This is a genomic window from Collinsella aerofaciens (assembly GCF_028209625.1).
Lineage (GTDB): Bacteria > Actinomycetota > Coriobacteriia > Coriobacteriales > Coriobacteriaceae > Collinsella > Collinsella aerofaciens_AM.
The window spans coordinates 1-92,275 of the sequence record NZ_JAQLDU010000013.1; the positions used below are offsets into that span (position 1 = coordinate 1).

89 protein-coding genes and 5 tRNA genes are annotated in these 92,275 nt (G+C 60.3%); 55 read left to right on the forward strand and 39 right to left on the reverse strand.

The genetic code is table 11. The annotated features are described in order from the left end of the window. The first annotated feature begins 162 nt into the window (after positions 1–162). On the forward strand, positions 163–2,796 hold the full coding sequence (locus PMW70_RS07140) for an InlB B-repeat-containing protein (protein WP_271744367.1): 2,634 nt from the start codon (positions 163–165) through the stop codon (positions 2,794–2,796). A gap of 291 nt (positions 2,797–3,087) precedes the next feature. Then, the gene (locus PMW70_RS07145; protein ID WP_271744369.1) at positions 3,088–3,813 is read left to right on the forward strand and encodes an IS3 family transposase; all 726 of its coding nucleotides are present in this window, start codon (positions 3,088–3,090) and stop codon (positions 3,811–3,813) included. A gap of 174 nt (positions 3,814–3,987) precedes the next feature. On the opposite strand, the gene rpmB is transcribed toward PMW70_RS07145, so the two are convergent. Next, a complete protein-coding gene (gene rpmB / locus PMW70_RS07150; RefSeq protein WP_022094725.1) occupies positions 3,988–4,176 on the reverse strand; it encodes a 50S ribosomal protein L28 in 189 nt (62 codons plus the stop codon). Positions 4,177–4,627: 451 nt separating this feature from the next. Here rpmB and pyrR point away from each other — a divergent pair, with 451 nt between their 5' ends. The 42 genes from pyrR (at position 4,628) to hflX (ending at position 50,394) form a co-directional block, all read left to right on the forward strand. Beyond that, entirely contained in the window at positions 4,628–5,212 is a 585-nt protein-coding gene (gene pyrR, locus PMW70_RS07155; protein ID WP_006236123.1) for a bifunctional pyr operon transcriptional regulator/uracil phosphoribosyltransferase PyrR, read from the forward strand. 4 nt (positions 5,213–5,216) lie between these two features. Then, on the forward strand, positions 5,217–6,161 hold the full coding sequence (locus PMW70_RS07160; RefSeq protein ID WP_035138537.1) for an aspartate carbamoyltransferase catalytic subunit: 945 nt from the start codon (positions 5,217–5,219) through the stop codon (positions 6,159–6,161). After that, the gene (locus PMW70_RS07165; protein WP_271744370.1) at positions 6,145–7,434 is read left to right on the forward strand and encodes a dihydroorotase; all 1,290 of its coding nucleotides are present in this window, start codon (positions 6,145–6,147) and stop codon (positions 7,432–7,434) included. Before PMW70_RS07160 ends, PMW70_RS07165 begins: the two co-directional genes overlap by 17 nt. A 116-nt stretch (positions 7,435–7,550) precedes the next feature. After that, entirely contained in the window at positions 7,551–8,318 is a 768-nt protein-coding gene (locus PMW70_RS07170) for a dihydroorotate dehydrogenase electron transfer subunit (RefSeq protein ID WP_271744437.1), read from the forward strand. A gap of 14 nt (positions 8,319–8,332) precedes the next feature. Next, entirely contained in the window at positions 8,333–9,241 is a 909-nt protein-coding gene (locus tag PMW70_RS07175) for a dihydroorotate dehydrogenase (protein ID WP_271744438.1), read from the forward strand. Then, positions 9,235–9,951 (forward strand): orotidine-5'-phosphate decarboxylase, encoded by a 717-nt coding sequence (pyrF, locus tag PMW70_RS07180; RefSeq protein ID WP_271744372.1) that lies wholly within the window; start codon positions 9,235–9,237, stop codon positions 9,949–9,951. The genes PMW70_RS07175 and pyrF overlap by 7 nt, the downstream gene beginning before the upstream one ends. Positions 9,952–10,190: 239 nt before the next feature. Next, positions 10,191–10,499 (forward strand): integration host factor, actinobacterial type, encoded by a 309-nt coding sequence (mihF, locus tag PMW70_RS07185; RefSeq protein WP_006236130.1) that lies wholly within the window; start codon positions 10,191–10,193, stop codon positions 10,497–10,499. Continuing rightward, complete coding sequence (gene gmk / locus PMW70_RS07190) at positions 10,500–11,069, forward strand: guanylate kinase (protein WP_099431806.1); 570 nt, start codon at positions 10,500–10,502, stop codon at positions 11,067–11,069. It abuts the gene before it with no gap. A 5-nt stretch (positions 11,070–11,074) separates the two neighbouring features. Beyond that, the gene (locus PMW70_RS07195) at positions 11,075–11,356 is read left to right on the forward strand and encodes a DNA-directed RNA polymerase subunit omega (RefSeq protein ID WP_035138532.1); all 282 of its coding nucleotides are present in this window, start codon (positions 11,075–11,077) and stop codon (positions 11,354–11,356) included. Beyond that, positions 11,357–12,601, forward strand: coding sequence for a tRNA uracil 4-sulfurtransferase ThiI (thiI, locus tag PMW70_RS07200; RefSeq protein WP_271744373.1), 1,245 nt, complete (start codon positions 11,357–11,359; stop codon positions 12,599–12,601). A gap of 213 nt (positions 12,602–12,814) precedes the next feature. Beyond that, the gene (locus tag PMW70_RS07205; protein ID WP_117564273.1) at positions 12,815–13,528 is read left to right on the forward strand and encodes a ComEA family DNA-binding protein; all 714 of its coding nucleotides are present in this window, start codon (positions 12,815–12,817) and stop codon (positions 13,526–13,528) included. Beyond that, a complete protein-coding gene (locus tag PMW70_RS07210) occupies positions 13,525–15,828 on the forward strand; it encodes a DNA internalization-related competence protein ComEC/Rec2 (protein ID WP_271744374.1) in 2,304 nt (767 codons plus the stop codon). The genes PMW70_RS07205 and PMW70_RS07210 overlap by 4 nt, the downstream gene beginning before the upstream one ends. Positions 15,829–15,906: 78 nt before the next feature. Continuing rightward, the gene (gene holA / locus PMW70_RS07215) at positions 15,907–16,869 is read left to right on the forward strand and encodes a DNA polymerase III subunit delta (RefSeq protein ID WP_118094255.1); all 963 of its coding nucleotides are present in this window, start codon (positions 15,907–15,909) and stop codon (positions 16,867–16,869) included. Between the two features lie 133 nt (positions 16,870–17,002). Next, entirely contained in the window at positions 17,003–17,269 is a 267-nt protein-coding gene (gene rpsT, locus PMW70_RS07220; protein WP_022094714.1) for a 30S ribosomal protein S20, read from the forward strand. Between the two features lie 96 nt (positions 17,270–17,365). Continuing rightward, positions 17,366–19,177: a translation elongation factor 4 gene (gene lepA, locus PMW70_RS07225; RefSeq protein WP_118094254.1), complete on the forward strand. Its 1,812-nt coding sequence runs from the start codon at positions 17,366–17,368 to the stop codon at positions 19,175–19,177. Between the two features lie 4 nt (positions 19,178–19,181). Then, positions 19,182–20,225, forward strand: coding sequence for a tRNA dihydrouridine synthase DusB (gene dusB, locus PMW70_RS07230; protein ID WP_118094253.1), 1,044 nt, complete (start codon positions 19,182–19,184; stop codon positions 20,223–20,225). A gap of 2 nt (positions 20,226–20,227) precedes the next feature. Then, complete coding sequence (gene hemW / locus PMW70_RS07235; protein ID WP_117776230.1) at positions 20,228–21,460, forward strand: radical SAM family heme chaperone HemW; 1,233 nt, start codon at positions 20,228–20,230, stop codon at positions 21,458–21,460. A 58-nt stretch (positions 21,461–21,518) separates the two neighbouring features. After that, the gene (locus tag PMW70_RS07240; RefSeq protein WP_271744379.1) at positions 21,519–22,622 is read left to right on the forward strand and encodes a DnaJ domain-containing protein; all 1,104 of its coding nucleotides are present in this window, start codon (positions 21,519–21,521) and stop codon (positions 22,620–22,622) included. An 81-nt stretch (positions 22,623–22,703) separates the two neighbouring features. Next, complete coding sequence (dnaJ, locus tag PMW70_RS07245) at positions 22,704–23,852, forward strand: molecular chaperone DnaJ (protein WP_271744381.1); 1,149 nt, start codon at positions 22,704–22,706, stop codon at positions 23,850–23,852. A gap of 9 nt (positions 23,853–23,861) precedes the next feature. Further along, positions 23,862–25,154 carry a MiaB/RimO family radical SAM methylthiotransferase gene (locus PMW70_RS07250; protein WP_271744382.1) on the forward strand — a complete coding sequence of 431 codons (1,293 nt, stop codon included), beginning with the start codon at positions 23,862–23,864 and terminating at the stop codon, positions 25,152–25,154. After that, complete coding sequence (locus PMW70_RS07255; protein ID WP_271744383.1) at positions 25,135–26,121, forward strand: PhoH family protein; 987 nt, start codon at positions 25,135–25,137, stop codon at positions 26,119–26,121. The genes PMW70_RS07250 and PMW70_RS07255 overlap by 20 nt, the downstream gene beginning before the upstream one ends. Next, entirely contained in the window at positions 26,118–26,627 is a 510-nt protein-coding gene (ybeY, locus tag PMW70_RS07260) for an rRNA maturation RNase YbeY (protein WP_271744384.1), read from the forward strand. The genes PMW70_RS07255 and ybeY overlap by 4 nt, the downstream gene beginning before the upstream one ends. A 9-nt stretch (positions 26,628–26,636) precedes the next feature. Beyond that, positions 26,637–27,014 (forward strand): diacylglycerol kinase family protein, encoded by a 378-nt coding sequence (locus tag PMW70_RS07265; RefSeq protein WP_099431794.1) that lies wholly within the window; start codon positions 26,637–26,639, stop codon positions 27,012–27,014. Positions 27,015–27,026: 12 nt separating this feature from the next. Further along, positions 27,027–28,094 carry a GTPase Era gene (era, locus tag PMW70_RS07270; protein WP_271744385.1) on the forward strand — a complete coding sequence of 356 codons (1,068 nt, stop codon included), beginning with the start codon at positions 27,027–27,029 and terminating at the stop codon, positions 28,092–28,094. A gap of 15 nt (positions 28,095–28,109) precedes the next feature. After that, positions 28,110–28,859 carry a DNA repair protein RecO gene (recO, locus tag PMW70_RS07275; protein WP_271744387.1) on the forward strand — a complete coding sequence of 250 codons (750 nt, stop codon included), beginning with the start codon at positions 28,110–28,112 and terminating at the stop codon, positions 28,857–28,859. A 138-nt stretch (positions 28,860–28,997) separates the two neighbouring features. Further along, entirely contained in the window at positions 28,998–29,276 is a 279-nt protein-coding gene (gene rpsO / locus PMW70_RS07280) for a 30S ribosomal protein S15 (protein WP_035138510.1), read from the forward strand. 150 nt (positions 29,277–29,426) lie between these two features. Next, the gene (locus PMW70_RS07285) at positions 29,427–31,673 is read left to right on the forward strand and encodes a polyribonucleotide nucleotidyltransferase (RefSeq protein WP_271744388.1); all 2,247 of its coding nucleotides are present in this window, start codon (positions 29,427–29,429) and stop codon (positions 31,671–31,673) included. A gap of 640 nt (positions 31,674–32,313) precedes the next feature. Continuing rightward, complete coding sequence (locus tag PMW70_RS07290) at positions 32,314–33,984, forward strand: ribonuclease J (RefSeq protein WP_117654800.1); 1,671 nt, start codon at positions 32,314–32,316, stop codon at positions 33,982–33,984. 1 nt (position 33,985) lies between these two features. Continuing rightward, positions 33,986–36,763 carry an FtsK/SpoIIIE family DNA translocase gene (locus PMW70_RS07295; RefSeq protein WP_271744389.1) on the forward strand — a complete coding sequence of 926 codons (2,778 nt, stop codon included), beginning with the start codon at positions 33,986–33,988 and terminating at the stop codon, positions 36,761–36,763. Further along, positions 36,763–38,256: a helix-turn-helix domain-containing protein gene (locus PMW70_RS07300; RefSeq protein ID WP_271744392.1), complete on the forward strand. Its 1,494-nt coding sequence runs from the start codon at positions 36,763–36,765 to the stop codon at positions 38,254–38,256. The genes PMW70_RS07295 and PMW70_RS07300 overlap by 1 nt, the downstream gene beginning before the upstream one ends. A gap of 26 nt (positions 38,257–38,282) precedes the next feature. Beyond that, positions 38,283–38,780: a YajQ family cyclic di-GMP-binding protein gene (locus PMW70_RS07305; RefSeq protein WP_271744393.1), complete on the forward strand. Its 498-nt coding sequence runs from the start codon at positions 38,283–38,285 to the stop codon at positions 38,778–38,780. Positions 38,781–38,807: 27 nt separating this feature from the next. Then, positions 38,808–40,157 (forward strand): 30S ribosomal protein S12 methylthiotransferase RimO, encoded by a 1,350-nt coding sequence (gene rimO, locus PMW70_RS07310; RefSeq protein ID WP_271744395.1) that lies wholly within the window; start codon positions 38,808–38,810, stop codon positions 40,155–40,157. A gap of 99 nt (positions 40,158–40,256) precedes the next feature. Continuing rightward, positions 40,257–40,805: a CDP-diacylglycerol--glycerol-3-phosphate 3-phosphatidyltransferase gene (pgsA, locus tag PMW70_RS07315; protein ID WP_416378078.1), complete on the forward strand. Its 549-nt coding sequence runs from the start codon at positions 40,257–40,259 to the stop codon at positions 40,803–40,805. 12 nt (positions 40,806–40,817) lie between these two features. Next, positions 40,818–41,348, forward strand: a complete 531-nt coding sequence (locus PMW70_RS07320) for a CinA family protein (protein ID WP_117654796.1) — start codon at positions 40,818–40,820, stop codon at positions 41,346–41,348. 257 nt (positions 41,349–41,605) lie between these two features. Beyond that, entirely contained in the window at positions 41,606–42,754 is a 1,149-nt protein-coding gene (gene recA / locus PMW70_RS07325; protein WP_022094695.1) for a recombinase RecA, read from the forward strand. Between the two features lie 11 nt (positions 42,755–42,765). Next, entirely contained in the window at positions 42,766–43,458 is a 693-nt protein-coding gene (locus tag PMW70_RS07330; RefSeq protein WP_271744400.1) for a regulatory protein RecX, read from the forward strand. 257 nt (positions 43,459–43,715) lie between these two features. Further along, the gene (rny, locus tag PMW70_RS07335) at positions 43,716–45,266 is read left to right on the forward strand and encodes a ribonuclease Y (RefSeq protein ID WP_089573375.1); all 1,551 of its coding nucleotides are present in this window, start codon (positions 43,716–43,718) and stop codon (positions 45,264–45,266) included. Between the two features lies 1 nt (position 45,267). After that, positions 45,268–46,353: an ATP-binding protein gene (locus PMW70_RS07340; protein ID WP_271744402.1), complete on the forward strand. Its 1,086-nt coding sequence runs from the start codon at positions 45,268–45,270 to the stop codon at positions 46,351–46,353. Between the two features lie 74 nt (positions 46,354–46,427). Further along, a complete protein-coding gene (locus PMW70_RS07345; RefSeq protein ID WP_006235982.1) occupies positions 46,428–46,745 on the forward strand; it encodes a stage V sporulation protein S in 318 nt (105 codons plus the stop codon). A gap of 51 nt (positions 46,746–46,796) precedes the next feature. Next, a complete protein-coding gene (gene miaB, locus PMW70_RS07350) occupies positions 46,797–48,167 on the forward strand; it encodes a tRNA (N6-isopentenyl adenosine(37)-C2)-methylthiotransferase MiaB (RefSeq protein ID WP_271744403.1) in 1,371 nt (456 codons plus the stop codon). Continuing rightward, a complete protein-coding gene (gene miaA / locus PMW70_RS07355) occupies positions 48,167–49,105 on the forward strand; it encodes a tRNA (adenosine(37)-N6)-dimethylallyltransferase MiaA (protein WP_271744405.1) in 939 nt (312 codons plus the stop codon). The genes miaB and miaA overlap by 1 nt, the downstream gene beginning before the upstream one ends. Continuing rightward, positions 49,105–50,394, forward strand: coding sequence for a GTPase HflX (gene hflX, locus PMW70_RS07360; protein WP_271744406.1), 1,290 nt, complete (start codon positions 49,105–49,107; stop codon positions 50,392–50,394). The genes miaA and hflX overlap by 1 nt, the downstream gene beginning before the upstream one ends. On the opposite strand, the gene PMW70_RS07365 is transcribed toward hflX, so the two are convergent. Beyond that, positions 50,379–51,083 carry a heparan-alpha-glucosaminide N-acetyltransferase gene (locus PMW70_RS07365; RefSeq protein ID WP_271744407.1) on the reverse strand — a complete coding sequence of 235 codons (705 nt, stop codon included), beginning with the start codon at positions 51,081–51,083 and terminating at the stop codon, positions 50,379–50,381. The genes hflX and PMW70_RS07365 overlap by 16 nt on opposite strands. Further along, positions 51,083–51,727, reverse strand: coding sequence for a transcriptional repressor LexA (gene lexA, locus PMW70_RS07370; protein ID WP_040359862.1), 645 nt, complete (start codon positions 51,725–51,727; stop codon positions 51,083–51,085). The genes PMW70_RS07365 and lexA overlap by 1 nt, the downstream gene beginning before the upstream one ends. A gap of 160 nt (positions 51,728–51,887) precedes the next feature. On the opposite strand from lexA, the gene PMW70_RS07375 reads away from it, so the two are divergent. Genes PMW70_RS07375 through dut form a run of 3 tightly spaced genes read left to right on the forward strand, consistent with a single transcriptional unit; the run spans position 51,888 to position 53,283 of the window. Further along, on the forward strand, positions 51,888–52,340 hold the full coding sequence (locus tag PMW70_RS07375; RefSeq protein WP_117800111.1) for a LysM peptidoglycan-binding domain-containing protein: 453 nt from the start codon (positions 51,888–51,890) through the stop codon (positions 52,338–52,340). A 51-nt stretch (positions 52,341–52,391) separates the two neighbouring features. Continuing rightward, complete coding sequence (gene nrdR / locus PMW70_RS07380; protein ID WP_022093781.1) at positions 52,392–52,835, forward strand: transcriptional regulator NrdR; 444 nt, start codon at positions 52,392–52,394, stop codon at positions 52,833–52,835. Between the two features lie 4 nt (positions 52,836–52,839). After that, on the forward strand, positions 52,840–53,283 hold the full coding sequence (gene dut / locus PMW70_RS07385) for a dUTP diphosphatase (RefSeq protein ID WP_271744408.1): 444 nt from the start codon (positions 52,840–52,842) through the stop codon (positions 53,281–53,283). Positions 53,284–53,752: 469 nt separating this feature from the next. Here dut and PMW70_RS07390 read toward each other — a convergent pair whose 3' ends face one another. Beyond that, entirely contained in the window at positions 53,753–55,054 is a 1,302-nt protein-coding gene (locus tag PMW70_RS07390) for an MGDG synthase family glycosyltransferase (RefSeq protein WP_271744409.1), read from the reverse strand. A gap of 118 nt (positions 55,055–55,172) precedes the next feature. On the opposite strand from PMW70_RS07390, the gene PMW70_RS07395 reads away from it, so the two are divergent. Next, the gene (locus PMW70_RS07395) at positions 55,173–56,111 is read left to right on the forward strand and encodes an NAD(P)/FAD-dependent oxidoreductase (RefSeq protein WP_117773502.1); all 939 of its coding nucleotides are present in this window, start codon (positions 55,173–55,175) and stop codon (positions 56,109–56,111) included. Between the two features lie 154 nt (positions 56,112–56,265). Continuing rightward, entirely contained in the window at positions 56,266–56,877 is a 612-nt protein-coding gene (locus PMW70_RS07400) for a DUF1836 domain-containing protein (protein WP_195404079.1), read from the forward strand. A gap of 73 nt (positions 56,878–56,950) precedes the next feature. Here PMW70_RS07400 and PMW70_RS07405 read toward each other — a convergent pair whose 3' ends face one another. From PMW70_RS07405 to PMW70_RS07430, 6 genes are all read right to left on the reverse strand, one after another. Next, positions 56,951–57,817 carry a DegV family protein gene (locus tag PMW70_RS07405; protein WP_117861918.1) on the reverse strand — a complete coding sequence of 289 codons (867 nt, stop codon included), beginning with the start codon at positions 57,815–57,817 and terminating at the stop codon, positions 56,951–56,953. A gap of 177 nt (positions 57,818–57,994) precedes the next feature. Next, the gene (locus tag PMW70_RS07410) at positions 57,995–59,107 is read right to left on the reverse strand and encodes a C40 family peptidase (protein WP_197032151.1); all 1,113 of its coding nucleotides are present in this window, start codon (positions 59,105–59,107) and stop codon (positions 57,995–57,997) included. 32 nt (positions 59,108–59,139) lie between these two features. Continuing rightward, positions 59,140–59,670 (reverse strand): adenine phosphoribosyltransferase, encoded by a 531-nt coding sequence (locus tag PMW70_RS07415; protein WP_117773500.1) that lies wholly within the window; start codon positions 59,668–59,670, stop codon positions 59,140–59,142. 40 nt (positions 59,671–59,710) lie between these two features. After that, entirely contained in the window at positions 59,711–60,589 is an 879-nt protein-coding gene (ftsR, locus tag PMW70_RS07420; protein WP_117773499.1) for a transcriptional regulator FtsR, read from the reverse strand. 3 nt (positions 60,590–60,592) lie between these two features. Further along, positions 60,593–61,027 (reverse strand): FHA domain-containing protein, encoded by a 435-nt coding sequence (locus PMW70_RS07425; protein WP_192934514.1) that lies wholly within the window; start codon positions 61,025–61,027, stop codon positions 60,593–60,595. A 66-nt stretch (positions 61,028–61,093) separates the two neighbouring features. Next, entirely contained in the window at positions 61,094–61,798 is a 705-nt protein-coding gene (locus tag PMW70_RS07430) for a CDP-alcohol phosphatidyltransferase family protein (protein WP_089573364.1), read from the reverse strand. 396 nt (positions 61,799–62,194) lie between these two features. Between PMW70_RS07430 and PMW70_RS07435 the strand changes: the two genes are divergently transcribed. The 6 genes from PMW70_RS07435 to PMW70_RS07460 all read left to right on the forward strand — a co-directional run bounded on the left by PMW70_RS07435 (position 62,195) and on the right by PMW70_RS07460 (position 67,032). Beyond that, on the forward strand, positions 62,195–62,923 hold the full coding sequence (locus PMW70_RS07435) for a lantibiotic protection ABC transporter ATP-binding protein (RefSeq protein ID WP_118387912.1): 729 nt from the start codon (positions 62,195–62,197) through the stop codon (positions 62,921–62,923). A 130-nt stretch (positions 62,924–63,053) separates the two neighbouring features. Next, positions 63,054–63,689 (forward strand): ABC-2 family transporter permease, encoded by a 636-nt coding sequence (locus tag PMW70_RS07440; RefSeq protein ID WP_271744416.1) that lies wholly within the window; start codon positions 63,054–63,056, stop codon positions 63,687–63,689. 5 nt (positions 63,690–63,694) lie between these two features. Further along, complete coding sequence (locus PMW70_RS07445) at positions 63,695–64,504, forward strand: ABC-2 family transporter permease (RefSeq protein WP_271744417.1); 810 nt, start codon at positions 63,695–63,697, stop codon at positions 64,502–64,504. 111 nt (positions 64,505–64,615) lie between these two features. Further along, positions 64,616–64,900 carry a hypothetical protein gene (locus tag PMW70_RS07450; protein ID WP_271744418.1) on the forward strand — a complete coding sequence of 95 codons (285 nt, stop codon included), beginning with the start codon at positions 64,616–64,618 and terminating at the stop codon, positions 64,898–64,900. 45 nt (positions 64,901–64,945) lie between these two features. Beyond that, positions 64,946–65,608, forward strand: a complete 663-nt coding sequence (locus PMW70_RS07455; protein WP_161154696.1) for a response regulator transcription factor — start codon at positions 64,946–64,948, stop codon at positions 65,606–65,608. A gap of 26 nt (positions 65,609–65,634) precedes the next feature. Then, on the forward strand, positions 65,635–67,032 hold the full coding sequence (locus PMW70_RS07460; RefSeq protein WP_271744420.1) for a sensor histidine kinase: 1,398 nt from the start codon (positions 65,635–65,637) through the stop codon (positions 67,030–67,032). 606 nt (positions 67,033–67,638) lie between these two features. Here the strand turns inward: PMW70_RS07460 and PMW70_RS07465 are convergent. The 29 genes from PMW70_RS07465 to PMW70_RS07605 form a co-directional block, all read right to left on the reverse strand. Further along, positions 67,639–67,715 (reverse strand) — tRNA-Pro (locus PMW70_RS07465). An 80-nt stretch (positions 67,716–67,795) separates the two neighbouring features. Then, positions 67,796–69,010 (reverse strand): bifunctional phosphopantothenoylcysteine decarboxylase/phosphopantothenate--cysteine ligase CoaBC, encoded by a 1,215-nt coding sequence (gene coaBC / locus PMW70_RS07470; RefSeq protein ID WP_233539134.1) that lies wholly within the window; start codon positions 69,008–69,010, stop codon positions 67,796–67,798. A gap of 2 nt (positions 69,011–69,012) precedes the next feature. After that, positions 69,013–69,732 (reverse strand): zinc ribbon domain-containing protein, encoded by a 720-nt coding sequence (locus PMW70_RS07475; protein ID WP_118270856.1) that lies wholly within the window; start codon positions 69,730–69,732, stop codon positions 69,013–69,015. Further along, positions 69,729–70,538, reverse strand: coding sequence for a Nif3-like dinuclear metal center hexameric protein (locus PMW70_RS07480; protein WP_118270855.1), 810 nt, complete (start codon positions 70,536–70,538; stop codon positions 69,729–69,731). Before PMW70_RS07480 ends, PMW70_RS07475 begins: the two co-directional genes overlap by 4 nt. Further along, a complete protein-coding gene (locus PMW70_RS07485; RefSeq protein WP_118270854.1) occupies positions 70,535–71,713 on the reverse strand; it encodes a cysteine desulfurase family protein in 1,179 nt (392 codons plus the stop codon). Before PMW70_RS07485 ends, PMW70_RS07480 begins: the two co-directional genes overlap by 4 nt. A 6-nt stretch (positions 71,714–71,719) precedes the next feature. Beyond that, positions 71,720–72,391 carry a ribulose-phosphate 3-epimerase gene (gene rpe, locus PMW70_RS07490; RefSeq protein WP_271744423.1) on the reverse strand — a complete coding sequence of 224 codons (672 nt, stop codon included), beginning with the start codon at positions 72,389–72,391 and terminating at the stop codon, positions 71,720–71,722. An 18-nt stretch (positions 72,392–72,409) separates the two neighbouring features. Next, on the reverse strand, positions 72,410–73,417 hold the full coding sequence (locus PMW70_RS07495; RefSeq protein WP_271744424.1) for an NAD(P)H-dependent glycerol-3-phosphate dehydrogenase: 1,008 nt from the start codon (positions 73,415–73,417) through the stop codon (positions 72,410–72,412). Positions 73,418–73,426: 9 nt separating this feature from the next. Beyond that, positions 73,427–74,110, reverse strand: coding sequence for a glycerol-3-phosphate 1-O-acyltransferase PlsY (plsY, locus tag PMW70_RS07500; protein ID WP_117654760.1), 684 nt, complete (start codon positions 74,108–74,110; stop codon positions 73,427–73,429). Then, positions 74,103–75,437: a ribosome biogenesis GTPase Der gene (gene der / locus PMW70_RS07505; protein ID WP_271744426.1), complete on the reverse strand. Its 1,335-nt coding sequence runs from the start codon at positions 75,435–75,437 to the stop codon at positions 74,103–74,105. The genes plsY and der overlap by 8 nt, the downstream gene beginning before the upstream one ends. A 10-nt stretch (positions 75,438–75,447) precedes the next feature. After that, positions 75,448–76,890 carry a DUF512 domain-containing protein gene (locus tag PMW70_RS07510; RefSeq protein WP_117797956.1) on the reverse strand — a complete coding sequence of 481 codons (1,443 nt, stop codon included), beginning with the start codon at positions 76,888–76,890 and terminating at the stop codon, positions 75,448–75,450. 2 nt (positions 76,891–76,892) lie between these two features. Next, positions 76,893–77,792: a 4-hydroxy-3-methylbut-2-enyl diphosphate reductase gene (locus PMW70_RS07515; protein ID WP_117797955.1), complete on the reverse strand. Its 900-nt coding sequence runs from the start codon at positions 77,790–77,792 to the stop codon at positions 76,893–76,895. Positions 77,793–77,794: 2 nt separating this feature from the next. Beyond that, the gene (locus PMW70_RS07520) at positions 77,795–78,523 is read right to left on the reverse strand and encodes a lysophospholipid acyltransferase family protein (protein ID WP_117797954.1); all 729 of its coding nucleotides are present in this window, start codon (positions 78,521–78,523) and stop codon (positions 77,795–77,797) included. 3 nt (positions 78,524–78,526) lie between these two features. After that, positions 78,527–79,213: a (d)CMP kinase gene (gene cmk / locus PMW70_RS07525; RefSeq protein WP_271744427.1), complete on the reverse strand. Its 687-nt coding sequence runs from the start codon at positions 79,211–79,213 to the stop codon at positions 78,527–78,529. A gap of 65 nt (positions 79,214–79,278) precedes the next feature. Further along, positions 79,279–80,244 (reverse strand): pseudouridine synthase, encoded by a 966-nt coding sequence (locus PMW70_RS07530; protein WP_416378077.1) that lies wholly within the window; start codon positions 80,242–80,244, stop codon positions 79,279–79,281. Continuing rightward, positions 80,231–80,959, reverse strand: coding sequence for an SMC-Scp complex subunit ScpB (scpB, locus tag PMW70_RS07535; protein WP_271744428.1), 729 nt, complete (start codon positions 80,957–80,959; stop codon positions 80,231–80,233). Before scpB ends, PMW70_RS07530 begins: the two co-directional genes overlap by 14 nt. 11 nt (positions 80,960–80,970) lie before the next feature. Next, entirely contained in the window at positions 80,971–81,783 is an 813-nt protein-coding gene (locus PMW70_RS07540) for a segregation and condensation protein A (RefSeq protein WP_117861900.1), read from the reverse strand. An 84-nt stretch (positions 81,784–81,867) separates the two neighbouring features. Next, a complete protein-coding gene (locus PMW70_RS07545; RefSeq protein ID WP_271744430.1) occupies positions 81,868–82,551 on the reverse strand; it encodes a site-2 protease family protein in 684 nt (227 codons plus the stop codon). A 9-nt stretch (positions 82,552–82,560) separates the two neighbouring features. Next, a complete protein-coding gene (locus PMW70_RS07550; protein WP_164473297.1) occupies positions 82,561–82,857 on the reverse strand; it encodes a hypothetical protein in 297 nt (98 codons plus the stop codon). After that, complete coding sequence (locus tag PMW70_RS07555; protein ID WP_271744432.1) at positions 82,844–84,877, reverse strand: ABC-F family ATP-binding cassette domain-containing protein; 2,034 nt, start codon at positions 84,875–84,877, stop codon at positions 82,844–82,846. Before PMW70_RS07555 ends, PMW70_RS07550 begins: the two co-directional genes overlap by 14 nt. 75 nt (positions 84,878–84,952) lie before the next feature. Next, positions 84,953–85,025, reverse strand: a tRNA-Ala gene (locus PMW70_RS07560). 623 nt (positions 85,026–85,648) lie between these two features. Next, positions 85,649–85,724, reverse strand: a tRNA-Ile gene (locus PMW70_RS07565). A 177-nt stretch (positions 85,725–85,901) separates the two neighbouring features. Continuing rightward, positions 85,902–87,020: an IS1249 family transposase gene (locus PMW70_RS07570; protein WP_271744434.1), complete on the reverse strand. Its 1,119-nt coding sequence runs from the start codon at positions 87,018–87,020 to the stop codon at positions 85,902–85,904. Positions 87,021–87,284: 264 nt separating this feature from the next. Beyond that, a tRNA-Ala gene (locus PMW70_RS07575) sits at positions 87,285–87,357 on the reverse strand. Positions 87,358–87,900: 543 nt separating this feature from the next. Continuing rightward, positions 87,901–89,058, reverse strand: a complete 1,158-nt coding sequence (locus tag PMW70_RS07580) for a hypothetical protein (RefSeq protein WP_117767068.1) — start codon at positions 89,056–89,058, stop codon at positions 87,901–87,903. A 394-nt stretch (positions 89,059–89,452) separates the two neighbouring features. Then, positions 89,453–89,527: transfer RNA gene (locus PMW70_RS07585), tRNA-Val, on the reverse strand. Positions 89,528–89,767: 240 nt separating this feature from the next. After that, positions 89,768–90,271, reverse strand: coding sequence for a Fic family protein (locus PMW70_RS07590; RefSeq protein ID WP_271744435.1), 504 nt, complete (start codon positions 90,269–90,271; stop codon positions 89,768–89,770). Between the two features lie 8 nt (positions 90,272–90,279). After that, the gene (locus PMW70_RS07595) at positions 90,280–90,465 is read right to left on the reverse strand and encodes a hypothetical protein (RefSeq protein ID WP_117767072.1); all 186 of its coding nucleotides are present in this window, start codon (positions 90,463–90,465) and stop codon (positions 90,280–90,282) included. An 11-nt stretch (positions 90,466–90,476) separates the two neighbouring features. Next, positions 90,477–91,166 carry a helix-turn-helix domain-containing protein gene (locus tag PMW70_RS07600; protein ID WP_271744436.1) on the reverse strand — a complete coding sequence of 230 codons (690 nt, stop codon included), beginning with the start codon at positions 91,164–91,166 and terminating at the stop codon, positions 90,477–90,479. Further along, on the reverse strand, positions 91,147–91,815 hold the full coding sequence (locus PMW70_RS07605; RefSeq protein WP_117767075.1) for a DUF3990 domain-containing protein: 669 nt from the start codon (positions 91,813–91,815) through the stop codon (positions 91,147–91,149). Before PMW70_RS07605 ends, PMW70_RS07600 begins: the two co-directional genes overlap by 20 nt. Positions 91,816–92,275: the final 460 nt, after the last annotated feature.

Here is a 92,275-nt window from a genome sequence, read left to right on the forward strand (position 1 = left end):
CTTGCCCGTATCGTAGGCAATGCGCCGAATGCTCGCCATCGAAATTTATCGGTGGCCCACTTCAGACTGTAATGGGCGGTCGAGGCTTCGTCTAACGACAATACGGTTTCAAGTGATGATCAAAAACCTGAATCTGATGTCTCGGATAAGCAGTCAAACGATGTGAATGTGAATGAAACATCTGATGAATCGAATTCTGATGCAGCAGAATCTGGTGTTTATCAAGTTAATGATCAATTAACATTTGAGGATGCGCTGAATAAAATCGCCTCCGATAATTTATCGGAGATCAGACTTGTCCTAAAAGGCGGCTCGTCTTTTGTGGTACCGACCCAAGATTACGTTTCGACTTTCGGCGTTGCTAACAAGAAGATTACCGTGACGAGTGACGGTGATAATCGCGCAACCTTGCACTTCTCCAACCGTGCCATGCTTTCCGGATCTTGTACTTTTGACAACGTCGAAGTGGTTGGTTCAGGAAAATTCTATTGCAATGGTTTCGATACCGTTTTCACTCGTAACTGCGAGCTCAACCTCTCTGAAACACTTTATGGCGGTGGCTATAGGTCGACTGTCGATCACACACATGTGGTGATAGCCGCGTCTGGATATATCAATCCTGGTAGTGGCGCTGGCCTTCATGACGTCATCGGTGGTTCATATCAAGGGTCCGTCGAGCATGACACCTATCTTGAGATCAGCGGTAACCTTCGCATGGCTAGCGGTAATCACGTTAATCCCGGTTGCATGCGCGGCGATGGGTCGAGCGGCGATGGAAACGGCTTTCCTGCTGTTTATGTAGGTGGTAACGCCACGCTTGTTTACGACAATGCCAACTCCGAAGTTTCTCCTGCTATCGAAGGCACTTACGGTTGCGAGATGCGCGGCAACGTGACGCTTGATGTTCGCTCGGGTCGGGTAAATGAAATTTGCGGTCATTTTGGTGACCCTGCGCCTATTAAAGGCAACATTCATATTATTGCGGGCAGCAGTACTTATGAAAACACCGACAAAACGCTTCGTCTTAATAGCAATTGGCCAATAATTGGCGCAGGACAAATGATCCCAGATGGAGTTTATGAGGTCGATGGCGATGTCGTTATCGATGCTTACGAGAATGTTTGGGGCTGGGATAAAGGTGGATCGATACCCAATGATGTCCCTTTTATTGAAGGTTCGAAGAAAGCGAACGTTGGCGGATCTATTACCGTTAATGTCCACGGCTCCCATGTTGGCTCTATTTATGGAGCAGAGTGGAGTGCTGTAAACGGTGATATCGCCGTGAACGCTTCTGGTGTTGAGCTGAGGGATGAAGCGGGCGATTCTCATGGGTATGTTTTCTGCGAGAACGACCTGACCAATTCGTCGGATGAGGGATCGAGCGTAAAGGCTAGAGGAAAGCTATCTATCAGTCTGAATAGCGGCAGTGTTGGCTACGTTTCGTTGACTTCGAACAAGAATGTATCGATTTCTGACGGTTCCTTCATTAATATTGCTGGACGACCGGAAATAGCTACGGGCGTTACGGGTGTGTACTATGGGCTTCCCAAGGGGTCTTCTTCTCCCACAATCAATATTGCAGGGACTGTGGCTGAGATTCCTTATATTAAGTACGCATCTGCATTGAATGTTACTGATAACTCCGAAATTACGGCCGGTACGATTTCTTCTGTAAATAAGATCGCTATTACTGGTCAATCGAATACAAATGTAACGACCAAATTTGGTTGCAACAATGCTTCTAGCAATGAATTAATTGAAGACAATGGCCTTCGGGTAGATGAGGGCAGCGTTTTGACGACAGCTGGCTCTCAAGCCTACGTATATGGTTATGTCGATATCAATGGTACTTGGGAGCAACAATACAATACTGCGAAAAACTATAACGATATTTTCGTTAAGGGAACCACCTCTATTGGCAGTAAGGGCATTCTCATCGATCACGGTTCAAGTAATTTGAAAGGTGCCGTTATTAATAAGGGCACACTTGCCTTAATGGCACCCGCATTATTCCAAGGATATTACCGTGGCGATGACGCTGAAATTAGACTGCCAGCTGTCACTAATAACTATGATGGCACGGATGATGGCGGCGACATACCCCTTATTGTAAAAGGGGAATCGTCAGGGAAGACTACTGTTAATACGGTGGATCCGAACAATTGGCAGAATTTGAAACTGCCGTCACTCGGAGATAACTACGTACTCTCCAAAGCTAGTGGTGATGCACCTAAGCAAAGCACTTTTATTCTTGGCAACGAGGATGCGGTTGGTGAGGGCTATTACCTTAAGCGCGTCAGGGATGCCGACAGTACTGATGATTTTCACATGTGGCAGGTCGCAGCAAAGTTATCGCTGACTTTTGATGATAATGGCGCATACGATCCTGCTTATCCTCAAAAGTTTTTGCAAGATAAGACTGCAGATAAGGACAGTTACACCTTCGCGCTGCCCAAGACCGCCCCGACCCGCAAGGGCTGGGCGTTCGACGGCTGGAACACCGAGAGGGACGGGTCGGGCGATCAGTTCACCGACAAGACCGAGGTCTCCAAGTCCACGACCGTCTACGCCCAGTGGAAGTGGGTGCCCCGCGACGTCACCGTGACCTTCGACGAGAACGGCGGCGAGACCAAGGCCGACCCCGCCTCCCAGACCAAGACCACCGAGCCGGGTGCTCTGGCTTCGACAGGGGAGAGACTGCTGCCGGTTCTTCCGCTGGCAGTTGTCGGATCTGCTTTGACTTCTTTGGGCTTGCTGCTCGAATACAACCGCAAGAAGAGGCGGAACGATAAATAAATAATGGCCAGCCATGGCTTTAAATGAACTGCCTCCCATTTCTTGGACATGAGAAATGGGAGGCTTTCTTTATGCGCGTTGATTTGAGAGTGAAGTATGATGTCGAGGCCAGGAAGGCGGCCATAGGGCTCTTCGAGCTCGGGCACGGGTATAAATCTGCCGCGATTGCCCTTTCGCTTCCCGTGGAAGCCGTGAGAAGTTGGCAGGAGATATACCGCGCGTTCGGGAGCGAGGTGCTGCTGCGCATGGACGGAAAGCGGGGCAGGTACACATACGAGCAGAAGGCCGCCGGTGGCCGCCGAGATCTTCTCGCGCACCGCCAACGGCTGCGGGCACCGGCAGATAGCGATGTGCCTCAGGGCGGAAGAGGGTGCCGTGATAGCCGACAAGACCGTGCTCAAGATGATGCGCGAGATGGGGATCCGCTGCGGCATCAGACGCGAGACGGCCTACCACGGGTACAACTCGTACAGGGGCGTCGTCGGCAGGACGTTCGAGAACGTGATCGCGAGGGATTTCGACGCCGGGGCCCCGTGGCGGAAGCTGGGAACGGACGTCACCGAGTTCAAGGTGGCGGGCGGCAAGGCCTACTGGGCCCCGACGCTGGACTTCTGCACCAAGGAGATCGTGGCGAGCGACATATCGACCACGCCCGACATGGCCCAGCAGGTCAGGATGCTCGACGAGCCGCTGCCCAAGATCCCCGAGGGCGCCGCCCCGACCATGCACTCGGACCGGGGCTGGCAGTACCAGCACGCCTCGTACACATCCAGGCTCGAGGCCGCCGGCATCGTCCAGAGCATGTCCAGGAAGGCGAACTGCATCGACAACGCCGCCACCGAGCAGCTCTTCGGCCACGTCAAGGACGAGTTCTACCGGGGCCGCGAGTGGGAGACGTTCGAGGATTTCAAACGCGACCCGGAGGAATACATAGTCCACTGGAACACGAGCCGGAGGCAGGTAAGATTGAAGGGCCTGACCCCGGAGGAGTTCCGGAATCAGGCCCTCGCGGCCTAGTCGCTATTTAGGGCGTCCAAGATTTGGGACGCAGTTCATTTTCACTCTGGTTTTGCATTCCTGGATAGATAGAAAAGAAACCGCCTTCTCAAAAGAAAGCGGTTTCTTATAGTTCTATATGAACGCGAGGTCTTTGACCCGGAGAGTCCGAGGTACTTGTTGGTAAGACCTTATTTAGGAGCGCGCAACCTTGCCAGACTTGAGGCAGGTGGAGCAAACGTTCATCTTGCGACGGTGACCATCGACGACGACGTAGACGCGCTGGATGTTGGGGCGGAACTTACGGTTGGTGACGCGGTGAGAGTGGCTGATGGAGCGACCGGCAACGGGGTGCTTACCGCAAACTTCGCAAACTTTGGACATAACTGACCCTCCTTGGGCGACAAACGAACATGTCGCGTTAACAAACAAGCCTGAACTATAGCACAGAAGTCGCTCCCTGTGCGCAATCTACACAGAGATATTCCTCTTTTGGCGATAGTGCCCACGCTACGGCCCTGGACGTAGATCCGATTTGCGTGCAGCAGAGGGGATTATGCCAGCTCGTGCGTGTGTTTTCAAGCTCGTCCCACAAATATATATAGGTTTATGGAGCATTGGGCTCCGTTTACGGATTGTTCTGTATTTATGCTCGCAATTAAGCTCGAGGTTGGCTACACTATCCCTTGACCATTAAAGGGGTACGAGATACCCACATGGAATTACATAGCTGCCAAAGAGCAGCCCTTCCTGTGGGTGTCTGGTCCGCTTTAAGCGGTCGGGCATCTATTTTTTTGACTGTGTCAGCAGTCAAGACATGTGAGGAAGGAGATCGATGGGCACGACTTCCCCCAAGGCGGTCATCATGGACGAGACCGCCGTCAATCGAGCGATGACCCGCATCGCGCACGAGATTCTCGAGCGCAACGAGGGCTGTGAAGACCTCGCTCTGGTCGGCATCGTCACGCGCGGCGACCTTCTGGCAAAGAAGCTCGCCGAGGAGATCAAGGAGATCGAGGGCGTCGACGTTCCGCTCGGCAGCCTGGACATCAGCTTCTACCGCGATGACTATGCGACCAATTTCGCTCCCGCGATCCACGCTACCAACATTCCCTTCAGCGTCGACGGCAAGCGCGTCGTGCTGGTGGACGACATCCTGTATACGGGCCGTACTATCCGCGCCGCTCTGGATGCCGTCATGGACCTGGGCCGTCCGAGCCGCATCGAGCTGGCAGTTCTCGTTGACCGCGGTCACCGTGAGCTCCCCATCTCGCCGGACTTTGTCGGCAAGAACGTTCCCTCGTCGCATGAGGAGAACGTGCACCTATATATGAAGGAAGTCGACGGCCACACCGCCGTCGAGATTAACGACGTCGCGCCGGGTTCCCACGTGGGCTCCGCGCCGCTGGGAGGTGAGTAGTACCGTGGCGTTCAACCATAAGCACCTGATCGACATTACCGAGTACTCCGAAGAGGACATCAAGCTCATCCTCGAGACCGCCAAGGCGTTCTCTGAGGTCAACGAGCGTGCGATCAAGAAGGTCCCCACGCTCAAGGGCAAGACCATCGTCAACATGTTCAACGAGCCCTCGACGCGCACCCGCAGCTCCTTCGAGCTCGCCGAGAAGCGCCTTTCGGCCGACAGCCTCAACTTTGGCGGCTCCTCGACCTCCACGGTCAAGGGCGAGAGCCTCGTCGACACCGTCGAGACCCTCAACGCCTACAAGATTGATTGCATCGTCGTTCGCGATAAGCACGCCGGTGCTCCCTACATCGTCACGCAGAACTCGCCCGCGAGCGTCATCTGCGCCGGCGACGGCAAGCACAACCACCCCACGCAGGCCCTGCTCGACCTGTACACCATCTGGGAGCACAAGGGTGACTTCCACGGTCTGAAGGTCGCCGTCGTCGGCGATATCGCGCACTCCCGCGTGTGCGGCTCGCTGATCCCCGCACTTAAGATCATGGGCTGCGAGACCTACGCCGTCGCCCCCGGCACGCTGCTGCCGCCGGCGCCCGAGGTCCTGGGCTGCGACCACGTGACGAGCGACCTCGATTCCGTCCTGCCCGAGCTGGACGTCGTCTACATGTTGCGCGTGCAGCAGGAGCGCCTCGAGGGCGCACCGTTCCCCACGATTCGTGAGTACCACAAGCTCTTCGGTCTGACCAAGGACCGCGAGAAGCTCATGAAGCCCGATGCGATTATCTGCCACCCGGGCCCCATCAACCGCGGCGTTGAGTTCGACTCCTATATGGCCGACCACCCGCAACGCTCCGTCATCCTGGAGCAGGTCTACGCCGGTATCTGCGTGCGTATGGCTATCCTGTATCTGCTGCTTGGAGGTGCCGATAATGGCCTTGCTTCTTAAGAATGCCCACGTCGTCGATCCGTCCGTCGAGCTTGACGGTGTCGTCGACGTCCTGATCGACGGTGACAAGATCGCCGAGGTCGGCGAGAACCTCGCCGCCGAGGGAGCCGAGGTCCGCGACCTTTCCGGCAAGTATCTCGTCCCCGGCCTGGTGGATATGCACGTGCATCTGCGCGAGCCTGGCTACGAGGTCAAAGAGGACATCGAGAGCGGCACCCGTGCAGCTGCCAAGGGCGGCTTTACCGGCGTGTGCGCCATGCCTAACACCGATCCCGTCACCGATAACGGCACCGTCGTGGAGTTCGTCAAGTCCCGCGCTGCCGAGGTCGGCCACTGCCGCGTCTATCCGTCGGGAGCCATGACCCGCGGTCTTAAGGGCGAGGCCATGTCCGAGATGGGCGATATGGTCGCCCACGGCGCCGTCGCCTTCACTGACGACGGTCGTGGCGTGCAGGGCGCGGGCATGCTCCGTCGCTGCATGGACTACGGCAAGATGTTCGGCAAGGTCTTTATGAGCCACTGCCAGGACGAGGACCTGGTCGGCCACGGCCAGATCAACGAGGGCAAGGTCTCGACCCGTCTGGCTCTCGAGGGCTGGCCGGCTGCCGGCGAGGAGCTCCAGATCGCCCGCGACATCGAGATCGCCAAGCTGACCGGTGCCAAGCTGCACATCCAGCACATCTCCACCGCCCATGGCCTGGAGCTCGTGCGTGCCGGTAAGGCAGCTGGCGTGCAGGTCACCTGCGAGGCCACGCCGCACCACATGTTCCTGACCGAGAACGACCTGGACGAGACCTACAACACCTCGCTCAAGGTCAACCCGCCGCTGCGTACCGACGAGGACGCCGAGGCTATCCGTCAGGGCGTCATCGACGGTACCGTCGACGCTATCGTCACCGATCACGCTCCCCATACTCCGTGGGAGAAGGCCCGCGAGTTCGAGCTGGCGCCCTTCGGCATGATCGGCCTCGAGACCTCGCTGTCGCTTGTGCTCACCGAGCTGGTCAACACGGGCAAGATGAGCATGGGTCGTATGGTCGAGCTCATGGCCATCAAGCCGCGTGAGATCCTGGGCCTCGACCAGGTTCAGGTCAAGGCGGGCTCCGTTGCCGACCTGACCGTGTTCGATCCCGCTGCTACCTGGACGGTCGGCGAGGACGGTTACGAGTCGCGTGCCGAGAACTCCGGTTTTGCCGGCCGCACGCTCACCGGTCGTGCCACCGATGTGTTTGTCGGCGGCAAGCAGACGCTCGCCGACGGCTGCATCTGCTAGCATAGCCTTATCGCTTTTGTGCGCGGTGCCCTTGCGGTGCCGCGCTTTCTGTTCGCCTGAACCATGCAACCGCATGGGGGATTGGAGCGTCTATGCCCACACCTTCCACTGCACGCATGCACGACTTCGAGGTCGTCTCGAACCAGGAGATCGCCGACGGCATCTTCTCGCTCGTTATCTCGGCCCCCAAGCTTGCAAGTGCGCTCAAGCCCGGCCAGTTTGTGAACATTGCCGTGCCCGGCGATGCGTCCTCGCTGCTTCGCGTGCCCCTGAGCTTCTATCGCGCCGACGCCCAGACCGGCACCGTCGAGCTGTGGTACGCCGTCGTGGGCGACGACACCCGTCGTCTGTCGCAGATGGCCCCCGGTTCCACCTCTAATCTGCTGGGCCCTGGCGGCCGCGGCTGGCTTGTGCCCGAGGGCACCAGGAAGGCGCTGCTCGTTGCGGGCGGCATCGGTGTTCCGCCCGTGCTGTGCCTTGCCGGCATGCTCGTCGAGCAGGGTGTGGCCGTCGACGTGTGCCTGGGCTTTGGCACCGCGTCCAAGGCCGTGGGAGTCGATGAGTTCCGCGCGCTGTGCGATACGGTCAACGTGTGCACCGACGACGGCTCGCTCGGCACGCACGGTTTTTGCACCGATCCTGTCGCCGAGCTGCTTGGCGAGGGCGGCTACGACTACGTCGCCAGCTGCGGCCCCGCTGTCATGATGAAGAAAGTCGCCGCCGCTGCCGCCGAGGCCGGTGCGTACTGCGAGGTGTCCCTCGAGCGCATGATGAGCTGCGGCTTTGGCGCCTGCAACACCTGCAATGTCGAGACGGTCGACGGTATGAAGGGCGCCTGCATGTGCGGCCCCGTGTTCGATGCTTCCAAGGTGGTGGTCTTCTAGTGGGTACCGTGAACATGGCCGTCGATTTCGGCGGCGTCAAGATGCAGAACCCCATCAACACCGCAGCCGGTACCTTTGGCTACGGTTGGCAGTTCCAGAACTTCTTTGATGTCTCCCAGCTGGGTGCCATCACCACCAAGGGCTGCGCTGCCGAGCCCTGGCCCGGCAACCCCGCGCCCCGCATGGCCGAGATCCCGGGCGGCATGATCAACTCCGTGGGCCTTCAGAACCCTGGCGTGGCTGCCTTTGCCCGTGAGTCCGGCCCGTGGCTCGAACAGCTGTCCAAGGACGGCTGCCAGGTCATCTGTCAGGTTGCCGGCCACTCCGTTGACGAGTTTGTCCGCGCGCTCGAGATGTATGTCGAGCTGTGCCCCTGGGCTGCCGGCTACGAGATCAACGTGAGCTGCCCTAATATCGCCGCCGGCGGTGCCGCCATGGGCTCCACGCCCGAGGGCGCCTCTTCCGTTATGGCTGCCTGCCGCAAGGTGACCGATAAGCCGCTGTTCGTAAAGATGGCTCCGGTTAATGTCGCCGAGATTGCCAAGGCTCTCGAGGCCGCCGGCGCCGACGGCCTTTCGCTCATCAATTCCATCCAGGGCATGGCCATTGACGTGCACACCCGCAAGTCCCGTGTTGCCAAGCCCAAGGGCGGCCTTTCGGGCCCGCTGTGCCACCACATCGCCGTTCGCATGGTCTGGGAGGTCGCTCAGGTCGTCGATATCCCCATCAACGGCGTCGGCGGTGTCATGACCGGCGAGGATGCTGCCGAGTTTATCCTGGCCGGCGCCACCTGCGTGTCGGTCGGTATGGCCAACTTTGTCGATCCGTGCGCTTCGATTAAGATCGCGCGCGAGCTCGAGGCTTGGGCAGAGTCCCAGGGCGTGAAGGATATCAACGAGCTGGTAGGTGCTTTCGAATGCTAGAGAATGATGCCCGCGACCGTGTTATCGTCGCCCTCGACTGCGATCGTGAGCGTGCGCTCGAGCTCGCCCATGAGCTTTCGGGCCACGCCGCCTGGCTCAAGGTGGGCATGACGCTCTATTACGCCGAGGGTCCCGAGATCGTCAAGACGTTCAAGGACCTGGGCTTCAAGGTCTTCCTCGACCTTAAGTTCCATGACATTCCGCATCAGGTGCGCGGTGCCGCCCGTTCGGCCTCGCTTGCCGGTGCCGACCTGCTCTCGGTCCACGGCTTGGGTTCGGGCGCTATGCTCGCCGCGTGCCGTGAGGGTGCCGAGGAGGCGCGCGAGGACCGCGCCAAGCTCGTCGCCATTACCGTGCTCACGAGTATGAATCAGGATGCCTTGAGCGAGATCGGCGTCGAGTCTCCCGTGGCCGAGGAAGCCGCCCGTCTGGCAAAGCTTGCCCAGACCAACGGCATCGACGGCATCGTGTGCTCGCCGATGGAGGCTCACGACATGCGTGAGCTGCTGGGTCCTGATGCCCTGATCGTGACTCCGGGTGTGCGTCCGGTGGGCGCCGCCCTTGGTGACCAGTCCCGCGTGGCGACGCCTTCCCAGGCTATCGAGCGTGGCGCAAGCCACATTGTGGTGGGCCGTCCCATCACCGGTGCCGACGATCCGGTTGCCGCCTTTGACGCCATCGTCGCCGAGCTGGTCGAAAACGTCGCGTAAAAGATTCCCCTAAGTCACCACTTTTGGGTCTCATTAGCACAAAATAGCCCCTGTGCCTGCGTAAACTTTCCCATCCTTTGTGTGGAATCGCAGGTCAGGGGCTTAACTTTGGGCGCAGTATATTGCACTTTTTGCGGGTATCGTCTAACCTATGGAGCCGCGATTAGGCATTTTGTACGTTCTACGTGCTAAAATGCCAATTATTGAATCAGATATAACCCAACTATTTGGAGGTACGAATGGCACTCCCTCAGCTTACCGACGAACAGCGCAAGCAGGCTCTTGAGAAGGCTGCCGCCGCACGTCACGCCCGCGCTGAGCTTCGCGAGCAGATCAAGAAGGGCGAGAAGTCCCTCGAGTCCGTGCTCAACTCCGATGACCCCATCGCTTCCCGCATGAAGGTTTCCACCCTCATCGAGTCTCTCCCCGGTTATGGCAAGGCCAAGGCCGCCAAGATCATGGAGGAGCTCGGTATCTCCGCTACTCGTCGCGTCCAGGGCCTCGGCGTCCGTCAGCGCGAGCAGCTCCTCGAGCAGCTGACCAAATAAGTGAGCGCTCAGGATTCCAAGCTCTTTGTGATTTCTGGACCGTCAGGCGCAGGCAAGGGTACGCTCGTCACTCGTGTGCGCGAGCGCCGCTCGAACCTGGGTCTGACGGTTTCGGCTACCACGCGAGCACCACGCAAAGGTGAGGTCGACGGCGTCAACTACTTTTTTCTGACGCGCGAGGAGTTCGACCGCCGCGTGGCAAACGGTGAGTTTGTTGAGTGGGCCGAGGTCCACGGTAACTGCTACGGCACGTTGGTGAGCGAGGTCACATCCAAGCTCGCCTCGGGCTCGTCTCTGATTTTGGAGATCGATGTCCAGGGCGCCCTGCAGGTGAAGGAGCGTTTCCCCGAGGCCGTGCTGATCTTTATCAAGCCGCCTTCGCTTGAGGTGCTCCGCGAGCGTCTAGTCGGTCGCGGTACCGAGACGCCCGAGACGATTGAGCTGCGTATGGCAAACGCCGCCGATGAGCTTGCCCTTGCCGACCGCTACGACGACGTCGTGGTGAATGACGATCTCGACCGCGCGACCGATGAGCTCGTTCGCGTTCTCGATATGCATGAAAGGATCTGAGGTCCGTGTCCGTTGTAAAGCCTTGCATTGACGATCTTCTGGAGAAGACCGATCACAACCGCTTCCTGCTCGCTTCGCTTGCCTCCAAGCGCGCCTGCGACATCAATAGCATGCTGCGTGGCCAGCACAACCGCGTGCTTGCCGTCCAGGATGTCGATGACATCACCATCGGGCTTTCCGGTGCCGATACCATCTCGATGGCTATGGACGAGATTGTCGACGGCGACATCTCTTACGACGAGGCCCGTTACGAGAAGGCGCTCGGCCACAAGGTTGCTGAAGCCTAAATGGCGGCTCGCGTCTGCCTAGTCCACTATCACGAGGTTGGGCTGAAGGGCAAGAACCGCGCACATTTTGAGCATATCCTCATGGATAACATCAAGGCGGCCTTGGCCGCCTTTTCCGTGAATGCCGTGTCTCGAATTTCCGGTTATATCCTCGTGACCTTTAACGAACATCAGGCCGACGAGGCGGCGCGTGTCATTCGCACCGTTCCCGGCGTTGCCCGTGTGTCTTTGGCGTATCACACCAACCGCGACCCGCAGGAGTACTGCGCCGCCGCCGTGAAGGCGCTGCGCGAGTTTGGTTCCTTCGATTCGTTTAAGGTGCACGCCAAGCGCTCCAATACTGACTATGAGCTCACCTCGATCGATATCAATCGTCAGGTGGGCGAGGTACTGTGTGAGGTCTTCCCCGATAAAAAGGTTCAAATGCACGACCCCGATGCAATGGTGCACGTACTGGTGGTCCAGGGTAGCGTTTACGTGTACGCACGCTCCGAGCGCGGCGTGGGCGGTCTGCCGGTGGGTTCTGCCGGCAAGGTCGTGACGCTGCTGTCCTCGGGTATCGATTCTCCGGTGGCGACCTGGATGCTCGCGCGCCGCGGCGCGGTTTGCGTGCCGGTACATTTCTCCGGTCGTCCGCAGACGCCCGATACGAGCGAGTATTTGGTGCAGGACATCATCCGTGCGCTTGAGCCGGGTGTCCAGATCGGCCGCCTGTACGTGGTGCCGTTTGGCGACTGCCAGCGTGAGATTTCGGTCACCTGCCCCAGCAACCTGCGTGTGATCATGTATCGTCGCATTATGTATTCGGTTGCCGAGCGCATTGCGCACATCGAGGGCGCCAAGGCCATCGTTACGGGCGAATCGCTTGGGCAGGTTGCCTCCCAAACGCTTGAGAACATCATGGCCGTCAACGAGGCCGTGAAGATTCCCGTGTTCCGTCCTCTCATCGGTTCGGACAAGCAGGAGATCATCGCGCGTGCCGAGGAGATCGGTACGTTCGATATCTCGACTGAGGCCGCTCCCGACTGCTGCACGCTGTTTATGCCGCGCCGTCCCGAGACGCACGCTAAACTCGATGCCGTGCATGAGGCCTGGGAGTTGTTCGATCATGAGGAGATGATCGAGCGCCTGCTCAAGCAGACCGAGTACATCGACTTCGAGAGCAACACGTATAAGGCCCCTAAGACCTTAAAACGCAAACATTCGGAGCTTGCTCCGCGTGAGATTTACCAAGATCACGAGTAAATTTGTGTATAGACCGACGATGCGCCTGTATCGTCGGTCTTTTGGTATCTGGGTATTTTGCGGCTAAGTGTTCATTTGCTGACGTATGTCTGAATAAATGGACATTATTTCGCAAGGTTTTGGTCAGCTTTTGGTTTGACCTCGAAAACCGGTTTTGGGGCGTGGCTGTTGCGGAGCTCCTTTCCTGACACGATGGTGTTGGGAGGTTTTGCTATGGCGCAGCGCGAACAACACGAACGAGTCAAAAAGATGGACCGCTGGGCGGGCAAACTGCTCGGTCATAAGGCAGTGGTGATGGCGATACTGGTCGTCATTGCGATGGCGAGTGGGCTGGCGATGGCGAACCTTGGCGGCGGTGCCGGCGGTGTGTCGTTTGAGCGCACTGATGGTTCGGGCACGTTAGTGGAGCCGGGATCCGGCGATGCTTCGAGCGGAAAGACATCCGAAGGCTCTTCGCCTAAGGCGTCTGCCGCGGCAGAGGTCTATGTCGATGTTGATGGCGCCGTGGTGTCACCCGGTGTATATCGCCTCAAAGACGGGGCGCGGGTGGCTCAGGCGATTGATGCCGCCGGCGGACTGGCGCCCGAAGCAGACGTTACGGGGCTTAATCGTGCATCCAAGGTCACTGATGGACAAAAAATTCACGTTCCAACGGTAGGGGAGCAGCAGGCGTCCATTGCGGAAGCCGGTGTTGATGGTGGGACTTCCGCATCGTCGGGCGTTAGTGGCGCAACAGGCCTAGTAAACATCAATACGGCAAGCGCAGAAGAGCTGCAGACGCTTTCGGGCATCGGCCCCTCCATGGCCCAGTCGATTATCGATGAGCGGACAAAGAACGGTGCTTTCGCCTCGGTTGACGATCTGATGCGTGTGTCGGGAATCGGCGAGAAGAAGCTTGCCAAAATCAAAGATTGCATCTGCGTATGAGCGCGACCGAGCGCGAGCACGTGATGCCTCCGCGACCCCTGATTCCGTGGACGATGGCCCTGTGTGCCGGCATGTGCGTGAGCTGCGCCTTGGCGCTCAGCATAGCCGCTGATGCGCTGCTGAGGGAGCGGGCGACGGCGGTCGGGCCGCTATGGTCCATTCCCGTTGCGGCAGCGGTTTTCGTTGTGCTGGCTCACTCTTGTGCGCGGCTTGCCCCTTTGAAGCGGTGGCTGTATGCCGTGTCCGCCGGTCTCGTGGCGGGAGCGGTCGTCTCGGCGTGGTGGGCTGTGGGTGTGCTCAGCGCCTCGAAGGCGCTCGACGGTCGAGCGGCAAGCGGCCTCGAGTTTTTCGTGCAGGGTGATCCATCCATAAACGACGACGTGTATTCCTATACCTGCGAGGCACGCGCGGACGGTAAGAACTTGGCAACGGTTCGCCTATCGTGTGATCGTGAGCTCAAGGTCGGGGCGCACGTGCGTGTTATCGGTCGCGTTTCGCGTTTTGAGAACGAGGCATATGGACGATCGCGCGTGCTCCGAGGCGAGGTGCGTAAGGTTAAAGCCGTTCGGATTGTGTCGGTCGATGAGGGTTCTCCGGGGCCGCTGCTTCGGCTGCGAAATGGGCTGCTTGCGTCCATCGCGCCTGCGACCGACCCGGCGCGTGCGCTCATAGCCGGTGTCGTCTGCGGTCGTTCGGCCGAGCTGCGCGCCCAGCCGGCGGGCGACTGGTTTTCTGTGACGGGAACGGCACATCTTATCGCCGTCTCGGGCAGCCATTTGGCTATCGTGGGGTTTGTAATCGAGGGCGTATTGCAAAAGACTCGGTGCTCACGTGGTCTTCAGCGGGCGATATTGGCGATAACGCTTGTGGGCTACGCTGCATTTACGGGCGCGTCTCCCTCGGCCGCGCGCGCGTGCTGCATGGTGTTCGTGACGCTTGTCGTAAACGACGCGGGGCGTCGTCGGCACGGCCTTTCGGCACTCTTCGTAACCATGTCCATCTTTGTGCTACTGCGGCCGACGGTGCTGTTCGAGATGGGCTTTCAGCTATCATGTGCCAGCGTCTTAGCCATTCTGTGCTTTTGCCCCTATGCGACCTATGCTTTGGGTGAGCTGGGTGTGCCATCGGGCGTTACCAGCGTGTTTTCCGTCACGCTGTGCTCGCAACTGGCGACACTTCCCATTACCATTCCTGCCTTCGGTACATTCTCGCTCATTGCTCCGTTGTCAAATGCGGTCATCGGTCCGGTGGTGAGCGTTCTGCTCGCTGTGTCGATCGTGCTGGTTCCCTTTTCGCTCGTGGGACCGTTGCGGACTTGGGCGCTCGTTGTGCCCATGATTGCCGCCCGTTGCGCGCTGTTCTTCGAGCAGCTGTTTGCCGCCGTGCCGGGTGCATACGTGAGCGTGCCGCCCGATAGCATGTGGATTTACCTATTGCCGTGTTTTCTGGCGGTTCTGCTGGTCTGGTGGCCGCGTCCCCGTGCACGTCCTATGGCGGCGGGGCTTGCATGCCTGATGCTCTTGGCTGCGATTCCGTACGTCTATTGGGATCGATTCGCTCCGCCTTCGGTGACGGTGCTCGATGTGGGCCAGGCCGATGCGATTCTTATCCGCCAAGGCGGCGCAGTAGCTCTCGTCGACTGCGGGCTCGACGAGCGCGTGGTGGCGGCGTTGGTTCGCAATAACGTGCACCATATCGATGCCGTCTTTGTGACGCATTGGGATGAGGACCACTGGGGTGGTTTGCCTGCCGTGCTCGAACAGTTTTCGGTCGGAACGATTGCCGTGGCGGCGGATGCGCTGGAGGATGCTCCTGCCGAGGTATTGAACCGACCTGGCGTGGAGTATCGGCAGGTGCGCCGTGGGGATACGGTCGACATCGGCTCATTTTGCGCCCGCGTGATGTGGCCATTCGAGTCCGTGGATGGCGAGGGAAATGAGGACTCGCTTGTCCTGCTGCTCTCTTATGTTCAGGAAGGTAAGGGCCTGCGAATACTTCTCACCGGTGATGCCGAGCTCGACCAAGAACGGGAATTCGTGCAGGAGGTGGGGGATATCGATGTACTTAAACTTGGGCATCACGGCTCCAAGGTTTCAGTCGATGGTGAGTTGCTGGACGTCCTGAAGCCCGAGCTTTCCCTCGCAAGCGCCGGTGAGGGGAATCGATACGGCCATCCGTCCGATGCCTGCATCGATGCCGTTAAGGAAGCGGGTGGTGTGTTCGCGTGTACCATCGAACACGGCGACATTACCGTCGCACCGACTGCGAATGGCTTTGTGATGCGATGCCAGCGACCGTGACGACGTCGTTGGCGTGTGGTGGGCCCCTGGGCTAGAATGGCACGGAACAAATGCGAAGGCCTGCGGGAGGGGAGCGCAATGTCCGAAACCGGTTTGCTGCCGGCATATCTGATCGTCGGTACCGACGGAGTTAAGCGCGATCACGCCGTCTCGCGTATGAAAGCGCGTCTGGAAAAGTCGGGTATGGTCGAGTTCAACCTCGACGAGCGAGACATGACCAAGGACCCCGATATCGAGTCCATTATCGGATCGCTTAACACCTTTCCGATGGGCAGCGAGTTTCGTCTGGTAATCCTCGATGGCTGCTCAAAGCTCGCCAAGGCGGTCTCGGAGCCGCTCGTTGGGTATCTGGCGAGTCCCAGCCCCACTACGGTCTGCCTCATCATCGCCGACTCACTTGCCAAGAATACGCGCCTGTATAAGGCAATCGCCAAGATCGACAAGAAGGCTATCGTCGATTGCTCGGGTACCAAGCGCTGGGAACTGCCGCGCCGTGTTCAGCAGATGGCGACGCAGCGCGGTAAGTCGATTTCGACGGCGGCCGCCGAGGAGCTCGTCTCGCGTTCGGGCGAAAACACGCGCATGCTCGATAACGACTTGGCTAAGCTTGCCCAGATGGTCGAGTCGCCTCAGATTGAACTTGCCGATGTTGAGCGCTGGATTGTCCGTACGGCCGAGGTTCAACCCTGGGACTTCCTCAACGCCATCTCGGCTCGCGATATGCGGCGATCGCTCGAGCTCTTCAATCTACTGCCCGCCAAGAGCTACGTGTGGACTTACACATTGCTGTGCGGCCGCATCCGCGAGCTTATCGTTGCCAAGGCGCTCGATGCGCGCGGACAGGGTCGTGAGCTGGCCGCAACACTTAAGCTCCAGTCCTGGCAGGTCAAGAATCACCTGACCTGGGCACGTCGCTTTTCGATGGCAGAGCTCGTTGCCGCGCTCGAGGGCGCGGTCGATGTGGAGCTCGCGCTGAAGGGTTCGGCCGATTCTCAGACCGCGCTTTTGCTCTGGATTACGAACATCTTGAGAAAATCGTGATGATACCTGCCTATTTGGCAAATTCGTTCTATCCCTTTGAGGGGGAGCGTGCTATAGTAGACGCTTGCATGACCTCACCGTGTCTCAGAGGTGTCATACATTTTTTGCAAGGAACTCGAAAGGAACTCCAGAAGTGGCAAACATCAAGTCTCAGAAGAAGCGTATCCGCACCAATGAGGCAGCTCGCATGCGTAACAAGGCTGTCAAGTCCGAGCTCAAGACGCTGACCAAGCACGTCCAGTCCGCCGTCGCCGAGGGCGACGCCGAGAAGGCCCAGGCTGCCCTCAAGACCGTCACCAAGCGTCTCGACATGGCTGCCGCCAAGCATGTTATCCACAAGAACCAGGCTTCCAACCGCAAGTCCGGTCTTGCTAAGCTCGTGAACAGCATCAACGCCTAAGTTGTAAATTTCACACCACACAGATTACGCGCATAAATGGAGCCTGTTTTATGGAGCAGGCTCCATTTTTTGTATCGCTCGGGTAAGATAGTCCGCATGAATACTTCAATTGACATTTCCCACATCCGCAACTTCTCAATTGTTGCGCACATCGACCATGGCAAGTCCACGATCAGTGACCGCATCCTCGAGCTCACCCATACCGTTGACGAGCGCGACATGGAGTCGCAGCTGCTCGACACTATGGATATCGAGCGCGAGCGCGGCATCACGATCAAGTCCAATGCCGTTCGCGTGTCCTATGACGCCGATGATGGCGAGACGTATCAGTTCAACCTGATCGATACGCCGGGCCACGTTGACTTTACCTACGAGGTCTCGCGTTCGCTGGCCGCCTGCGAGGGCGCGGTGCTCGTCGTCGATGCCACCCAGGGTGTCGAGGCCCAGACCGTCTCCAATGCGACGCTCGCCATGAACGCCAATTTGGACATTGTGCCGGCCATCAACAAGATCGACCTGCCCTCGGCCCATCCCGATGAGGTCAAGATCGAGATCGAGGATGACTTGGCGATCCCTGCCGATGATGCCGTGTGTGTCTCGGGCAAGACCGGCGAGGGCATCCACGATCTGCTGGAGTCCATTGTCTTTTTGATCTCTCCGCCCAAGGGCGATGCGAACGCGCCGCTCAAGGCACTCATCCTGGATTCGTATTTCGACGAGTATCGCGGCGTCGTCGCCACGGTGCGCATCTTTGACGGTTCCATCAAAAAGGGCGATACCCTGCGCATGATGCAGGCAAAGGGCGACTTTTTGGTCGATGGCGTGGGCGTCAAGCGTCCCGCCGAGACTCCGGTCGATGCGCTGACGGTCGGCGAGGTGGGCTACGTGGTCACGGGCCTGAAGGACCCCGAGGCCGTGCGCGTGGGCGATACCCTCACGTGGGCGTCGAATCCCTGCCCCGAGCCGCTTCCCGGCTACCGCGAGGCTAAGCCCATGGTCTATACGGGCCTGTTCCCGATCGATAACAAGGACTATGAGAACCTGCGTGACGCGCTCGATAAGCTGCACGTCAACGACCCGTCGTTGGTGTGGGAGCCCGAGACCTCGGTGGCGCTCGGCTTTGGCTTCCGTGTGGGCTTCCTGGGCCTGCTGCACATGGAAGTCGTCAAGGAACGCCTGGAGCGCGAGTTCAATCTGGACCTCATTGCCACGAGCCCCTCGGTTGACTATCACGTCTACAAGACTGACGGAGAGATGATTGATGTCCGTAGCCCGCAGGATCTTCCCGAGGCCACGCGCATCGAGCGTATCGAGGAACCCTACCTCAAGGCTAAGATCATCTGCCCGCCCGAGTATACGGGTGCCGTCATGCAGCTCGCTATCGAGCACCGTGGCATTACAACCGACATGATCCATCTCACGAGCAAATCGGTCGAGATGCGCTTTGACATGCCGCTCGCCGAGCTCATCCTGGACTTCTTTGACCAGCTCAAGAGTCGTACCAAGGGCTATGCCTCGCTCGACTACGAGTTCAACGAGTACCGTCCCTCCGAGCTCGTTAAGCTCGATATCTTGCTTTCGGGCGATGAGGTGGACGCGCTGTCGTTTATCGTCCACAAGGACAAGGCCTATGGCCTGGCCCGTGGCCTGTGCGACAAGCTTAAGGAGATCATCCCGCGTCAGCTGTTCGAGGTGCCCATCCAGGGTGCTATCGGCAATAAGATCATTGCCCGCTCCACCGTCAAGGCGCGTCGCAAGGACGTGCTTGCTAAGTGCTACGGCGGCGATATCTCGCGTAAGCGCAAGCTGCTCGAGAAGCAGAAAGAGGGCAAGAAGCGCATGAAGGCCATCGGATCGGTCGAGGTCCCGCAGGAGGCCTTTATGGCGATCCTCAAGGTGGACGAGTAGGTCTATGGCGCTTTCTGAATACAGCAAGCGGCTGCTGGGCGCCTATGCCGAGCAGCCGTTCCTTATGGCTCCCATGGCGGGCGTGACCGACCCTGCCTACCGCATCATGTGCCGCCGTCGCGGTGCCAACCTTGCCTACAGCGAGATGGTGAGCGTGGCGGGCCTTGCCTATGCCAGCAACAAGACCTGGCGCCTGGTGCTACCGGCCGACGAGGAGCAGCAGATTTGCGTGCAACTCTTCGGCTCCAAGCCCGATCAGTTTGCGAGCGCCGTCGCTGCCGTCGAGGAGCGCGTTGGCGATCGCCTGTCGCTCATCGATATCAATATGGCATGCCCCGCCCGCAAGGTTGTTACCAAGGGCGAGGGCTCGGCGCTCATGCGCACGCCCGACCTGGCGGAGAAGATCGTCGAGGCCACGGTGGGCGCGGCGCACGTGCCCGTGACCGTCAAGATTCGCAAAGGCTTTTATGCCGAGGACCGCAATGCCGCGACATTTGCCCAGATGCTTGAGGGCGCAGGGGCTGCCGCAGTCGCCGTGCATGGTCGTTGCGCCACGCAGCTCTACACCGGCCAGGCCGATTGGTCGGTCGTCGATGAGGTCGCAGATGCCGTTGAGATTCCCGTGATCGGTTCGGGTGATGTGTTCACCGCCGAGGATGCCGCGGTGCATCTGCGAAACTCGGGTGCCAGCGCGGTGTTTATCGCGCGCGGCATCTACGGGAACCCGTGGGTGTTTGGCGATGCTCGCGCTCTTGCGCTCGATGGCACACCGGTGCCGGCGCGCAGCTCTGTCGAGCGCCTGGACGCCCTGCGTGAGCACCTAACGCTGACGCATGAGCTCCTGCCGCTCATGTCGCGTGCCCGTACGTACGCAAGCTGGTACTTAAAAGGCATGCCCCATGCCGCCGCTTGGCGTGCCCATGTGGTGCGCTGCTCCACGTATGAGGAGTTTATGGCGCTGGTCGATGAGATCGAGCATGATGTGGTGGCCTGCGAGGCTGCCCTTGCCGCCGGCGAATCGGTGCCCCCTCATCCGCTGGAGGCTTAAGGGTGGCCGTTACCGCGCTGTACGTGCACGTGCCGTTCTGTGCCCAAAAGTGCCGCTACTGCGACTTCGACTCGCGCAGCTTTGCTTCGTGTGATTTGGATGCCGCGCTCGATTCCTATTTTGAGCAGTTGTTCGCGCGTCTCGATGCTTTTGGCAAGGCTGGGGCCCTCGACCAGATCCGCACCGTCTATGTTGGCGGCGGCACGCCGTCGCTGGCGGGGGAGCGCCTGGTGGAGCTGGCGCGGCGTATTCGTGCGTGGTGCGCCCCCGTTGAGTTTACCTGCGAGGCCAATCCCGAGTCGCTGACCGCCGAGCTTGCTACTGCGCTTGCCAAGGTTGGTGTCACACGCGTTTCTCTGGGCGTGCAAACGCTCGATAACACCGAACTTACCGCCATCGGCCGCATTCACGATGCCGATCGGGCGCTCGCCGCCATCGCGACGGTCAAGGACGCTGGGCTTGACGTGTCGTGCGACCTTATGTGCGGACTTCCCGGGCAGACCGCAGCGAGTTGGAAGCGTACGCTCGAGGGCGTGCTGGCGGCGGTTCCGCATCATGTGTCGGTTTACCCGCTCACGCTCGAGGTGGGGACGCCCCTCTATCGCATGGCGTGCCGTGACGAGTCGCTCGAGCCCGACGAGGATTTTCAGGCCGCCTGCATGGACGTGGCGCGCGAGCTCCTGGGTGCCGCCGGCTATCACCCGTATGAGGTGGCGAGCTACGCGCTCGACGGCCATGAATGCGCCCATAACATTGCCTACTGGACCGGACGGGGCTACCTGGGCCTGGGCCGTTCTGCCGCCGGTATGCTTGATACTGGGGATTTCGACCGTCTTGCAGGTTTGTTCCCCGGCGTGTCTGCTCGAGGCGACGCGTACCGTGTGCGTTTGGTTCAGCGCGACGATGACGCGACGTCGTTTGAGGCCGAATACCTGTCGCAGCGAGAGGCTGCGGCCGAAGACCTGATGCTCGCTTGTCGCATGACGCGCGGTATTGCGTCCGACCTGTTGGTTCGCGCGGCTCGTGTCATCCCGGCCGATGAGCTGACAGCCGCTTGTGATCGCGCGCTCGAATTGGGTCTTGCCACTTGGGTGCCCGAGACGCTCGGGGTCCATGAGGGACCCTTTACTTCGGCAGATGTCGTCGCGGGCCATGTTCGAGCTCGTTTAGCACCGACACACCTGGGCTGGCTCGATGGAAATGTTCTGTTCGAGCTGTTTTGGGATCTAGCTTAGGCCGCTCGGGTAGAATTACCGGAATATATACGCTGCTGTGAGCAGGAGGTTGCCGCGCATGGCGACGATGAACGAAAAAGATTACTACGAGATTCTAGGTGTCTCCAAGGACGCCACCTCGCGTGATATTCAAAAGGCCTTCCAGCAAAAGGCCCGTAAGCTCCATCCGGACGTCAACAAAGAGCCGGATGCCGAGGAAAAGTTTAAAGAGGTTTCCGAGGCCTACGCCGTGCTTTCGGATGAGCAAAAACGTGCGCGCTACGATGCCATGCGTTCTGGCAATCCCTTTGCCGGTGCCCCTACGGCTTCGCCCTATGGTGGCGGCTATGCCGGCAACACGGGCTATGGCAATCCCTTTGAGGGCGGCTTTCCTTTTGGCGGTGCCTGGGGCCAGCAGCGTCGCGGCCAGGCTGCCTACAATCCCGAGAACGGCGCCAACGTGGTCGTCGATATCAAACTGGACGCCAAGGAGGCCAAGGACGGTGCCCGCAAGACCGTCCGCTATACGCGCTTCGATACCTGTGGTCACTGCGGCGGCTCGGGTTCTGTCTCCTCCGAGCATGCCCATATCTGCCCGAGCTGCGGTGGCCGCGGGCACATCGACGTCGACTTGTCCTTCCTGTTTGGTGCGGGCACGTTCCAGTCGGTCTGCCCCGAGTGCGGCGGTTCCGGTAAGGTCGTGGCCGACCCCTGCCCCGATTGCGGTGGCAGCGGTCGTACTCGCGTAACCTCCGAGCAGACGATTGAGTTTCCTGCCGGCACGCACGATGGCGACGAGGTCCGCATTAGCGGCATGGGTCACGCCGGCACTAACGGTGCCGCTGGCGGTGATCTAGTCGGCCGTGCCCATGTCGAGTCCGAGCGCTTGGAAGGCAAAGCTCGTACCGGTTTTTACCTGATGGGCATCGTGGCGCCGTTTTTGGTACTCTCGGCCATCTCGGGCGTGTTCTCGGCCTTTGCCGTGATGTGCTTTATTCCGTTTACCATGGGCCTGTTCATGGTGCTTTCGGACGGCGTGCTTCATCGCAGCCTGCTGTGGTGGAAGCGCGGTGCGATGCAGTTTGCCAACGGTTTTGCCAATGGCTTCATGTTCGCGCTCGTGTCGGTTTGGTTCGCGAGCTGCTCGCAACGGGCCATGCTTTCGCCTTACGGAATGCAATAACATCAAACCCTCTGTTTGCGGTTGGCCCAGCTTGGGTATAGGACGCACTGTGACAATAATGAAAGTCGGAAGGATTCGGTCGTGTCGGAAAATAGGGATTACTACGAGGTACTTGGCGTCGACAAGGATGCCGACGCGCGGACGATTAAGCGCGCGTTTCTAAAGAAGGCCCGTACCGTACACCCGGACGTTTCGGACGACCCCGAGGCCGAGGCCAAGTTCAAGGAGCTCAACGAGGCCTATTCCGTTCTTTCCGATGAGCAGAAGCGTGCTAACTACGACCGTTACGGCACTGCCGACGGCCCTGGTGGTTCGGGCTACGTCGATATCAACGATATCTTTGGTGGTATGGGCATGGACGACTTGTTCTCGTCGTTTTTTGGCGGCGGTGCCGGCGGTGGCGCCCGCAGCCGTCGCGAGCGTCGTCGCGGTCGTGACATGGCCATCTCGCTTTCGGTGACGCTCGAGGAGGCGGCGCTCGGCTGCAAAAAGACAATCAGCTATGACCGCTTTGCTTCTTGCGAGGACTGCAATGGCACCGGTAGGGCAGAGGGCGCACAGGAAAAGCAGTGCGGCCGCTGCCACGGCACGGGCTATGTCACGACGGTTCAGCGATCGTTTTTGGGCCAGGTTCAGTCTTCCTCGCCTTGCCCCGACTGCCATGGCGAGGGCACGGTTATCGACCATCCCTGCGAGACCTGCGATGGTCAGGGCCGCACGCCTTCGCATGAAAAGATTGACATCGATATTCCCGCCGGCGTTTCGACCGGTCGACAGCTGCGTGTGAGCGGCTTTGGCGAGGCCGGTCTTCGCGGCGAGCCTTCGGGCGACTTGATTGTCAACGTGCGCGTTGCCGACCATGAGCGCTTTAAGCGCAACGGTGACGACCTGTACCTGGTGAGCGATATCTCGATTGCGCAGGCTGCGCTCGGCTGCGAGATCGAGGTCGAGGGCATTATGCCCGACGAGGTCGTTAAGGTGTGCGTCCCCGCCGGCGCCCAGTACGGCGACACCGTGAGCGTCAATAATTACGGCATGCCGCGCATTGGCGGTGGCGGTTCGCGTGGCCGCTTGATCGTGCAACTGCGCGTGGTCGTTCCCACCAATCTTTCCAATAAGCAGCGCGAGCTGCTCCGTGCTTTTGCCGATGAGATGGGCGATGACGTCGCTTCCGGTAAGAAGTCGGTGACCGACCGTATCAAGAGTGCCCTCGACGATATCCTCGATTAAGGAGCCCGCGTGCTCGCACCCCATATTTCCGCCGTCAACCTCGGCTGCCGTGTCAACCGGGTTGAGTCTGACCGTATCACTGCCGATCTTATGCGCCTGGGTTTTGCTATGGTGGAGCCCCAGGATGCCGACCTGATCGTCATTAACACCTGTGCCGTTACGGGCGAGGCCGAGGCCAAGACCCGTAAGGCCGTTCGTCATGCGCTGGCCTATCCGGGCGAGCCTTACGTGGTCGTAACCGGCTGCGTCGTCAACCTGCATCCCGAGGAGCTGCTGGAGCTCTCCGATCGCGTGATCGCCGAGCCGTCCAAGATTGACGTCGCCGAGCGCGTCTGCGAGGTGCTGGGTGTTGAATCCGATAGCGTGCCCGCCTGTAGCGATGGCGACGTGGTCGATGCGCTCGGTCGCTCTCGCCTGGGCGTGAAGATTCAGGACGGCTGCAACCATCGCTGCACCTATTGCATTGTGTGGAAGGCACGCGGCCCCGAGCGCTCCGTGCCCGTCGAGTCCGTGCTCGAGCAAGTTCGCGAGGCCCAGGAGGCCGGCGTGCCCGAGGTGGTGCTGACCGGTGTGAACCTGGGTGCCTACGATGGCAAGAGCGCGACCGACGAGCATGTCGAAATCGATGAGCTGCTCGAGGCCATCATGGAGCGCACGTCTATTCCGCATGTGCGCATTTCCTCGGTCGAGCCCATGGATATCTCTGAGCGCCTGCTTAAGGTTATGGCGCGCTATCCGCAGCGTATTGCCCCGTTTTTGCACCTGCCCGTGCAGTCCGGCTGTACGGCAACCTTGCATCGCATGGGTCGTCCCTATAGTGCGGAGTCCTTTGAGGACACGGTGCGTATGATTCGCGCCAACTTGCCCCAGGCGTCTCTTTCGTGCGACGTCATCGTCGGTTTTCCTGGTGAGACGGACGAGGAGTTCGAGGAGTCGCTGGCGCTGTGCCGCCGTGTGGGTTTCTCGCGTATGCACGTGTTCCGCTATAGCAAGCGTCCCGGTACCCTTGCTGCCGACATGCCCGACCAGGTGCCGCCCGAGGTTATGGCCGAGCGCAGCCGTCGTATGCGAGACACGGCGCAGGAGCTCGCTATTGCCGATGCTCGTCGTCGCGTGGGCACTGTCGAGCGTGCCGTGCTCGAGTATGGTGACAGCCTGACGCTCGGTTCGTTCCATCATGCCCGTCTTGACGATACCTGTGGACTTACAGCCCCGTGCCTGCTCGATGTTGCTATCATCGGAGTCGATGATTCCGGCTTGGTCCATGCGCGCAGGGAGGTCCATGGAAGCCTCGAAGATTAGACTTACCGTTCCCGAGGGAATTGATCCCTCGTGCGTTTTGGGCGCCGGCGACGGCGTCCTTCGTGCACTCGAGAGCTTGGTTCGCGCCCATGTGGTCGCCCGTGGCGATAGCATCGCCGTGAGCGGTGACCCGGACGAGGTCGAACTCGTGGCTCGCTTTTTCGAACATGCTTTTCGCGAGGCGACGGCCGGGCGCACGCTGTCTGCTGACGATGTCTCTCGCTGCCTGGCCGTCTTGCGCGACGGTGAGCACGAGGCTACGTCGCTTCGCGATGACGTGCTGCTTTCGTATCGCGGCCGCGTCATTCGCCCCAAGACGCTTGGGCAAAAGCGCTATGTGGATGCCATTCGCTCGCATACCATCACCTTTGGCTTGGGTCCTGCCGGTACCGGTAAGACCTATCTGGCCATGGCGCTCGCCGTTGCCGCGCTCAAGCGCCATGAGGTGGGCCGTTTGATCTTGACGCGTCCTGTTGTCGAGGCGGGGGAGAACCTGGGCTTTTTGCCTGGCACCCTCGAGGAAAAGATCGATCCGTACATGCGTCCGCTCTACGACGCCCTTTTTGACATGATGGATCGCGAGCGCACCGATGAGCTTATGGAGCGCGGCGTGATCGAGATCGCCCCGCTTGCCTATATGCGCGGTCGTACGCTGAGCGATGCTTTCGTGGTGCTCGACGAGGCGCAAAATACTACGCCCGAGCAGATGAAGATGTTCCTGACACGCCTTGGATTCAACTCCAAGTTCGTGATTACCGGCGACCTCAGCCAGCGCGACCTGGTGGGTCGTCGTGGTGGCTTGGCGGATGTTGAGAAGATTTTGGGCCGTGTCGACGATGTGGCGTTTGCACACCTGGAGCGCGCCGACGTGGTGCGCCATGCCCTAGTGGGTCGTATCGTTGAGGCATATGATGCTTATGATGACGTGCGCGAGCAGCGCTCGCGCGACCGAAAGGAGTCCCGTTGAGTGTATTGATCAGCAACGATGCCGAGCTCGATACGCTGCTCGACGCGCAGGAGGTGGAGCACATCTGCGAGGTTGTGCTTGCCGCCGAGGGCGTTGAACGTGAAGTCGAGATTTCCCTTTCGTATGTCGACGAGGACGAGATGCACGAGCTCAACCACGAGTGGCGTGGCATCGACCGCACCACCGATGTGCTCTCGTTTGAATGCGACTCGGCCTTTGACGAGGATATTCCCGCCGACGAGACGCTCGAGCTCGGCGATATCATCTTGGCCCCGCAGGTCATTGCCCGTCAGGCCCCCGGCTTTGGCAATAGCCCTGTCGACGAGTGCCGCCTGATGCTCGTACACGGCATGCTGCACCTGCTGGGGTATGACCATATCGAGGACGACGAGGCCGAGGTCATGGAGGCCCGCGAGGACGCTATCCTGCGCGATCTGGCGCTCGAGCGCGGCGAGGACCCCAAACTCGTTCACGTCGGCCCCATCACCAATCATGGCCACGACTAGGAGCCGCTTATGATTCCCGGATCGAACAAGGATCATCCGTCCTTTTTAAAGTCGTTCTCCTACGCCATGGAGGGCTTCGTCACCGCCGTCAAGACCGAGCGCAACATTAAGGTTATGCTCGTAGCGGGCGTGTGCACCGTCATTGCCGGCTGCATCGTGGGGCTCGACATTGCCGAGTGGGCCACGATTATCATCTGCTGCGGCCTGGTGATTCACGGCGAGCTGTGCAATACCGCCATGGAGGCCATTGTCGATCTGGCGACCCAGGAGCTCCATCCGCTGGCAAAACGCGCCAAGGACATCGCCGCCGCCTCGGTATACGTACTTTCAATCACCGCCGCGATTGTGGGCTTGCTGGTATTTGCCCACGCGCTCGGCTTTATTTAGAAAGGGATTCCCATGTCCGACAATATGCAGCCTATCGATGAATTTTTGGACGACGAGTCCCCGGATGCTAAGGCGACCGAGGCCTATGAGGAAGTCGAGGAGTTCGACCCGTTTGAGGGCATGAGCGACGAGGAGCTCGACGCCCTGTGCGATGAGGACGACAGCCTCGCGGGCTTTGGCGACGTTGAGCCCGGTTTCCGCAGTGGCTTCGTGGCCTTGGTCGGCCGCCCCAACGCCGGTAAGTCAACGCTGCTCAACGCCTGCTATGGCAAAAAGGTCGCCATCACCTCGCCGGTGGCCCAGACGACCCGCCGCCGCATGCGCGCCGTCGTCAACCGCCCCGGCTACCAGCTGGTCTTTGTCGATACCCCGGGTATCCACAAGCCCAAGGACGGTCTAGGGTCCGAGCTGAACAAGAGCGCGCTGTTCGAGCTGAACGATGTCGATGTTGTCGCGTTTTTGATTGATGCCACCAAACCGATCGGCAGGGGAGACGCCTGGGTTGCCGAGCGTGTCAAGAATGCCCGTTCCAAGAAGGTCCTGGTGCTCACCAAGGCCGATGAAGCCGACCCCGCACAGGTCATGGAGCAGCTTAAGGCCGCCCACGAGCTTATGGAATATGACGACGAGATCGTGACGTCGTCGGTCAAGAACTTTAACGTCGATGCCTTCATCGAGACCGTTGCGCACTTTTTGCCCGAGGGTCCGCGTTGGTTCCCCGAGGACATGGGTACCGACGCTTCCGACGAGACGCTCGTTGCCGAGTTTGTGCGCGAAAAGGTCTTGCGCCGCACCCGTGATGAGATTCCGCACTCCGTTGGCGTTATTTGCGATGCGCTCGAGCAGACCAAGAAGGTGCTGCGTGTGCACGCCACCATTTATGTCGAGCGTGAGGGCCAAAAGGGCATCATCATCGGCAAGGGCGGCGAGATGATCAAGCATATCGGCATCGACGCCCGTCGCGATCTTGAGCGCATCTTTGGCACGCAGGTCTTTTTGGAGTTGGACGTGAAGGTCAAGGCCGGTTGGCGCGACGACGAGGCTCAGATTCGCCGTTTTGGCTACAACGCCGAGGACTAAGGACGCGCAGCGCGCATGGCAGGCTCCCGGACATATCGCACGAAGGTGATCGTGCTCGACAAGACCAAGCTCAAAGAGACCGATCTGATTCTGACGATGCTTGACGAGCGGGGTCGTCAGGTTCGTGCCGTGGCAAAGGGGGCCCGCAAACCCGGTGGGCGCTTGGCGGCGCGCTGCGAATTATTCTGTACCGTCGATATGCTGCTCGCACATGGACGCTCGCTCGACGTTGTTTCTCAGGCCGAGCTTTTGGAAGCGCCGGTTGGCGCCGCGCCCGATTACGAGACGACCTGCGCCGCAAGCGCGATTGCCGAGGTCGCGCGCGTGTGCTCATTCGAGGACGCCGAGGACCCGTTTACCTTTGCCATCACGCAGCGGGCGCTCACGCTTGTCGGCTGTGGGCTCGACTCGGCACATATGGACCTGCTCGTGGCGGCCTTTGTCTTTAAACTTCTGTCGCACGTGGGCTATCGACCCGATTTTTCGGCCTGCGTGCTGTGCGGAGACCCCATGCTGTCGTACTTTTCGCCCCAGGCGGGCGGGCTCATGTGCGGTTCGTGCGCGTCGAGCGTTCCGGGTGCTGAGCTGGTTTCGACCGGTGAGGTCGAGTGGCTGCGCGCCCTCATGTCCATGACCTTCGATGCACTCATGGTCGAGCGAATCGACCCGCATACGGCGGCGTTCTTGCTCGGGCTTTCGCATGTGTGGGCTGCGACGCACACCGACCAGCGCCTCCGTGCGATGGAATTCATGTTGGGTCGGTGATGATGCGCATGGGCGGTCTGCTTGTGGTAACATACCGACCTGTTGGTACCTCGACCTTGGATGCTCGCTCCACCGACGGCTTCCCAGTCCGAGGCGAATAGTGTCGCCCGCGGGCGACAAGAAACGAAAGGTGAAACAATGACTGTTTCCAAAGAGCGCAAGGCTGAGCTGACTGCCCAGTTCGGTAACACCCCGGTCGACACCGGCAACCCCAAGGTTCAGGTCGCCATCCTGTCCGAGCGCATCAAGGAGCTGACCGAGCACATGAAGTCCCACCAGAAGGACTTCCACACCCGTCGTGGCCTGCTCATGCTCGTCGGCCGTCGTCGTCGTCTTCTCTCCTACATCAAGAAGAACGACATCGTCGAGTACCGTGAGCTCATCAAGGCTCTGGGCATCCGCGACAACATCCAGTAAGGATTTGTACATGCTAAGAGCGTCCTGCGCAGCGGGGCGCTCTTTTTGTGTAAGGGCGCGAACAATCACGCTCTGAAGCGTGGCGGGGGCAGGGGGCCCGCGTCACATGAGAAGCCCACAGGCAAGGGGCCTGTGGGGTAAAGGAGAACAATGACACTCGTATCCAAGACCTTTGAGCTGTACGGCAAGACCTACACCTTTGAGTCCGGCGAGCTTGCCAAGCAGGCCACCGGCGCCTGCCTGGTCAAGCAGGGCGACACCACGATGCTCGACACCGTGGTTGTCTCCAAGGAGCGCAAGAACTACGACTTCTTCCCGCTGACCGTCGACTTCAACGAGAAGATGTACGCAGCCGGCCGCATCCCGGGTGGTTACCTCAAGCGTGAGGGCCGTCCCAGCGAGAAGGCCACGCTCACCGCGCGCATGATTGACCGTCCGATTCGCCCGAGCTTCCCGGACGGCTTCCGCAACGAGGTGCACATTGTCGCCACCTCGCTCGTCGCCGACCAGGTCAACCCCTTCGACGTCATCAACGTCATGGGTGCCTCCCTGGCCATGACGCTCGGCGGTGTGCCCTTCGAGGGCCCGCTTGCCTGCGTGCGCATCGGCCGCAACGTGGAGACCGGCGAGTTTATCGTCAACCCCACCTATGAGGAGCGCGAGAACTCCGATCTGGACCTGGAGCTGGGTGGCTCCGCCGACTTCATCTCGATGGTCGAGGCCGGCGCCGAGGAGATCTCCGAGGACGACATGCTCGCCGCCATGAAGTTTGGCCAGGAGGCCCTTGCTGCCTTCTGCCAGGCTCAGGACGAGTTTGTCGCCGAGTGGGAGCAGATCAACGGCGCCATCGTCAAGAAGGAGTACCCGCTCGACCAGCCCGTCGAGGAGGTCCAGGAGCGCATCTTCGCCCACTACGACGAGATGGCAGCCGCCCTTCGCGACGCCGACAAGCTCTCCCGTATCGGTAAGGTCGAGGCTCTGAAGGAGTCCGTCCGTGCCGAGTTCACCGAGGAGGAGCAGTCCGCTTGGGAGCGCGAGATTCCCGTGGCGCTCAAGAAGCTCGAGAAGAAGGCTATGCGTACCATGGTCGTCGAGACCGGCGAGCGCGTCGACGGCCGTGCCGCCGATGAGATTCGCCCCATCATGGTGAAGGATAACTACCTGCCGCTCGTTCACGGCTCCGGTCTGTTCCAGCGTGGCCAGACCCAGGTGCTTTCCGTCCTGTCGCTCGGTATGCTCAACGAGGGCCAGCGTCTGGATACCATCGAGCCCACCGAGGGCAAGCGCTACATGCACCACTACAACTTCCCGCCGTTCTGCACCGGCGAGACCGGCCGCATGGGCAGCCCCAAGCGCCGTGAGATCGGTCACGGCAACCTGGCCGAGCGCGCCCTGCTTCCGGTGCTCCCCGACGAGAACGAGTTCCCCTACGCCATCCGCGTGGTCTCCGAGGTCATGGAGTCCAACGGCTCCTCTTCGATGGCTTCGACCTGCGGCTCCACGCTCGCCCTTATGGACGGCGGCGTGCCCATTAAGCGCCCGGTCTCCGGTATCGCCATGGGCCTGATCCAGGAGGAGGGCAAGACCGTGGTCCTGTCCGACATCCAGGGTCTCGAGGACTTCCTGGGCGACATGGACTTTAAGGTCACCGGCACCACCGAGGGCATCACCGCCCTGCAGATGGACAACAAGGCCACCGGCCTTACCTTCGACATCCTGGCGCGCGCCCTGCAGCAGGCCAAGGAGGGTCGCGCCTTCATCCTGCAGAAGATGCTCGATGTGATCCCCGAGCCGCGTCATACCACGCGCAGCACCGCCCCGCGCATCGTCTCCATCCAGGTTCCGACCGATAAGATCCGTGACGTCATCGGTTCCGGCGGTAAGGTCATCCGCGGCATCCAGGACGAGACCGGCGCTTCGGTCGACATCCAGGAGGACGGCACCGTCTTTGTCGGCGGCACCGGCGAGTCCGTCGATCAGGCTGTCGAGCGTATCAAGCTCATCATCAAGGTTCCCGAGCCGGGCGAGGAGTACACCGGTCGTGTGGTCTCCATCCAGCCCTTCGGCGCCTTCGTGAACCTGTTGCCCGGTAAGGACGGCCTGCTGCACATCTCCCGCGTCGCCAAGGGTCGTGTGGAGAAGGTCGAGGACGTCCTCAACGTGGGCGACGAGGTCAAGGTCGTCGTCATCGAGGTCGACGATCGCGGCAAGATCTCGCTCGATCGTCTGGACAAGCCCGAGGCCCCGGCTCGTGCCGAGGGTGCCTCCGAGGGCGACGGCGAGCACTTCCAGCGCCGTGAGCGTCCGCGTCGCGAGCGCTCCGAGCGCAGCGACCGTCCGCGCCGTCCCGGCGACAACGGAGGCCGCAAGCCCCGCCGTCACCACGACGCCGAGTAACAGCCGTACATAACCAGCACCGCAAGGGCGACTCCGGACGGGGGCCGCCCTTTTGCTGTTCCCGGCGGGGGCCGCGGGTAAAGTTTCCTGCTCTACAGTCCTGCGCAAGACGGAAAGCACATTAAGTGCTTTCCTTTGCGTGCGGAACTCGCGATAAACTTCATATGCGGCCCTCCCGGGCGCAAGCAAAAGGACTGGTTAGTGCCGCTCGCTATTTAGTTAGACAGTCTATTCAGTAGTCAGATTTCAGATCTGTAGATAGCCGCAGCAGCATCTTCCCAGATAAAACCGACCAAAATAAACCTGTCCCTTTTTGGCAGGTTTCCCGTGGGGCGGGCACTGATGAAGTTTATCGCGAGTTCCGCACGAACAGGAGGCCACTTAATGTGGCCTCCGTCGTGAGCAGGACTGTAGAGCAGGAAACTTCATCAGTGCCCGCCCCACGGGAAACCGGCGGGATAGACCGGTTTGGATGGGGCTTTGATGCATGGGTGGTCTGTTGGTGGGCAAATGGGTATCATACTGTGGTTATTGCATCGACTCTGCGATGCATATTTGTACGTTCCCGGCGGTCGGTTTGCCAGAAGCGCCCCGTCGGTTGTTCCAGACACGTTTCGAAGAAAGGAAACAACACTCACCTATGGCAGCTAAAAAATCATCTCCCTTGAAGATCATTCCGCTTGGCGGCCTTGACGGCATCGGCAAGAACATGACGGTCTTCGAGTGCGGCGACGACATGGTGCTCGTCGACGCCGGCCTTATGTTCCCGGATGACTCCCAGCCCGGTATCGACCTGGTGCTTCCCGACTACACCTATGTTCTTGAGAACGAGGAGAAGCTCCGCGGCATCATCGTCACCCACGGCCACGAGGACCACACCGGTTCGCTTCCGTATCTGCTGCAGGACCTCAACAATAAGGTGCCCATCTTCTCGAGCAAGCTGACGCTCGGCTTTATCGAGGGCAAGCTCTCCGAGTTCCGCATCCGCGCACCCAAGTTCCGTGAGGTCAAGGGCGGCAGCCATGTCAACCTCGGCGGCATCTCGCTCGACTTCTTCTCGATGACGCACTCCATCCCCGGCGCTCTGGGCGTGTTCATTCGCACCAACCAGGGCACCGTTATGCACACCGGCGACTTTAAGCTCGACCAGACGCCCATCGACGGCGTCACGCCCGACTATGCCGCTATCAGCCGTTTTGCCAAGCAGGGCATCGACCTGCTGCTTTCCGACTCCACCAATGCCACGGTTCCCGGCTTTACCAAGTCCGAGGCCGAGGTTGGTCCCAACCTGTTGCACGCCATCAAGAACGCCCCGGGTCGTGTGTTCGTCGCGTCGTTCTCGAGCCACATCCATCGTCTGCAGCAGATCTGCGATGCCGCCCGCAAGTGCGGCCGTAAGGTCGTTGTGACCGGTCGCTCCATGCTCACGAACACCCGCGTGGCGCGTGAGCTGGGCTACCTCAACATCGATGACGCCGATATCATCGATGCCTTCGATATCGATAACCTGCCCGACGATAAGATTGTCGTCATGTGCACTGGTTCGCAGGGCGAGCCGCTGTCGGCCCTGTCCCGCATGGCCAATGGCGAGCACAAGACGCTCTCCATCCACGAGGGCGATACCGTTATCCTTTCGGCAACTCCCGTTCCTGGCAACGAGAAGGCCGTCCAGCAGGTCGTCAACAGCCTGGCCAAGCTCGGCTGCGACGTGTGGGATAAGAACCGCGCTCTCGTCCACGTCTCGGGTCACGGTAGCCAGGAGGAGCTCAAGCTCCTGATGGCCATGGCCAAGCCCACGTACTTTATGCCGGTTCACGGTGAGGCCGTGCATCTGCGCGCCCATGCCCAGCTGGCCCGCAAGATGGGCATCAAGGACGATCATATCTTTATCCTCGATAACGGCGACACGCTCGAGATGCGCGGTGGTATCGTCAAGCGCGGTACGCCCGTCGAGTCCGGTGTCGTTTACGTCGACGGCCTGCGTATCGGCGATACCGACCCCATCGTCCTGCGCGATCGCCAGAAGCTCGCCAACGACGGTATGGTCACGGCCGTTGCCATCGTCTCCCTCAAACACAAGAAGATCGAGGCCATCGAGTTCTCGGGCCGCGGCGTCTCGTTTGCCATCGACGACCAGTTCTCCGAGGATGCCTCCGCGTCCATTATGAAGACGATCGAGAAGGGTAAGTTTAGCTTTACCAGCAGCGGTTCCGATGCCATTCGCAAGGCCGTGCGCGATTCGCTCTCTAACTTTATCTGGAGCCGTACGCGCACCCGTCCGATGATCATCCCGGTCGTCATGGAGGTTTAGTTTGGCGCGCGGATCTGCACAAAACGCCAAAGGCAATAAGGCCAATAACCAACCGGCATCTGCTAAGGGTGCCGGTTCCCATCTGCGTGCCAATAAGGGCCACGAGTCCGAGTTCGATGAGTTTGAGCCCTTGGTCGAGCCTTCGGCCAATCGCGATATCGCCGGTGTGGTCATCGCCGTTTTGGCGATCGCGTCCTTCATTGCCGTGATCTCTCCGGCAACAGCGCCCGTGACGGCTGCGGTTGCCGGTTTCTACCACCTGGGCTTTGGTCTGGGCGCCTACGTGCTGCCGATCGTCATCTTGCTGTTTGCCGCCACGCTCTTTTTGGGTGAGGACTCGCCGCTCAACGTGCGCTCTGTCGCGGGCGGCGCCGTGGTCTTTATCGCCGTCGTCTCCATTCTTTCGCTGATGGTGCCGGGCACGAGCGATTCGTGCGACCTTATGTTTACGCCGCAGAACCTTTCCGTGTCGGGCGGCTACATTGGCGCCTTTATCGCAAGTGCCTTGCAAAACGCCCTGGGTAAACCTATCGCCATGGTTGTCTTGCTGGGGCTTGTCGTCGTTGGTTTGGTCATTATCGGCTTTTCGGTGGGTGGCGTTTTGCGCTCCGCACGCGATCGCGCTGCCGATTTTGCCGAGCGTCGACGTGCCGATGTCAATGCGAGCCCGTGGGGCGATGAAGAGGCCCTGTCGGTTCCCGGCGTCGCCCGTCCGCACCTGAGCATTCTGCGCCAGAAGGGGACTGACGCCGCGGTGACCACGGTCATGGGTGGCGATGTCGACCCGGTTTTGGATGATGACGAGGACGATGACCCGTTTGTCGACGTATCCGAGTCGGTTGAAGCCGAGCGAGCCAAGACCACGCTGTTGCCGCGCCGCCATGCCAAGAAGGGCAAGTCTGCGCCTAAGCTCAATACGAGTGAGCCCGACCCGTCTTGGTCCGATAGCGAGATTGAGCTCACCGAGGGCGATGACGAGGACGACGAGGGTCCGATTGAGACCGCAAAGACAACTTTGCTGCCGCGTCGCCATGCAAAGCGCGGCCAGGTAACCGGCCAGCTTTCGATGGAAGACGACTCCGATAAGATCGACGAGTCCGAGCCGCCGTTTGTCGTGAATCCCGTCTCGGCCGCACCTCAGATTCCCGACTTCCTGAAGCATCCCAAGGTTGCCGGTGCGCCTGCCACGAGTGCTATCGAATCGGCTGCGGCTCGTGATGGGGGAGTGGACGACGGCGCCGCAGATAACGAGGGCGAAGAAGAGGACGGCCTCAAGCTTCCGCCGCTCGAAATCCTGCATGCCAACCCGCAGTCGGCTTCCGCCGCGTCTTCGGACAAGGAGCTGGAGCAGACCGCTGAGTCACTGCAATCCACCTTGCTTGAGTTTGGCCGCAGTGCCCGCGTGGTCGGCTGGATCGCCGGCCCCACGGTGACGACCTTTAAACTGCAGCCCGGTGAGGGCGAGCGTGTGAGCAAAATCTCGAGCCTCGAGGACGATATCGCGCTTTCGCTCGCTGCCCAGTCGGTGCGTATCTTTGCCCCGATCCCCGGCACCTCGCTCGTGGGCATCGAGATTCCCAACCGCAAGCGCCAGAACGTCAATCTGGGCGACGTGCTGCCCTATGTGAAGGGCGGTCCGCTCGAGCTCGCCATCGGCCGCGACGCCGAGGGCACGCCGGTTGTCGCCGACCTCGCCAAGATGCCTCACCTGTTGATTGCCGGTACGACCGGTTCTGGTAAGTCGGTGATGATCAATTCCATCATCACGACATTGCTCATGCGCGCCCTTCCCGAGGACGTTCGCCTGATCATGGTCGACCCCAAGCGCGTCGAGCTTGCGGGCTATAACGGTCTGCCGCATCTCTATGTGCCCGTGGTGACCGAGCCCAAGCAGGCCGCGAGCGCTCTGCAATGGGCTGTGTCCGAGATGGAGCGTCGCCTGAAGGTCTTCGAGCGTCTCAACGTGCGTAAGATCTCGACCTACAACGAAAAGCAGGCTGCTGGCGAGTTTGAGCATTACGACAATCCGCCGCAAAAGATGCCCTACCTTGTCATTATCATTGACGAGCTCTCTGACCTGATGATGGTCGCCGGTAAGGATGTTGAGGCCTCGATCGTGCGTATTGCACAGCTGGGCCGTGCCGCCGGTATTCATCTTATCGTTGCCACGCAGCGCCCCAGCTCCAACGTGGTGACGGGCCTCATCAAGGCCAACATCACCAACCGCATCGCCTTTAACGTCGCCACGGGCATCGACTCGCGCGTCATCATCGATCAGATGGGCGCCGAGAAGCTCACCGGTTTGGGCGACATGTTGTTCTCCAAGGTCGACTGGGGCAAGCCCCGCCGTATCCAGGGCTGCTTTGTCTCGGACGACGAAATCAACGAGATTGTCGAGTTCGTCAAGTCGCAGAGCGAGCCCGACTACCACGAGGAGATTCTGTCCGCCGTGGCGCCCGCTTCCATGTCCATGGCTGGTGGCGGCGGCATTGTCCGCACCGGAGTCGCCGAGCCGCAAGACGATGATCCGCTCATTTGGGAAGCCGCCCATATTGTGGTGGAATCGCAGCTTGGCTCCACATCTGGCCTGCAACGTCGTCTGAAGGTTGGCTATGCGCGTGCCGGGCGTATTATGGACATGCTGGAAGAAAAGGGTGTCGTCGGCCCGCCCGACGGTTCTAAGCCGCGCGAGGTCCTGTTGGACGAGGAGGGGCTTGCCGCGCTGGAATCTGTCGACGCCGAGATGGCACGTGAAGATCGTGAGTTTGGAGGATTCTGATGGCTGCACGCTTTGGTGACATGCTGCTCGAGCAGCGTCGCCGAATGGGCCTTTCCATTCAGCAGGTCGCCAACACCATCAAAATCAGGCCGCAGATCATCGAGTTTTTCGAGACCGGTAACTTTGCTTCGATGCCGCCGCGCGGCTATGCGCAGGGCATGATTTCGAGCTATGCTCGTTTTTTGGGACTCAATCCGCGCGAGGTCGTCAATGCCTACTTTGACGAACTGATGGCATACGAACGCGAGACGTCGCAGCAGGGCGGTCGTTTCCAGGACGCCGCCGGCTACGTCAATTCGCGTTCCTCTGTCGATAACGGGCGCTTTCTGATGGTTCAGGGCGGTCGTTCGACTCGCTATGGACAGCGTCCTCAGCAGGCCGGTTATATTACCGAGACGGGTTCGGGCGAGGAGATTCGCTCGCAGCGTGACCGGTTCCGCAGTACGCCGATGCCCGAGGACCGTGCACTTCCCGCTGCCCGCGGCGTGGCGCGTGACCCTCGTGCCGGCTACGGCGACGGCGGCTATTCCGATCGCGGTCACCGTGGTATCTCCACCGGACGCTCTCGCAGTGGCTATGCGGACGCCGATACCACGCAGGTGACGCCGCGTCTTCGCTCTCAACCACAGCCGTATGGCCAGCGCTCTTCGGCTCCGCGTGCGGGCCAGCGTGGCTATCAAGGCCGCGGTGAACTTGCGCCCCGCTCGGGTCAGCGCAGCCTTCAGGGCCAGGGTGGCTATTGCGGCCGTTCCGATAGCAATCGTGGCCGTATGCCTCAGGGAGGCGGCCGCAACAGTTCCAGTCGTGGACGCGGCGGTTCCCGTGCTCCTCAAAACAACGGGCTCGATCCGCGTATCGTCTACGCCGGTATCGGTGCCGTGGCGTTGCTGCTGATCGTGCTCATCGTGGTACTTCTGCGCGGCTGCGCATCTTCGACGCCCGAGACCACGCCCGAGACGCCCGCTGTTACCAAGACGACGACCAAGAAGTCTTCTAAGAAGACCGAAACGGTCGACGAGGACGAAGACACCGATGAGCCGACTGACGAGTCGACTGATTCGGACGCCGCCAAGACGACGGCCAAGAAGGAAGAGAACGAGGTCACAAAGGTTAAGGTCTCCGTTGCCAAGGGAAAGACCGCGTGGATTGAGGTCAAGGTCGACGGAAAGTCGGTTTATGGCGCTCAGGCGACTGGCCCCTTTGAGCAGGAGTACACGCCCGAGTCCTCGATCGAGATCACCACGTCTAAGCCTTCCGATGTCACCGTTACCAAGAACGGCGAAAAGGTCCGTTACGATACCAAGACCTCGGGCGTGGCGCGCGTGACGATCACCGTTCCCAAGAAGGAGACGACTGATTCCGAGAATGGTGAAAGATCTGATGGTGCCGACACCACCGACGGCACCGATGCCCAGTCCACGGATGGCGCCGATACCGCAACTGACGGCCAGACGCCCACCGATTCTACCGACTATTCGTACGATAGCTACTAAGCCGTTCGTACGCGAAAGGAAACATCATGGCTAAAGATTCCAGCTTCGACGTCGTGTCCGAGGTCAACATGCAAGAGGTCGACAACGCCTTCCAGCAGACCACGCGCGAGATTTCCCAGCGCTATGACCTGAAGGATTCCGGCGCCACGATCGAGCTTTTGAAGGGCGACAAGCTCTTTACGATCAACGCCCCGGCCGACTTTGTCTCCAAGCAGATCATCGATGTCCTGAGCTCCAAGCTCATCAAGCGCGGCATCGACCTCAAGGCTGTCTCGTGGGATGCTCCGCAGGCGGCATCGGGCGGCACCGTGCGCGTGCTCGGCCATATCGTCGAGGGTATCGACCAGGCGACCGCCAAGAAGATCAATAAGGACATCAAGGACCAAAAGCTCAAGGTCAAGGTGACCATCGAGGCCGAGAAGCTGCGTGTTTCCTCTGCTTCGAAGGACGCGTTGCAGACCGTTATCCAGTTCCTGCGCGACCAGGACTACGGCCAGCCGCTGCAGTTCACCAACTACCGCTAATATCATTCGAAAGGACTGCTCTCCAACATGGATACACCGTTGGGCTCCGTGCTCTACATCACCCTCGGGTGCGCTAAGAACGAGGTTGACACCGACCGCATGCGTTCTCTTTTAACCGCCGCGGGCTACGAGGAGGCATTCGACCCACAGGATGCCGATATCGCCATCGTCAATACATGCTCGTTCCTCGCCTCCGCAACGTCCGAGAGCATCGAGACCACGCTCGAGCTCGCCAACGAGGTTCAGGACGGCGTTCGTTCTTGTCCCATCGTCATGTGCGGCTGTGTGCCGTCGCGCTATGGCGACGACCTGCCTGACGAGCTGCCCGAGGTCGCTGCCTTTGTGAAGGCCGACGAGGAGGACGGCATCGTGGCGGTCATCGATGGCGTGCTGGGTGTCGAGCGTGAGATCGCTGCCTATATTCCGCAAGTCAAGCGCACTGTCGAGGGCGCCGTTGCTTACGTCAAGATTTCCGATGGCTGCAACCGTTTCTGCAGCTTCTGCATGATCCCCTATATTCGCGGTCGCTATCATTCGCGCAATGCCGAGAGCATTATCTCCGAGGTACGCGACCTGGTTGACGGCGGTGTGCGCGAGATCGTGCTGATCGGCCAGGACACGGGTATTTGGGGCACCGACTTTGCCGACGAAGACGTCACCGATGGCTCGCCGCGCAATCTGGCGCAGCTGCTGCGCGCCGTCGCCGAGGCCGTGCGTCCGCAGAACGTCTGGGTCCGTGTGCTCTACCTGCAGCCCGAGGGCATGACCGACGAGCTCATTGAGACCATTCGTGATACGCCCGAGGTGCTGCCCTATATCGATATCCCCGTGCAGCACTGCGACGCGCGCATCCTCAAGGCTATGCGCCGTTCTGGTTCGCGCCAGGAGCTCGAGGACCTGTTCCGCGATCTGCGTGAGCGCATCCCCGGCATCGTGATCCGTTCCACGGCCATGGTCGGCTTCCCGACCGAGACCGACGACGAGTTCCGCGACCTTATCGACTTTATGGACACCGTCGGCTTCGACTACACGAGCGTCTTTGCCTACTCGCAGGAGGAGGGCAGCCTGGCCGCCAAGATGGAGGGCCAGGTCGACGAAGAGGTCAAGCTCGAGCGCGCCCAGGAGGCCATGGACCTGGCCGAGTCGCTCGGTTTTGCTGCAACTGCCGCACATGTGGGCGAGCGCGCCCAGGTGATTGTCGACGGTATCGAAGAGACCGAGGACGGCGCCGAGCTGATCGGACATGCCTGGTTCCAGGCGCCTGATTCCGATGGCGCGGTGCATCTGGATGCCAGCGAGGCATCTGTGGGCGATATTCTGACGGTCGAGTTTACCGATAGCTTCTGCTATGAGCTTATCGGCCATGTTGTGGAGTAGGAGAGCGTCGTGGCAAACGAGAGCAATAAGGAACTGACGAGTGTTTGGACGCCCGCCAACATCGTGACGTGCGTTCGCATCGTCTTTATCCCGGTGTTCATGATTGTGTCGGCGCTTTCTCACACGAGTGTTGCCGGTACAGATTGGAGCACCTTCGACGGCCCGCTCGCCGCCGCTGCCTTCATTCTGTACGTCATCCTGTCGTGCACCGATAAGGTTGACGGCTACCTGGCGCGCTCGCGCAACGAGATTACCGACTTCGGTAAATTCTTGGACCCCATCGCCGACAAGCTGCTCGTATTCTCGGCCCTGCTGCTATTCTTGGACTTTGGTGCCGTGTCGGTTTGGTCCGTGTTCATCATCTTGTTCCGCGAGCTGCTGATAAGCGCCCTGCGCATGGTTGCGAGTGCCGCCGGCGTGGTCGTTGCCGCCGATAAGCTTGGCAAGTACAAGACGGCGACCACGATGGTCTCCATCTGCGGTTACCTGTGCGTCTTTGCGATGGCCGGCTTGCACCTTGGCCCGCTGGCGCTGACGCTCGGCATCTACTCGGTGTCGCGCTTCCTGTACGCCGTTGCCGTTGTCCTGACCGTTATCTCGGGCGCCCAGTACTTCTGGAACTGCCGCAAGATCGTCTTTTCGGTCTAGGTTCTGGTGGGTATGACGGACTCTTTTGAGCAGATTTCCGCACATAACGAGGAGCTGGCGCGTCATATTGTCGAGCGCGCGAGCGCTCGGGGCGTGACGGTTTCGACGGCTGAGTCGCTGACAGCAGGTATGATCGCCTCGACGATTGCCGATATCCCGGGCGCCTCGGCGGTGCTGCGTGGCGGTGCGGTGACCTACTGCGATGAGATCAAGCATCGCGTTTTGGGTGTTGATCAGGAGACGCTCGACCGCTATACCGCGGTGTCGCATCAGACCGCGCGCGAGATGGCGGCGCGTTCGCTGGAGCTGTACCAGAGCGATATTGCAGTGAGCGCAACGGGTTATGCCGGCCCCGGCGGCGGCACTGAGGACGATCCGGCTGGCACTTTCTATATTGGCTGGGCGTATCGCGCGGCTGATGGGGAAGTGCCGGTCGTGGACTCTGTGCGCTGCCACTATGAGGGCGACCGTTCGTGTATTCGTGCCCATGCGGTCGCGGAGGCATTGGGACGCATTGCCCTTGTGCTTAACTCTATGGAATAGACGTGTTTTAAGGGGCCTTCGGGCCCCTTAAATGTGGAGATAGGGACCCCTGACGAATTTAGCGTTTGCGCTGGTCATAGGTGTATTTTTGCCTTTCTTGTTCTTATTTGCCCCTTTGTGGTCAAGCATTTGGTCAGTGTTTGGTCGGCGTTTGGTTGGGTTTTGGAAAGACTGCCTGCATATGATTGGCCTGAACGGTTGACCACGAACAGCCGTTCGTTTATTATCGATGCAGGTTGTTAAGAGGAGGGCTATTCATGGCCAAGAATTCAGGTCCCGTACGTACCGTTCATGCTCGCACGACGGGTAAAGAGCGCGATGAGATGATCGCCACCACCAAGGCCGAGATCGAGAAGAAGTTCGGTCAAGGCTCCATCATGAGGTATGGTGACGGCGGCCCCGAGCTTGAGGTTGAGGCCATCCCCACGGGCGCTCTGGCACTCGATGCCGCTCTGGGTATCGGCGGTGTGCCGCGCGGCCGTATCGTCGAGATTTACGGTCCTGAGTCCTCCGGTAAGACGACGCTTTCGCTCGAGATCCTGGCCGAAGCCCAGGCAATGGGTGGCGTGGTGGCATTTATCGATGCCGAGCACGCGCTCGATCCCACGTATGCCGCGCGCATTGGCGTGGATATCGACGAGGTACTGATTTCCCAGCCTGATACGGGTGAGCAGGCGCTCGAGATTGTTGACATGCTCGTGCGTTCCGGCGCCATCGATGCCATCGTCGTCGACTCCGTCGCCGCGCTGACCCCGCGTGCCGAGATCGAGGGAGAGATCGGCGATACCACGGTCGGATTGCAAGCTCGTCTGATGAGTCAGGCGCTCCGCAAGCTCGCCGGCTCGCTGTCCAAGTCCAACACGACATGCATCTTCATTAACCAGCTGCGAGAGAAGATCGGCGTCATGTTCGGCAACCCCGAGACCACGACGGGCGGCCGCGCCCTTAAGTTCTTCTCTTCGGTGCGTATCGACATTCGCCGCATCGACAGCATTAAGCTTAAGGATGAGGTTATCGGTAACCGCGTGCGCGCCAAGGTCGTTAAGAACAAGGTGGCAGCTCCGTTCCGTTCTGCTGAGTTCGACATCATGTACGGTACGGGCATCTCTAAGGAGGGCTCGATTCTGGACATGGCTGTCGAGTGCGGCATTTGCAAGAAGATGGGCTCCTGGTTTGCCTATGGCGAGGACAAGCTCGGCAACGGTCGCGAGGCCGCCAAGGCGTTCCTGCGCGAACACCCCGATTGCGCCGACGAGATTGAGCATAAGGTCCGCCTTGCCTGCGGGCTTGAGTTTGACGACGATGCTCCGTCCGAGGTCGAGCTGACCGATCAGCCTGCGCCTGAGGAGTTTGACGAGCTTTACGCCATCGATGGTTCCGCCATGCTCGATGATGACGACGAGTAGCGGTTACGCTCATGTCGTATACTGTGACCGAGGCCACGGTCGTCTTTCCCGATAAGAAGGCGGCCTCCTCGTTCTCGAGCGGGTATGCGTCCAAAAAGCCTTGCGCACATATCGATTGTGAGCTTGAGGGCGGTTTTGAGCGGTCCATTTGGATTCCCGTGCGGGTCGCGCGCTTGTATATCAAAAATCGCCCCGATCTTCCCTGTGATTGGGATAACTTTCGTGAAGCGGTGCAGCTCATCGAGCGTAAATGTGCACTTACCATGGTGACCGAGATGCTATCGCGCCGCGACCATGCGACGGGTGAGGTCCGTGACAAGTTGGCACGCTACGGCTTTCGCCAGCCCGCGATCGATTTCGCCGTCGAGCGCGCCACCGAGTATCGCTTTTTAGACGAGAACCACTTTTGCTCGTACTTTATCGAGGAACGCAAGCGGCGCGGTTGGGGACAGCGTAAAATCGAGACCGAGCTCAAGCGCCGTCATGTCGTGCTCGATGACATTCCCGGTTATCCCGAGGATTATTTTGCCGTCGAAGACGATTTGGCGCGTGCGTCAGCCCTGCTCGCCAAGCGGCGTGTTCCAGAGACGCGCGGATTCGAAAAACTGGTTCGGTTTTTGATGGGCAAGGGCTTCTCGTATCACATCGCCGCCGATGCCGTTAAGGCACGTCTCGATGCCGAACGTGAGGAATGTGCGGTTTAGGCGTATGCGTTTTGTGGCCCTGCCGTTCACCGCGTTTTAGCCGCCGTGCTGGGGCCATTTATTTGACAGTTGTTGTGGTTCAACGTACGATAAACACTGTCATTTGCTTTGTGATATGTGCTCATCTGTGATGAGTTTGTTTATATGTTTATCTGTATCCGACCCGCATAAGCTGCGCCCATATTACTCAAATGTCGCGAGCCGTTCGTAAGGACGGTTCGCTTTGTTGTGTAACGAATCCATAAAAAGGAGTGAGCATGCCTATCATCGCAGCGCTCGTTGGCATCGTTTTGGGTGCCATCGCCGCCATTGCCTACATGCGCACCGCCAAGCAGGGTAGTCTTCACGAGGCCGACGAAAAAATCCAGTCGGCACACGCACAGGCTGAGTCCCTGATCGGTGATGCTAAGCGTCAGGCCGAGACCCTCAAAAAAGAGGCTCTGCTCGAGGCTAAAGAGGAGATCATCAAGAACAAGCAGGCCGCTGAGGCCGAGGACAAGCAGCGTAAGAACGAGATTCGTACGCTCGAGAACCGCGTGATGCAGCGCGAGGAATCTCTCGATCGCCGCAACGACGCTCTCGACAAGCGCGAGCATCAGCTGTCCAGCCAGGCCGGTCAGGTCGAGAAGCGCTCCCGTGAGCTCGAGGAGCTCTGCGCAAAGCAGACCTCCGAGCTCGAGCGTATCGCCGACCTTACCCGCGAGGACGCGCATAAGGAGCTCCTTGATAAGGTTCGCGGCGAGGTCACCCACGAGGCCGCCACGATCATTCGCGAGTCCGAGCAGCAGGTTCGCGCCGAGTGCCACAAGACCGCCCAGGAGATTCTGTCTCTGGCGATTCAGCGCTGCGCTGCCGATCACACTGCCGAGGTCACCGTTACCTCCGTGCACATTCCCTCTGATGACCTCAAAGGCCGTATCATCGGTCGCGAGGGTCGCAACATCCGGACCTTCGAGCAGGTTTCCGGCGTCAACCTCGTGATCGACGACACGCCCGAGACCGTCGTTCTTTCGAGCTTCGACCCGGTCCGTCGTGAGACCGCCCGCGTCGCCCTCGAGAACCTTATCGCCGACGGCCGCATTCACCCTGCCCGTATCGAGGAGATGTATCACAAGGCCGCCGACCTGGTTCAGCAGCGCGTGCGCGAGGCTGGCGAGCAGGCTGCCTTCGATACCGGCATCCACGATCTGCACCCCGAGATCGTCAAGACCCTTGGTGCCCTGCGCTACCGTACCTCGTTTGGTCAGAACGTGCTTCAGCATTCCCTCGAGGTCTCTGATCTGTGCGGCGTGATGGCTTCCGAGCTTGGCCTGGACGTTGTGACCGCCAAGCGCGCCGGCCTGCTTCATGACCTGGGCAAGGCAATCGACCACGACGTCGAGGGCCCGCATGCCGTCATCGGCGCCGAGCTTGCCCGCCGTTATGGCGAGAAGCCCGTTATCGTCCACGCTATTGAGGCTCACCATGCCGATGTCGACCCCAACACGGTGCTCGATGTCCTGGTGCAGGCCGCCGATGCTGTCTCTGCCTCTCGCCCCGGTGCCCGTCGCGAGTCTGCCGAGAACTACATCAAGCGTCTTGAGAAGCTTGAGGAGATCGCCAACTCCCATGACGGCGTCGAACGTACCTATGCCATGCAGGCCGGTCGCGAGGTCCACGTCATGGTCCAGCCGGACAAGATCTCCGATGCCCAGTCCACGGTCCTGGCTCACGATATCGCCCATCAGATCGAGGAAGAGATGGAGTATCCCGGTCAGGTGCGCGTCGTCGTGATTCGCGAGAGCCGCGCTGTCGATATCGCTAAATAACATGAGCGACGCGAACGAGCTCATCTCATTTATCGCGTCGATGTCGGGGGAGGGCAACCTTCGCGTCGAGGAGAACCTTGGCGAGGGGTATGTCCGCCTCCGCGTTTCGGAGGCCGAGCGGCGCCAGGCTAAGCACGACATTCAGCATGTCGAGGACATCGTCATCGAAATGCTCCGTAATGCTCGCGATGCCGGCGCCGACAAGGTCTATCTCGCCACGACCAAGGAAGATGGCGTCCGCACGCTTGTCTTTCTGGATAACGGTTCTGGCGTTCCGCAGGATATGCAAGAGCGAATCTTTGATGCCCGCGTTACCTCCAAGCTCGAGAGCATGAAGATGGACCGTTGGGGCGTTCACGGTCGTGGCATGGCATTGTTTTCGATTAAGCAGAACACCGACGAGGCCCGTGTGGTCACGTCCGGCGTCGATCTTGGTTCAGCCTTCAAGGTGAGCGTTGCGGCCGACCACCTCAGTGAGCGTGCCGATCAGTCCAGCTGGCCCCAGGCCGTCAAGGATGAGGACGGACGTTATGTCTGCGCTCGCGGTCCACATAATATTATTCGCGCTGCTTGTGAGTTTGCGCTCGAGGAGTTGCGTGGTTGCGATGTCTATCTCGGTTCTCCGTCTGAGATTGCCGCGACCCTTTATGCTCAAGCGTCAAGTCGGCTCGATACGTCTCGTCTCCTGTTCATTGATGACGAGAGCGAGCTTCCGGTTGTCGATCGTTTAGGCCTTGCTTCTGATGCCGAGGACTTTATCCGTATTTGTTCGGGTTTGGGTCTTGAGATGTCCGAGCGCACGGCCCATCGCATTTTGGCAGGGCAGATTAAGCCCGTTCGCGGTGTGACCGCGCGTCTGCTGCGCGAGCGTGATTCGTCCTCGCATGCGCCGGCTCCTGTCGATCTCGCGAAGGATCGTCGCGGGCTTCGTATTGCCAAGGATGACATGGCACAGTTTTCGCGTGCTGTGGAGCGCGACTTTAATGACCTTGCCGCCCGGTACTATCTCAACCTTTGCGGCGACCCAAAGATTCGCGTTTCGCGTGATCGAATCACTGTGACCTTCGATCTTGCCAAAGAGGAATAGTGCCTTTACCGAGTCCACTCGGTACGATACAGTTATTGCAGTTAAAACGTACTTTCAAACGCAGGAGTTTCTTCATGGATTGCCTGAAGGTATCAAGCAAATCATCGCCCGCGTCCGTTGCCGGCGCCATCGCCGGCATGGTCAAGGATGGTGTGCCCGTCAACATTCAGTGTGTCGGCGCCGGTGCGGTCAACCAGGCCATAAAGGCTGTGGCTATCGCGCGCGGTTTTTTGATTCCAACCGGTTTTGATATTTCCTGCGCGCCCGTGTTCTCCGACATCCTTATTAACGGGGAGTCGCGCACGGCCATCCGTCTTTCTATTTACGTTCACCAGATCAATCGAGCTGCTATGGATAACGTCGTCATGGATGATGTTAAGCCTGTGGCATAGCTTCTGCTTGCCTCGATTCGCCCCCCCTCTCCATCGTTAGGACTTATGCACATGGACCAGCGTTCCGTACGCGATATTCTTGCCGGTAAAACCTACTATATCCGCACCTTTGGCTGCCAGATGAATCAGCACGACTCTGAGCGCGTGAGCGGTCTGCTCGATTCGTATGGTTGCCTCATGGCGCTCGATCCCGAGCATGCCGATATCGTTGTCTTCATGACGTGCTGCGTGCGCGAGGCCGCCGATACTCGCCTGTACGGTCAGTGCAACTCTTGTAAGAGCCTCCCGCCCTCACCCTCGGGCAAGCGTGTGGTTGCCGTTGGTGGTTGCATCGCGCAGCGCGATGGCGAGGGCCTGCTCATCAACGTCGATAACGTCAATGTCATCTTTGGTACGCATTCCATCGCACATGTGGCCGAGCTCATTGCCGAGGCGTTCCTTGATGGCAAGCGTCATATCCGCACCAATGAGCATGAGGATACGGATGCCATGAGCATGCCGTGGCATCGCGAGACCCAGTATCACGCCTGGGTACCCATTATGACGGGCTGCAATAATTTCTGTACCTATTGCATCGTGCCGTACGTGCGCGGTCGCGAAAAGAGCCGCCCCTTCGAGGAAATTGTCGACGAGGTGACCGGTTTGGTGCGCCAGGGCGTGCGCGAGATTACGCTGCTGGGCCAAAACGTTAACTCATATGGTCGCGATCTGTTTGGCAAGCCGCGTTTTGCCGATCTGCTGCGTGCCGTGGGTGATACGGGTGTGGAGCGCATCTTCTTTACCTCTTCTCATCCTAAGGATCTACTGCCCGAGACCATCGACGCCATGGCCGAGACGCCCGCCGTCATGCCGCAGCTTCACTTGGCCGTTCAGTCGGGCTCCACGCGTATCCTCAAAGAGATGAATCGCCGTTATACACGCGAGGACTATCTGGGCCTGGTCGATCGCATTCGCAACCGCATGCCCGATATCGCGCTCTCGACCGATATTATCGTTGGCTTCCCGGGCGAGACTGAAGAGGACTTTGAGCAGACGCTCTCACTTGCCGAGACGGTCCGCTATGCTCAGGCCTATACCTTCATCTATTCCAAGCGCGCCGGTACCCCGGCCGCAGAGATTGACGATCCTACGCCGCATGAGGTTATTCTCGAGCGTTTCAACCGCCTGGTTAAGGTTATCGAGACTACGGCACACGAGTATAACCAGGGTGAGCTTCATACTGTGGTGCCGGCGCTCATTGAGGGAACGAGTAAAAAGAACGACGCGGTCCTGCTGGGCAAGAGTCCCAAGAATCAGACCGTGCATGCGCCTATCCCCGAGGGTTACAGCATCGATCAGCTTGTTGGCAAGATCGTTGATGTTGACGTTGACGTTGCCAAGACCTGGTATTTGTCCGGCTCCGTTGTGGGCGAGCCGCGCTAATGGTTTCTCCCAGGGCAGGAATTTCCGCCGTTGCGATCGTCGGTCCGACGGCGGTTGGTAAGAGTGATGTTGCCGACCGTTTGGCAGCTCGTCTTTCGTCCGAAGTGCTGTCGTGCGATGCGATGCAAATCTATCGCGGCATGGACATCGGTACCGCAAAGATGGCGCCCGATGAGTGTACGGTGCCGCTGCGTCTCGTCGACATTGTAGAGCCGGGTGTGGCATATTCTGCTGCGCTTTATCAGGCTGACGCTCGCGCGCATGTTGAACGTCTCCTTGGTTCGGGTTGCCTGCCGGTTTTTTGCGGAGGTACGGGGCTGTATCTCAAGGCCGCCCTCGATGAAATGGACTTTCCTTCGGGTGAACTTGAGGACGATCGTCGTATGGGCTATCAGGAGCTTGCCGAGCGTATTGGCGAGGAAGAGCTGCATGCCCTGCTTGCCGAGCGCGACCCAGAATCGGCTGCTGTTATTCATCCCCATAATGTGCGCCGTGTGATTCGTGCGCTCGAGATGCATGATGATGGTATCTCCTATGCACAGCAAAAAAGTCAGTTTAGTGTTCCGCGCGAGCATTATCATGCTCTATGGTTTGGTCTGACGCGTAATCGCGAGGTGCTCTACGAGCGCATTAACCTGCGCGTCGATCTGATGTTTGAGCAGGGTCTTGTCGATGAGGTTCGCGGTCTTATGGACCAGGGGCTGGGAGATGCCCTGACTTCGATGCAGGCAATTGGCTATAAAGAGATCATTGATGCTTTCAATGGCGTGATTTCTATGGATGAGGCTCGCGAACTCATCAAGATGCGTTCGCGTCGCTATGCCAAACGTCAGCTTTCGTGGTTTAAGCGCGATGACCGTATCGTGTGGTTCGATATGGACGAGTTTACGATCGATGAGGTCGTTGAGGACATCCTGCATCGTATTGAGGCTGCCTAATGGCCCGTTTCCCCCTTGTTCCCACGGCACCCGAGCCCGAGCGTGCCATATTAGTTGGTGTTGAGTGGCGCGACAATGCATGGCCGCTCGATCGTTCGCTTGACGAGCTTGAGCGCCTGGCCCATACGGCTGGCGCCCAGTGCGTGGCGCGTTTGTCACAGCGTCTGGTTAAGCCGTATCCAAAATCGTTTATCGGTTCCGGTAAGGTTGAAGAGCTGTGCGGCCTGGTGCATCGCATGGATGCCGATGTCGTTATTTTTGACGACGACCTGACGCCCTCGCAGCAATCCTATTTGGAGAAAGCCGTGGGCGAGCCGGTAAAGATTATCGATCGTACAGCACTGATCTTGGATATCTTTGGCCTGCATGCTCAGACGCGTGAGGGACGCCTACAGGTACAGCTGGCGCAGCTTCAATATCTGTTGCCTCGTCTGCGTGGCATGTGGAGCCATCTTGCCAAGGAGCAGACGCGCGGCGGCATCGGTTCGCGCTTTGGCCAGGGTGAAAGCCAGCTCGAGGTTGACCGTCGCTTGATTCGCAATAAGATTGCCGCGCTTCGTCGTGAGCTCAAGCAGGTTGAACAGCGTCGCGATGTCCAGTCCAAGAGCCGCATTGAGTCACCGGCGTTTCGCGTCGCGTTAGCCGGTTATACCAATGCCGGTAAATCGACGTTGCTCAATCGCCTGACCGGCTCTACGGTACTTTCGCAGGACAAGCTGTTTGCTACGCTCGACCCGACGACGCGTTCGTATCGCCTGCCCGGCGGTCGCGGCATGACGATTACTGATACCGTCGGCTTTATTCAAAAGCTGCCGCATGGTCTGGTCGATGCCTTTAAATCGACGCTGTCCGAGGTGTTGGGTGCCGATCTAATTCTCAAAGTCGTAGATGCGTCTGACGAGGACTATGAGCGGCAGCTGGATGCTGTCGACCGCGTGCTTGATGAGATCGGCGCCGGAGAGCGTTTAACGCTGACCGTATTCAATAAAATCGATCTTCTCGATAGCGTCGATCGATTGAGTTTCCGTCGTCGCTATCCGGAGGCCGTTCTGTTCTCGGCCCAAACGGGCGAGGGGCTCGACGATCTCGTCGACCGGATTGCTCGCGAGGCAGCTGCCACCGATGTGTTGCTCTCCGCTGATATCCCGTATCGCGAGGGCGCTCTCATCACGCTGGTGCATGAGCAGGGAACCCTTCTGCATGAGGAATATCTCGAGGACGGCGTTCGCATTGTGGCGAAGTTGCCGGCTCGTATTGCACCGCGGCTCGAGCGCTATCGTACGGAATAAACGATTTCTAGCACGCCTAGAATGACTGGCTGATGGAGCAGGTAGAACGGTAAGGCATGCCGACCCAGGACTGCGAGCGCCGGGATAGGATTGGCGTATGCCCATGCTGGCGCTTCGAGACTTGATGCTTGTGCTGCCTGGGCAGCAAAAAAGCCGGTAAGGTACATAAAGACAAACGGTATGAGCGGATAGTAATCTCCCGAAACAAAACCCGGGCCTGGGAATCCAAGCCATGCCAGGTAGGGGAGTGGGTAGACCGCCTTTGGAATGCCCCAGGTTAGGGCAAAAAGAACAAGGCACGCTGCGATGCCCCATGAGCCCGGTAATTTTTGGAGTAACGGACGGGTGAACGCAACCACCGCGGTGCACATCGCCATGCAATAAATGATGCCAAAGTTCACTGAATCGTCGACCGATACGAGAGTTGTTGCGATCCAGACGACCAAAGCTGCGGCAGCGTACTTAGCCGCTCGTTTGGCATTGTTGCGTGAGAGCGTGCACATCCAACCCGCGATAAACAAAAATACCCAGCTGTTGCTGGCGCGCCAGACGTCTTGAAAGACAGTCTGGGTAAACCAGGGCATATCCCAGCCATACAGGTAGGCGAGATCATAGCAAGCGTGAAAACCTGCCATAGAAATCATCGTAAACCCGCGGACGGTATCAAAGATGGTTATGCGTTTTTGCATTACGAGAACCGGCGCATCAAGCCGACGACTTTGCCCAGGATAACGGGATTCGTTGCATAGATAGGTTCCATGGTGTCGTTCTCGGGCTGCAAGCGCACACGCCCCTGCTCCTTGTAGAACGTCTTGACGGTCGCCGAACCATCAATCATGGCCACGACAATTTCGCCGTTCATGGCACTCTTTTGTTCACGGACGATGATGTAATCGCCATTGAAGATGCCGACATTGATCATTGAGCTCCCATGCACCTCAAGGATAAAGGAACCCTGATCAGTGGCGATTTCGGTCGGGATAGTAAACGTGTCTTCGATATTCTGCTCGGCCAGAATGGGAATCCCAGCCGCGACGCGACCAACGAGCGGTAGCGAGACCGTTCCGCGAGGTGCGGTGGGCTCGTCAGATTTAGAAATTGAGACAGAGGAACCATCCTCGTTAAAGAGTTCCAGGGCACGCGGCTTGGTGGCATCGCGCTTGAGCAGCCCGCGCGCCTCCAGGGCAGAGAGATGGGCGTGCACGGTGCTTGGGGAGGAAAGGCCCACGGCAGAAGCCATCTCACGCACGCTGGGCGGATAACCCTTCTCCTGCTGATATTCCTTGATGAAGTCGTAAATTTGCTGCTGACGCTTGGTAATTTTGCGAGCCATCAGGGCATCCTCTCTACCCATGTCAAACAAATGTTCGAATTTTGCTTGACAGGAACAACTGTTCGAAGATAATAATAACCGAACATTCGTTCTCGCGCTAGACATTTTTGTCCGCGCGGCTTGATAAAACTGTTCTCAGCAAAACACGCGAGAGGAGAACATGATGAACGCAACGAATATGGTCCAGGGAAACCTCGCCCTTAAGCTCGAGACGCCTGCAGAACCCACTTTTACGGTTGTTCAGGGTGGCCGCTCCGGCATTCAACCTTTGACCGTAAAGCCTGCTCGCAATCAGCAGGCTGTAGTCGCGCCGGCCCGCGTTGCCCTGAAGGTTCCGACGATTGTCGCCGTCGCCGTTGCGCTTACGCTCTTCTTTGTCCTCGCTACTTCGGTCTTTAGCTCTCGTCACGCCGCGTATGCCGAGTCCGTTTCCAACATTACTTACGAGACCATTCGCGTTCAGACTGGCGATTCTCTTTGGTCGCTTGCCGAGGAATATCCAATCGAAGGCCTTTCCACGCAAGAGACTTCCGACATGATCCGTAACGTCAATCATCTGGAGCATGGTTCGCTCGCCGCCGGTGCGCATCTTAAGGTTCCTGCTCGTTCGTAATCATTATCGCGCTGCGCATGGTACCCTTGTTATCGTTTAAGAGGAGGTACCATGCGCTGTCCCAAATGCGGCAAGGCACATACCCGCGTCGTTGATTCCCGTATGCAGGAGTCAAATAACACCATTAAGCGCCGTCGCGAATGTTGCTCGTGTAACTATCGCTTTACAACGTTCGAGCGATGCGAAGACCCAATCGAGGTCATTAAGTCAGACGGAACCAAGCAGCGGTTCGATCGCAATAAGCTGCTCGTCGGCTTGATGCGCGCCACCATCAAGCGCGATATCGACACTAAGAAGCTCAATGAGATTATCGACGACATCGAGGTCGAGCTGCGCTCTCGCACACTGACGGCCGTCACGTCCCATGAGTTGGGTGACATGGTGCTCAAGCGCTTGGCCAAGATCGACAAGGTGGCGTACATCCGCTTTGCCTCGGTCTACCGCGATTTCAAAGACGTCGATGAGTTTCTGCAAGAGCTCGACAAGCTAAGGTGATTTCATGTCCAACATTACCGTTAACATTAAACGTCTCGACCCAACCGTCGAGCTTCCCAAATACGCCCATCCTACGGATGCCGGTCTTGACCTGCGTTCCAACGAGGATTGCACTCTGAAGCCCTTTGAGCGTCGTCTGGTCTCCACGGGCCTAGCTATCGCCCTACCTGACGGCTACGCCGGCTTCGTCCAGCCCCGCAGCGGCCTGGCCATCAAGCAAGGCCTGTCTATAGTCAACACTCCTGGCCTCATCGATGCCCACTACCGAGGAGAGCTCAAAGTCATCCTCATTAACCTGGACCCCACGAACAACATCCAAATCAACAAAGGCGACCGCATCGCCCAACTCGTCATCCAAGAAGTCCCCACGGTCAACCTCGTAGAAGTACAAGAACTAGACGAAACCGACCGAGGCAACGGAGGCTTCGGCTCCAGCGGCATCGCTTAATCATTTTCAACATGTAGGGTCGGCCTCTCACCCGGGGCCCACACATATCATCCCGTGCTCAAACATTCTCGCGGGGGGGCGCTCATATCCCTCCCGCCCGCCTCTCACACATATCATTCCATGCTCAAACATTCTCGCTTCGCTTCGCTCGCTGCGAAACTGCGCGTGGAACGATATGTGTGAGAGGCGGGCGGGCGGCTACTCGCTTGAAACAATATTACATTCTAGTCAGCCAATGCGACAAAGGAACTATCCCTTTGCCGCATTGGCTGTCTGTATTTAGAATTTCCGGTTTCGCCTTTGCAGGTTCTAGTGGTGGGGAATCTGGGATTAGCCGCTAGCGCGTAAACGCAGCTCTCCCGTGGGAGGGCCCTATATATCGTCCCGCGCGCAGTTTCGCAGCAACGCGAGAATGTTTGAGCACGGGATGATATATAGGGCCCTCCCACGGGAGAGCGGACAGTCCGTCCTACCTGATATGCGCGGGTTTTTCGCCCCAGTAGAAGCGGCAGAAGGCTCTTTTGCGCTTTTGGGGTTTACCTACGAGTTCCATGGTGGCGATGGCGATGTCTTCGGCTGCGCGGGGACGGCGCAGTACTTCGCCATTGATGAGCAATGCCTTGAGCGACTCGGGATGATCATGGAGATGGCGCAGGGTTACGATGAGCTCTCGTGCCGTGGTGACGTGCATGCTGGCGCCCATGCCGGTGAGCATGGTGGTGTTGGCCTTTTCCTGGCCATAGGACTTGCCCAGCAGGATCATCGGCAGGTGTGCGCACAGGCATTCGGTGACGGTGAGTCCGCCCGATTTGAGAATTGCCAGGTCGCAGCCGTGCATAAGCGCTGCCATATCATCGACATAGTCCAGAACCGTGACGTTTTCGAGCTTCATGGCGTCGAAGAGCGTTTTGAGGCGGGTGGCATATTCGGTGTCTTTGCCCGGCAAAAAGACAAAGTGCATGTCTTCGAAGCTGCGTAGGAAGGGGAGGGTGCGGTCCATCTCCGCGCGAAAGCGAACGTACGGTTGAGGCAAGCTGGCACCGGCCATTACCAGCACGACGGTCTTGTCGGTGGGGAGGTTGAACTTAGCTAGCTCTTCCTCGCGATCGTAATCCGTGTCGAATCCGGCGCGAATAGGAATGCCGGTAATGCGAATCTTTGTCTCGAGCACCTTGCGCGGACGCAGCGTTTCGGCCATAAATTCGTTGGCAACACAGAATAAATCGGTGTCCTTGTGGGGCCACCATCCCTCGACTTCGTAGTCGGTCGGTACGCAGATGACCGGATAATCGATACCCGTAATTACGCGGGCGCCCACGGCAACATTGGCTGCTGTGATGTGCGTTGCAACCACGGCTATGGGCCTGCGGCTACGAATATATTCGTTGAAGGCGGGGAACATAATTCGCGACCATGCCGTTCCGCCACCCCAGAGAAGATGTCCCGTAAGCGTATATCGCCAGGTCAGGTCGTAAATGGGGCGCGTGGCTCCCGTAAAAGAAGCCGCGGTCTTATTGCCGTCGAATTTAATACGTCCAAAATCAAGGATATCGAGCACTTCAATCTCAATATCCTCGGGGATGCCATTGGTGCCGCGGATGAGGTCGAATGCCTGCGCTATCGCATTTGCGGCGGCCTTGTGGCCCGAGCCAACGGAGGCGTGCACGATGGTCACGAGAGGTTTTTGTTGAGCCAGGAGCGTGGTTTGCTCCGATTGGGGAGTGCTGTGCGTGAGCAGGGGAGCGTCGTCACTCGTCTGCGCCTGGTCCATCGATAACTCCCCTTCAGCTTTGTAATACGGATTTATCATTGTAGTGCATGAGTGTCACGTTCACGTAAATTTGGGTATGAGCGCAAAGAACGTCAATGTTTCGACGAGAGGATGTTCCATGACTACCGATCAGCCGATCGATGTTGCGATTATCGGTGGCGGCCCCGCGGGCTATGCTGCCGCCATTTATGCTGCGCGTGCCAACCTGACGACGACCGTGATTGAGCAGGGCATGTCGGGAGGGCAGATCGCCACAACCAATGAGGTCGAGAACTATCCGGGTTTCCCGCTCCTGAGTGGCGCCGAACTTGGCGAGCGTTTTCAGCAGCATGCAGAGGGCCTGGGAGCACAGGTTACATGGAGCATGGTTACGGGTATCGATTACGATGCCGATGCAGCGTTGTTTACGGTGCATCACGATATGGGCGATACGCTGGCCTCGAGCGTTATCGCTTGCATGGGTGCCACGCCGCGTCCGGCAGGTTTCGCAGGCGAGGATACGTATCGCGGTCGTGGCGTTTCATATTGCGCAACATGTGACGGCATGTTTTTCCGCGGCAAGCAGGTTTTTGTAATCGGTGGTGGCAATTCGGCATGCGAAGAGGCGCTGTTCCTGTCCGACATTGCCAGCAGTGTGACCATCGTGCTGCGCCGCGACCAGTTTCGTGCGCCCGATGGTGTTGTTCAGAAAGTACTCGCAAAGGACAATATTACAGTTAGGTACCAAACTAGTATTGTGGAGCTATCGGGCGAAGCCATGCCAACGACGATTACCTTTAAGGACAATGCATCTGGCGAGACTCATACCGAGTCATTTGAACCTGGCTCGTTTGGCATCTTTGTCTTTACGGGGATGCTGCCGCATACCGAGCTGGTTGAGCATCTAGTCGATCTGGCTCCTGACGGCGGCATTGTCACCGACGATTCGATGGCCACCCGTACGCCCGGCTTATTCGCAGCCGGCGATATCCGTTCCAAGCGTTTACGCCAGGTTGTGACCGCCGTTTCGGACGGAGCCATAGCAGCAACGAGCGCATACGCGTTTCTCCGTGAATAAGTACGATAATATATCTTATGTAAGGTTGCTATCTTTAAACAAAGTGGTTGGACGATGCATCAATGTGTTGTCCAACCACTTTTACTTGCCGGCTATGTGGTATGTAAAACTAGATAACCTAGAATACAATATAGAAAATGAACGGAGGACCTTTATGAACCACGTTAAACACGTTATTCCGATGTCCGATTCGTCGGTCAGCATTAAGCCTGAGGATATTCAGCCCACTGTGCTGCCCGATGCATTTATTCAGTCCGAAATCGTGCGCAAACTCAATACGTTGAGTCTGCCGCGCTATGACCAGTTGCCCAATGTGACGCTCTACCGCGACCAGGTTATTGAGTATGTTGCGCTGTGGATGGAGCCGCTGTCCATTTGCGTTGAGCACCCTGTCATTACACCATCGATGATCAATAACTACGTGAAGGTCGGCTTGGTGCCTGCTCCGGTCAAAAAGCAATATGGCCGCGAGCAGATTGCCCGCCTGATCGCTATCTGCCTCTTTAAGCAGGTCTTACCTATTGCTGCGGTGCAGGCACTCTTTAACATTCAGCGTTTGAGCTACGATGCCCCGACGGCCTTCGATTATGTGGTCGATCAGCTCGAGGCATCGATTCGTTCGGCGTTTTCCGTCGAGCAGACGCCGGTTCCCGATACGGCGCATCAGGTAACGCGTGAGTCGCTGCTTGTGCGCAGTGCGGTTTCATCCTTCGTTTCGAAAGCGTACCTGATGAGCTATCTAAAGTTTAATGGGTTTAATAGCTAGCCGACGTATAAAACGGGCGGAACAAAGGGCTATCTGCCACTTTGTCCCGCCCGTATTTTTGCTTGGTTGGACGTTATTGGCCCGAAGCCACGCCCATGCCGTAGCCGATAATGAGCCCATGCATTTCGGCATAGTATGAATCTAGCCCGTTACAGGGCATGATGATAGTCTTGGAGCCTGGCCAGCGCTCCACAATTCGGCTGGCAAGTGCTTGGGCGCCTGCCTCATTCTCGACATGGTCGATAACGACCTCGCCGCCCGTAAAACCTTCGGCTTCCATGGTGTCGATGATCTTGTTGAGCATCTTCTTTTCGCCACGCGTGTGCCCGACGAGCTCGATTTTACCGGCCTCGCTCGCCGTGCCCAAAATGCGAATATTGAGCTTGTTGGCAATGACGCCGGCTGCCTTAGGAATGCGTCCTGCCTTTGCAAGGTTCTCGTAATTACACAGGCTAAAGAGAATCTTGCTGTTTTGCTCGAGACTGTCGAAGTAAGCGCAGGCGTCCTCAAAGGAAACGTCCGGGTTACTTGCAAGATAACGATCAAACAGCAAGAAGATCAGATCCATCTTGCCGCCTGCTGCCCGCGAATTGACCAGGTGAATCTGACGATTGGGCTCCTCGGCAAGTACCATATCGCGTGCCGTAGCGGCAGCGTTATAGCTTCCAGAGACACCCTCGGAGATTGGCATGCAGATCGTCTTGTCGGCGAGCTTAAAGAGCTCAGCCCACTCCCCCACGCTTGGGCAGGCGCTCGATGATGCGCTGGCTTCCGACTGAATGGCAACATTAAGCTCGTGAACATCGAGCAAAAGGTCGTCGACAAATTCGCGCTCCCCTACTCGAATTTTGAGAGGAGCGAATGCAAAGGTGGTACGGGGTGCAGTCGGTTGCCAATCGCGAAGATTGCAGCTCGAATCTGAGATAAGTGCCCAGCTCATTGAGGGTCCTTTCTAGTTGTTCCTCAACAATTATAGCTATCTTTTGGACAGATGCTGCGCATATCTAGTATTCAAAACTAGATTGTTGCTTACATGCAAAACGGGCGCTCGAGATAAAACAATGGACCTCGCTCCCCAAGGATACGAGGTCCATCTTTGCTTGCTGAGCTAAACCACTTAGTAGCGAACGAAAATATAATTGTTGTTCATGCCGGCGGCAACGGAGCTGATGATGACGCCCGTTTTGTAGTCGGAAGCATGGATCATCTGACCATTACCGATATAAATGCCGGTATGGTAGGAGTTAACCACAACATCGCCGGGTTGCGGATCGGACACACGGGTCCAACCCATGAAGTCGACCGTGGTGCCCAGACGGCAGTAGCGTCCCGTGAGGCAATAGCTTACAAAACCGGAGCAGTCAAAGCTGTTCGGTCCAATGCCGCCCCAAGAATACGCATAGCCGAGCTTGCTGTAGGCGCGCGAAACAACGGAGCCACCATCAACAGACTGACTCGGTGCTGAAGGCGTGGGAGCCGGAGCGGGCGTGGGGGCAGGCTGCGGTGCGGGAGCCGGCGTGTTGCCGCCCTGGTTGTTGTTATTGTTGGTCTGGCCGCCATTGTTGGTGTTCTCGGTCGTACCGGCGGTGTCGTTGCTCACCGTGGCCTTTTCGGCGGTGCTAGCATTAATGCCAGCCTGCAGCGCAGCGTTGGCCTCGGCCTCGGCAGCGAGCTCGGCCTGCAGCTGCGAATCCAGGGAGTTTACGACGTTCTGGGCTTCAGCCTGCTGGGCATTAAGCTCGTCGACCTTCTTTTGCGTGGTGGCGACGTTCTTCTCCTGCTCGGCCTGCTTATCGGTGAGCTGCTGCTTAAGCTCCTTGACCTCTTGAATGGTCTGAGCTTGCTTATCGGAAACTTTGCCGTAGTAGAACAGACGGTTGAGCATATCGCTCAGATCATCGACACCCGTCAAAACCTGAAGCAGGCTCAGACCGCCGGTTTTGTACTCGCCGGCGACATAGGTCGAGAGCTTGGCCTGACCATCGGCGATCTCCTGCTGCTTTTGCGTGATCTCGCCGGCAGTCTGATCGAGCGCCTGCGTCTGCGTGGCAAGCTCATCGTAAATCTGCTGGGTTTGGGTGCCGATCTGCTCGAGTTTCGTACGAGCAGCGGCAAGGTCGGATGCGGTATCGGCGTAGGCAGGAGCCGCGAGGCCCAAGCCCAAAACACAAGCGAGGGTTGCCGTAGCAGCGCAGCGTGCCATGTTTTTGTGCGTGTTTGCTGTGCGCATGTAGCTTCCTTTCCAGTAACTAAGGGTAACGGCTAGCCTACCGTCACCAGGCTAAAGAGCTCCACATCGTCATCAGACGGCGTGAGCTTCTCGCGCGGGTTGAGAAACGCAAGCTCAAGTATACAACCGTAACCGATAAGCTTTGCGCCCATATCTCGCACCAGTTTACCTGTTGCCTCGACGGTTCCGCCCGTCGCGACCAAGTCGTCCAGAATCAACACGGTATCTTTAGAGCTGATAGCGTCGGCATGGATCTCAATTGAATCGGTGCCGTACTCGAGCTCGTAGCTCTGGCTTACGGTCTCGCGCGGCAGCTTGCCCGGTTTACGTGCGGGAACAAAGCCGGCGCCAAGGGCTACAGCCACCGGTACGCCAACCATAAAGCCGCGAGCCTCGGGACCCACGACCTTGGTGATCCCCATGCCGGCAAAGTGCTCGGCGAGGGCATCGGTCATGGCTTTGAGCGCCTCGGGATTGCCAAAGAGCGGCGTGATGTCTTTAAAGACGACTCCGGGCTCGGGATAGTCGGGGATGTCGACGATTTGAGATTCGAAGTCGTACATTGCATGACCTTTCAATGAGTTGCCGAAATATCAGCAGCGGTTATTTGCCCGCGGTGACGGTGCCGGAGTGCGAAGGGGCGACGACCTTGAGCGGCTTTACGAGAGAATCCTCGTGCGAAGCAGGCGCGGCAGTTTCTTCGTTTTTGGCCTTGGTGGACTCGGAGCGAGCGATTTCCTCATCGAGTGCATCGATGTCGGCGTCCTCGACCACGGCGTTGAGCGACTCAAAAACGCGGTTTTTGAGCAGCGCGGTGTGCACGCCCTCCGTCAGGTCGTGAAGCTTCTTAAACGCACGCTCGAGCTTGGCGTCGCGCTCGTCATCGGAGGTATCCATGCCGAGCATGCTCACGAGCACCTGCTCAAACATCGAGGACTCGCGGTTGGCGGAAGACACGTACTGACGCAGGTTGCGCGGCTCGATATGGAAGCGTGACAGCTCGGAGCAGTAACGGATGATCGGAAAATCGCGACCATCGACGAGCTCACGATTCTGCGGACTCTTGATGATGCGAATAAGGTCGTTCTCGGCGAGCGAGCGGATAAACGAAATCTCGACGCCCAACATATCGGGAATGGTCTCGATGGGATGCAGCTTTTGTTTAGTCTCCTTGGGCTCCGTCTTGAGCGGAACATCGGACAGTAAGCCCACCTCGTAGGCGAGCGTTGACAGGTCCGTAGCGTTTTCCAAGCGCTGCTTAATCACGTTGAGCGGCATGTAGCGGGTCTTCTGCAGGTGCAGAATGACCTCCAGGCGATCAACGTCCTCCTTGGAGTACTGACGGTATCCCTTAGGCGTACGATGAGGGGTAATGAGCCCCTCATCCTCTAGAAATCTAATTTTTGAGTTCGAAAGATCGGGGTATGCGCCTCGAAGAAGGTTGACGACTTGGCCGATACTCAAATAGTTGCGTTCGGCCATGCCCTACTCACCGGTTTCGATGCGCTCCGGCGTGCTCTCGTGGTAGATGAGCGTAAACGTACCGATCTGGACGGATGAACCATCGTGCAGCGGGGCTGCATTGACGATGGCACCGTCGACCCAGGTGCCATTGAGCGAGCCCAAGTCCTCGATGCGAGCCTGGAGCCCCTCACGAATAATGCGCGCGTGGCTGCGCGAAACGGTCATGTCATTGAGGAAGATGCCGTTCGCAGGATCGCGGCCGATGGTGGTCACGTCGTCCTCGAGCTCAAAGGCGGCACCAGTCTGCGGACCCTTGACGATGGACAGAACGGGGGCGGTGATGCGCACGTTGGCCATGAGGTCGGGAACGGTGACGTCGCTTGAAGGCACGCGGAATACGCAGGTAGCGTCAGCAGTCTTATCATTCTGAGGCATATTGTTAACCATGTTGTCCATGACAACCCCTAACTTATCGCGGACGTGCCGCAAATAATGAACCGTACGTAATCATACCCCAACGAATCAGTCTTCGATTTCAGGGTTCAGAAAGTCGATGTCCTCGTCCTCGGGATGCGCGAGAGCCTGTTTAATGGCCACTCCGCCCTTAATGGAATAGATGACAGCCGTGAGCATGGAGAAGATCACGCCGCCGTACACAAAGAAGATGCCGAGGGGCACCGAGCTTCCGTTGAGGCCCGGGAAGGCCGTAAGGGTTGAAGGTAAAAGATGCAGGCCGTCAATAACGGGGAACCCGAGCAGCATGAGCGAGAAGCCGGTCATGAGCAGTGCAGTGGCAATCTTTCCGGGAAAGACGACATCGATGGGGCGACGGTGATAATGACGAACGATAAGCGTGCCGATGCCCAGATAGATGTCGCGGCCAATAATGAGCACGCAGACCCAGATGGGCAGCTCTCCGCGGACCACCAGCCCAAGTACGCCGGTGAACAGCAGCGCACGGTCGCAGATGGGATCCATGACCTTGCCGAGCCACGAGACCGTCTTGGTCATGCGGGCGATCTGACCGTCCATCCAGTCGGTAGAGGCGGCAACGGCGTAGATAACGATGGCGATGACGCGGTTGTTATCCGTCACAAACAGGTACAGAAATACCAGGGTGAGGATCAGGCGCGTAAAGGTGATGAAATTGGAGATCGTAAAGATCTTATTCGACGGGTAATCGGAAGTGCCGATAAGCTCCTTTTTGATCTTCTTTTTGATGCCCACAGGACTCCCCCGCTGGTTAACGACAAAACTTTCGATACTATACCCGTTCCGGCGATGTCTATCCAGCGTAAGCATAGAGAGTCCAGACATATGGAGGATGCTACTGGGTTGTGCGGGATTCTGCATTTGTGTACATCAGCCTCCAAATATGACATTTTTCGGCATCTTTGATGGCTGATGTACACGTTTTGATTCGGTGATTACATCTATCGGGAAAGTTGTTGCCTTAAGCAAATTAATCATGATGTGCGGGTCGAGAAGGGTTGGCGCCAAAAGAGCCCAACGGCCGTTACGGCTTCGTTAGAAACGCGCCCCACCATGGATGGTGAACCCGAAAGGTAAGGCGCGCGGGCACGGCGACTCGGCCCGCGCGCCCGGAAGAGAAAGGATAAACCCATGGGTTACATGCTCGAGACGCGCGGGCTCACCAAGCGCTTCGGCCGCGGCGACCAGGCGCAGGACGCCGTGGCCGACGTGAGCCTTCATATCCGCGAGGGCGAGGTGTACGGGCTGCTCGGTCCCAACGGCGCCGGCAAGTCGACAACGCTCAAGATGATCTGCGGGATGCTGCGGCCGACGGCCGGGGAGATCCTCTTTGCCGGGCACGCCTGGCGCCGCGAGGACCTCTACGCAATCGGCAGCCTCATCGAGGAGGCGCCGCTCTACCCCAACCTCACCGCGCGCGAGAACCTGCGCGTGCGCACCACGCTGCTGGGCCTTCCCGAGAGCCGCATAGATGAGGTGCTCGCCGCCGTGGACCTCGCGGACACCGGGAAGAAGCGCACCGGGCGCTTCTCGATGGGCATGCGGCAGCGCCTGGGGCTCGCGCTGGCGCTGATCGCCCGGCCACGCCTGCTCGTGCTCGACGAGCCCACCAACGGCCTCGACCCCATCGGCATCGAGGAGCTGCGCGACCAGATCCGCGGCTTCGCGGCGGCGGGTACGACGGTGATCGTCTCGAGCCACATCCTCTCCGAGGTGCAGCAGATGGCGGACACCATCGGCATCATCTGCGGGGGGCGCCTCGCCTACGAGGATGCGCTTCGTCCCGGGCAGGACCTCGAGGAACTCTTCATGAGCTTCTGTCGGGAAGGGCGACGAGCGCGCGGGGAGGTGGCGGCATGACGGGTGAGAAAGGCGGCCTGCTCGCGGCCCTGCGCGCCGAGGCCCTGAAGTCGCGCCACGCGGCACCGGTTCGCCTGGCCGTGCTCATGGCGCTGCCGATGCCGCTGCTCGGCGCGAGGCCTACCGGGGCGTGCAGATCTTCAGCGCATGGAACTACTGGTACGCGCTCTTCCTGCCCGTGTGCCTCTCGCTCGTGGTGGCGTGCGTCGCGCGGGCTGATGCTCGCACGCGGATGCGGGGGCTTCTGGGCCTGGGCTTCCCGCTCGGGCGCGCCTGGTGGGCCAAGGCGCTCTGGTGCCTCGCGCTCTGCACGCTCTCGAACCTCGTGGTTTTCGGCATCTACCTCGCGGGATCGGCGTTCTCCTCGCAGGGCCTCACGGCCGCGGGCACGCTCACGATGCTCCTCTGCGCGCTCGTCAACACGGTGACCGCGGCGTGGATGATCCCCGCAGGGCTCTTCCTCACGGCGCGGCTCGGCATGCTCGCGGGCATCTTCTGCCCGCTCGCCGCGCAACTCGTAGGTGGGTTCGTCTGGTCGTTGGTGCCGCTACCGCAGCTCTTTCCGCCGTCGACGAACATGGTCATCCCCACGAGCTTCATACCCGTGCTGCCGAGCGGCGAGCCGCTCGCGGCGGACATGGCGCTCGGCGGGGCGCTCGCGTCGGACGGCATGCTCACGCTGGCGGGCCTTGCGGTCTGCGCGCTCGCGTTCGCCGCGCTCACGGCGGCGGGCGCGGCCTGGTTCGCGCGCTCCGAGGAGAGGTGATGGCCATGACACGACTCTCCGACCCGATGCCGCGCATGACTCTCTCGCGGGCCCTGCTCTCCGAGGCCCTGCGCCTGGCGCGCTCCCCGCTCGCGGCGGTGCATCTCGTCTGCGGCCTGGCAGCCGGTCTTGCCTGCGGCGAGTACTTCTCCGTAACCCGATGGGACCCGGCGCTGGGCGCGGACGCCTACGCCCAGTTTCTCGGCGCTCTCATGCCGCTCATGTCCGCCATCGTCTGCGGGCTCGCTGTGGACGAGGAGCGCGCTGCCGGGCGCCTCGCCAACCTCACGGCGGTCCCCTCGCGCGGGCGCGCCGTCGCGGCGAAGCTGCTCGCCCTTGCGGCGCTCGGCGCGGGCGCGCTGGCCGTGGCGCTCGGCGTGTTCGGGGCCGTGCTCGCCGTCGCCGGGCGCCTGCCGCTCGGGCCCACTCCGCTTTCGGCCGCCTGGGCGGGCATCGTGCTGGGCAGCCTGCCCCTCTACGCGCTGGGGCTCGGCGTGGCCCTGCGCCTCGGCCGCAACGCCGTCATCGGCGCCGGCGCGGCGGGGATGCTCCTCGCGTTCTTCTCGGTGGGCGGACTTGCGCACGGTCTCATGACCGGCGAGCTCACCGGTGCCCTGGCGACGCCCCTGAGCTGGGTGCCGCTCGCCTGGCCCGCGCGCTTGGGGTCGCTCGGGGTGGAGGCCTTCATCGACGCCGTACGCGCGGCGGGCCCACTCCTCACGACTGCGCTCGCTGGCCTCGTGCTCACCCTGGCAGCCGCCGCCGTCCTTCTCGCCTGGTTCTGCCGCTTCGAGGACGGGAGGGCAGATGCGTAGGAGGCCGCTCGCCGCCGTGCTCGCCCTCCTCTCCGCAGCGCTCGTCCTGGGCAGGAATGCCCTGCTCGACGCCGGCTGGGGGGGTCGGCGCTGCGCTCGATCGCCGACCGCGTGCTGCCCAACCTTGAGATCGCCATGTGGGCGCCCGCGCTCGGGCCCGGCAGCCACGCGAGCTCCTACGCCGACGCCACCGGGGCGGGGGCGAACTACGTCTACCTGGTGGACGCGGCGAACGACAGGGGCAATGTCCGAGAGCTCCAGCTCATCTTCTTCGGGCGGGAGTCGGACGGCGAGGGCTGGCTCGGAATCGAGGCGCGCGGCGGCTCGGGCGTGCGCGACCGCGCGTGCGAAGCGGCTGAGGCGCCCGCAGCTGCGCGCGGGGCTCTGGACCGCTGAATGCGGCGCTAGTACAATTCCGACGAGAGTTTCAGGAGGTCTAACATGGCGAGGATACTGGCAGTGGATGATGAACGGGCGATCCTCGACGCTCTCGCGCGCGTCCTCGGCCGCGACGGCCATGAGGTCGTCAGGGAGGCGGACCCGACGGCGGTCCCGGGGATGGACCTCTCGCGCTTCGACCTCGTGCTCTGCGACGTCATGATGCCGGGGCTCGATGGCTTCGAGCTCGTGCGGCAGATCCGCCCGGACTTCGACGGGCCCATCGTCTTCCTGACCGCTCGCGTGGCCGAGGAGGATGCTGTGGCCGGCTACGGCCTGGGCGCCGACGACTACGTCCGCAAGCCCTTCGGGGCCGCGGAGCTGCGCGCCAAGGTCGCGGCCCATCTACGCCGTGAGCGCCGGCCGCGCTCGCACGCCCTCTCCTTCGGGGAGGTGCGGATCGACCTCGGGGCGCGCGGCCTCGCTGTGGGTGGCGAGGCCGTGCCGCTCACGCCCACCGAGTACGCCATCTGCGAGTACCTCGCTCGTCACCCCGGGCAGGTCATGAGCCGCGCGCAGATACGCGAGGCGGTGCTCGGCTGGGAGAGCGACGCCGACGATGCGGCCATATCCATGCAGGTCAGCCGCGCCCGGAGGAAACTCTCCGAGGCCGGCGCCGATCCGATCGCGACCGTCTGGGGGATGGGGTACAAGTGGCAGCTCTGAAGATCGGAGCGCGAGGTCGCGGGGGCATGCCGCTCTCCTTCGTCATCGCGCGCTACTTCGCCTACGCGTTCGCGGCGGTCGCCACGGCGTGGCTCGTCTCGTTCATGGTGCTCTCCGCGGCGATCAATGTGGGCTTCGTCTACGAGGCAAGCTGGGGGCCGGCCAATGCACGCGAGGTCGCGGAGGGCCTGGCACGCGACGGCGTCTGCGGGCAGCAGGACGTGCCGACGGCGTACCGCTACCTCATCCTGAACAAGGACGGATACGTGCTGATGACAGACCTCGAGGGCACGCGGCTCGAGGACGCGACGGAAATGGCCCGTACGGCACTCGCCGCTGATCCGGGCACAGTGGAGATCGAGGGCGGGGGCTCGGGCCTCACCTACGCCGCGTTCCCGCTCAAGGACGGCGGGGCATGCGCGCTTGTCAGCGAGTACCTGCCGCAGTGGGTCTCGCGCGATCTCGCCGGCCTGCTTCCCAACCCGCAGAACCTCATGCTCGTCGGCGTCGCGGCGGGAAGCGCGCTCGCGCTCGCGCTCGTGGCGCGCCGCGCGAGCCGCGTGATCTCGCGCAAGATGGCGCCGCTCGCGGAGGCGGCGGGGCGCGTCGGCGCGGGGGAGCTCGACTTCGCGGTCGGCAGCACCAACGTGCGCGAGGTGAACGACGTCCTCGCCGCGATGGACGCCATGCGGGCCTCCCTCGCCGAGTCGCTCGAGGCCCGCTGGGCCGCGGAGCGGGGGCAGCGCGAGCAGGTGGCGTCGCTCGCCCACGATCTCAAGACGCCGCTCACCGTGCTGCGCGCCAACGCCGACTTCGTGGCGGAGGAGCTGGAAGACGAGAAAGACGCCGACCTCGCGGCCGCCGCGCGCGACATAGCCGGCAGTGTCGAAAGGCTCGACGGCTACGTGCGCCTGCTCATCGAGGCCTCGCGCGGGTCCGGCGGGGCGGAGAGGGCCCCCATGCGGCCGGCCGAGCTCTGCGAACAGGTCCTCGCCGAGGCCGCCCAGATCGCCCGGGCGCGAGGCGTGACGCTCAACGCGGCCACGGGCCCCGCTGTCGCGGGCGCGCCCGAGGCCCCACTCGACCGAACCGCCCTGGCGCGAGCCGCCGCGAACCTTGTGGTCAACGCCGCCGAGCACGCGCGCTCGCGCGTGGCGGTCTCCTGCGACGTCGCGGGCGGACACCTCGTCATCGAGGTGTCCGACGACGGACCGGGCTTCTCTCCCGCCGCCCTCGAACGCGGCTGCGAGCGCCTCTTCACAGACGACTCCTCCCGCTCCTCACGCGACGGAGGCCGCCACTACGGGCTCGGCCTCCACGTCGCCTCCGAGGCCGCGAGCGCCCACGGGGGCTCCGTCTCGCTCGCCAACAGCCCCTCGGGCGGCGCGGTGGCCACCATCGCGGTCCCCCTCTGCGGGGCCTGACGACTTCCTCGTTGTCTACCTCGACTGCGATATGTCGCTCGCCGAGGCCGCGACGAGATGGTGTTGCGTCTGCTCCGCTTGGTGCTTCTAGCTCAAATTTGATCTGATGTAAGGCCCGTGCAATCCTGCATGGGCCGTTCTTTTGGCAATTGCTCGACCGATTCGTGGCTTGAAACACAAATTATCGAGTTAAGGAGACATGGGGTCACACAGCGGCTCTCAGAGCGCCCGCCGCACTCCCCCGCCATTACCCTGCGGCGTCCTCGTATAGAGCCCATCCTGCTTGGCGTTTCGTTGCAACTGCCAACTTGTCCACCGATCAAGTGAACTACTGGAATAAATACAGCGACACGCTTGTCCGTTATAGTCGCTATATCTGTGTTAATCGCCGCGATAAATACAGCCTGTACTCGGCTGCATACCAGCTACGCGTATGTAGATTCATATCGCGTTAATAAATCGGCTCAAGCGCGTGCAAAACGCGCAAGTAGCCGCAAAAGGCGATTATCGCGTAGGTAGATTTTTGGCACCCTGTTGCTTACTGAAAATTAAGCAATTGCTTAAAACAAAAAAGGTCAGGCACTAAGTGCCTGACCTGCAAACTTCTGGTCGGGACGACTGGATTCGAACCAGCGACCCCTTGACCCCCAGTCAAGTGCGCTACCAAGCTGCGCCACGTCCCGAAGCTTTTGTTTGTTGCTCTGCTTTCGCTCGCAACAGGGAGTATATTAACCCGAAACTTTGTCCTTGTGCAAGAACTTTTTTACAAATTTTGAAGCAAGTCCAAAATTGTATCTGCGAGCTGGGGTTTTGTTAGTACGGGTAGTTCTTGCGTACCCGCTATGCTCACGATCCAAGCCTTGTTGGTGTCGGTTCCAAAGCCCGAATCGGCGCGTGAGACATCGTTGGCGATAATGGCATCGCAGCCTTTGCGGGTCAATTTGCGCTCGGCGTACTCGACGACGTTATCAGTCTCGGCTGCAAAGCCGATTACGAGGCGATCGCCCTTTTGGCGTGAAAGTTCGGCCAAGATGTCAACGGTCTCGACGAGCTCGATTCGATCCAGGCGCTCGTTGGCCTTTTTGAGCTTATGGTCCGCTGGGGCCGCCGGCGTGTAGTCGGCGACGGCGGCGGCGCAAATGGCCGCGTCGGCCGTCTGGAAGGCGCTCAGCGCTGCCTTGAGCATTTCTGAGGCGGTCTGTACGTGCACGCACTCCACACCGCGGGGAACGTCGAGCGATGTCGGTCCCAGCACGAGCGTGACGGCGGCACCGCGACGTGCGGCCTCCCCCGCCAGGGCGATACCCATCTTGCCCGAAGAACGGTTGCCAATGAATCGCACCGGGTCGATCGGCTCGTGCGTGGGGCCGGCGGTGATGACGATGCGCTTGCCCGTCAGGTCTTGCGGCACGGGGTTGAGCACCTCACAGACAGCCTCGACGATGTCCTCGGGCTCGCTCATGCGCCCCGTGTCCACGTCGCCGCAGGCAAGGTAGCCGCTGCCGGGTCCCACCACATGGACACCGTGCTCGCGCAGCGTGGCCATGTTGGCCTGCGTTGCCGGCGCCTTCCACATGCCGTTGTTCATAGCGGGTGCGATCACGATGGGTCGCGGCGTTGCCAGCAGCGTGGTGGAGATGAGGTCATCGGCGATGCCGTTGGCCATCTTGGCGATAATATTGGCCGTCGCGGGCGCCACGACCACCAGATCGGGCTCCTGCGCCAGCGAAATGTGGTGGATGGGGTCGGAGGGATCGTCGAACAAGCCCACGGCGACCGGCTCATTGGTGAGCGCGCGGAAGGTGAGCGGGCCCACGAACTCGGTGGCATGCTCGCTCATAACGACCTTCACGCGGGCGCCGCGCTTTTGCAGCAGGCGCACGATATTGCACGACTTATAGGCGGCGATCCCGCCGGTAATGCCCAGCAGGATCGTTTTTCCCTCAAGTTGCATTGAATTGTTGGGTGCCGCCGTCATCGTTAGGCTTCCTTGCTGGGGAGCACGAGCAGGCGGTGGCAGTACGGGCAGTGCGTAATCTCACTGCCGTCGTGGTTGAGGTCGCTCATGGACGACGCCTGCAGCGCGGTGTGGCAGACCGTGGGGATATTGCCCTTGATGGTCTCGACGGCCAGGCCGCGGAACTGCTTGAGCAGACGCTCGTAATCGGTGAGCACGTCGGTCGGCAGCATGGCGGCAAGCGCGATGCGCTCCTTGGTGGCGGCATCGATCTGAGCCTGCAGATCGGCAGCCTTGGCGCGGGCGGCCTTGGTATCGGCCTTCACGCCCTCCTCGAACTTGGCGATGATGGCCTGCGCGCGAGCCTCGCGGTCGAGCGCCTCCTTGTGGGCGACGACGACGTCCTTGCGGGTGTGCTCGATCTTGTCCAGACGCTTGGCCAGGGTGGCGAGCTCGTTCTCTAGGTCCTGAACCTCGCGGTAGTCGGAGCCGTCGACATGGCGCTTCTTGGCGGCCTCGATGGCGTTGTTGGTCTGAATCTCGGTGGTGTTGAGATCGTCGAGCTCAATGTCCAGATCCTTGCGCTGGGCGTAGAGCTTGGTCATCTCGGACTTGAGCTTCACATAGGTCTTGCGCTTTGAAGCGAGCTCCTTGAGCTCCGGCATATTGGCAAGTTCGCTCTTGTTGCGGGCGAGCTCCAAATCGATCTGTTGCAGCTTGAGTAGCGTAGCGCCGGCGCTCATAAGTTCTCTCCTTTTGTCACAGTCCACCATTGGCAAGGGTTCAGTATTTTAATCGCATGACGGGGGTTGACCCCGGCGTCAACTGCAGAGTTCATCAATATATCAACGAACGGTTCCTCGGAGCGGTCGTGACCGAGCAAGATCACCGGCAGCCCGCGCAAGGCAAGGTCTTGCGCCACGTGGTAGCCCGCCTCGCCCGTCACGACAACATCTGCGCCCGCGGCGATAGCAAGCTCTCCAAAGTCGCCCAGGGAGCCGCCCAAAATGGCGACGGTTCGGCACGGGTGCTCGGCTTCACCCCATACGCGCGGGTTGCTGCCGAAGGCCGTGGCAGCACGGGCGGCAAGATCGCGCAGCGTGCACGGGTCGTTGAGCGTTGCAAGCGCGCCCAGGCCGGTGGTCTCGGGGTCGTCCACGTGCTCCAGTGAGCACACGGGTGCGGCACCCAGCAGCTCGCTCAGGCAGATGCGGGCTTCGTGCGAGCGGTCCAGGTTGGTGTGGAGCGAGATAATGCTCACCCCGCAGCGGGCAGCTTCGTAGAGGGCCGCGCTGCACTGGGGTCGTGTGGCATCCGCCGGGCAAAAGGCCTCGGGTGCCTTGATGTATATGGGATGATGCGTCAGCAGCACGTTGGCGCTTGCTTCTTGGGCGCGGCGAACATTAGCCTCGGTCGCATCGAGTGCGCAGGCAACGCCGGCGATCTCCGCGGCCGGATCGCCAACGGAGAGTCCTACGTGATCCCAGCCCTCGGCGTCCGCCTTGGGATAGCGTGCCAGCAGCGCGCGCTCAAGCTCGGCGACGATCATGCGGCGCCTACGATCGAGAGTAGCGTCTGGGCAAATTCGTCCAGATCGCCCGGATTCACGCGGTCATCAAAGGAAATGCGCAGTGCGCCCAATGCCTGCTCGCGACCGATGCCCATCGCGCTCAAAACGTGGCTGGGGTCCATACTGCCGCTCGAGCATGCCGAGCCTGCCGATACCTCAAAGCCGGCAGCGTCGAGCTTGATGATGAGCTCCTCGGAGTCCATGCCGTCAATGTAGATCGATACCATGCCGGGCAGACGGTCGGCATGCGCATAGTCGCCCATCGTGGCGTGAATGCGCGGATGGGCCGTAAGCGTGGCGTAGAGCTTGTCGGAAAGGGCTTGCAGCTTCTCGCGTTCCTCGGCCACATGGGGCGTCAGCGTGCGGGCGGCAGCGGCAAAGGCGAGCTGCGTGCGCAGGTCCTGCGTGCCGGCACGTCGTCCGGCTTCCTGTCCACCGCCAAAGATTCGGGGGCGCAGCGGCGTGCGGTTCTTAAGGTAGAGCGCGCCGGATGCCACAGGGCCGCCGATCTTATGCGCGGCAACGGACATGGCATCGACGCCCAGCTCGGTGACATCGAGCGGAATATGCAGATAGCCCTGGATGGCATCGGTGTGGAAAAGGGCGCCCACGGTATGCGCGGCCGCGGCAAGCTCGCGGATGGGCTGCACCACGCCAGTCTCGTTGTTGGCAACCATGATGCTCACGAGCGCCACGTCGTCGCCTAGTAGCTCGACAAGCGCGGCAGGCTCAATGTAGCCCGCGCGGCAAGGCGTCGCCAGGTCGACGGTAAAACCGGCGGCACGCAGCAGCGGCAGGTTGTCCAGAATCGAATCGTGCTCGATGGCAGATACGATCACGCGGTTACGCTTGCGATCGCGCTGACGGGCGCCCTCGGCAAGACCGAGCAGCGCCAGCTGGTTTGCCTCGGTGCCGCCGTTGGTCAGGATTATCTCTGATGGGCGGAGGCGCGCGCCAAAGCTGCGGGCAATCTCTCGACGCGCCACTTCCAGGCGTGCAGCGGCCTTGCGGCCGAGCGAATGCAGCGAGTTGGGGTTGACGCCGGCAAGCTCGCTGTCGTCGTACTCGCGCTGCGCAAGGAGCGCCTCGGCGCGCATGGGCGTCGAGGCGGCATAGTCAAGATTAACGGGTATGCGGTTTTGACCTGCGGTCATAAGGGTTTATGCCTCCTGTGCGGCCTCGTTGCCCAGCTTCTGCAGCAGCGCAACCTCGGCAGCGGGATCTTCGGACTTAAATACGGCGGAGCCGGCCACGAGCACGTTGGCACCGGCCTTGACGACCTCGGCGATGTTTTTGGAAGAGATGCCGCCGTCGACCTCGATCATGGGCGACACGCCGTGGCGCTCGCACATGGCTTTGAGCTCGTGGAGCTTGGCGATGGTGCCCGGGATAAAGCTCTGGCCGCCAAAGCCGGGGTTCACGCTCATCAGCAGCACCATATCGACGACGTCGATGATGCTCTCGAGCACGCACACGGGGGTGGCGGGGTTGAGCACCACACCGGCCTTGACGCCGCGCTGCTGAAGATGCGTGAGCGTGCGGTGCAGGTGCGTGGAGGCCTCATAGTGCACGGTGATCATGTCGGCACCGGCGTCGGCGTACCAATCGACCGTCTCATCGGGGTTCGATACCATGAGGTGCGCGTCGACCGGCACGTCGGTGGAGCGCTTGACGGCCTTGAGGATGTCAACGCCAAAGGTGAGGTTGCCGGTAAAGTGACCGTCCATAACGTCGAAGTGCACGTAGTCGGCACCGGCGATCTTGTCGAGCTCGCCCCTGAGGTTGGCCATGTCGGCCGAAAGGACGGACGGAGCGATTTTAATGGAACCCATGGTAGAAGCCTTTCTGCGCTAGTCGGTGAGTCCGTAGAACTCTTGAGAAGGGACGCGATCTGTGAGAATCTCGAGCGCCCTATCCAAAGTAACACCGTTGTAGAGCGTTTGCTCCACGGCAAAGGTGAGCGGAATGTCTACGCCCAGTGAACGGGCAAGCTCGCTGACGCTGCGGGCCGCGACGGCGCCCTCGACCACCATATGCGTGCGCGTCTGATACTCGTCGAGCGAGATGCCGTGGGCAAACTCGTAGCCAAAGGTGCGGTTGCGCGAATGCTCGGAGGTGCAGGTGGCAATGAGGTCACCCATGCCGGCAAGACCCATGCAGGTCATGGCTTGACCGCCGCGGGCGTGCACCAGACGGCTGATCTCGGCCAGGCCGCGCGTCATGATAAGGGCAAGCGTGTTGTCGCCCGCACCAGAACCGGCGGAAATGCCGCACACGATGGCGATGACGTTTTTCATGGCGCCGCAAACCTCGACGCCGGTCATGTCCTGCGACAGGTAGATGCGGAAGGCCGTGGATAGGAGCAGCTTCTTAAAGGACTCCCCTACCTGCGAATCTTCACTGGCGATGACGGCGGCAGAAAGCCCGCCGCGGCAGATCTCCTCGGCATGGTTTGGGCCCGAGAGCGCCGCGACACGCGACTCGTTGCCGATCTCACTGGCGATGACCTCGCTCATAAGCAGGCCGGACTCGGGCTCGATGCCCTTGGTGAGGCAGAGCACCGGGGTGTCAGCGGCGATGAAGGGCGCTGCCTGATGACATACGCTGCGCAGGTGTGTGGAGGGCACGGCAAAGATGATGGCGTCGGCGGCGTCGAGCGCTTGCGCCAGGTCCGTCGTGGCGACGACGTTGCCGGGCAGCTCGTAGTCAACCAGATACCGGGGGTTGCAGTGCTCGCCATTGATGCCGGCGGCCGTCTGCTCGCTGTGGGCCCACATGGTCACGCGCTCGGCTCGCGCGGCGGCAAGACCGGCGACGGCGGTTCCCCAGGAGCCGGAGCCAATCAGCGCAACATTCATGACTCTCTCCTACTTATCGTCGGGCTCGGTGACGCGCTTGGTAAACGAGAGCTTGGACTCCTTACCCGTCATGAGCTTTTGGATATTCGCGCGATGGGCCCACACCACGGTGATGCCGATCATCGCCATGCAGAACTTGAGGCCCAGGCTGCTGTACGGAAAGACCGCGCAAGCAGCGATAGGAAGTCCGATGGCTGCGGCAAGCGAACCCACCGACACATACTTGGTGATGGCAACGGCTACGATAAACATGCCCAGCAGCGACAGGCCAATAGGCCAGTACCAGGCGAGGATGACGCCCAGACCAACTGCGATACCCTTGCCGCCGTGGAAGTTGAGATAGGGCGAGAAGATATGGCCCCACACGGCTGCCAGGCAAATGACACCGAGCATCCAGTCGCCGGGGGCTCCGGGCGCCATGATGCTTACGGGGAAGCCATAGCCCACGCCCGCGATGAGCGGACGGGCGATAAGGACGCAGATGGCGCCCTTAAGGCAGTCGAGCAGCAGCGTGAGCGCGGCCACCTTGGGGCCGGCCACGCGCAGCGCGTTGGTGGTGCCGATGTTGCCGGAACCCGCCTTGCGAATGTCCGTGTGGTTGAACACGCGGCCCAGGATCAGGCCAAACGGAATCGCTCCGATAAAGAACGAGACCACGGCGCAGATGGCGGTCAGCAGAATCGGATTATGCATCCTTTTGTTCCTTCTTCCTAAAGAAGAGTCGAATGGGCGTGCCGGCAAAATCGAAAGTCGAGCGCATGCGGTTCTCCACGTAGCGCTGGTAGGTGTCGTTGACCAGGTCGCTGTGGTTGACGAAGAACGTGAACGTCGGCGGGTTGATGCCCGTCTGAGTCACGTAGTGCATGCGCAGGCGGCGCTTGCCGTCCACCACGGTGTGGCCGAACTCGCGCAGGTCGGTGAGGAAGGTGTTGAGGCGCGAGGTGGTGATCTTTTGCGAGCGCGTCTTTTCGGCTGCATCGACCATTGCCCAGATCTTCTCGACGCTGCGGCCGGTCAGGGCAGAGATGCGCAGGTACTGGGCCCAGGGAGCCATGACGCCCAGACGGCGGTCGACGGTCTCCATGCAGGCCTCGCGCTTGCGGTCGTCGTCGAGCAGGTCCCACTTGTTGAGCAGCACGACGATGGCGCAGCCGCGCTCGATGGCCAAGCCCATGACCTTCTGGTCCTGCTCGGTAACGCCCACGGAGGCGTCGACGACGAGCAGCGCCACGTCGGCGCGATCGATGGCGCGCAGGCCGCGGACCATGGAGTAGTACTCGATATTCTCGTACACGGTGCTCTTCTTGCGAATACCAGCGGTGTCAACCATGCGGTAGTGCTTGCCGTTGCGCTCGACGACCGTGTCGATGGCGTCGCGCGTGGTGCCGGCGATGTTCGAGACGATGGAGCGGTCGGCGCCCAGGATGCGGTTGAACAGCGACGACTTGCCGGCATTGGGGCGGCCGATGATGGCGACGTTCAGGGCGTCGGGGAACTCATCGGCGACCTCGTCCTCTTCCTCCGGAAGCAGGGCCACGATATCGTCGAGCAGGTCGCCCGTGCCGTGGCCATGCAGGGCCGAGAGGGGCGTGGGCTCACCGACGCCGAGCGAATAGAACTCCCAGATGCTGTCGTTTTCGCGATCGGGGTTGTCGAGCTTGTTCACCAGCAGAAAGACCGGCTTGTCGCAGCGCTTGAGCATGCGGGCGACCGACTCGTCCTCCTCGGTGACGCCGGTGCGGCCATCGACTACAAACAGGATGACTGCGGCTTCCTCGGCGGCGGCGATCGCCTGGTCGCGGATGGACGTGGCAAAGACGTCGTCGCTCTTGAGCGGCTCGATGCCGCCCGTGTCGACGATGGTGAACTCGCGGCCGTTCCAATCGGCCGTGTGATACGAGCGGTCGCGCGTGACGCCGCGGGACTCGTGGACGATGGCGTCCGAGGTCTGGGCCAGGCGGTTAACGAGCGTGGACTTGCCCACGTTGGGGCGTCCGACGACGGCGACGATAGGTTTCATCTGCTCTCCTTTAATGGGTAGGGTCAGTGGAAATGTTAGAGTCCGCGGACACAATGCCAAGGATATGCTCCAGGGTATCGAGCAACTCATGCGGCATGGTCGACACCACATGAACCTCGGCACCGCGACTGGTAAGGCTTGCGAGTAAATCGTCACGATGATACTCGTCAAGCGTCATGCCGTCAGCGTTGAACATGAGCTTAGGCACAAAGAGCATAACCCCCGACAGGTCTTGTGGCAGCTGCTCCAAGATGTCGCAGGCGACGATGAGGCCGGTCACGTCCACGTTGCCGCCAAAGTAGCGGTTTTTGATGGCTGTGACGGTGCCGGCGAGGCCGTGCGGCGATTCCACAAAGCGGGCCACGGTGTCGCGCGCGCTGGCGCCCGAGAGGCACAGCAGGTGCTGGCTGCGGGCGGCGATGGCCTCGCGGACGCGGGCCAGACGCTCGGCGTCGGCGGCAAGCACGTCGTCGGTCTCGTCCAGATACGAGCGGATCATGCCAATGCCGTCGTAGTACTGCGGGTAACCGTCGTAAAAGTCCGCCTCGGGAGGATCGATGCCGGCGTCCAGATAGAACTCGTCGCTCATCTGGAAGGTGTGGCGGCCAAAGCGCTCGTAGGCTCGATCCTGGAAAGGCCGGATCATGGCAATGGTCTCGCGAGCCAGCTCGGGCTTGTCGCTGTAGGACCAGCTAAAGCGGTTCTGATGCTTGGTAAAACCGAGCGGCACAATGCCCAGGCTTGTGATTTGCTCGTGCTCCTCGCAAAAGCGCAGGGTCTTTTCCAGCTCCTCGCCGTCGTTCATGCCGGGGCACAACACGATCTGCGCGTGAATCTCGATGCCGGCGGCCATGATGGCTTCGAGTACGTCCATGCCGCGCTGGGCGTTGCGGCCCATCATGCGGCGGCGGACGTCGGGGCTTACGGCATGGACCGACACGTTCATAGGGCTCATGTTGCGTTGGATGACGTTTTGAACATCATCGTCGGTGAGGTTCGTGAGCGTGACAAAGTTGCCCTGTAAAAAGCTTAGGCGATAGTCGTCGTCGCGAATGTAGAGCGTGGAACGGCCGCCCTTGGGCAGCATGGTCATAAAGCAGAACACGCAGGCGTTCACGCAGGTGCGCATGCCGTCAAAGATGGGGCCGTCGAACTCCAGCCCCCAGTCCTCTCCCGGGAAGCGGTCGAGCTCGACGGAGGTGACGGTGTTGTCGCGTGGGTCGAAAACCTCGAGGTCGACGGTATCATCGTCGGCCTCCCAGAGCCACACGATCATGTCGGTGAGCTGCTCGCCGTTGACCGTGAGCACGCGCATGCCCGGCTCGATACCCACATCCCACGCGGGCGATTCGGGACGCACGTTCTTTACGAGCGCGCCTTCACCCGGCTCGGGGTCGCGGCTGCGCCCGTAATCGGCCACCTCGGCGGCATATGCGGGTACGGTCTGGTCCATGATTAGCGGCAAAGCTCCTTGATGCGCGTTACGGCGCGCTCGATGTGTTCTTGCGGGGTGGAAGCGCCGGCGGTGATGCCGATGTGGTGAGCGCCGGTTAACCACTCGGCCTGGAGCTCGGAAGCTTCCTCGATGTGATACGTGCGCTCGCAGGCGTCGGCGCAAATCTGTGCCAGGCGGCGGGTGTTGCCCGAGTTCTTGCCGCCCACCACGACCATGCAGTCGCAGCGGTTGGCAAGCGTGGCTGCCGCCTGTTGACGCTCGCTCGTGGCGGCGCAGATGGTGTTGATCACACGAAGCTCTTGTACGCGCGGGGTGATAGCGGCCACGACCTCGGCGAGGTTCTGCGCGGTCTGGGTGGTCTGTACAACCAGGCCCACCTTGCCCTTGAGCGGCAGGGCATCGGCGTCGGCGGCACAGCTCACGACCTGCGCGTCATTGCCGGCGTGGCCCAGAATACCCTCGACCTCGGGATGGCCCGGCTCGCCCACGACGATCACGTGGTAGCCCTCGTGCACCAGGCGCTCGGCCGCCACATGGACCTTCTTCACGTAGGGGCAGGTGGCATCGACCACGTTGAGGCCGCGCTTGCGGGCAGCATCGATGACCTGCGGTACCACGCCGTGGGCGCGGATGATCATGGTGCCGGTTGCGGCGTCGTCCAAGGTGTCGGCCAGACCGACGCCTGCCTCGGCGAGCTCGCGCACCACGATGGGGTTATGGATGAGCGGACCCAGCGTGTGGACCTGAGCGCTCTCCCCTGCCTGCGGCGCGGCGGCCAATGCCATGTCGAGCGCGCGCTGCACGCCGTAGCAGGTGCCGGCGTGAGCTGCAATCTCGATGGTGGGCACGGTGGCTTGGTCGGACGCAGTCGCGGCGGTGTTCGTCACGTTCTCGCTCATGGCTAGAACCTGCCAGGATGCTCGGCGCACAGCTCGTCGCGCATGGCGTATACGCGGCTCATAGCCTCGGACTCAAACCAGGCCAAGCGCTCCGTACGCTTAAGCCCGGCCGGTGCATCGGAAAGCGAGACGGCTTTGCCGGCACGAATCCAGCACTTCTTGGGACGCATGAGCTTTTTGCCCGCAGGCGTGATGTCGGACCAGCCGCAGATGGCGAGCGGGTTGACGGGTGCCTTGCCCATCTGGGCGATGAGCGCAAAGCCGCCGTGGACCTCGGGTTTAATCTCGCGCGAGCGGATGCGCGTGCCCTCGGGGAAGATCAGAACGTCCTCGCCGCGCTGCAGCGCATGCTGGGCGGCACGCAAACACTTCATGTCGGCGGTACCGCGCTCGACGGGAATGCCACCTACGCGGCTAAAGGCCCAGCGTACGATCTTGCTCTTGGCAAACTCGGACTTAAAAATGGGGCGAATGCGGCGGCCACCAAAGAACAGCGCCGTCTCGACAGCCAGGAGCTCGGCCATCGAGGTGTGGTTGCAGATGACCACGCTGCCGCGGCTTTCCTGGCGCTCAAACAGCAGGTCGGCGTCCTCGACCTTCCAGCGCCACATGAGCTTGGAGAAGGCCCAAAGGATTGCCATGACCACGACGACGGTGCCGCGGATGAGCGCGGGGAACTCGGCATACGGGGCGTTGTAATAGTCCTCGGGCGTCTGTTTAAACAGGCGCATGGGCTACCTCCTTTGGTTGATGAGGCCCTCGATGATCGAGACGACCTCGTCGATGGTGTGGGCGGTGGAGTCGACATGTACCGCGTCCTCGGCGGGCACGAGCGGCGCGACCTCGCGGCTGCTGTCAAGCTTGTCGCGCTGCTTAAGGGCGTCGAGAGTCTCGTCGACCTCGGCCTCGAGCTGCTCGGCAGTAAGCGGCTGGGCGTCGTTTTGGTGACGCTGCAGCACGCGGCGGCGGGCGCGCTCGCGCGGGTCGGCGGTCAGGAAGACCTTGACCTGCGCGTTAGGGAACACGACGGTTCCGATGTCGCGACCCTCGGCCACGATATCGCGGTCCTCGGCGGCACGGCGCTGATGGATGAGCATGGCGGCGCGCACGCCCGGATAGGCCGAGACCTTGGACACGTTGGCGTCGACCTGGGGGGTGCGGATGGCGGCCGAAGCGTCCTGGCCGTCAATGGTCAGGCGCGTATCCTCGCCGGTGCCGTTGGTAAAGCGAATCTCGATCTGCTCGGCGAGGGCGTCGATGGCCGCCTCGTCGTCCAGGTCGATGCCGCGGTCGAGCGCGGCGAACGTGACGGCGCGATACATGGCGCCCGTGTCGAGCTTGTTAAAGCCCAGCTGGCGGGCGATCTCCTTGGCGATGGTGGATTTGCCGGAACCGGCGGGGCCGTCGATGGCGACGATCATGCAATGCTTCCTTTCGATGGTTGACGTGCTGGTATGGTTCGGGGCGCTGGGGCGCGGCGGGTTGCCTAGCCTGTGTAGCGCTCGCGGTAGGTGTTGCGCTTGGGTGCGGAGCCGTGGCTGCCGTGGTGACGCGTGCGGCTGGCGGGCGTATCTTGGGGCTTGCCGCCGTTGCGCTTGGCGCTCGCCTGCTTGGGCGGGATGCCGCCGCTTTTAAGGATCTGCACCTCGCGGTCGGTGAGCTCGCGCCATGAGCCCTTGGCCACGCCCTCGAGCTCAAGGCCGGCAAAGTTGCAGCGGTGCAGGCGGATCACAGGATGGTGAATCTTGCCCAGCATGCGCTTGACCTGGTTTTTACGACCCTCGCGGATTATGACCTCCACGGCGGTGGTGCCGGGTTTGACGCCCTGGGGAGCTACGGCCTCGGCCTCGCGCGCGTTGATGACGCGGCAGATCGCCGGCTGGCACAGGCCGTCGTCGAGCTCGATGCCGCTGCGGAGTGGTTCCAAGTCGCGGTCGGACAGCCGTCCGTCCACGAGCGCCTGGTAGGTCTTGTAGACGTGCTTGCTGGGGTGCAGCAGATCCTGCGACAGGTCGCCGTCGGTGGTAAAGAGCAAAAGGCCCGTGGTGTCGCGGTCCAGGCGGCCCACTGGAAACAGGCCCGGAAAGCGGTCGCGCGGGACCAGGTCGGCCACGCAAGGGCGCTCCTGCGGGTCGCTCATGGTGGTGAGGTAGCCGGTCGGCTTGTAGAGCATCAAGTACACGGCGCCCTGGTTGAGCCTGACGGGCATGCCGTCGATCTCGATGTGATCGTGGTCGACGTCGACCTTGGTGCCCAGCTCGGTCACGACCTCGCCGTTGACGGTCACGCGGCCGGCGGTCATTAGGTCCTCCGAGCCACGGCGGCTCGCCACGCCCGCGCGCGCCAAAAAGCGCTGCAGGCGCATGGTATGCGGGTAGACGGGCTGGGCGTCGGTTGCGGGTACTGCGTTGCCCATGGCACGCGTCTCCCCTACTTCGTTAGTCCTCGTCATGTAAATCCTCCGAGGTCTCGTCGACGACCAGGGTTTCCAAGTCCTCGACTGCCTCAACATCTTCAACATCGGTATCGAGCAGTTCGCGCTCTTCGTCCAGGTCATCGGCCTGCTCCTCGAGCGTGGACTGAATGCTACGACCGCTCAGGCGCTCGCGGATAAACCGGCGCGACTGCTCGTCGGGGGCAAACTGCTCCAGATCGGGCAGGTCGCGGGTGGAGCGCAGACCGAACTTTTCCAAGAAGGCGTTGGTCGTGCCGTAGATGATCGCCTGACCGCGCTGGGGGTCGCGACCGAGCTCGCGCACCAGACCCTTGTCCACGAGCGATGCGATGACGCCGTCGGAATTGACGCCGCGGATGCCTTTGACCACCTCGCGCGTCACGGGCTGGTGGTATGCGATGACGGCCAGGGTTTCGAGCGCCGCCTGCGACAGCTTTTGCGTGTCCCAGCTCAACACATAGGCCTCGACCACATCGTGGTAGGCGGGATGCGTAAACAGGCGCCAGCCGCCGGCGACCTCGCGCAGCTGAAAGCCGCGGTTGGCTTCCTCGTACTCAACCTTGAGCTCGGCGAGCAGCGATGCGCATTCGCCGGGGGCGATATCTAGCGCACCTGCCAGCGCAGGCGCGCTCACCGGATCGCTCGACACCAGCAGCAGCGCCTCGAGGGCGCCTTTGAGGCTGTTTGCCTCCAGCGTGGAAAGGGTTGACATGGTTGCCGCTCCTATTCGGTGAGCTCGGGGCCATCGCCGGGCACGTATGCCTCGGCGCCCTCGACTCGGTTGATGCAGATGGTTCCGAAGATCTCGTCCTGGCTCAGCGTGAGCGAGCCGCGCTTGGCGAGCTCGAGCATGGCCAGGAAGGTAACGACGAGCTGCTCGGTGGTGGCGTCGCCGTCCAACAGCTCGCGGAAGGTGCAGGTTTGGTGCGCCATGGTAAAGCGGTCGACTGAGGCCACGGTCAGGTCGAGCGGAACGCGATGCGGCGCCACGTGCTCGGCCTCCAGTAAGAAGGTCTGGCGCTTGCCGTCCAGGTCGGCGCAGATGACGGCCAGGCCGCGCAGGGTGATGCCAGCCAGGTAGTCGGGCATGAGGCCCAAAAACTCCGGGTCGGGGCCGGCCACACGCGGATGCATACGGCTTTCGGCCTGCATCCGCGCGCCAAGGGCTGCCGCCGCGCCCTTAAACTGCTTGTAAGCAATCAGGCGCTGAATCAGGACCTCGCGCAGGGCGTCGCCGTCGAGCGTACTGAGCTCCTCGAGGTCTTCGTCGAACTCGTCATCGTCGTCATCGACTTTGCGCGGGGCCTCCTGCGGTACCAGAGAGGCGGCCTTGATGTCCAAAAGGGTTGCCGCGACCAGCAAAAAGTCGCTCGCCACGTCCAGGTCCAGCGCCTCGATGCGCTCGGCCTCGGCAAGGTACTGCTCGGCCACCTCGCTAATGGAGATGGCGCCGATATCTACTTTTTGGCGGGTTACCAGCTGCAGCAGCAGGTCGAACGGTCCGCTGTAGACCTGCGTCGACACGCGATACGACATCTTCGACCTCCTTTGACGGCGCCTTCGCGGCGCGGTTTGGGTGCATGTTACGACCGTTTTGCACGGTCGACCTGTAAGTTTACCTTAGATGCCGGCGATTGCGAAGTTGAGCAGCTGCTCAGCGAGCGGATACACGGTAACGTCGAAATAGCGGCCGATCACGTCGATGCCGGTCCACATGGGCAGCAGATACAGCACAATGATGAGTATGGGCATGGCGTATTGCTGCAGGTGGTAGTAGTTGTTGAGCGCCTTGCCTTTGAGGAAGGGCACGATGATCGACGAACCGTCGAGTGGCGGGATCGGGATGAGGTTGAAGAACGCGAGTGACAGGTTGACCACGATAAAGGTGGCGCCGAAGTTCATGATCTGTGATGCTACGGCAAAGGACATGCTGGTGTAGAGGTTGCCGTACGTTGCGTGCATGAGGGCGGCCGCGAGGCACGCGAGTGCGATGTTCGATGCGGGGCCGGCCGCACTCACCAGGACCTCGTCACGCTTGGGGTGCTTGAGGTTGTTGAGGTAGACCGGCACGGGCTTGGCGAAGGCGAACACGGGACCGCCGGCCGCGAGCATGAGCAGCGGCAGGATGATGGTGCCAAACGGGTCGATGTGGTTGAGCGGGTTGAGCGAGACGCGGCCGCGCGAACGGGCCGTTTTATCGCCGAGTGCCCAGGCCGCGGCGGCGTGCGCGCTCTCGTGGATGACGATGCCCACGATGACGGCGACGGCGCTGGCGAGCAGGTTCATGAGGTGGCTGCTGGACATGGCGCTCCCCTAGCGGACGCGGCGCGAGGCGCGCGTGAGCAGGTAGTCGGCCACAAACAGGATGACGGCGACGATGGCGTAATCCAGGCGGAAGACGCCGCCAAAGGGCGACGTGATGACGCCGTAGCCGGCGATGGCGCTCGGCAGCGCGCGTGAAAGCTCAACGACAAAGCCTACGATCTGCAGCTTGGCGGTGAGGCCGCTAAAGCACAGCAGCACGGTCATCGCGCTCATAAAGATGCCGCAGATGCGACAGGCGATGGCGATGATGCTCATCGCCACGGCAGCGGCCTTACGAGAGTTCACGCGCGGTCTCCTCTTCGATCTGGGTGGAAAGCTCCAGCCATTCGTCCTCGAGCTTGGGCAGCTCTTGCTTAAGGCCGTTATATTCCCCCAGCGCGGCGTTGAACTTGTCTTGATCGGCATAAAGCTCTTCGCTTGCCATCAATTCCATAAGCTCGTCATAGCGGGCACGCTTTTTGTCGAGCTCCGTCTCGATCTTCTTGAGCTGGTTACGCACGCCCTTGAGCTTTTTGTTGAGCGCAGCGCGGGCTTGGGCCTCGGCGCGCTTTTGCTCCTTGGTCTTTTTGCCCTCGGCAGGCTTGGGGGCGGCGACGGGGGTGTCGGCCTGGGCGGCGCTGGCCTTGGCGGACTTGGTCGTGGCCGGCGCGCTCTCCGTGGACGCCTCGGCGGCGGCGCGGGCTGCGAGGTCCTCGCGCTTGTAGAGGTAGTAGTCGTAGTCGCCGTCGTAGACCGTGACTTTGCCGTCGCGGATATCGATGACGCGGTTGGCCACGGCGCGCACCAGGTGCTCGTCGTGGCTGATCAGCACGATGGTGCCGGGGAAGTTTTGCAGGGCGTTCTCGAGCATGTCCACCGAGTCGATGTCTAGGTGGTTGGTGGGCTCGTCCAGGCACAGGAGCGCCTCGGGTGCTACGAGCATCTTGGCGAGCGCCAGACGCGCCTTTTCGCCGCCGGAGAGGACGCGAACCTGCTTTTCGATTGCGTCGTTGTCGCTAAACAGGAAGGCGCCCAGTAGGCTTCGCTGCTGCGGCACGGTCCACTTGGGCGTGACGGTGTCGATCTCTTGCAGAACGGTGTTGGACTCGGTCATGCCCTCGAGCGCGTGCTGGGCGTAATAGGCCACGCCCACGTTGGTGCCCAGGTCGCGGGTGCCGGTGGTGGGCGGCTCCAGTCCGGCGATGATCTTCATGAGCGTGGACTTGCCGGCGCCGTTGGGGCCGACGAGCGCCACGTGCTCGCCGCGGTAGAGCTTGAGGTCGATATCGCTGTAGATGTGTTTGTTGCCGTAGGACTTGGAGACGCCCTCCAGGCCCACGACCATATCGCCGGAGCGCGGTGGGTCAGGGAACTTAAAGTCGATGTGCTTGTGGCCCTCGGGCAGGATGACGAGCTCCTTTTTGATCTGCTCGATCTTGCGGATGCGCTCCTGAGCCTGGGCAGCCTTGGTGGGCTTGTAGCGGAACTTGTCAACGAAGACCTGCATATGGGCGATGTCGCGCTCCTGGGCGGCGCGCTTGGCGCGCATCTGCTCCAGGTTGTCCTCGCGCTGCTTGAGGTAGCTGCTGTAATTGCCGGTGTAAGTGGTCACGCGACGGTTTTCGAGTGCGGCGACGTGGTCGACGCAGGCGTCCATAAAGGCGCGGTCGTGGCTGACGATGAGGACGGCGCCGTCGTAGTTGGCGATAAAGCCGCGCAGCCACTGGACGCTTTCGAGGTCCAGGTGGTTAGTGGGCTCGTCCAGAAGCAGCAGGTCGGGATGGCGCAGGAAGAGCTTGGCGAGCGCGATGCGCATCTGCCAGCCGCCCGAGAACTCGGAGCATGGGCGCTCAAAGTCAGTGACCTTAAAGCCCAAGCCGGACAGGATCTTGCGGGCGTTGCTCTCGAGCTCGTAGCCGCCCAGGTGCTCAAAGCGGTCCTGGACCTGGCCGTATTCGTTGAGGAGTGCGTCGACGTCCTCGCCCTGCTCGGAGAGCTCGGTGATTTGGGCCTGCAGCTCGTTAGCGCGCTCGCCCATGCGGCGGATTTCCTTGGCGGCGGCCATGACCTCGGCAAGGATGGCGGTGTCCTTGTGCTCCAGATTAGTTTCCTGCTCTAGGTAGCCCACCTGGCAGTCCTTTGCGTACTGGACCTGGCCGGAGTCGGGACTGTCGATGCCCATGATGATTTTGAGCATGGTGGTTTTGCCGGCGCCGTTGGGGCCCACGAGCGCGAAGCGCTCGTGGGGGTTGATCTGGAAGGACGCGCCGCTAAAGAGGACGCGTGCGCCGAAGCTTTTTTCGATCTTGTCGACCAGGAGGATCATGGTGCCGCCTTTGACCTTGTGTGCCAATATGAAAAAAGGCCCCAACTTGCGTTGGAGCCTCATTCAATGCTCGGGTGGAGACGAGGGGGATCGAACCCCTGACCTCTTGACTGCCAGTCAAGCGCTCTCCCAGCTGAGCTACGCCCCCGTGCGAAGAAGTACTATACGGGAACTCCCCCGCCGATGCAAGGACAATTTCGGAAAAACTTTCGCCCCGCGCGGCGTGGGAACGCAGCCGGCCGCGGATGCAGGCGCGGGAACGGGCCCCGAAGCCCCGCGATGCCCTTTCCGCCCGCGGGGACGCGCCCCGCGGGCGGCGGCCACGCCGCCGCCCTCCTCCCCGGCGCCCTCGGGGCATCTCGGATCCCGCCGTCCGCCGTTTATCGCCTCCGCAGCGCGGTCCGCCATCCGCCCAACGGCCGTCCCGCCGGCGCCGGGCCCACTATCGGGTCCAGCCGCGCCCCCGCCCGCCCGGCGATTTCAAAACCATGCCGGTTTACGGGGCCAGGCCGGGAAGCCCCGAGCATGCCGCAATCGGCAAAATCAAGACCGCAGGTAGGCGACTTGCGCATTCCGTGAAATGCAGGGTATGGACGGCCGGTCCGGGTCCAGCCCCGTAATCCGACATAGTTTTGAAATGGTTCTTGTCAACCAGCATTAACAATTACGTGGATTTGAACCGCAAGCGTTTATCAAGGCAATTTGGCAGGCATGTGAAGTGGGAACTTTGACAAAAAGAGGCCAGGCTATTTGCCAGGCCTCTTAATTCTCTGGTGGGCCCTCCGGGATTCGAACCCAGAACCCAGGGATTATGAGTCCCCTGCGCTAACCGTTGCGCCAAGAGCCCTTATAACGTGGTGGATATGATAGAGACCGTCAGAACCAGTCCCCCATCTTGAACCACGACGTGAAATACTACCATGCACGCGGCACCCGTTCAACGCACGATCTTGTCGACCAGAAGGATCATGGTGCGGCTTATAGGACAAAATGTGTGTCCCGATAGAACATCCGTTTCCATCCATTAATCCAGCCAGAACGGGTACGGGTCCCTGTGGTGGAGGTCCTCCCACACGGCCCTGTCGCCCCACTCCGGCCCTCCGTCCTCGCGCGACGGCGAGGCGGAGTAGACGCTGAACAGGAAGTCGATGTCCGCGTCGGTCGGCATCGCGGCGAGCTTCTCGCGCGCCGTCCTCGCGTCCCCCGAATGAGCGTGGCACCACCAGAACACCGCCTTAACGCGCTTGACGGACGTCAGCCCCCGGTGGTTGCGCAGGACGGCCCTCAGCTGCGAGTTCACCCCTCCCTCGATCATGTTGTTGGTCGACGGCAGCGGGCCGGCCTTGGCAAGGGCGGGGTCGAGGTAGGTGAACAGCGTCCCCGCCGACACCAGCGACGACAGCGACGAGCGCGCCCGCCTCAGCCTCTCGTGGGTGTAGACCCTCCTGCCGTCCACCACGGTCCTGTCCTCCAGGAAGTCGGCCCAGAACCCGCACCAGTCGAGGTGGCGCTCGACCCAGAGCTCCGCCCGGTGCAGCGTCTCGATGCCCATGAGGTCGCGCGCGATGAGGTAGAGCTCGCGCCCCGCCTGGAGCTTCGGCCGCGTCGTCGTGTAGCGCTTGACCTGCGAGAAGGCGTGGAAGGTGCACCTCTGGACCCTGGTGCGCGGCCAGGTCTCGCGCACGGCCTTGGCGAACCCGCTCCCGCCGTCGGTGACGACCACCTCGGGCGCCGGGATCGGCGCCATGAGGGCCGACCACGCCCTCGAGTTCTCGGACCTTGCCGTGTACCAGGAGACCACCCTCTCGCCGCTGCAGCATATGAGCACGACGAGGTCGCGCGCGACCCAGATCCCGTCGACGTAGAGCACGCGGTGGAGCTCGCCGTCGGGGACGGGCATGGGCCAGACCTCCCAGAACTCGGCCGTCCTGCGCCTGAAGGACCGCCCGCCGCCCGGCATCGCGGCCTGCGAGTCCTTCGAGAGGAGCCACCCGAGGAACTCCTCGAGCCTCGCCGCCGTGTCGTCGTACCTCAGCGTCGTCGACGCGCCGCAGGCCGTGCACCTCCACCGCTGGGACCCCGATGAGGTCCTGCCGTTGCGCTTGGTCCGACCGCCGCAGTAGGGGCAATAAACGGCCTTCATGGGCACCTCTTCCGAAAGGGTGTTTAACGGTTCCGGAAAAGGTTATCTACCTGCGGGAACGATAGGCAACCGGACACACATTCTGTCCGAGCGGTTAAAAGCGGGCACGGAATTTAAACGGCTGAAAAAGGGGCATCGACCTGCGCCGATGCCCCTAAAGTGGACACACATTTTGTCCTATAAGCCCATGGTGCCGCCTTTGACCTTGTGTGCCTATATGAAAAAAGGCCCCAACTTGCGTTGGAGCCTCATTCAATGCTCGGGTGGAGACGAGGGGGATCGAACCCCTGACCTCTTGACTGCCAGTCAAGCGCTCTCCCAGCTGAGCTACGCCCCCGTGCGAAGAAGTACTATACGGGAACTCCCCCGCCGATGCAAGGACAATTTCGGAAAAACTTTCGCCCCGCGCGGCGTGGGAACGCAGCCGGCCGCGGATGCAGGCGCGGGAACGGGCCCCGAAGCCCCGCGATGCCCTTTCCGCCCGCGGGGACGCGCCCCGCGGGCGGCGGCCACGCCGCCGCCCTCCTCCCCGGCGCCCTCGGGGCATCTCGGATCCCGCCGTCCGCCGTTTATCGCCTCCGCAGCGCGGTCCGCCATCCGCCCAACGGCCGTCCCGCCGGCGCCGGGCCCACTATCGGGTCCAGCCGCGCCCCCGCCCGCCCGGCGATTTCAAAACCATGCCGGTTTACGGGGCCAGGCCGGGAAGCCCCGAGCATGCCGCAATCGGCAAAATCAAGACCGCAGGTAGGCGACTTGCGCATTCCGTGAAATGCAGGGTATGGACGGCCGGTCCGGGTCCAGCCCCGTAATCCGACATAGTTTTGAAATGACACTAATTCACTGGCAACCAAACTAGATCGTTCTAGTTCCTTATCGCCGGCTAATTTCCGATGTCCATCCAGTTGCACAAAACATTTGCTCGCAGTCGCGTCTCGGCGCACTTCATTGCCTCGGATTTGGCTTTATATCGAATCCCCAAACGGCTGCAAACGCTTTTGACTATGATGTCTAGCTGCTTTTTGTCGTTAAGCATATCGTGGGTTACCAGGAACACGTCGAAACCCATGCTCTGAAGCGCAGTCATACGCTCCGCATCGTGGTCAAGTACCGCGCCTGATCCATGGATGACTTCACCTTGGATCTCGATAATTACTGCCTTCATTAGCATTGGGTTTACAATCACGATGTCCCCGTAGCAGACCTTTTGACCAGCGATGCTTTGGGCAGCCTCGGATAGAGGGGTTAAATCGTTGAGGTACACGTATCTGAATCCTGAACCACCTAGACGTCGAGAACGACTTAGGAGCAGGACCCCCGCAACCTCGAGTGGAGATGCAGCAATGCCGATAACCTGCTGAGCGGCATCATAAAACTGCTTTCCCCACATTTGACTTTTGACCTTGTCGGCGAAACGATGCAGGTCGCTCAGTTCGATGAGCGGCTTTCTCATCCAAAGAGAAGTACCTTTGAGTTTCGTAACCTCTCTTCCATCCTCACGCTTGCTTGTTTGGCCATCACTATCTGGGTCCTTTACGGTTGCGCGGGCATAAACTCGTTTCCAGGGAATCTCGTCTTCGCCTTCTCCAAGTTCGAACAGATCCTGCGTGCTGGAATTGCGATTCTTTTCTACCGCCAGTTTTAACTGCATTTCGGCAGCGGGAGCCGGCTCGAAAACAGAAAACCAGCCGCAAAGTTCGTACATAGCCAGTACGAGATCTATTTGAGACACAAAGCGTGTCATAGTAAATAACGTGTTTAGCGGATTGGTGACACTAAAGCCAAAATGAGTGTCGATTGTTGTGCCGGCATCCGATGCCCCATCCCAGCGAATTGTAGAGCGCAATCCCGAGTGGTGATTACAACAACCTGGCGAAGCAACAGCGATGATCGGGGTCTTGAGGACGTCGGTTACGAAAGGGGCTTGGGATAGAGCTCGCCAACCGTCTTCGGTGTTGGGCAGGCGCGGGTAGAGGTCGCGCACCTGCGGTGGGCAGCGCCAGTAGCGGAATGCGGTGTTTGCGCAGACGATTTCGTCCATTTGCGCCTCCCCTGGTTTCGGCCGCGGGCCGTGCGGATTGCGGACATCGCCGATTATCTACTGGGGCATCATGCGGGTAAGTACCGGAAGCTGACCAAACGCTGGCCAATAGCTTGACGAGTTCTGCCAAAAATCCCTCGTGTGATAGAAATCCGCTGGAAGGAGCTCTGGGCGTGTGGTCCCTGTCTCCACATTTGCGCTCGTATCATATGGGTAATTCAATGAAAATACGCATGCGTTATATACAAAACGTGCAATGACGTCAGCAAAAAGGGTGCGATATAAAATGACGCCTTAGATGACTACGATTTGATTTTGGTGTCAGTTTTGGTGTCAAGCTTGATGTCAAAAAGAAAAAGGTCAGAGGCTTAACTCCTCTGACCTGCGCTTTAGATGGTGGGCGATACAAGATTCGAACTTGTGACCCCATCCGTGTGAAGGATATGCTCTACCCCTGAGCCAATCGCCCGTCGCCTTTCGGCAAAAGAGATACTATCATAGCCTCGCGTTGTTTACCAAGAACTTTTTGCCCTCGAATTCAAATTCTTGGGCACATGCCGTTCCATCACAAACAAGGCGTCCAGCAAACCAGCAGCTAAACCACCATTTACCGCTTGATCCACGAGGTCTCGGGGCGGCAGCACAGGGCGCTGGGGATCTCCATGTGGTGTCCAATCAATTCAATAACCGGCGTGCAGATGCTTTGATTCTATACGTGCGACGGGTCGCCTATGCCCGCAATGCAACCGCGGCGCAGCTCCTCGGCGAGCCCGCTGGTCGTACGGTTTCCGGATACGAGGTCCTGGATCCAGGCATAGTACTGGTTGTCTTTGGGATCGGGGCTGTCGGACAGCACGACCGGAGTGCCGGCGAACCTTAAGACGGACAATGCGTAGATAAGGCTGGTACGTTTGTTACCGTCCTCGAAGATGTGGTCCCTGACCATGTGCTCTGCCACGTAGGTGACCTGGTCAAAGATGTCTGCGAAGCGATCGGCCGGCGATTGACCGAATATTGTACAGAATGCACCCGCAAGTACGGACTCGACGCGTCCAAGCTCAAGCGCGGCCCGGTCGCCTGTGGCGTCGGTTGTATAGCAGCGCCCGACCGTCATCAGCGTGCCGTGTAGGCGCATCGCGGCCGCGGCCATAGCTTCGAGCGAACCGGTATCATCGAGCACGAGCGGCACGAACGGATGAGCGCTCCGCTGCATAGCCGCCATCATGAGTTCTCCAAGAGCTTGAGCGCGTTGGGCATGCCCGCTATGGTCTGCCGAATAGCTTCGTCGATTGACGTGACGCCGTCGAGCAAATTCGGAGATGCTGAATTTACCTCGAGCGCAGATGAATGATCTTCTTGAGCAACGCAATCAGCTCCGTCATCTTGTTGAACGTAGTTCCAGGGCATGTCTACCTCCTCTATAGCCTTTCGGACGGAATAGCCCGCGAGTCGTACTCCAGGGCGATCGGTTGCCAGACGAGGTCTTCGATGGCGCAGCTTAGGGTGTTTGCGAGCGCCAATGCCGAAGAGACCGAGGCGCGGCGTAAATCCAGCTGATTCTGTTCGTAGAGCTGTATAGCGCGAAGTTTAACCCCCGATTGGGCGGCCAGCTGTTTTTGCGTTAGGCCGGCCGCCTTTCGTGCCGCCTTGAGGCCCTTTTTGTCTGCCTGGGCTTTGTTCCATTTATCGATGACAATCTGGGCGAATTTGTCTTCGGAAGCTTCGAGAAGCGGATGGTACGAACCGATTATCCAATCGAGTGGGGCGACTTCAAGTAGTTCGCTAAAGCCCAGGCTGCTTACCCATTGCGTATAGGCCAAAACCCAGCCCGCCCAATACTGAGGCGAACGGTCGAACGGATAGGTCTCCCTGCATTCGGCAGGCTTTAGCCCCGCCCGAGCGATAATTTCGCGCGCGAGCTCGTCGCCCGTCATGCCGCAGACGACACGAGGCATACCGCGCTCAAACTGTTTCATCTCAATAGTGTTCGACAGGATCGCCGTCAGCTCGGCTGGATTCAAACCTTGGTCGCAGAGGGCGAAATCGACTGCCTCGCCCAGCGTTCTCATGGCATCCTCGAGATACATCTCACTGTAGGCGTGGATCATTTTCTGTCATCCCCTCTCGAACGATATCGACGATACGAATTCCCTCAAACGGGTTTTCGGTAAGCAATTCCCGATACTGCGCCCTTGCCAACTCATCTCGGTCCTTGGCCAATGGGCCATATAGAGCTTGTGGCGCACGTTCAAATCCAGCAAAACGAATGCTCTTAAACGCGCGCTCGCTTTTGAGCACAATCTGTTCTCCAGGGTTACCGAGCCTCATAGCTCGACCGAGCTGGTCAATGGTGATCGTATTGTTTACAAACGCCCTGGCATAGCTGAAGTACGAGTCATCCGCACGCCATCCTCTAATCACATCGTAAGCGTTAGCATCTGGCAAAAAATGATCGCGAAGGTATTCGCATGCCCCCACAGCGACGGCGGTGTCCTTTCGGAATGAACGATGCTCTACAAGCAACGCTATCCAATGCAGAACTGAATATTGCGGCGATAGCAGGTCGAGTACCTTGAGATCGGCCATGTCGAGTTCATATCGATTTGCAAAGCCGTCTGCGTCCCTAGAGCATGCCCATTCCCTTGCAAGGTTGAGGCTCTCTGTGCAATAGAATCCCTGTCCATAGTCGTTATGGACTTTCCCCAGGCCAATCTGGGGAGTCTCAATGATCTTCTGAGAACCATGCCACAGTTCCACGCGAGTCTCCTAACAGGTATCGCCCTAGCGATAGTATAGCACACTATCGCTAGGGCGATACCTGTATTCAGAGAGCAAAAGGGTGTATGGAACCGAGTTTGAGTTCAATACCGGCTTCTAAGACTCTCCGAGTCCGGAAGTATGCGGCAAAATTCAGACTTGTTGACCACGCTGGAGCACATCAACGCTTCTACCTGCGGCTTCTTTGCGCCAAAAGGGCGGTGTGGTCGGGGGTTCCGGAATTTGCCGCATACTTCCGTTTTGAGTATTCGGAAATGCGGGGAAAAACCGAGATCTGTCGACCAGACCCTGGTTTTATGCTTCCGTGACCTGCGGTTTTGTACGTAAAAATTTGGTTGCGCTCGGCGGGTTCCGATCCCCCCCCCATTACAGTCTGAAGTGGGCCACCGATAAATTTCGATGGCGAGCATTCGGCGCATTGCCTACGATACGGGCAAGC

Coding starts and splice junctions, on each gene's coding strand:
- lepA (WP_118094254.1), top strand. CDS start 17,366: ATGAATACTTCAATTGACATTTCCCACATCCGCAACTTCTCAATTGTT.
- PMW70_RS07475 (WP_118270856.1), bottom strand. CDS start 69,732: ATGAGCGCCGGCGCTACGCTACTCAAGCTGCAACAGATCGATTTGGAG.
- PMW70_RS07305 (WP_271744393.1), top strand. CDS start 38,283: ATGGCTAAAGATTCCAGCTTCGACGTCGTGTCCGAGGTCAACATGCAA.
- cmk (WP_271744427.1), bottom strand. CDS start 79,213: ATGATCGTCGCCATCGACGGCCCCGCCGGTTCCGGCAAATCCACCATC.
- der (WP_271744426.1), bottom strand. CDS start 75,437: ATGAAACCTATCGTCGCCGTCGTCGGACGCCCCAACGTGGGCAAGTCC.
- PMW70_RS07425 (WP_192934514.1), bottom strand. CDS start 61,027: ATGGACAACATGGTTAACAATATGCCTCAGAATGATAAGACTGCTGAC.
- PMW70_RS07545 (WP_271744430.1), bottom strand. CDS start 82,551: ATGTCCAGCAGCCACCTCATGAACCTGCTCGCCAGCGCCGTCGCCGTC.
- pgsA (WP_416378078.1), top strand. CDS start 40,257: ATGATTGTGTCGGCGCTTTCTCACACGAGTGTTGCCGGTACAGATTGG.
- PMW70_RS07390 (WP_271744409.1), bottom strand. CDS start 55,054: ATGGACCAGGCGCAGACGAGTGACGACGCTCCCCTGCTCACGCACAGC.
- PMW70_RS07210 (WP_271744374.1), top strand. CDS start 13,525: ATGAGCGCGACCGAGCGCGAGCACGTGATGCCTCCGCGACCCCTGATT.
- miaA (WP_271744405.1), top strand. CDS start 48,167: ATGGTTTCTCCCAGGGCAGGAATTTCCGCCGTTGCGATCGTCGGTCCG.
- rimO (WP_271744395.1), top strand. CDS start 38,808: ATGGATACACCGTTGGGCTCCGTGCTCTACATCACCCTCGGGTGCGCT.
- PMW70_RS07170 (WP_271744437.1), top strand. CDS start 7,551: ATGCACGACTTCGAGGTCGTCTCGAACCAGGAGATCGCCGACGGCATC.
- miaB (WP_271744403.1), top strand. CDS start 46,797: ATGGACCAGCGTTCCGTACGCGATATTCTTGCCGGTAAAACCTACTAT.
- dusB (WP_118094253.1), top strand. CDS start 19,182: ATGGCGCTTTCTGAATACAGCAAGCGGCTGCTGGGCGCCTATGCCGAG.
- PMW70_RS07345 (WP_006235982.1), top strand. CDS start 46,428: ATGGATTGCCTGAAGGTATCAAGCAAATCATCGCCCGCGTCCGTTGCC.
- rpsO (WP_035138510.1), top strand. CDS start 28,998: ATGACTGTTTCCAAAGAGCGCAAGGCTGAGCTGACTGCCCAGTTCGGT.
- rpe (WP_271744423.1), bottom strand. CDS start 72,391: ATGGGTTCCATTAAAATCGCTCCGTCCGTCCTTTCGGCCGACATGGCC.
- PMW70_RS07600 (WP_271744436.1), bottom strand. CDS start 91,166: ATGATCCACGCCTACAGTGAGATGTATCTCGAGGATGCCATGAGAACG.
- plsY (WP_117654760.1), bottom strand. CDS start 74,110: ATGCATAATCCGATTCTGCTGACCGCCATCTGCGCCGTGGTCTCGTTC.
- PMW70_RS07590 (WP_271744435.1), bottom strand. CDS start 90,271: ATGCAGCGGAGCGCTCATCCGTTCGTGCCGCTCGTGCTCGATGATACC.
- PMW70_RS07255 (WP_271744383.1), top strand. CDS start 25,135: ATGGAAGCCTCGAAGATTAGACTTACCGTTCCCGAGGGAATTGATCCC.
- PMW70_RS07365 (WP_271744407.1), bottom strand. CDS start 51,083: ATGCAAAAACGCATAACCATCTTTGATACCGTCCGCGGGTTTACGATG.
- PMW70_RS07555 (WP_271744432.1), bottom strand. CDS start 84,877: ATGATCCTCCTGGTCGACAAGATCGAAAAAAGCTTCGGCGCACGCGTC.
- PMW70_RS07580 (WP_117767068.1), bottom strand. CDS start 89,058: ATGGACGAAATCGTCTGCGCAAACACCGCATTCCGCTACTGGCGCTGC.
- PMW70_RS07455 (WP_161154696.1), top strand. CDS start 64,946: ATGGCGAGGATACTGGCAGTGGATGATGAACGGGCGATCCTCGACGCT.
- PMW70_RS07520 (WP_117797954.1), bottom strand. CDS start 78,523: ATGCGCCTGTTTAAACAGACGCCCGAGGACTATTACAACGCCCCGTAT.
- ftsR (WP_117773499.1), bottom strand. CDS start 60,589: ATGGCCGAACGCAACTATTTGAGTATCGGCCAAGTCGTCAACCTTCTT.
- PMW70_RS07240 (WP_271744379.1), top strand. CDS start 21,519: ATGGCGACGATGAACGAAAAAGATTACTACGAGATTCTAGGTGTCTCC.
- pyrF (WP_271744372.1), top strand. CDS start 9,235: ATGCTAGAGAATGATGCCCGCGACCGTGTTATCGTCGCCCTCGACTGC.
- PMW70_RS07330 (WP_271744400.1), top strand. CDS start 42,766: ATGTCGTATACTGTGACCGAGGCCACGGTCGTCTTTCCCGATAAGAAG.
- PMW70_RS07405 (WP_117861918.1), bottom strand. CDS start 57,817: ATGAGCTGGGCACTTATCTCAGATTCGAGCTGCAATCTTCGCGATTGG.
- coaBC (WP_233539134.1), bottom strand. CDS start 69,010: ATGACGGCGGCACCCAACAATTCAATGCAACTTGAGGGAAAAACGATC.
- rpmB (WP_022094725.1), bottom strand. CDS start 4,176: ATGTCCAAAGTTTGCGAAGTTTGCGGTAAGCACCCCGTTGCCGGTCGC.
- PMW70_RS07395 (WP_117773502.1), top strand. CDS start 55,173: ATGACTACCGATCAGCCGATCGATGTTGCGATTATCGGTGGCGGCCCC.
- thiI (WP_271744373.1), top strand. CDS start 11,357: ATGGCGGCTCGCGTCTGCCTAGTCCACTATCACGAGGTTGGGCTGAAG.
- recO (WP_271744387.1), top strand. CDS start 28,110: ATGGCAGGCTCCCGGACATATCGCACGAAGGTGATCGTGCTCGACAAG.
- PMW70_RS07300 (WP_271744392.1), top strand. CDS start 36,763: ATGGCTGCACGCTTTGGTGACATGCTGCTCGAGCAGCGTCGCCGAATG.
- era (WP_271744385.1), top strand. CDS start 27,027: ATGTCCGACAATATGCAGCCTATCGATGAATTTTTGGACGACGAGTCC.
- PMW70_RS07485 (WP_118270854.1), bottom strand. CDS start 71,713: ATGACCGCAGGTCAAAACCGCATACCCGTTAATCTTGACTATGCCGCC.
- PMW70_RS07460 (WP_271744420.1), top strand. CDS start 65,635: ATGCCGCTCTCCTTCGTCATCGCGCGCTACTTCGCCTACGCGTTCGCG.
- PMW70_RS07595 (WP_117767072.1), bottom strand. CDS start 90,465: ATGCCCTGGAACTACGTTCAACAAGATGACGGAGCTGATTGCGTTGCT.
- holA (WP_118094255.1), top strand. CDS start 15,907: ATGTCCGAAACCGGTTTGCTGCCGGCATATCTGATCGTCGGTACCGAC.
- PMW70_RS07540 (WP_117861900.1), bottom strand. CDS start 81,783: ATGTCGTATCGCGTGTCGACGCAGGTCTACAGCGGACCGTTCGACCTG.
- PMW70_RS07400 (WP_195404079.1), top strand. CDS start 56,266: ATGAACCACGTTAAACACGTTATTCCGATGTCCGATTCGTCGGTCAGC.
- PMW70_RS07320 (WP_117654796.1), top strand. CDS start 40,818: ATGACGGACTCTTTTGAGCAGATTTCCGCACATAACGAGGAGCTGGCG.
- PMW70_RS07265 (WP_099431794.1), top strand. CDS start 26,637: ATGATTCCCGGATCGAACAAGGATCATCCGTCCTTTTTAAAGTCGTTC.
- PMW70_RS07495 (WP_271744424.1), bottom strand. CDS start 73,417: ATGAATGTTGCGCTGATTGGCTCCGGCTCCTGGGGAACCGCCGTCGCC.
- PMW70_RS07435 (WP_118387912.1), top strand. CDS start 62,195: ATGGGTTACATGCTCGAGACGCGCGGGCTCACCAAGCGCTTCGGCCGC.
- PMW70_RS07445 (WP_271744417.1), top strand. CDS start 63,695: ATGACACGACTCTCCGACCCGATGCCGCGCATGACTCTCTCGCGGGCC.
- PMW70_RS07510 (WP_117797956.1), bottom strand. CDS start 76,890: ATGGACCAGACCGTACCCGCATATGCCGCCGAGGTGGCCGATTACGGG.
- recA (WP_022094695.1), top strand. CDS start 41,606: ATGGCCAAGAATTCAGGTCCCGTACGTACCGTTCATGCTCGCACGACG.
- PMW70_RS07205 (WP_117564273.1), top strand. CDS start 12,815: ATGGCGCAGCGCGAACAACACGAACGAGTCAAAAAGATGGACCGCTGG.
- scpB (WP_271744428.1), bottom strand. CDS start 80,959: ATGTCAACCCTTTCCACGCTGGAGGCAAACAGCCTCAAAGGCGCCCTC.
- rny (WP_089573375.1), top strand. CDS start 43,716: ATGCCTATCATCGCAGCGCTCGTTGGCATCGTTTTGGGTGCCATCGCC.
- PMW70_RS07175 (WP_271744438.1), top strand. CDS start 8,333: ATGGCCGTCGATTTCGGCGGCGTCAAGATGCAGAACCCCATCAACACC.
- PMW70_RS07570 (WP_271744434.1), bottom strand. CDS start 87,020: ATGAAGGCCGTTTATTGCCCCTACTGCGGCGGTCGGACCAAGCGCAAC.
- lexA (WP_040359862.1), bottom strand. CDS start 51,727: ATGGCTCGCAAAATTACCAAGCGTCAGCAGCAAATTTACGACTTCATC.
- PMW70_RS07290 (WP_117654800.1), top strand. CDS start 32,314: ATGGCAGCTAAAAAATCATCTCCCTTGAAGATCATTCCGCTTGGCGGC.
- PMW70_RS07480 (WP_118270855.1), bottom strand. CDS start 70,538: ATGATCGTCGCCGAGCTTGAGCGCGCGCTGCTGGCACGCTATCCCAAG.
- hflX (WP_271744406.1), top strand. CDS start 49,105: ATGGCCCGTTTCCCCCTTGTTCCCACGGCACCCGAGCCCGAGCGTGCC.
- PMW70_RS07410 (WP_197032151.1), bottom strand. CDS start 59,107: ATGCGCACAGCAAACACGCACAAAAACATGGCACGCTGCGCTGCTACG.
- PMW70_RS07415 (WP_117773500.1), bottom strand. CDS start 59,670: ATGTACGACTTCGAATCTCAAATCGTCGACATCCCCGACTATCCCGAG.
- dut (WP_271744408.1), top strand. CDS start 52,840: ATGTCCAACATTACCGTTAACATTAAACGTCTCGACCCAACCGTCGAG.
- PMW70_RS07340 (WP_271744402.1), top strand. CDS start 45,268: ATGAGCGACGCGAACGAGCTCATCTCATTTATCGCGTCGATGTCGGGG.
- mihF (WP_006236130.1), top strand. CDS start 10,191: ATGGCACTCCCTCAGCTTACCGACGAACAGCGCAAGCAGGCTCTTGAG.
- PMW70_RS07165 (WP_271744370.1), top strand. CDS start 6,145: ATGGCCTTGCTTCTTAAGAATGCCCACGTCGTCGATCCGTCCGTCGAG.
- PMW70_RS07375 (WP_117800111.1), top strand. CDS start 51,888: ATGATGAACGCAACGAATATGGTCCAGGGAAACCTCGCCCTTAAGCTC.
- pyrR (WP_006236123.1), top strand. CDS start 4,628: ATGGGCACGACTTCCCCCAAGGCGGTCATCATGGACGAGACCGCCGTC.
- PMW70_RS07285 (WP_271744388.1), top strand. CDS start 29,427: ATGACACTCGTATCCAAGACCTTTGAGCTGTACGGCAAGACCTACACC.
- PMW70_RS07515 (WP_117797955.1), bottom strand. CDS start 77,792: ATGAGCGAGAACGTGACGAACACCGCCGCGACTGCGTCCGACCAAGCC.
- PMW70_RS07530 (WP_416378077.1), bottom strand. CDS start 80,244: ATGACGAGGACTAACGAAGTAGGGGAGACGCGTGCCATGGGCAACGCA.
- nrdR (WP_022093781.1), top strand. CDS start 52,392: ATGCGCTGTCCCAAATGCGGCAAGGCACATACCCGCGTCGTTGATTCC.